Here is a 91,997-nt window from a genome sequence, read left to right as displayed (position 1 = left end):
GGGCGGGGGAAGCTGGTAATGTTTCCGTGCCTATTTTATACAGCTACGTCGTACTCCCGAAGGGCATCATTCAATGAAGTTTTTAGATTGGTGCTTTCCTTGCGCTGTCCGATAATCAAGGCACAGGGCACTTGGTATTCTCCCGCAGGAAACTTTTTGGTATAGCTACCTGGAATGACCACCGAACGAGCGGGAACCGAACCTTTGGTTTCCACGGGCGCATCGCCGGTAACGTCTATAATTTTGGTGGAAGCTGTAAGCACTACGTTGGCGCCCAGAACGGCTTCCTTTCCTACGCGAACCCCTTCTACCACAATACAACGCGAGCCAATAAAGGCGCCGTCCTCAATAATTACTGGAGCGGCCTGCAATGGTTCCAGCACACCACCAATGCCTACCCCGCCACTAAGGTGAACGTTTTTGCCAATCTGCGCGCAACTGCCCACCGTGGCCCAGGTATCTACCATAGTGCCTTCGTCAACATAGGCGCCAATGTTTACGTAGCTCGGCATAAGGATTACGCCTTTTGAAATATATGCCCCGTGACGTGCCACGGCATGGGGCACCACACGCACTCCTTTTGCTTCGTACCCTGATTTTAGTGGAATTTTATCGTGATATTCAAAAATACCCACTTCCAACGTTTTCATTTTCTGGATTGGAAAATAAAGTACGATGGCTTTTTTTACCCATTCGTTTACCTGCCAGCCGTTGGCAGTTGGTTCGGCGCATCGCAGTTTGCCTTCATCACAAAGGTTTACAACTTCACGAATGGCGACAATGGTTTCGGTTTCGGTAAGTAGGGAGCGGTCTTCCCAGGCTTTTTCTATGGTTTGTTGGAGTTCGGTCATATTTTATTGATGCTATGGATTCTGTTGATACTATGGATACTGTGGTTACTTTTGTTTTTTTCATCCGTCATCCGTCACCCAGCATCCCTTCCACAAATATAAAACCTCCAATCCAAATAACTGTCCAATTGTAGCATACTATTTCCGAAACCCTTATTTTTGCAGTCGTTATGGGAAGAGTTTTAGCATTGGATTACGGCAGCAAGCGAACGGGTATCGCCATTACGGATGAGCTGCAGCTTATTGCCTCGGGTCTTACGACCGTGGCTACTTCAACGCTGATGGATTTTTTGAAAAAGTACATTGCTTCAGAAAAGGTGGACCTGGTTTTGGTAGGCGAACCTAAACAGAAAGATGGAACTCATTCCAATATTGAGGTGGAAATTCAAAAGTTTCTGAAGAAATTTTCTGAAACCTTTCCCGACTTAGATGTGAAGCGGGTTGACGAGCGATACACCAGCAAAATGGCTTTTCAGACCATGATTGATAGCGGCCTGAAAAAGAAACAGCGTCAAAACAAGGCCCTGGTGGATGAAATTAGCGCGACGATAATTCTTCAGGAATATCTTTATAATAAATAGAGGAAAGAGGTAGTCCCGCGATTTATCCCGGAACCATAGAAACAATAGATTCCTAAGTGTCCATAAAATCTCAAGTAACAATAAAAAATAAAAATAGAAAATAAACAATGATTCTTCCAATAGTAGCCTACGGCGACCCTGTATTAAGAAAGGAAACAGAAGCAATAACCAAGGATTATCCGAACCTGGATACCGTTATCGAAAATATGTTTGAGACCATGTATGAAGCCCGGGGCATCGGCCTGGCCGCCCCACAGGTAAATCTGCCTATCCGCCTTTTTATTGTGGATGCTACTCCGTTTGAGGACGATGAAGACCTGAGCGAGGAGGAACAGCAATTTGTATCTACCTTTAAAAAAGTATTCATCAACGCCCGGATAATTGAGGAAACTGGCGATGAATGGGCCTTTAACGAGGGGTGCCTGAGTATCCCCGATGTGCGCGAGGATGTGTTCCGAAAGCCTAACATCGTGATGGAGTACGAAGATGAGAATTTCAATAAACACAAAGAATCCTTTAGCGGAATCGTAGCGCGAATCATCCAGCATGAATACGACCATATTGAGGGTATTCTCTTTACCGACAAGCTTTCACCCTTAAAAAAACGATTGATAAAAAGCAAATTGGCAAACATTTCAAAAGGCAAAGTGGGCATTGACTATAAAATGAAATTCCCCAATGCAAAAAAGAAACGTTAACACACTTGCGTATATTAATCAAACCAAAGATATTTGTAACCCTTTAAACAAATTAAAAGTATTTTATGAGCTTAGAAAAAGTGCTTTCCATTTCCGGTAAACCTGGACTTTATAAACTAAAAACCCAAACCCGTACCGGCTTTCTTGCAGAGTCGCTTCTGGACGGAAAAACCATAAACGTGAGCGGCCGCCACAATGTGAGCCTGCTTTCTGAAATTGCCGTTTATACCTTAACCGAGGAAGTTCCACTTCGCGAAGTTTTTAAGAAGATTTCTGAAAAGGAAGACGGAAAGGAAACCATAAGCCATAAAGCATCAAAGGAAGAGCTGGAAGAGTTTTTCTTCGGCGTAATGCCCGATTATGATGAGGACCGCGTTTATGCAAGCGATATCAAAAAAATTGTGCAATGGTACAATATGCTTGTAAAAAATGGTTTAAACGATTTTTCCGAAGCCAAAGAAGAGACCAAAAAATCTGAAGAGGGTACAAGTGAAAAACCCAAGGAGCCCAAGAAACCAGCCGCGAAGAAAGCTGCTGCGCCAAAATCGACTGCGCCAAAAGCTTCTTCGGCCAAAAAAGGCGGTGCTACTAAAAGTGCGGCATCGCGCAAAACATAGCGAGGAATTTTAAGTTGTCCAGTTATATATTAGTGAAAAATCCCTCAATCCGTTTCGGGTTTTGGGGTTTTTTTGTTTTTTGTGAAATATTCCAAAGGCGTAGAATCGTGAACTCGCAATTAATTTTTCTACTTTTAACCCGAAACTGATTTGTCACCCTAAGCAGCCTGTCCCAAGCAATGTCGAAGGGCAGTGCAAGGGCTGAAACCTGAAACCTGAAACAAATGAATTCCCGAAAAGACCAACTTAAAGCTTTCGACAGACTATTGACCATTATGGACGAGCTGCGCGAGCAGTGCCCGTGGGACAAGAAACAAACCATGGAAACGCTCCGTCACCTCACCATTGAGGAAACTTATGAATTGGGCGATGCCATTTTGGACAACGACCTGCAGGAAGTGAAGAAGGAGTTGGGCGATGTGCTGTTGCATATTGTGTTTTATGCCAAAATAGGTAGCGAGACCAATGATTTTGACATTGCCGATGTTTGCAATGATATATGTGAAAAACTCATTTCCCGACACCCCCATATCTACGGCGATGTAAATGTGGCAGATGAAGAGGAAGTAAAGCGAAACTGGGAAAACCTAAAACTGAAGGAAGGCAAAAAAAGCGTTTTGGAAGGCGTTCCAAAATCATTGCCAGCATTGGTAAAGGCGAGCAGAATACAGGATAAAGTGGCGGGCGTAGGTTTTGACTGGGAAGAACCGCAACAGGTTTTTGAAAAGTTACAGGAAGAGTTGGGCGAACTGCAACACGAAGTAAATCAGAACAACACCGAAAAAATAGAGGAAGAATTCGGCGATGTGTTGTTCTCTATGATAAATTACGCAAGATTCCTAAAGGTAAATCCCGAAAACGCACTGGAACGTACCAATAAAAAATTCATAAAACGCTTTCAGTATTTGGAAAGCAAGGCAAAGGAAATGAACAAATCGTTAAAAGATATGACCCTGGCCGAGATGGACGTTTTTTGGAACCAAGCAAAAGAATCAGACGGTCGGTAGAGACGTAACGCAGTGCGTCTCTACAATCCGAAAATTATTCTCGAACCTCTTTAATTTTTGAAAGCTTCGCCTTCCAAACTTCAAGTTGTTCTTTGTGGCGGGCTATGTTTTTGTGTACCTCCTTTACCAATGGATTGTTTTCATCAACGTGGTGGAAAAAGCCAAGATTGTTCTCCAATTGGCGTATTTCATCCTTTGTCTCATCAATCTTTTTAGAGATAAAGAAATGCTCATTCTGCAATTTTCGCTCGTCCTCGCGGTTTACCAGCGTGTTCAGTTTATTGTCAAATTTAATAAGCTCGGTTTCTTTCTTGCCTAAATCCAACTTTCCGAAAAGGCTGTCCAGCATCTTATTGAATTTCTGCTCTATGTTGCGTTTGTTATACGGTACGCGACCGATTTCCTTCCAAGCGGTAATGTGCTCCTTTATAGCTTTAACATCTGCTTTGTGATCGCCGCTCAGTTCAAACGAGGATAGTTTTTCCAGCATTTTTTGCTTCGCTTCAAAATGCTCCACTTCCTCTTTATTGGCTTCATTTTTCTGTGCGTGGAGCCTGTCAAAGTAGTGGTTACAGGCTTTTTTGAATTGTTTCCAGATTTTGTCGCTGTCCTTTCTTGGTACGTGGCCGATATTTTTCCAATCGTTTTGGATTTTTTTCATCAGCGGTGTTGTAGCTTCAAAATCGTCGCTGTCCTTATTTTCCTCAGCAATATTAATGAGCTCGCGTTTTTTCTCCAGGTTGGTGTATTGCTCCTTTTTCTGGTTTTTGTAGAAACTGTTTTTCTGATGGTTAAAGTTACCTGTGGCATCTTTAAAAGCTTTCCAAATTTCCTTATTGTTGGCGCGTGGAACCCTACCCGTATTGAAAAAAGCATCCCGAAGTTCCTGCACTTTTTTAATTGCATTCTGCCAACCTTGGTGGCTTGGTTTGGCCTCTTCGGTGGCTTTTTTAATTTCTTCTATTATTTCTTTTTTCTTTTCAAGATTGGCTTCAAAATCTTTTTCCATTTCGGCCAATTGGGCTTGGCGCTTGTCGTGGATTACCTTTGTGGCCTCACTGAACTTGTCCCAAACTTCATCGCGATATTCCTTAGCAACGGGACCTATATCTTCCTTCCACATTTTATGGAGCATCTGCAATTCGCGGAACGCCTTATTGATGTCCTCTTCCTGTGCAAGCTCTTCGGCGCGCGTAATTAATTTGAGTTTGGCGTCGAGATTGTGTTTAAAGTCCAAATCGCGAAACTCGCGGTTCAGATGCAGAAAATCGTAAAAATTCTCGACGTGGTGGTGATAGGTATTCCAAACGGTATTGTACTTATCGCGCGGTATAGCGCCAGCAACATGCCATTTTTCCTGAATTTCCTTGAAATGTTTGTAAGTAGTGTTTATGTTTTCCTCTGCGCCCAAAAGTCCCTTTAGTTCCTCTATCAATTCCCAGCGCTTGTCCAGGTTTGATTGCAGGTCTTTTTTAAGGTTTTTATAATGATTGTTGCGTCTTTCTTTGTAGTCAAAATAAAGCGAATTGAATTCTTTTTTTAGCGGAGTAGTGTAGTGGAAGTCGATGATATTCCCGCCTTCAGCAAGAAATTCCTCTTTTTTCTGCTCCAATTCCTCGTTGAATTTACTATTGAATTCCGAGCGTATTTCTTCAACATCGTGCTTTAATTCCTGAATTTTTTTTGTTTTTAAGAGCCTCTCCAGTTCCGCCACTAATTCTTTTTCAGAAAGTGTGCTGTAATCTTTTTGCGCCTTTTCCTCCTGGTCTTCTTCCTCGTCCTCAGCCTCTTCTGATGATGCTACTTCTTCTTCGTCCTCTTCATCCACTTCATCCTCTTCTTTCTGAGTAGTCACAATCTTTTCATTGGCCGTTGCCTCGTTGGTTTCCTTTTCCTCTACGGCATCCTTTTCCGCAACCATCGCATCTTCCACAATGTCTTCTTCCTCAGCTTCTTCGGCAGCAACAGGTTTGCTTTCCCCATTTTCTTCAGAATGTTCTTCTTCTGCTTTTACTTCTTCAGCTTCCGTTGCGGCAGTTTCTTCCTTGGCCGAATCTTCGGGGTTTACAGATGCAGCATTTGTTTCTTCCGCAGATTCAGTTGTTGGAATTTCCTTTTCGTTTTCTTCCTGAGGCAATTTCTCGTCAGACATTTGTTTCAATGTTTAGGTTCGTTTTTCTTGGAGGGTCAAGATACTAACAACTGCGCAATTGGCAAAGCACACAGCGTTTTTTTGAAGTTTTTTATTTGAATTTTATGAATTCCAGATTTCCCACGCTTTCTCGGCCTGTAGCTCCAACGTTTTCAAGCCATTGGTGGTTTGGGCTCCTTGTATTTTTCCGCGTTTTAAAAATTCGGTCTCGGCGGGATTGTAGATTAAATCGAAAAGCAGATGGTTTTTTGTGAGAAATTGATAGGGAAGTGGCGGACAATCAGCGATGTTCGGAAAGGTGCCAAGCGGGGTACAGTTTATTATTAGAGGATGGTTTTCAATCGTGGATTTATCCATTTCCGAATATAGCAAACCGGCAGTTGTTTTTTTCCTGCTTACAAATTTGAATTCGAAACCCAACTTGTGCAAAGCATAAGCGACAGCTTTTGAAGCGCCGCCCGTGCCCAGTATTAACGCGGTTTTCTGCTGAAGAGGTAAAAAGGCTTCCAACGATTTCTGAAAACCGAAATGGTCCGTATTGTAGCCTGTGAGTTTTCCTTCTTCAGAAATTTTAATGGTGTTTACGGCGCCAATTTTTTCGGCATCAGCGTCCAAGCTATCAAGGAAGGGAATTATTTCCTCTTTATAAGGAATGGTAACGTTCAGCCCTTTTAAATGGGGTGTTTCCTGAGGTATCTTTTGAAATTTTTGGATTGAAGAAATGTCAAAATTTTCATAGGTATGCGCCAAATTTTCCCGTTCAAATTTTTCAGAAAAGAATTTTTTTGAAAAGGAATAGTCTATATTTCTTCCGATTAATCCAAACTTAGCCATGATGTCTCTTTCTATGGTTGTCGTACCAATCCAAACTAAGGACAATCGCAACTCCGACTATGATAAACACGATAGCGAGAATGGTCTCCGAATTAAATTCCGAAGGAAAAAAGCGGTTGTAGCCCCGTATAATTTCCCTGCCATTGGCATCAAATTGAATTTGGCCGAAAGCATCTAGCTCGTATTTTTTTTCTTTCCACGGCCAAACCACGCCAAGCGAACCTGCGATAAACCCAATGATAACGGCGTAGGTAGCTTTTTTGAACCTTTTTAAAACGTAAGCCAAAAGATGGGATAGCGAGACTAACCCTACCAACGAGCCCAACGAAAAAACGGCCAATACCTTTAAAAGTTCAATGCGCTCCGCGTTATAAATCCAATTGAAATCGCCCTGAAAAACATCTGCAAACGTATCAAAAAGTGAATTTACCGAATCTACCAAAAGCAGCACGTAATTTCCCAAAAGAATTAGGATGAAAGAACCCGAGAGGCCGGGCAGGGTCATCCCCGAAACGCTGATAATTCCACAGAAAAAGACAAAGAGTAGATTGCTGTTTTCTTTGGCGGGCTCCAAAAAACTGATGGCAACGCCCGCAGCGACACCACAGAGTAGATAGCCTACATATTTTCGGTTCCAGTCGCCAAAATCTTTCGCGATAAAATATATGGAGCCGATAATCATTCCGAAAAATGCGCTCCAAACGAAGAGTTCATAATACACAATCAGGTAGTCCAAAAGTTTGGAAACGCTGAAATAGCTTATCACCATTCCCAAAATCAAAAGGCTTAAAAACTGGCCGTTGGTATATCTGTAAAAACTCTTGAAACGCCCGTCAATAAATAGTTTGAACGCTTTTTTATTTACTTTTTGAAGCGAATAAATAAATTCCTCATAAAAACCTGCCACGAAGGCCACAACGCCACCCGATACACCGGGCACCTTATTGGCCGCGCCCATTCCCAGCCCTTTAAGGACCAGCCAAACTTTATCGGAGAAGGAACGATTTTCGTACACGGGTAAGTTAAAAGTTAAGGGTTAGGAGTTAAATGTTATGGGTTAGGAGTTAATTGGATTGTTCATTGGTGCTTGAAACTGCGACTTTATTTACGGCGATTCTTTCCAATAAAAAGATGGTCAGAAAACCTATTACGGCAAATATTATAGCGTACAAAATTTGTGGATTGCCCTCATAATTTTGCGGAAATATGCTTCTTTCAATAAAAGGTATTTGTTCTCCGGAGTGGCTTAATCTGTATTGCAAAACTTCCTTCCACGGCCAAATCTTGTTCAGCGCGCCAATCATAAAACCGGTAAGTACCGCAAGTATCAGATTTTTATGGTGCTTAAACATCCAGTTGAGAGCTCTGGAAAAAACTTTTAGACCAATAACGGCACCTACTGCAAATATTAGAAGCTTGCCCAAGGCACCCACAAAAAGTGAACTGTCCAAAGTTGTAATGCCTTCGCCCAATTGGGTCACAATGCCGATAACGGTGGTGTATGCGCCCAAAAGCAACAGGATAAAGGCCCCCGAAATACCCGGAAGTATCATTGCTATAATTGCTATAAAACCTGCGAAAAAAAGAAACCACGTGCTGTCCGGAGAGCCCACGGGGTCTGCGATTGTTATTAGATAGGATGCTATGGCAGCAACAATCATCATCGTAATCACCGCCAATCGCCAGTTGGTAATTTGTTTGCCCACGTAAACAATACTGGCAATTACCAACCCGAAAAAGAACGACCAGACCATAATTGGGTAAATCTCCAAAAGCCAAGTAATCAATTTTGCCAAGGAAATGATGCTGATAAAAACACCTGAAAACAGCGCCAAAAGAAACCCGAGGTTATAATGTTTCCACGCTTTTAAAAAACCGTCCGCTTTCCAGATTTTGAAGAACCCGAGATCCAATTTATGGATGGTTTCTATCAATTCTTCATAAATTCCGGAAATGAAGGCGATGGTACCGCCCGAAACGCCTGGCACAACATCGGCAGCGCCCATGGCGAGGCCTTTTGCGGTGATAACTAAATACTGAAGAAAATTCCGTTGAGGCATAGGTCTATTTTGCTAAAACCCCAAAAATACAGAAATTAAAGCGAAGGATTTTTGTGTTGTTTGATTATTTCCACTACCGCTGGCATTTGGTAAACCTGCGGAAAAAGTTCCTCAATAATCATCAAGAATTCGGGCTCAGATTTTAGGGCATTTTTTAAGTGAAACGCGCCTTTGTCATTTTCGTTCAATGTGAAATAAAGCCCTGAAAGACGGTATTCTATCTCGGCGTGTTCCGGATAAAATTCCAAAGATTGATTGAAATTGTTCACTGCGGCCTCAAATTCACCGAGATTGGTCAAAATATCGCCGCGGGTTAACCAAGATTCTAGTTCATAATTGCCCAATTCCAACGCCTTTCTGAAACCGACTTCCGCTTCCTCAAATAGGTTGAGTTTATTGTTTATTTTGGCATAACGCTTCCAGTAAAGCACATTTTCACTATCAATATTAATAGCTTTTTCTATATAATAAAGCGCTTTTTGAAATTGTTTGTTTTTTATGTAAAAATCGGTGATGGCGATCCAACCTTTGTCAAGCAAGGAGTCTTCCTCCACACATTTTGTATAAAACTGGATGGCCATTTCGGCATTGCCCAATTTTTCGTAGCATTTCCCTATTCGCAATAATGCGTAAGAAGTTGGGTCATCGAGTCCTAAGGTAATGGAGTAGCTTTCAATGGCTTCTTCATATCGTTTCAGTTTTTCGAGCACTCTTCCTTTTTCAAGGTAGGCTCCTATAAAACGGTCGTCACTGATTATGGCAAAATCAAAGGCGGCAAGGGCTTTTTTATAGTCCTTCAGTTCATAATACTGCTTGCCTATTTGGTGCCAAGCTACCTCACAATACGGGTTTTTGTTGAGAAAATCATTCAAATAATCAATGGCCGCTTCGTATTCATCCAAGAATTCAAAACAGTAAATAATATTGTAGAGTGCGGAATAATCTTCCTCGTCTTCCTCCAAACATCTCATAAAATAGAGTTTGGCATTTTCGTAATCTTCGAGGAATAAATATTCCATTCCCAATAACGACAATACATCGGCTTCGTCGGCAGTAATCTCCAAAGCCTGTTCCAGTAGGGTGATAGCCTCTTTGTGCATGTCGCGACGCGAGAAAATATTCGCCTTTTGGATGTAGATTTCCTCGTTGCTTTGTTCCAATTGGTGCAACTCATCCAAAAGCTCATCAGCAATGTCCAGTTTGTTTTCAAAAATGTACATTTCTATTTGGAAAAGCTTAAGGTTTGTGGAGGATGGGTGTTGTTCCAGCCCTAATTTGGTCGCTTTTTTGGCAAGTGCAATTTTTCCATTTTCAAGGTAGTGATGCACTATTTCCTCAAATTCCTCTGAGTCGAAAAACAGAACGCTGTTGGTTTTCAGCATAGATTCGAATCTTTCCAGCGAGAAGTTGTTATGCTCGTTTGAACTTAATTGCATACGCACGGTTTAACGGTTTCTTCTATTTTAAAGATAATAATGTATAAATAAGTTCAATTGTTATGCCGTGTTTATTGTTAACGGACTTATCAACAGTAGGTTTGTTTATAAATACCTGTAAACAAAGGCTTTGCGCAACATCTATCTCTTTTGAAGCGAGTTTAGAACGCCTGTCAGTATTTTACAGCCCTCCTCAATTTCGTCATTGCTGATTGTCAGTGGTGGCGTAATACGGATGGCCCGACCTTCAAAAAGTAGCCAAAAAAGCACCAATCCTCTTTCTTTGCAAGCCAGGATTACTTCGGAAGCGATTTCGGGACTTTCCACCATTGCGGCAAGCATCAGGCCTCTGCCGCGTACTTCCTTTATTAGTGGATGTTTCAGCAATTTTCTAAAAAGTTTTTCTTTTTGAAGTGTTTGCTGAACAATATCAGTTTCCGTCAATTCCTGAAGCGTTGCCAAAGCGGCAGCCGCTATCACGGGATTTCCGCCAAAAGTGGTAATATGCCCCAGCTTTGGGTTCTCCTGGAGCAGTGCCATCACTTCGTGTGAAGCGGTAAACGCGCCAATGGGCAAGCCGCCGCCCATGCCTTTTCCCATCACTAAAATATCCGGCACGATGCCGAAATGTTCAAAAGCGAAAAGTTTGCCGGTTCTTCCAAATCCGGGCTGAATTTCATCCAAAATCAAAAGCGTTCTGGTTTCATCACAACGCTTTCGCACTTTTTTCAGATAATCATTTTCCGGCTGGATAAAACCAGCGCCGCCTTGGATGGTTTCCAAAATAATAGCAGCCGTTTCCGTGTTTATTTTTTGAAGATCTGCTTCACTATTGAAATTTACAGGGAAGCAATCCGGAACCAAAGGTTTGAAAGCGTTTTTGCGCTCCTCGTAGCCCATCACGCTCATCGAGCCCATGGTGTTGCCGTGGTAGGCATTATTTGCGTAAAGAATTTGCGTTCTTCCCGTTGCGCGGCGGGCGAGTTTTAATGCACCTTCAATGGCTTCTGTGCCGCTGTTTACCAAATAGGTTGTGTTTAAATTCTTCGGAAGATTTTTGGCCAGCAGTTTTGCAAGTTCCACGGCGGGTTCTTGAATATATTCGCCATAAACCATGACGTGCAGATATTTTTCAGCTTGCGTTTTTATTGCAGAAACAACGCGCGGATGGCAATGCCCCAGTGTGCAGGCAGAAACTCCCGCTACAAAATCCAAATGCTTTTTGCCGGAAGTATCGTAAATGTAACTTCCTTCGGCGTGTGAAATTTCCAACGCCAACGGATGTGGTGTTGTTTGCGCTTGGTATTTGTAGAAATCCTCAGTCATTAGTTCCCGGTTTGAATGGAATCATTTACTTTCTGTTGAATGGAATCCCGTTCCGCCTCGCTTTCCAAAGTTTCGGGTTTGGGGTCGTCCGGTCGGTTTTGTAAATCTTTTGGGGAAAGTTTGGACTCTTCGGGAAGTTCAATTTCGTCTTCGGGAATATCCTCAAAAAATTCGCCCTCGTCCTTCGGCAGTGGGATTCCCGTAATTTTTGGAAGCACGGGCGCGGGTTTTCCCTTAAATAAATCTTCCACGGAATACAGCCGTTCATCGCCCCGCCATTGAAACCCGGGGAGAATCCTCGCATTCTCAGGCAACATTGAGGGCGGATACACTTTGCCATCTGCCTTTTTTATAAACCTAATTCCGGTAATCTGCTGCTCTTCCAAATACATTTGAATGGAACTGGAAACCGTATTGTTTATACCGACCAATTTCTCGTTATCATCTCGGGAATAATAGATTACTTGTGCGTTTTTATTGATATTTACCGTGTCCAGCTCATTATTTGTAAAAAGTCCGATAAGCCGTTCGCCCTTTACCTGATTGAAGCCCAGGCTATCTTTTTGCACCAAAAAAGCATTGTTGAAAACTTTGAGCGTATCCAGTTTATCCGTTATCGTATCTGAAAGAATGTGGATGGTATCGCCAATCATTTGGTTTTCGCCGCTCCACAAAACTGGGTTTCGCAATAGTTTTGTAATTCCCCTTTTTTCGTTGACGTAAATACTGTCACATTTTCCGCTGGTAGGATCGTCGCCAACTTTTCCGGGTTTGAAAAGCCGGGCGCGATAAAATCCTTTTACAATTCTATTCTCAGGTTTGCCCGTAACGCGCAGTGTGTCTGCGTGCACATAAATGGAATCGCCGTCGCGAACCGTGATTGCCACGGCTCTTTTCGTAATAAAAACCGAATCCTTTTCGCGGTAAACTTCGGCGTAATGGCCGCGGATTACACTTTTATTGATGGTGTCCAAAACCCGAATATTATTGGTGGCAGAGGCAAAACTCTTGTTTCGGTCAAAGTAGATGCTGTCTCCGTAGAGCGTTCGGTTTTCGTAATCTACTTTTGAATTTTTTACGAAATAGCCCGTATCGCCACGCGTATCGTAATAACCGCGTTCGCAATAAACAGTGCTGGTTTCGCTCACAATAGTCGAAGGGCCGTATAGGTACGCATCTCCCGTTTCTGAATAAAAATCGAGTTGGTTGCTATTAACGGTATACTTCGGGTTTACGATTTTTACATTTTGAAGAAATTGGTACTTTTTACTTTCGGCAAAATACCTCCCCGAACGGCTGGTCAAAACGCTGGAAGTATCCTGCACCGTGCCGCCAGTCCTGTAATAGGCCTGTTGTTTTATCCTGTCGAAATAAAGCGTATCTGTTTTAAGGGTGGTTTTCGGTTCTGTTAAAACTACATCACCGCTTGCAAAAGCAAATTGCGTGTTTCCGTTGTATTCAGCGTATTTGCTGTTCATCGAGACGGTGTCGCCTTGCGTAATCCGCACATCGCCATAGGCCTTTACAAAATTGTTTTTTAGGTAAACAAAGGCTTGGTCGCACCACATTTCCACACCTTCGTGTACGATATACACCTGCCCGGTTTCGTCTTTGGTGTAAATGGCGGCATCGGGAAATTCGGGCCTTATTTCAAGGTAACCGGACTGTATATCCACCTTTTGTTTTTCCTGTGCGGAACCATTTACTCCGAAGAAGAGGAAAAAAAGAAGAAAAAAACTATATATCGAATTTATTTTCAAATGATATTTTTAAAATCCCAAATCCCATCTCGCTAACTATCGGGACCTTAATCCCTAACCCCGATGAATGGTTTGTTTTCTGTCCGGCCCTACGGAAACAATTTTGATTGGCACTTCCAGTTCTTTTTCCAAGAAATCGATATAATCGTTCAAGGCCTGTGGCATTTGAGAAGCTTCGGTCATTTTGGTTAAATCTGCCTGCCAGCCCTTCATTTCAGTATATACCGGCGTTACGTTTTCGGCCTCAATATTATATGGAAAATGATGGATTGTTTCACCTTTATAGTTATAAGCAGTACATACTTTAAGTGTGTCGAAACCACTCAACACGTCGCCTTTCATCATAATTAATTGGGTAACGCCATTTACTTGCACTGCATATCGAAGCGCTACCAAATCTAACCAGCCGCAACGACGCGGACGGCCTGTGGTTGCGCCAAATTCATTGCCCACACGGCCCATGGTTTCGCCATCTTCGTCAAAAAGTTCGGTAGGGAAGGGGCCACTGCCCACGCGAGTGGTGTAAGCCTTAAAAATTCCGAATACTTCCTTTATTTTTCCGGGAGCTATTCCCAAACCGGTACACGCTCCTGCGGCAGTAGTGTTTGATGAGGTTACGAAGGGATAGGTGCCAAAATCTATATCGAGCAAAGACCCCTGAGCGCCTTCGGCAAGAATGGTTTTGCCATCTTTTTGGGCTTGGTGCAAATATTCCTCGCTATCAATAAAGGTAAGGCTTTTCAATACTTCAACCGCTTTGAAGAATTCCGCTTCAAGGTCTGCCAAATCGTATTGCACATCCACATTGTAAAAATCAATCATCGCTTCGTGCTTATCTGCCAGAGCGCGGTATTTCTCCTGCCAGTTGTCCATTTCCAAATCGCCGACACGCATGCCGTTGCGACCGGTCTTGTCCATATAAGTTGGGCCAATGCCCTTAAGCGTTGAGCCAATCTTCGCTTTTCCTTTTGAAGCTTCGGAAGCAGCATCCAATAAACGGTGGGTAGGCAAAATAAGATGCGCCTTTCGCGAAATAAGCAGGCTCTTTTTAAGGTCTAAATTGAATTTTGCAAGATTATCGAGCTCCCTTTTGAAAATCACGGGGTCAATCACCACGCCGTTCCCCACCAAATTGATAGTTCCCTCGTGAAATATTCCACTGGGAATGGTGTGCAAAACGTGCTTGTGTCCGTCAAATTCCAAAGTGTGGCCCGCATTCGGCCCGCCCTGAAAACGCGCGATTATATCATAGTTTTTTGTTAGGACATCGACAATTTTTCCTTTGCCTTCGTCGCCCCATTGCAATCCAAGTAGTAAGTCTACTGCCATAATTTTTATTGATTGTTCCCGTCATCGGTAGTGGCGGGATTTTTTCTATTTCCGTAGAAATAAAGTGAATGGTTGGTTATTTCAATGTTAAAAACCTCTTCTATGGTTTTTTTTATGTTGTGAATCCGCGGGTCGCAAAATTCAATCACTTCGCCATCGGCGAGAATAACGTGGTCGTGGTTGCGGTCAAAATACGATTTTTCATAGTGTGCCTGGTTTTGGCCAAACTGGTGTTTGCGCACCAAGCCGCATTCCAAAAGCAATTCAATAGTATTGTAAAGCGTGGCACGGCTTACGCGGTAGTTTTTATTCTTCATATTTATGTACAGCGACTCAATATCAAAATGGTCGTCGTGGTCGTAAATTTCCTGAAGAATTGCGTAGCGTTCCGGCGTTTTGCGATGCCCCTTTTGCTCAAGGAAGCCCGTAAAAACGTTCTTTACAATTTCTTGATTATTTATGTCTGTTTTTGAACTCATAATTAAGTGTGCAAAGTTACTCAAATTTTAGATGTGGCATTGGCGAAATGGTAGAAAATGAAATCATCCGTGAAATGGACTTAAGACGAATGACTTCTTTACGAAAATGTTAAACCGCTAACCTTTTTTTCATCATCCCACAACCTAAACCCGGGTAACCTTATCAATTCCGTTTATTTTTTTGATGTTGTCCACAAGATTGTTCAGAATCGATTTATTTTTCACCACTACAACTATTTTCCCAGTGAAAACCCCGTCATTACTGTCGAAGTGGACGCTTTTCATATCTATATGAAGGTTGTTTGAGATTACTTTCGTTACTTCATTTACCAAACCAATCGTGTCAATTCCCGAAATGTTAAGGACGGCTTTAAACTCGCGTTGCGTGCTGTCAATCCACTTGGCGGGCATAATGCGGTAGCTATAGTTGCTCTGGAGTTGCAGCGCATTCGGACAGTTGGTCTTATGTACTTTTATACCTTCATTCACCGTTACGAAGCCGAAAACATCATCACCGGGAATGGGGTTGCAGCAGTTTGCCATTTTATAATCGAGTTTGTCTTCGTTCTTTCCAAAAACGAGCTGGTCAAATTTTTCAGTGATTTCTTCCTTGTTAACATCCTCGGGCTTGTCGGGCTTTCGGATTCTATTTTTGAAGAAACTGATAAAGGCATTGCTTCTCGAAGCGGCAAAATCCTTCAATTTTTGGTTGTCGATGATTCCTGCGCCAACGCGATAGTACAAATCCAAACTCGTTTTCACCTTAAAGAAAACTACCAATTGATTGAGTAGGCTTTCATCGAGGTTCAGTTTCAGCGATTTTAATTTTCGGGCCAAGATTACCTTTCCTTCCTCGGCGAGCTGTTTCTTTTCGTCCTTCAGTGACGATTTAATCTTTGAACGCGCGCGGCCAGTGGTGGCATAATTGAGCCAGTTGGCCGTAGGTTTTGCGTTATCTGAAGTAATAACCTCTACTTGGTCACCACTTTTGAGCTCGTGGCTCAGCGGGACGAGTTTTCCATTCACCTTTGTACCGCGGGTGTGCATCCCAATTTCGGTGTGAATGTGAAAGGCGAAATCCAGAGCCGTGGCCCCTTTTGGAAGTGAATACAGGTCTCCTTTCGGGGTAAAGACGAAAATTTCCTTGGCGTAAAGATTCAGTTTGAATTCCTCTACAAAATCCACGGCACTTATTTCTGAATTCTCCAGCGTGTCTTGTAGTTTGTTCAGCCAGTTTTCGAGGCCGCCGTCGTCTTTTTCCTTGTTTTTGTATTTGTAGTGGGCAGCAAAACCTTTCTCGGCAATCTCGTTCATCCGCTCGCTGCGAATCTGCACTTCTACCCAGCGGCCTTTCGGGCCCATCACGGTTATGTGCAGTGCTTCGTAACCCGTTGATTTGGGGGAAGAAATCCAGTCGCGAAGCCGTATTGGGTTGGGGCGGAAATGGTCGGTAACTATAGAATAAATCTTCCACGCGAAGAATTTTTCGTTTTCGGGCTTGCTTTTATAGATAATCCGCACGGCGAATTTGTCATACACCTCGTCAAAGGTGACGTTCTGCGCAAGCATTTTTCTTCTGATGGAAAAGATGGATTTGGGTCGGCCCTTTATTTCGTATTCTAAATTTTCGGCATCCAACGAGTCTTTAATCACTTTGTTGAAAGCCTCTATATAAGCGTCCTGTTCTTCCTTGCTTTCCTTTATGCGGCCTAAAATATCTGCGTACACATCTGGCTCGGTAAACTTCAGCCCCAAGTCCTCCAATTCGGTTTTTATGTTGTAAAGCCCAATGCGGTGGGCGAGCGGGGCGTAAATGTAAAGCGTTTCCGAAGCGATTTTCCGCTGTTTGTCCGGCGGCATGCTGTCCATAGTCTGCATATTGTGCAGCCGATCCGCAATTTTTATGATGATTACGCGAATGTCCTCATTGAGGGTAAGCAGCATTTTTCTGAAATTTTCCGCCTGCATGGAAACGTCTTCAGACATATTTATATGGGCAATCTTGGTAAGCCCGTCCACAATGCGGGCCACGGGAGTGCCAAACATACGCTCGATATCCTCCAAGGAATATTCGGTATCCTCAACCACGTCGTGCAAAAGGGCGGCAGCGATGCTGGTAGCGTCCAGCCCAATCTCCGAAGCAACAATTTTTGCGACCGCTATAGGGTGAAAAATATAAGCCTCGCCACTTTTGCGGCGCTGCTCCTTGTGGGCATCAACGGCAAGGTCAAATGCGCTGCGGATCAGTTTTTTATCACCTTTGGTAAGGGTGCGGTAACTGATCTTGAGCAGCTGTTTGTACTGCTTGGCGAGCTCCTTTTTCTCTTCTTCTAAAGCGGCTTCTGTCATAAACCTAAAAGTATTGAAAAGTAATTGAATTGGCAAGAAAATTAATTGGCTTGGGGATTGAAACGGCCTCAAACAATACGAAATCACAAAATAAAGGACTAAGTTTCTTCCAAAAGGCGTTTCCTTTAAAATAAGCTATTAGAATTATAGCGCTTCCTTTTAGGCATCGATCAAATCTCAGACAGCTTAAACGGTTTACTTCTTTTTGTTTGTATCAAAACTGAAAGGAAGCAGAATGATAGCTTTCTTATTCCCTAAATCAATTTCAGGAATATTTGTTCGTTGGTACCCTGTTTTGAGTCCTCGTTGCTCGGAGAGAGTAGGTAGTTGTCGAAATGAACTTTTATTGCTTATTGGTTTAGGATAAACTGTTTTCTAATCGCGCGATTGCCATCCTGAAACGCAGCTATATAAACACCATTCTCCAAGAAACTAACATCTGTAGCGCTATTTTCAATGCGTAGCGTAGTTTTGTAAACCGCTTTTCCCAAAACATCAAAAATGGTCATTTCTAAAGGTGCCACAATTGGTGAGTTCAAGTGTACATTTAATGTGCCACGTGTAGGGTTGGGGTAAAGTACCAAACTCACGTCAAGGTGGTTTTCCGAAATGCCCAACGGTTCGCGCCCCACCGCAAAATGAAGTGCCGAGCTCAATGTGCCTTTGGTTACTTCAAAAACATAATCGGGATCCATATTATCAATGATATCATTCGGACCATGGGTATATGGCGATTCGTTGGCCTCATAGAGACCCGTAATTACTTCGCCGTTATTTTCAAAAGGCATATAATCTGAGGAATATGCGTACGAAATCTGGGTCTGCAAATTAGAATACAATCCAAAACAGTTAGCCATTTCCTGCGTGGCCAAGGCTGATGCTGCATTATTGTAGTTTGGGGGGGATTCGTCGCGCTCACATATTATGGTGTTATTGTTTTGGCCCGCAACGCCGCCCACTTCGTCTATGTTTAAAACCAATTTGATATCTAAATTCTCAGGAATAACGGTATTATTCACATAATATTCGCTGCCGATCAAACCTTCTTCCTCCCCGCTAAAGTGAATGAATTTGATGGAATATTCAGTATCTATATCCTTCAATAGTCTTGCGAGTTCGAGTATCAAAACCGTTCCGCTGCCGTTGTCGTTGGCGCCGGGACCGTTCACGGTGTCGTAATGGCCGTCGATTATCAAAAATGTATTTGGATACAGGCTGCCTGTTTTGGTGACTATAATATTTGAAGTATTTTGCCCAAAAACAGTAAAATCTTGGGTTTCAATGGTCGTGTACCCCAAACTTTGGTAGCGGCCAATTATCCAGTTTTTTGCGTCGTCGATTTCGCTAGTCCCCGGTTCTTTTACTCCGAAATCTTCAAACGTTATTAGATCGGCAAGAATGTTTGAAGCGGAAACATTATCCACCAGGCCATTGTAATAGGGATTGAAAACTTGGGCGGTAGTGTTGAAACAGATGAAAAGGGAAAATAAAATTGCGAGTCGCGAAAATGATTTCATTGAAGGAGTTTGTTTTTTTTGCGAAAATAATTGATTTCTATTGAATTGAACGTCATTATTAGGAAATATAATTCCAAATATTGCGGTATTTCACAAGCTGGGCATAGGTATTTTTAATAGGAATATTTTCTTTGGAAGTAAGGTTGGGGTAGGCCTTAAGGGTCTGTGCTGCATAGCTTCGGGCAATCTTTAATATTTCGGAATCCTTTACGATGTCTGCAATGCGAAGGTTTAGCACACCGCTTTGTTGGGTGCCCATCAAATCGCCGGGGCCGCGAAGTTTTAAATCCACTTCGGCAATTTCAAAACCGTCGCTGGTACGGACCATAGTCTCTAAACGGGTTTTGGCGTCTGCCGAAAGTTTGTGGCCGGTCATTAAAATGCAGTAACTCTGCTCGGCACCACGGCCAACTCTGCCGCGCAATTGGTGTAATTGTGATAGTCCAAACCGTTCCGCGCTTTCAATAATCATCACGCTGGCATTTGGCACATTTACGCCAACTTCAATTACAGTTGTGGCAACCATAATTTGTGTTTCGCCTTTTATAAAACGGTTCATTTCGTATTCTTTGTCAGCAGGTTTCATTTGTCCGTGAACGATGGAAACTTGATATTTCGGCATAGGAAATTCGCGCACGATGCTCTCGTATCCGTCCATCAAATCCTTGTAATCCATGGTCTCACTTTCCTGAATCAAAGGGTACACAATATACACTTGTCTGCCCTTTGAAATTTCGTCTTTTATAAAGCGAAAAACCTTCAGTCTATTTGCATCAAAACGGTGCACGGTTTTTATATCTTTTCTGCCCGGCGGAAGCTCGTCAATTACACTAATATCCAGATCGCCATAAATGCTCATTGCAAGGGTACGGGGGATAGGTGTAGCGGTCATAACTAGGATATGTGGGGGAATGGCCCCTCCAACCTCCCCGGAGGGGCCTCCCTTATGCCATAATTTGCTCCGTTGTTCCACTCCAAAACGGTGTTGCTCATCCACAATTGCAAGCCCTAAATTTTTAAATTTTACCTTATCTTCCAGCAAGGCGTGGGTGCCAATTAAGATGTCTAACTCGCCATTTTCAAGCTTTTCGTGAATTTCTTTTCTTTTTGAAGTTTTGGTTGATCCAGTCAACAATTCAATACTGGTATTCAGTTTGTTACACATTTCAAATAATCCGTTATAATGTTGGACTGACAAAATTTCAGTCGGCGCCATTAAACAGGCCTGAAAACCGTTGTCAAGTGCTATTAACATTGACATGAACGCTACTATGGTTTTCCCTGAACCCACATCGCCCTGTAAAAGTCGGTTCATCTGCGCATTGCTTCCCAAATCGTTGCGGATTTCCTTGATGACGCGCTTCTGTGCCTCGGTCAATTCAAAGGGCAAATGTTGCGAATAAAAGGTGTTGAAGTTATGGCCAATTTTATCAAAAGTATGGCCCTTGATTTTCGATTTATGGATGAGGTTTTTTCGAATTAATTGCAGCTGAATATAGAACAATTCCTCAAATTTTAATCGGTATTGCGCCCGTGCCAAATGCGCCTGGCTTTTTGGAAAATGTATGTTGAAAAGTGCCTCCTTTTTTGACACCAATTTCAACTGTTCCAAAAGTGGTTTTGAGAGGGTCTCGGCAAAGGCATTTTTGCTCTCCAAAAACAGCTGTTGCATCAACCCATTTATCACCCTATTTGTGATGCCGCTATTGCCTAATTTTTCTGTGGAAGGATACACGGGTTGCATCGCAGAACGAATACTTTTTTCGTGTGCCTCGAGCAACTCCATTTCAGGGTGCGGCATCGAAAAACTGCCGTTGAAATAATTCGTCTTTCCGAAAATTACATAGGGAACATTCAGCTTTAAATTTTCACGAATCCATTTTTGGCCACGGAACCAAACCAATTCCATCGTTCCGGTTTCGTCAATAAAAGTTGCAACTAATCGCTTCCCTCGTTTTTGTTCTACGGTTTTAATGTGGGTGATTTTTCCGATAATCTGTACCTCGGCATTGGTCTGTTGGAACTGCGCGATTTTGTAATACTGGGTACGGTCCAAATATCTATTCGGAAAAAGATTCAACAAATCTTGAAAAGTGTGAATGCCGAGTTCCTTTTTCAGCAAATCGGCCCGGTTGGGCCCAACGCCTTTTAGGTAATCTATCGGGGTTTGCAGAAAATTGGCATTCATATAATTAGGCTTCCATTTTAAGAAAAAAAATTCCCTGGCTTACTTCCTCTGAAGTTTTAAATGATATATTTGTTGCTATATCTTGGCTAATTTAATCATTCAAATAGTATTTACAGATGAAAAAAAACTACCTTTTATTTGCATTGGCATTTTTTCTGCAACTTTCAGTGTTTGCTGAAAATCTTGCCATTCCCGAACTTACTACGCGGCTCACGGAAGATTATCCGCTTGAAATGCCCGTTTTAAAACCGTACCCTATTTATATGAATGCCTCGGTAGATTCGCCTGATAGCATTTCAGAAGTAATTGTAAACATAAACGGCACAGATTATCCAGCCGTGGCAGAGACCGGTTTTTATTACCTTTTGTGGACGCCCGCCAATTACGGAGCGCACACCATTGTAATTACTGCCAAAACCACAGATGGCGATGAAACTTCCCTCACCCGTACTATTACGGTAAACCAAACTGCTAACACCCAAGTAGTGCGAAGTTTGGAAGATGTGGTTATCGAATTTACGGGCCAAAACGACCGCTGGTACTACGGAACACATACCTTTCCGCAATTCGTGGGTGCCTATAACGATATGAACGCGTTTTTGGAAGTGGAATGCCCAAATATTTCAGGCGGTTGTGATGATTGGGACCGCTGGGCATTTATAGATGTGAAGGCCCCGGACGGCAATTGGATTCAATTAATTAGATATATTACGCCTTATGGAGTAGGTTGCAACCACGAATTGGAGGTCACCGATTATATGTCGCTGCTACAAGGGGAAGTGGAAATTCGGGTATTTATTGACACTTGGGGCACGGGAGGCTGGCAGCTTACATTGGACACGGAATATACTGCTGGAGCACCCCAATACGCTTACAGTAATGTAGTTGAGGTTTGGGATGATGGCTACGCTTTTGGTGATCCCGCAAACTTACAGCCGGTAGAAACGTTTAGTGTAGATATTCCTGCGCAAGTACAGGCTTCCCACCTGCGGGTTTCGAATACGGGCCACGGTTGGGGCGCTAATAATACTGCCAACGCTGCGGAGTTTTTTAACGCCACCCATTATTTCGACATTAATGGAGCGCAGACTTTTACACAGCATCTTTGGAATCAATGCAATCCAAACCCTGATAACTGTACGGGACAGCAAGGCACGTGGCAGTACGGCAGGGCAGGTTGGTGCCCTGGAGCTATTTCACCGCCACATATTTATGATTTTACGCAATATATAGGAACTACTTTTAATCTGGATTATAGGTTCCATCCAAACTATCAGGATAATTGCCATCCTAACAATCCAAATTGCGTATCCGGGCAAACTTGTTCCGATTGTAATGATGGTTACAACCCTATTTATTACGTAGATACCCACATAATTAACCAAAGCAACAACCCCATGGTTTACGGTAATATTTTAGGGGTGAATACTATAGACAATACACAGGTTTATGATATTTCGGTATTTCCGAACCCTTCAAACGGCATCTTTCATATTAAAACGAAATATCCCGAGAGCATCTCACGTTTGACGATTAATACTGTTGACGGCAAATCGGTAAAGGCATATTATTTTAATTCGGTGGCCGAATTGAACAATTATTCCTTTGATGTTTCCAACCTTGCAAAGGGTGTGTATTTCATCAATCTTGAAAATAGTTACGGCACAGGGGTGAAAAGGATTATTTTAGAATAGAAATTTAATTCACACACTTTTAAAAAGGTTATTTTTGAAATCCAGGAATAACCTTTTTTTATGTTTTATTTTTTGAAATTGGACTCAACCACATTGCACCAAAGATCTCCAGCAATACTATTTCTGTTATTTTTTGTGTTTGCGGGAAACTTTATGTTGCAAGCGCAGCAGACCAATGTCGTAGATTTTTTGAGGATTGAGGCTTCAATTGGTACGAAGGCTGACGAAAAGAAAGTGGAAGGTAAATTTCTAACTGCTTTTAAGGTTTTGAAAGAAACGGATTCCATTTTTATGGATGCCGTAAATATTCAAATTAATGATATTAAAACTGCAAATTTCAAAATAACTTCCGATGAAAAGAAGGTTTGGTTTGTAGGCAATTTTGAAGTTGGCACCACTTACAAAGCAGATTTTTATTATGAAATGAAACCGAAACAAACACTCTATTTTTTCGGAGATGAAATCTGGACGCAGGGGCAGGGTAAATACACTTCACATTGGTTGCCGAGTATTGACGACGTAAACGATAAAATCGAGTTCGATTTACAGCTTTTAGCACCAATTGATAAAGTTGTAATTGCAAATGGCAAATTAATCGATTACGGTAATTTACACGAAGTAAATACTTGGCGTTTCAATATGAAAAACCCAATGTCCAGCTATTTAGTAGCTTTCGCAATTGGCGATTTCAACAAAAGGGAACTCGTTTCAAACTCAGGAATTCCAATTGAATTGTATTTCACGCCGAAAGATTCCCTAAAAGTAGAACCCACGTACCGTTACAGTAAAGAGATTTTTGACTTTTTGGAAACTGAAATCGGCGTGCCGTATCCGTGGCAAAACTACAAACAGGTCCCCGTCCGCGATTTTCTGTATGCGGGAATGGAAAATACGACCCTCACAATTTTTTCCCAAGCCTTTGTGGTGGATTCCACGGGCTTTAATGACAGAAACTACGTAAACGTAAACGCCCACGAGCTGGCCCACCAATGGTTTGGCAACCTGGTTACCGAAAAAGCTGGCGAGGACCATTGGCTACAGGAAGGTTTTGCCACCTATTACGCGTTATTGGCCGAAAAGGAAATTTTTGGCGATGATTATTATTACTGGCAACTCTACCAAACAGCGGAGCAATTGAAAGCGATGAGCGATGAAGGCCAAGGCGAATCTCTTTTAAACCCAAAGGCGAGCTCGCTTACGTTTTATCAAAAAGGTGCGTGGGCGCTGCACATTTTGCGCGAGCGAATCGGGGAGGATGCTTTTAAATTGGCTATTAAAAATTATCTGGAAAAATATAAATTCAAAAATGTTGCTACCCAAGATTTTTTAAATGAAGTAAAAAACGTTTCCGATGTGGATATTTCGACATTTGAAAAAGATTGGCTGCAACAAACGGCATTTCAAAGTGAGGATGCTTACCAATCCTTGCTGAAATCGGCCTTCATCCGTAAATATTTTGAAATTTCCGCGCTTCGGGCCGTTCCTTTTTCAGATAAAAAAATACAATTGAAAACGGCGCTTACCTTTCCGAATGATTTTATAGGGCAGGAAGCTGTTTATCAATTAATGGATGAGCCACTTGCTGAAACGCTTCCACTTTATAAAACTGCTTTTAACAGCAATAATTTATACGTTCGGCAGGCAATTGCCCTTTCGCTGCAAACCATTCCGAAGGAACTTCAAACCGAATATGAAAGTTTGTTGCAAGATGATTCCTATGTAACGATGGAATCTGCGCTGTATCAACTGTGGATGCAATTTCCGGAAAAACGGGCAGCGTATTTAAATAAAACGAAGGGAATTGAAGGTTTTCAGAATAAAAACATTCGGCAGTTGTGGCTTGCTTTAGCCTTGCTTACGGAGGGATATGATAATCAGGAAAAGGAAAATTATATAAGCGAACTTAAACATTACACTTCCCCCGATTACAGTTTTGAAATCCGGGAAAAGGCTTTTGAATATGTAAACGAACTGCAACTTTGGGATACCGAAACGCTCAAGAATTTGGTGGAAGCCACTGTGCATCCCACTTGGCGATTTGCGAAACCTTCAAAGGCCTTGTTGAACAATCTGCTTCAAAATGAAAAGTATCATGAACAGGTAAAGGTTTTGGGCAGGCAGGTTTCCGAAGGGGCTGCAAATTATTTAAATTCAATAATAAAGGAATGAGAGCGTTGGTTATTTCGGGCGGAGGTAGTAAGGGCGCGTTTGCAGGTGGCGTGGCTCAATATTTAATGCAGGAGTTGCATCACAATTATGATCTATTTGTGGGCACCTCCACGGGTAGTTTGCTCATTTCGCATTTAGCGCTGGACAAGGTTGAGAAAATCCGCGAGATATATACCTCGGTAAACCAAAAGAGCATTTTCAATAGTTGTCCGTTTGTAATAAAGGAAGATAAATTTGGCGGAAAACAAATCGGGATCGACCATTATACGGTTTTGATGAATTTTATAAAGGGGAAAAAGACTTTTGGGGAAAGCCTAAACCTTCGGAAGTTGATCGAAAAAACATTTACCGAGACCGAATTCAACAATCTAAAAGCTTCGGAAAAGGAAGTAGTGGTAACGGTTTCCAACCTGTCTTTAAATCAAGTGGAATACAAATCGGTCAATGATTTTGAGTATCAGGATTTTTTGGATTGGGTTTGGATTTCATCAAATTTCACCCCGTTTATGAGCCTCGTAAAAAAGGACGGCTGCGAATATGCCGACGGTGGTTTTGGCAGTATGGTGCCTATTGAAGAAGCCATCAACCGCGGGGCCACTTCTATAGATGTGATTATTTTGGAAACGGAAATTACCTATTACAATCGGCTTCCCTCTAAAAATGTTTTTTCGCTGCTAACCAATATGCACAATTATATGGCAGACCGCATAGAAAAGCAGAATATACGCATTGGGAAATTTGTGGCGGCCAATAAGGATATCATCATTAATCTGTATTACACCCCTACGGTTCTCACTACAAATTCCTTGATATTCGACAAAAAGATGATGACAAAATGGTGGGAGCTTGGTTTTCAATATGCGGATCATAAGAATACCGAGCTGAACGAAATTCGTACAAAAGACGACTGATTTTCCTACTTTCCCAAGGGGGATTTCCCCCAAATTTTCAGTGTTTTCCCTGTTTTTTAGGACGAAGTTACTTGTAGCGCGTTAATAATCAACTCTTTTGAATTATCTTCACTTTTAAATAGGGTAGGGGTCACTTTCAGATTCCTTCTATTGTCATTAAATTTATCCCACAACTTTAAAACCAATTTAAAAATGAAAACACAAACTGCCCAACGATTCTTATTTCTGATTTGTATCAATTTAATGTTCTTTAGTTGCCAAGAGCCCACTACACATACCGAGCCACCATACGAAGGGCCACCAAAGGACAATATTATTACAGTAGAGCGGGCACGGGAGATGTATGATGCCTATGCGCAAAGACGCGTGCCGATTATCCAAAAATATGAGGACAGCATTACCGCTGACGGGTCCAAATTCACTCCAACACGTTACGCGGAATATGATTTGGCGACCATCAAACAATATATTGCCTACATAGAGTACGAGGCGAAGAAAGCCGAGATAGATATCCAAACCCTGCGGTTTTACCTATCAAATTATCCCAACAGCGACAAATTTCCGAATGGCGATGCCGTTAAATACCCCAGAAGAAATAGTTTATTTGTGGTGCCAACTATGGCATACGACGGAAAAAATGTAGGTTTTTATCTTGAGGATATAGACGGTGTATATACCGCTGTGCCCATTAATGGAAACGGACTAAGGGATAAGGGTGAAAATACTACCCCGAACGAACCCCAAGGAAGTGTGAATGAGGCTGGGTTTTTTATCTCTACCAATGCAGCAACTCAGGGAATGGGCGCGACCAGTGTAATTTTGAATGATAGCAGCATTACACCTCCGCCTGCCAATGGGGATGATTTCGGTGGTGGTAATTAAACTAACTTTTCTGTACTCTTGGAATCATTTTTAGACAGTATGCGATATGCACATTTGGCAATTTATGCCATTGTCTTTATTGTATCACTGATTAAATTTCCGCTTTATAAGAATTCTGCCTTAAAGGTGCTGCCGATTATATTGTTCTTTACATTATTGACAGAATCTTTGGGATGGTATATAGTAAATGAATATGGCCCGCCAAACGCCATTGTTTATAATATATATTACTTCTTTTATTTTTCGCTTTTCTATTATGTGTTTCTGAAGACCATAGACGATAAAAAGTTTAAACTCTATATTAAATGCGGCATTGCCGTCTTTTGGTTATTTTATGCCTCAGATTGGATTTTTACTGATTTTATTGGGTCAGGCTTTTTAAGTTCCTATATGGCCGGTGCCGGAATCTTGGTTTTTTGTATTATTCTCTATTATATTAATATTTTGCAGTCATCGCGGGTGCTTGTTATAAAAAACGATTTATTGTTTTGGGTAAGTGTAGGCCTATTTTTGTTTTATATTGGCTATATTCCCATAAAGATTATTAGAAGCTGGTTCTATAAGCCAGACAGCTTCTTCGAGATTTTACTGGTAATACAGTTTTCGCTAATAATCATTATGTACTTGTTTTTCTTAACAGGATTTCTATGGATGAAAAGGAGATCATAATAATTGCGGCAATAGCCATCCCCATAACCCTCGTAATTGTAGTTATCGTGCTTTTCAGTGTTTTTTCCAGACGAAAAAATCGATTGCTTCAGGAACAGGAAAACGCAAAAAAAGCCTTTGACCGCGAATTGGCGGAATCGCAAATAGAGATTCGTGAAGAAACCTTGCGGAATATTAGCTGGGAATTGCACGATAACATAGGCCAATTAATGACCCTGGCCAAGATACAGGCCCAGATGGCGCAGGAGAGGCCCGAACTGTTGGCAGAGGTTTCGGAAACCATAGGTACCGGAATTGACGAATTACGGGCACTTTCAAAGTTGATAAATCCCGAAGCCTTAAAAAGCCTAAGCTTGAAAGAGGCCGTAAGCTTGGAGATGGAGAGGTTCAATAGACTTAAATTTATTGCCGCGGAACTCAAGGTGCAAGGATCTATAACTCCTATTGAAAGCAACACTCAAATCATTCTTTTCAGAATAATGCAGGAATTTTTTTCAAATACAATAAAGCATTCCAGGGCATCGACATTAAAAGTGATTTTAGATTATTCCGATGAACTTTTAACTATATCTGCCGAAGACAATGGTGTGGGTTTTGACAAATCAGATAATTTTATGGGCATCGGGTTGAAGAATATGAAAACCCGTGCCCAGTTAATCAATTCTACCTTGAAAATAAACTCGGTAAAAGGCCAGGGCACAACCTTGCATCTTAAGTATAAGTTTGTATGATTAAAATTCGTTTAAATACAAAAATCAAAAGGCGTTAAAAAATGAAATATTCAGTAGTAGTAGTGGATGATCACGTATTGCTTTCCCAAGCCATCGGTGGCCTTGTGGAGGATTTTAACAAATTTCAAGTGTTGTACTTGTGCAATAACGGTAGAGAATTGCTCGATAAATTTGCCAATCCCAACAATGTTCCAGATTTGGTTCTAATGGACATAAAGATGCCTATTCTCAACGGAATAGAAACTGCTGAAATATTAAAAAAAGAGTTTCCCAAAGTAAAAATCCTGGCTCTTTCCATAGAAGAGGATGAATATACTATCTTGAAAATGTTACGGGCCGGTGCCAGTGGGTATTTGATGAAGGATACAAAAAAAGATATTCTTGAGAAGGCCTTAGAGGAAGTAATGGAGAACGGGTATTATTACACTAATACTGTTACACAGATTCTAATGGATTCCCTGGAAAATGAAATTGACACAGAGCTAAAGGAAAAAGAAATTGAGTTTATAAAACTTGCATGCACCGATATGAGTTACAAGGAAATTGCCAAAACCATGTGCTGCAGTTATAAAACCGTGGAAGGCTACAGAGATGCCGTTCATAAAAAGCTGAAAATAAAAAATAGAATTGGCTTGGTGCTTTTTGCAATTCATCACAATCTATTCACGCCTTAAAAAAGTTCACTCACCTCCTTTTTTACGTAAGCCAGCGCTTTCTGTGAAGGGGTGACCTCCTCCATAAAATTTTGTAACAACCATTCCCGCATTTTATCCACATTTCCTTCCTTTTCGTGCATCGCCCCCTGACGGATAACGTGGATTGTTGCATTTTTTGCGGCATTTACCAGGTTCCAGCATTCGGGAGTAACATAAATTTGCTGCGTTAAATTATGGTCAAACTCCTGTTCAATGTTTTTTATCAATAAATTTTCGTAATCGTCTTTTGAATCGGAAAATGGTTTTACCCGAACCAATAACTTATTGGGGTCTATACGCTCCAGAAATAAAGTAATACGCTCATATGCCTGTAAACGGAGAGGCAGCACTTGTTTCTGCGCCTCTTTTTGGACCAAATACCTTCGGCGGCCTTCTTCGTTGGCGGTATGGCCCTTAAAGAAAAAATAGGCAATGATGCCCACAACAATTGCTGGCAATAGATAGGCAACGTAACTAATAATTTGGGTGGTTTCTTCCATAGTTTTTTATTGGGAAACAAACTTAAGATGTTTTGGGAATTTTAACAAACGTAAATCTTCCATTAATGTTAGTAACGTACCTTATTCTCTTTTCGCATTGCCTTCACTTCTTTTTTAGCCTCTTTTTCATGATAATTTCCACCCAGATACTCGCAGTGTGAAAGCGCATGCATACTTTCAAAAGGCACGGCACATTTATGGTACATAAAAGACTGTGATAACGTTTTTATCAAATTTTTATCGCCCACGGTAAGATCCACATCATCCATTGTGAACTGGCATGGATGTTCATAGCCACAGGCATGGGTCATTTCCAACAATTCTTTTCTAAAGTTCTTAAAATAGAAATGCGCCCGAACAGATTTGTCCTCAATATTAATGCCTCGTTGTAGCCACTTGTTTTGCGTGGCCACCCCACTGGGGCATTTGTTGGTATGGCATTGTTGTGCTTGAATGCAACCTATGCTCATCATAGCTTCTCTTGCCACGTTTATCAAATCGGCACCCATGGAAAATGCCATGGCTGCCTTAGCCGGAAACCCCAGCTTCCCACTTCCAATAAAAACAATGCGATCGCAGAGGTCGTGCTTTTTAAAAATTTTATACACCTCCGCAAAACCAAAAAGCCAGGGAAGGGAAACATGGTCAGCAAAACTTGGTGGCGAGGCTCCCGTACCGCCTTCACCGCCATCTATGGTTATAAAATCTGGGCCTTTGCCGGTTTCTTTCATTATTTTTGCAAGTTGTTCCCATTCCCCCAAACGGCCCACAGCAGATTTAATTCCTACTGGCAGACCCGTAGCCTCGGCAATATTTTCCACAAACTCAACCATTCCCTTCACGCCATTAAAGGCCGAATGATTTGGAGGCGAAAGCACGTCCTTTCCCAATGGCACGTGTCTTATTTCGGCAATTTCCTCAGTTATTTTTGAACCGGGCAACACGCCTCCTTTACCGGGCTTCGCCCCCTGAGAAAGCTTAATCTCGATGGCTCTTACCTGAGGGTTTTCATTTACCAGCTTAACGATTTTTTCCATGGAGAAATTTCCATCCTCATCGCGCACCCCAAAATATCCCGTTCCAAAATGAAAGACTACGTCGGCACCCGTTTTATGATAAGGGGAAAGTCCACCCTCACCCGTATTGTGGTAAGCGTACGCCAAACCGCACCCTCGATTTAAGGATTCCACCGCCCTTGCCGAGAGTGAGCCAAAACTCATTGCAGATACGTTTATTATCGAAGTTGGTCGATAGGGTCTTCTGCGTTTGTTATAACTGCCCATTACTTTAGCGCACGGCAAAAAGTAAGGGTTTTTATAGTTGGGATTGTCCTTTTCCACCTTAAAGGGAAGCATCGCATTGTTTATGAAAATGTAGTTAGGTTCATAAATATCCCGATCGGTACCAAAACCCTCATAATTGTTTTCATTTTTTGCCGAAGCATAAATCCAGCCGCGCTCTATCCTGTTGAAGGGAAGCTCCTCGCGGTTGTTCGCAACAATATACTGCCGAAGCTCCGGCCCAATACTTTCCAGCATATACCGAATGTGCCCGATAATGGGGAAGTTGTGGCTTATAGTGTGGTGCTTGTTAAAAAAAACGTCCCGAATGGCAACGAGCGCTAAAAAGATAAGAACCCAACCCCACCACGGAACTTGGGATAGAAAAGAAAGAATAGATTCCATTAAAAGTTTTTTTTATAAAGGTATTCAAATTTATGTGGTTTGGGAAAATTGTTTTTGGGAATAGTTTCTTTTTAAATCGAAATTTTTGTTTATAATTTCTCCAAAATCATTTTAGATAAAAGATTGATAATGGCTATTTTCACAGCTTGAAGAAAATGAAGTTTTGGAAAAATATTTAGAACAACTCAACGAAGCCCAACTAGCGCCAGTACTGCAAAAAGACGGCGCTATGATTGTAATTGCCGGCGCCGGTTCTGGAAAAACGAGGGTCCTTACCTTCCGGATTGCCTATTTAATGTCTCAAGGGGTGGACCCGTTCAATATTTTGGCACTTACCTTCACCAATAAGGCGGCACGCGAGATGAAAAACCGTATCGCAAAAATCGTGGGCGCCAGCGAGGCAAAAAATCTTTGGATGGGGACCTTCCACAGTATTTTTGCAAAAATCCTTCGGTTTGAGGCGGACAAACTGGGCTATCCTTCAAACTTTACAATTTACGATACCCAGGATTCGCACAGCGTCATACGGTCGGTGATAAAGGAAATGAACCTGGACAAGGATGTGTATAAATACAAGCAGGTTTATTCGCGCATTTCTTCCTATAAAAACAGTTTGATTACCGTTAAGGCATATTTCAACAACCCCGAATTGATGGAAGCCGATGCCATGGCCAAAATGCCGCGACTCGGCGATATTTACAAAGCATATGTGGACAAATGCTTTAAGGCCGGCGCAATGGATTTTGATGATCTTTTGTTAAAAACCAATGAGCTATTGACCCGTTTTCCGGATGTTTTGGCAAAATACCAAAACCGTTTTCGTTACATTTTGGTGGACGAGTACCAGGATACAAACCACAGCCAGTATCTAATCGTGCGTGCCCTTTCCGATAGGTTTCAAAATATCTGCGTTGTGGGCGATGATGCCCAGAGTATTTATGCCTTTCGCGGTGCCAATATCAACAATATTTTGAATTTTCAGAAGGATTATGACGATGTAAAGGTTTTCCGTTTGGAACAGAATTACCGTTCTACCAAAAATATAGTGAATGCCGCGAATGCAATTATTGAAAAGAATAAAACAAGACTTGAAAAAGTAGTCTGGACCGCAAATGACGAAGGCAATAAAATTCTCGTAAACCGCACCATGACCGATGGGGACGAGGGCCGATTTGTGGCGAGCTCCATTTTTGAGAATAAAATGAACCATCAATTGAAGGATGGCGATTTTGCAGTTTTATACCGAACCAATGCCCAAAGCCGTGCCATTGAGGATGCGCTTCGGAAAAAGGACATTCCGTACAGAATTTACGGCGGGCTCAGTTTTTATCAACGCAAGGAGATAAAAGACGTGTTGGCTTATCTGCGGTTGGTGTTAAATCCGAAGGATGAAGAGGCGCTGAAACGTGTTATCAATTATCCCGCGCGGGGTATTGGCGATACCACGATGGAGCGATTGATTGTTGCCGCAAACCATTATAACCGCTCAATTTTTGAGGTGATGAAAAACATCGATAAAATTGATTTAAAGATAAATGCCGGCACCAAAAGCAAATTGCAGGATTTTGTGACGATGATTGAAAGCTTTCAGGTTTTGAATCAAAACTATGATGCTTTCACCATTACTGAACACGTTGCAAAAAAAACAGGTTTACTGCAGGAATTAAAAAAAGATGGCACTCCCGAAGGCATTGCCCGTATTGAGAATATAGAGGAACTACTGAACGGGATGCGCGACTTTGTGGAAGAGCAAAAGGAAATAGCCGATGCCACGGGCTCGCTTGCTGAATTTATGGAAGACGTAGCCCTCGCTACCGATTTGGATAACGACAAAGGCGATAGCGACCGTGTTGCGTTGATGACGGTGCATTTGGCAAAAGGGTTGGAGTTTCCCTATGTATATATAGTGGGGATGGAGGAAGATCTTTTCCCCAGCGGGATGAATATGAACTCCCGCAGCGAACTGGAAGAGGAGCGAAGATTGTTTTACGTTGCGCTTACCCGCGCCGAAAAGCAGGCGTATTTAACTTACACCCAATCGCGATACCGGTGGGGAAAATTGATTGATGCCGAACCCAGCCGTTTTATTGAGGAAATAGATGAAACCTTTTTGGAATACTTAACCCCAATTACGGAAAACCGCTACAAACCGCTTTTGGATGCTGATATTTTTGATGAGGTGGACCACAGCAAACTGCGGCTAAAAAAGCCGGTGGCCGGCAAGGCACCAACGGGCCCCACGGAAGCACAGCTTCGAAAATTGCGGAGATTAAAGCCCGTTACCAGCGATACCGACAAAAATTTTAATGCGGAAGACGCCAATCTAAAGCAGGGGACAATGGTGGAGCACGTTCGCTTCGGAAAAGGTAAAATTCTCAAAATCGAAGGAGTTGGCGCTGACACTAAGGCCGAAATTGATTTTGAAAACGGCGGTTTAAAAAAGCTATTGCTCCGTTTTGCAAAATTGAAAATTGTTAATTCGTGATTTGTTAATTTGGGATTTGTTAATTTGGGATTTGTTACTTCGGGATTCGTTATTTCATTAATTTGTGAGGTTCTTTAAAAAAATTTAAGCACCCAGCACCCAGCACCCTGCATCCTTAATCCACTCCCAAATAAGTATCAACTGCGGTACTTAGCTGTTCTTTCATATTTTCGATATCATTTGGTGCCCAATCGCCGTGGCCGCCATCATAAACCGTGAAACTATGGTCTATTTGCGAGTTGTTCAGTGCATTTTTTAAAGTTTCCCCATTTGACAGTGGAACCAACGGATCGGCATTTCCGTAGAAAAGCAGGGTAGGGCTGCTGGCGTTTGAAACCCGTAGCGCGGGACTCAAAACTTCAGCATAATTCGTTTCGGGAGGATAAGCGCTTTCGTCCACCAAGGCTGCCATCAAAACCGGAAAATTGGGGTTGTCGCTATAGAATGGGTCGGTAAAATCTGTCGGGCCCACAATGTCGCCCACTATTTTCACTTGATCGTCTGTATCATAAACATAATCATACATCAGCGAAATATGTGCTCCGGCACTGGCACCGATCATGGCAAATTCCGGAAGGATTTGAAGTTCGTCTTTTTCGGCGGTCAGTTTATTGATAATTGCATCCACGTCCAAAAATTGGTTGGGAAACGCAGGGGTGTCCATATCGGCAAGCACATAGTTCACATTTACTATTGCGTGATCGGGATGTCTTAATTTTATGTAGGGAATAAAGAAATCCATATCAGCCTTATCGCCTCCGGTCCAACCCCCGCCGTGGACCAGGACGATTACCTTCGTTTTGTTGGAGGATCGGTCTGCGGGAAGGTATAGGTCGTATTTTTGTTGCGGATCATTTCCGTAGGAAACATTCAGCATCGTTTTTTCCTCTAATGATTCGGTTGTATTGTTATCGTTATCTTTGGAACAGGAAATGAAATGGATTTGAATTCCGAAAAGAAAGATTAGCACGAAGATTTTTTTCATAAGAAATTTTTGTTTTTCCCATAACGCTCGAAATGGGATTTTATGTTAAGTATTTGAAACTTATTCCTATTTTTAAAAAATGTAAGTAACTTTAAATAAAAATATGATTCGCAAGGGTTCAGAAGTAACGTGGAAATGGGGCAACGGCGACGCCGAGGGAAAAGTAATTGAAACTTTTTCAGAAGAAATTACAAAAACCATTAAAGGAAGCAAGATTACCCGAAAGGGAGATAACGGAAATAAGGCGCTTTATATTGAACAAAACGATGGCGACAAGGTTCTAAAACTTGAAAGTGAAGTGACCAAAAAAAATTAAACTAAAGCATGGCTGAATTTATTAAGATTTACGAAGAAAACCCCAACCCAAAGGAGATTAAGCGCGTTGTGAAGATACTTCGCGATGGCGGGGTTATCATTTATCCGAGCGATACTGTATATGCCCTGGGCTGCGATATAAACAACAACCGCGCAATGGAACGTGTGGCGCAATTGCGGGGAGTGAAACTGGAAAAGGCAAATTTCTCGTTCGTGTGTGAAGATTTAAGCAATCTGAGTGATTATGTGAAGCAGATAGACACCCCCACCTTTAAAATTTTGAAACGAAATCTTCCGGGCCCCTACACTTTTATCCTTCCGGGAAATAACAATCTTCCGTCGGTTTTTAAGAAGAAAAAGGAAGTGGGGATCCGCGTTCCCGATAATTCCATAACCCGGGCCATAGTGCAGGAGTTAGGCAATCCTATTATTTCAACCTCCATTAAGGACGAAGATGAGGTAATTGAGTACACCACCGATCCGGAACTAATACTTGAGAAATGGGACAATCTGGTAGATCTGGTTATAGACGGCGGCTATGGCGGCAATATTGCTTCCACCGTAATAGACCTTACCGGGCCGGAACCCGTGGTAGTTAGAGAAGGAAAAGGAAGTTTGGAATTATAGATACCTAATACGGAAGACCAAAAATTAGTTTACCAACGTGTTTGCCAACGAAATATAATGGCAAACTTTTCTATTTCAATAAATGCTGTAGCCCGCGATAAATGTTTTTTTCCAAGATGTCGATTTCGCCATCGGTGAGAAACATTTTTTTTATGTTGTAAAAAAGTCTGTCTATTTCCGTTGGTGAGTAATCAAAGCGCTCTACCGTATGCTGGATTTTCTGTATCCGCTGATAATCGTTGTCCTTATCAAACTCTTTGTGTATTTGTCTGTATTTTTCCTCACCTACTTTTTTCATTATAAAATTGCGTTCTTCCTCGGTTTCCACAAAATTGGCATAGGCACAATAAAGTAAAATATACGCCTTAAGCTCCTCGCGGGTCCAATTTGTTTTGAATTCTTCCATTTCTTCGTAAATATTTAATAAGGTTTAATATTCATATCCAAGATACGAAAACCTTTCAAAAGATTGATTTGATGAACCAATAAAAAACCCGGCCTGTTTGGACCGGGTTTGTATTATTGGCATTCAGATTTTATTTTCCGCCTGCCTCAAGGTTTTTCATTTCCTTTTCAATCATATCGTAGAACTGATCGATTTTAGGTAGTACCAAGATACGGGTACGTCTGTTTGTTGCTCTGTTCTCGGCAGTTGTGTTTGGTACCAATGGATCGTACTCTCCACGACCTGCGGCCACCAATCTTTCAGGTGCAATACCAAGATCCTGCAATGCTCTAACTATGGCAGTAGCACGCTTTACGCTCAAGTCCCAGTTGTCCAAAAGAACACCGCTGCGGTAAGGTACGTTATCCGTATGCCCTTCAACCATCGCCTCAAAATCTGGTTTGCCGTTGATAACTTTGGCAACTTTTCCTAAGATTTCATTGGCTCTTGAAGAAATTTGGTAGCTTCCGGTCTTAAATAAAACTTTGTCTGAAAGCGAAATATAAACTACACCTTTTTCAACATTTACCTCAATGTCCGGATCGTTTATACCCACTTCTCTTTTAAGACTAGTTACTAAAGCAAGGGTTACACTATCTTTTTTGTTAAGCGCGTCCTGCAAACGGGTAATCTTTAGGTCTTTTTCCTTTAAGCTTTCCAATGATTTTTCAAGGTTGGTAGCACCTTTTGAGGTCAACATAGTAAGCTCTTTTGAACTTTGAATAAGATCCTCATTGGTTTTTTTCATGTCTGCCAAACGCTCCTCAAGTTGTTTTGCGCGGGCTGTTGCCGCAGCTCTTTCGGTAAGGCAGTCGTTAAGTTTAACGGTAGCCGTGTTCAGCAAATCCTGCGTGTTTTGTTGTTTAGCTTCAAGTTCTGCGTATTTCTTCTTGGAAACGCAAGAAGTAAAGGCCAAACTGGAGCATACTGCTAGAATCAATAGTTTCTTCATAATTTGTTAAGTGTTATATTAGATTGTTTATTTCAATAAATCTGAACCAAAATTATTAAAATAGCGGTCGCCTAAAAAACGATTAACAATACTTTAAGTTATAAGCTATTGAAACGGCTCCTTTTTCATTATAAAATGCTGAAATACAATGGATTTTATTTTGAAATATTTCATCTTGGAAGCATTTCTGCGTCTCTTTTTAAGAAATTTCGGCACCAAAAAATAAAAACTGAAGTGTGCTTTTATGACTGCCAAAAAATGTTTTGGCTTTCCTTGGAACAAAAACTGAAAAGCTGCAACGGCGTCCAACACCATTCGAACGAAAATTGCTGAAAAGGCCTGGGCTCCACCGGCATTTTTTAACAGATTTAAAAGCGAGTTTCGAAAATTGTAAAAAGTTTTCTGTGGGTTTAAAGCAGCCAGCGTAGCGCCACCCACGTGATATACCTGCGAGGTACCTACATATAGTATCTTTCCGCCCTTGGCTTGCAATCGCCAGCAAAGGTCAATTTCCTCTTGGTGTGCAAAATAGTCTTCATCCAGTCCGCCAGCTTGCCAAAAAGCATCGGTCTTTACAAAAAGACAGGCTCCCGAGGCCCAGAAAATTTCGGCTGTATCGTTATACTGCCCGTGGTCCTTTTCCAAAGTGTTGAAAATACGTCCGCGGCAATACGGATAGCCGTATTTGTCAATAAAACCGCCCGCCGCGCCAGCATATTCAAAATACTCCCGGTTTTTGTAATCAAGGATTTTTGGTTGTGCCGCAACTACCGAAGCGTCTTTTTCAAATTCTGAAATTATTGGTTGCAGCCAGTTTTCGGTTACCTCCACATCGCTGTTCAACAGAACGAAAATGTCTTCGGAAAGGTTTTTTAAAGCATCGTTATAACCTTTGGCGTAGCCGCCGTTCACTTTATTTTGAATGATTTTTACCGTGGGGAAATTTTCGTAAATAAACGAAATCGAATCATCAGTTGAAGCATTATCGGCCACATAGACAGTGGCTTCGGCAGAAAACTTCACCACAGAGGGAAGAAATTTTTCCAACAGATCCCTTCCATTCCAATTGAGTATGACAACGGCTACTTTCACGGGTGTAAAGATAGATTTTTGAAGTGTTTTTTAAGGACTTATTTATAATCGGGAATTTCTTCTAAAAAATTGTAGCGTTCATTCCCGAAATCCATTTGGCAGAAATAATGTCCCAAACCGTTGGTAACCATTAAATACTCTGCTTCCAACGCTAAATTATACCGCGCAATTTGGTCAAATGTGAGTTGTGAAATTTCAATTGAGGGCGCTTTGCATTCCACAATCAAAAAAATACTCCCGTCATTGTTGAAAACCACGATGTCGTATCGTTTTACGGTGTTGTTCAACTTCAACTGTTTTTCAACGTTTATAAGGCTTTTGGGATATTTTTTTTCTTTCAGAAGAAATTGAACAGCGTGCAGACGAACCCATTCTTCGGGAGTGAGCACGACGAATTTTTTTCGGATTTCATCAAAAACCAACGTTTTATTTTCGCTACTTTTGAAGCGAAAGGAATATTGGGGGAAGTTGAGTTTTTGCATTTACAAATATTCAAAATTTAATATTCAAAATTCAAAATTAAGTTCCTTCAATCTAAAATCTTCAATCGTAAATCGTAAATCGTCCAATGCCGCTCGACAAAGTAAAATCCATCATCACCGATATTAAAAACGGAAACACAAAACCCATCTACTTTTTGATGGGCGAGGAGCCGTATTATATTGATGGCATTTCAAAATATATTGAGGAAAACGTTTTGAGCGAGGAAGAAAAGGGTTTTAACCAAATGGTGCTTTACGGCCGTGATGTTTCGGTAGAAGACATTATCAGCAACGCCAAACGCTACCCAATGATGGCGGAAAAACAGGTGGTTATTGTAAAGGAGGCGCAGGATCTTTCGCGCACCATAGAAAATTTGCTTCCGTATGCGCTCAGCCCGCAGCCCACAACCGTTTTGGTGCTTTGTTATAAATACAAAACCTTGGACAAACGCAAAAAACTGACCAAGGAAATTGCCAAAACAGGGGTTCTTTTTGAGAGCAAAAAACTCTACGAAAACCAAGTGCCGGACTGGATAAAGCGCGTTCTCGCGGGGAAAGGTTATACAATCACCCCAAAAGCCGCACAAATGTTGGTGGAATTTCTTGGGAATGATTTAAGCAAGGTAAACAACGAGCTTGAAAAGCTGCAATTAATTCTAAAGCCCGGCGAACAGATTACGCCACAAATTATTGAGGAAAACATCGGTATCAGCAAGGATTTCAATAATTTTGAGCTTCAGAATGCAATAGGCGAAAAGGATATAAAAAAGGCTTTTGCAATTATTCAATATTTTTCGCAAAACCCAAAAAACAACCCTTTGGTGATGACGGTGGCCTTGCTGTACAGTTTCTTTTCAAAATTGCTGAAATACCACGCGCTTACCAACAAGGGCGATGCTGCAAAGGCTTTGGGCGTTCATCCTTTCTTTATAAAAGACTATCAAACCGCCGCCCGAAATTACCCAATGAAAAAGGTGAGCGCCATCATTGCCGCAATCCGCGAGGTAGATATGAAAAGCAAGGGCGTGGGTGCCGCCAACCTTTCGCAGGGCGATTTGCTAAAGGAATTGTTGGTAAAAATTTTTAATTGATTTTGGTAGGCGCGCGATTAATCGCGCGCCTACATTTTGATTAAAATGGTCATTTTTTATACAGTAACGACGACTGAAAACTCATTTTTTGTCGACCGAATATTTCCCCGCGCCCAAAAGTGCAATCGCAATAAAACCTATTAAATATAGTATAGCTTTCTCCTTAATTCCGAATGGGTCTGCGGCGTGAACCACAAAGGCAGCCACGGCCATTGTAATTATCACGGGAATTGCGGACAATCGCGTTTTAAAACCAATTATTACAAGTATCGGGAAAAACACCTCGCACAACACAGCTAAAATTAAGGTTGCCGTTTCGCCAACGCCGATGGGGTCGCCAAAGGAAAAATCACCCGAAAGCATTTTTAAGAGTTTCGGAATGCCGTGTGTGAGCATCATTATACCAAAGCCCATACGGAGTAGTAGCAATCCTAAATTATAACTGGTCGTGTTGTTCATTTTTGTGTCTGTTTAAATTATGAAAAACGAATATAGCAAAACATTTCAATCAAATAAGCAAGTAACCCATTTCAAAAAATTGGCACACCCCTTTTTAAAACGTATTTTTGCAGCTTCAAAAAAATATTGAATGACAAAAATTAAAGCTTGGTTTGCCGCGGCGAGATTGCGAACGTTGCCGCTTTCGGTTTCTGGAATTATTGTTGGTGCAGGTTTGGCTTCACACTACTATTATAGTTCGGTACTTTTCTGGCTCGCAATATTGGTTACGATCGGTTTTCAGGTTTTGTCAAATTTTGCCAATGATTACGGCGATGGCATTCGCGGCACCGACACCGTAAGGCACGGCGAAAAGCGTATGGTAGCTTCGGGAATTATTTCACCTAAAGAAATGAAAATTGGGATGATCATTACCGGAATCATCACTTTTTTTCTCGCCACGTTTTTGATTTTCAGAGCTTTCGGAAATGAAAATTTTGTCATTTCCTTTATATTTTTCAACTTAACTATTGTTTCCATCATCGCTGCGGTAAAATATACTGTTGGGAAAAGAGCCTACGGTTACTCCGGTTTGGGCGATGTTTTTGTGTTCCTGTTTTTTGGGTTACTAAGTGTTTTGGGAAGTTATTACTTGTTCACCCACCAGCTTCAATGGCAACTTTTATTGCCCGCCACGGCAATCGGTTGTTTCAGCACCGCCGTGCTGAATTTGAACAATATGCGCGACATTGAAAACGATGCGGCTGCCAAAAAACTTACCTTGGTCGTAAAATTGGGGTCCACAAAAGCGAAAAAATACCACGCTTTCCTGTTGCTTTTTGGAATGCTTTGCGCTGTGCTCTACACTATCATAAATTATCGGGAACCCTTACAATTTATATACTTAATCGCTTTTATTCCTTTCCTTTTAAACATAAAAACCGTTTTAAAAAACAAATCACCAATGTTGCTCGATGGCGAATTAAAGAAGGTTGCGCTCAGTACTTTTTTGTTTGCAATCTTGTTTAGTATATTTATGTGATAAAAAAAGAAATTATGAAAATTACATTTTACGGACAAAATTGCCTCGGCATAGAGATTAAGGGAAAACACATTTTGGTAGATCCCTTTATTAGCGGAAACGAGCTTGCAAAAGATAAAATTGACATCAACCAGTTAAAGGCAGATTATATTCTTTTGACCCACGCCCACCAAGACCATACGCTGGATGCGGAAGCTATCGCAAAAAATACGGGAGCGGTAATTGTGAGCAATTTTGAGATTGCGAACCATTATGAGGAAAAAGGCATTGAAGTACACCCGATGAACCATGGCGGCAGTTGGAAGTTTGAATTTGGAAAGGTAAAATACGTAATTGCCCATCACACCAGCAGTTTTCCTGATGGCAGTTACGGCGGCCAGCCCGGCGGTTTTGTGATTGAGGGCGAACATAAAAACATTTACATTGCGGGCGATACCGCGCTCACAATGGATATGAAATTGATCCCGATGCGCACAAAGCTGGATTTGGCAATTCTCCCCATAGGCGATAATTTTACCATGGGTATTGACGATGCCATCATTGCCAGCGATTTTGTGCAGTGCGATAAGGTTTTGGGCGTGCATTATGACACGTTTGGATATATCGAAATAGACCACGAAGAGGCAAAACGTAAGTTTTATGACGCCAATAAGGATTTGATGTTGCTTGAAATTGGCGAGAGTATTGAACTTTAAATTCCAAAAATTAAATTCCAAATTCCAAAGGGCGCTCTTTTGGAATTTGGAATTTTAAAATTTGGTGCTTCAACCCTAAATCTACTTATACTTTGAAAGCCTCTTATAAAAAACACATCCTAAACTTCAAACGCCCCAGCGGCACTTCCCGCGGTGTTTTAAATACCAAGGAAACCTATTTTCTTATTCTGAGAACCGAAGAAGGTTTCGGAGTGGGCGAGTGCGGCTTGCTTCGCGGTTTGAGTGTTGACGACCGCCCCGATTACGAAGAAGAACTTGCAGGCGTGTGTGAAAACATAGAATTGGGCGTGAGTGAAGCAGATTTATATGAAGCCTTGGAGGAATTTCCGTCGATACAATTTGGGGTTGAAACCGCTTTTAAATCGTTGCATTCCAAAAATCCTTTTGAACTTTTTCCTTCGGAATTTACGAATGGCGAAGCTTCAATCCCCATAAACGGTTTGGTTTGGATGGGCGATAAAGTTTTTATGAAACAACAGATTTCAGAAAAACTGAAAGAAGGCTTCACGTGTATCAAAATGAAAATTGGCGCTATCGGTTTCAAGACTGAAATCGAACTTTTAAAATCCATCCGAACCGAATTTTCCGCTTCCGAAGTGGAACTGCGCGTAGATGCCAACGGCGCCTTTTCGCCCAAGGAAGCTTTGGAAAAATTGAAAGTGCTTTCAGATTTGCAATTGCATTCCATTGAGCAGCCCATCAAGCAAGGCCAATGGCAGGAAATGGCGCGACTGTGTGAGGAAACACCGCTTCCCATTGCTTTGGATGAGGAGCTCATTGGTATCTTTTCAGAAGACGAAAAAAATAAACTTTTAGAAACCGTAAAACCGCAGTTTATAATACTAAAACCTTCATTGGTTGGCGGTTTCCGCGGAAGCGATACTTGGATAAACCTTGCGGAAAAACACAATGCAGGTTGGTGGATTACTTCGGCTTTGGAAAGCAATGTGGGTTTAAACGCCATTTCGCAATATACCTTCACAAAAAACAGTAAATTGCCGCAAGGTTTGGGCACGGGCAGCCTTTACACAAATAATATTAACAGTCCGCTAAAAGTTTCAAACGGTACCTTAGATTATAAACCCTCCATTGAGTGGGAATTTCAGTTTTAATACAACAAATTACTTAATCACTTAATATTTCAAAATGTACATACAACAAGCCTTTAAATTTTTGCATGAATGGTGGCGTTATCTGGTAGGATTTATAATTATTTTTCTTGCTAGTCAAATTGGTACTATCCCGTTGTTTATTGCGGTAATGTATAAGAAGTTGTCCGGAGGGGAGAGTGTTTATTCTATAGACGAAAAAGAAATTCTTACAACCCTAAGCTCCAATCTCACGCTATTTTTGATGTTGCTAAGTTTTGCGATAGGTTTATTGGCGGTTTATTTTGTTGTGAAATTTTTACATAAACAGCCTTTTGTTACCCTAACAACTTCACGTAAAAAAACAGATTGGGGTCGTGTGTTTTTTGGGTTCGGAATTATAACAATCACAACGCTTGCTGTAACCGTTCTGGATTATTACAACAATCCTGATGATTATGTTTTGCAGTTTGATTTGGTTCCGTTTTTAATTCTTGCGGTAATTGCAATCATTATGATTCCGCTGCAGACCAGTTTTGAGGAATATCTTTTCCGTGGGTATTTGATGCAGGGAATCGGCGTTTTGGCAAAAAACAGATGGTTGCCGTTGATTATCACCTCCGTGGTTTTTGGAGGGCTCCATTTGGCCAATCCAGAGGTGGATAAATTGGGGAATGTTATAATGATTTATTACATCGGCACAGGTTTCTTTTTGGGAATTATGACGCTGATGGACGAAGGAATGGAGCTTGCATTGGGCTTTCACGCGGGAAACAATTTGATTACGGCCTTATTGGTCACCGCAGATTGGACCGTCTTTAAAACCAATTCCATTTTCAAGGATATTTCAGAACCCTCGGCAGGGTTTGATGTAGTTGCACCTGTGCTTATTCTGTATCCTATCTTTCTTCTGATAATGGCTTGGCGCTACAAATGGCGCGATTGGGGCGGTAAACTATTTGGAAAAGTAGAAGAGCCTATTGTTTTGACTAAAGAGAATAACCCGAATTCAACTTTTATTGAATAGTGAAACCGTTGCTCCATCCCCAATTCGGATTAAACGGCGAAGCATTTCCTTCTCCTGAAGCGTTAAAGGAACGTGCAAATTATTTAATTGAAAATGGAAAGGATGATGAGGTTGCGATTGGGAAATTTATTTTGGAATGGCTTGACAAAAATGATTTTATAACCGTAAAAACCTCCGGTTCCACAGGAACGCCGAAAACCATCACCCTTCAAAAAGAAAAGGTTTATAACAGTGCCGAAGCCACCGTGAAGTATTTCGATTTAAACGAGAATATCAAGGCCCTGCTCTGCCTTTCTTCGGAATATATTGCAGGGAAAATGATGCTGGTGCGGGCAATGACTGCGGGTTGGGATCTACACACTACTGCTCCCGAAAAAAATCCGCTTGAAAATATTGATGATGCTTTCGATTTTTCGGCAATGGTTCCCTATCAGGTTTTTCACTCGTTAAAAGATTTACACAAAGTGAAAAAGTTAATCGTTGGTGGAGGAGCAGTTCCGTTAGAATTGGAGCAACAATTACAAAAAGTAAATACTCGGGTATTCGCAACCTACGGAATGACCGAAACCATCAGCCATGTGGCGGTTCGCCCGATAACTGGAACGGAGAAATCAGCTATATTTTCTGCGCTTCCGAAGATAAATTTTTCTTTGAACGAGAACAATTGTCTGCAAATCCACGCCCCGGAAATTTCCGAAGAAACGGTTGTAACAAATGATGTGGTGGAATTGATTTCACCAACTTCCTTTAAGTTTTTGGGAAGAGCGGACAATGTAATAAACACCGGCGGGGTAAAAGTGCACCCCGAAGTTGTGGAGGAAAAGCTTTCGCTTCACATAAACCAACCCTTTTTTATCGCTTCGGAAAAGGACGATGCTTTGGGCGAGCGGGTTATTTTAATTATTGAGAGTGAAGAATATTTTCAATTAAAGGATTTTTCCAGAGCATTTAAATCGCTTTCTATATACGAAAAGCCTAAGCATATCTACTCAGCGACTCATTTTCTTTACACAGAAACAGGGAAAATAAAACGGGCTGAAGTTTTGAAGAAATTATCAATTAATTGATCTTTAAACTAAGGGTTTGTCAACTTTTTGAAATTCAGATTTTAAGAGTCCTTCCAATTTCAGTTCTCTCTCAACCTTATCTCGCGTTGGCCTTTGGGCTATTAGCCAAGCCAACAGGATAAGCGAAATAATTAAAAAATACTGATTGCCATCATTTATAAAGGCTACAATCCCTAATAGTGCAGGACCTTCCAAGAGTGCATACCTAATAATTGCTGCGGTCTGAAAACCATTTAGCTTTTCGAGCAAAGTGGTTTTTGAATCTAATTTCTTGATATTTTTCGCATAAAGAAAATTACCAGCGACTATTCCAGAAATCGCCATAATTGGAACTACAAAAAACATGACATCGCCGGAATAACTTAAGTTCAATTCCTGGACTTTCGTCTTCATATAAATCAAGAACCCAGATACAAAAACACCTGCGACCAAAGCAAGGTGAATTAAGTTATACGTTCTTAAGAATGTTTTGACCGTAATAGGATGGGTTTCGTTTTGCATATTAAACCGTAGTCTATACCTGTATTACCCCCAAATTAAAAGCCTTCTCAATAGGCGCATGGTTTGCTGCTTCAATGCCCATTGAAATCCACTTTCGGGTGTCCAATGGATCAATGACTGCATCGGTCCAGATTCGTGAAGCTGCATAATATGGCGAAATTTGTCGGTCGTAACGTGCTTTTATTTTGTTGTAAAGTTCTTTTTCCTCTTCTTCCGTAATTTCCTTGCCCTGTTTTTTAAGAGAAGCAGTTTCTATTTGAAGCAATACCTTAGCAGCACTGTTTCCGCTCATTACAGCAAGTTCGGCGCTTGGCCAAGCAACTATCAATCGCGGGTCGTAGGCTTTTCCGCACATGGCGTAGTTGCCCGCACCGTAACTATTGCCAATTACTATGGTAAATTTCGGCACAACGCTATTGCTAACCGCATTCACCATTTTGGCACCATCCTTTATAATTCCACCGTGCTCGCTTTTGCTGCCAACCATAAAGCCCGTTACATCCTGTAAAAACACGAGCGGGATTTTCTTTTGGTTACAATTGGCAATAAAACGCGTGGCCTTATCGGCACTGTCACTGTAAATTACGCCGCCAAACTGCATTTCGCTGGGCTTCGTCTTGGCTTTTGTGGTTTTTACCAAAGTACGTTGATTGGCAACAATGCCCACGGCCCAACCGTCAATGCGGGCATAGCCTGTTAAAATTGTTTGTCCGTAGCCTTCTTTGTATTCCTCAAAAGCGCTGTCGTCCACGAGGCGTTTTATAATTTCGCGCATATCGTATTGCTCGGCGCGGGATTTTGGTAGAATTCCGTAAATATCTTCCTGTTTTTCCCTTGGTTTTAATGCCTTTTCACGGTTGAATCCCGCTTTGTCAAAATCGCCGATTTTGGAAACTATGTTTTTTATCTTGTCAAGCGCATCTTTATCGTCTTTGGCTTTGTAATCGGTCACGCCGCTAACTTCGCAATGGGTTGTTGCACCGCCAAGCTCTTCGTTGTCGATACTTTCGCCAATGGCAGCTTTCACCAAATAACTTCCCGCAAGAAAGATGCTTCCTGTTTTATCAACAATCAATGCCTCATCGCTCATAATGGGAAGGTATGCGCCACCAGCAACACAACTGCCCATCACGGCTGCTATCTGCGTAATGCCCATACTGCTCATTACGGCATTGTTTCTAAAAATTCTTCCGAAGTGTTCCTTATCGGGAAAAATTTCATCCTGCATAGGAAGATAAACCCCCGCGCTATCGACCAAATAAATAATCGGCAAACGGTTTTCTATTGAAATTTCCTGCGCACGAAGATTCTTTTTCGCAGTTATAGGAAACCAAGCTCCAGCTTTTACTGTAGCATCATTTGCCACAACGATGCACTGTTTTCCTTTCACATAACCAATTTTTACAACCACTCCGCCACCTGGAGCGCCGCCGTGTTCTTCATACATACCATCGCCCGCAAAGGCACCGATTTCAATACTCGGTTTTTTTTCGTCGAGCAAATACGCAATCCGCTCTCTGGCAGTGAGCTTGCCCTGTGCGTGCTGTTTGTCAATCCGTTTTTGGCCTCCGCCGAGCTTCACTTTTGCCAGTTTATTCTTTAATTCTGAAACCAGAAGTTTATTGTGATCTTCGTTTTTGTTGAAGTTTAAATCCATTGAAAAAGTATGTTTGCGCTAAAATACAAAATGCCGGAAAGTTTCGGCTTTAAAGTTTGAAGTTTAAATTTCACGGATAAAAGTTTATTTATTTTTTCATAAAGGCATTCTGCACCCAGCACCCAGCACTCCTCAAAAAACTATGACATTTTGTTAACGAAAATCTGTTTTATATTACCGATATTTGTTTTTGCTCGTAAATTTGCAAACCGAAAAAGAAAAATCAACCAAACAGAATAGATTATGGGAATGAATAAAAATACGGTACTGGCTTGGGCCACTTTTATAATGATTGTAGTAGGTGTAGTGCTAATAGGCATGGGCGCTTTCCGGTATGACGATGTTGCCGGCTGGGGCTTTGCTTCGGTCGGGATTGGTTTCTTTGCCATTGCCTGGGTTTTTAATGCGCTGAAGGGACGAGTTTAGTTTTCAGTCTCAGTCTCAGTTGCAGTTTAATTAACCCAATAACCCAATAACTTTTATCCAATTCCAAATTGTAGAATGTATGTCTGATGAAAAACAAATCCGGGAACGGCTCGCAAAACACCTCGACAGTGGCGAGGCCTTTATGCCCGTAACGGAGATGTTGAAGAAAATTTCATTTGAAGACATCAATATGCGGCCGGGCAATTTGCCGTATTCACTCTATGAATTGTTCTATCACGTGGTTTTCACCCAAAAGGATATTGTGAAATTCACGTGTTCCGATGATTACACCGAGCCCAAATGGCCCGACTATTATTGGCCCAAGGAAAAAATCTGTAAGCAGCAAGCGGAATGGGAAACCCTAAAAGCCGAATACACCACAGACCGCGAACGATTGAAAAATTTTCTTTTGGATGAAGAAAATAAATTGACCCAGCCCGTGAAAAACGGCAAAAACGAACAGACCCTTTTGCGCGAAGTCATGCTGGTTATAGAACATACGGCGTATCACACCGGCCAAATGCTTGTGCTTTTGAGGCTTCTTAACCTTCATTAATAAAAATCTAACAAATCCCGAATTAACATTTAACGATTAACAATTAACTAAAATGAGCGACGATAAAAAAGTAATATTCTCAATGTCCGGGCTGACCAAAACCTATCAAAGCGCGCAGACTCCGGTTTTAAAAAATATATATTTAAGTTTCTTCTACGGTGCCAAGATTGGTATTCTCGGTCTAAACGGAAGTGGTAAATCTACGTTGTTGCGAATTATTGCGGGCGAAGAAAAAAACTATCAGGGCGATGTGGTTTTCGCGCCCGGCTATACCGTAGGCTATCTGGAACAGGAACCGAAACTGGACGAATCCAAAACCGTTTTGGAAGTTGTAAAGGAAGGCGTGCAGGAAGTAGTCGATATTCTTGACGAATACAATAAAATAAACGACATGTTCGGTCTGCCGGAAGTTTACGAAAATCCGGCAAAAATGGACGAACTGATGGAGAAACAAGCAAAGCTTCAAGATAAAATAGACGCCACAAACGCTTGGGAACTCGACACAAAACTTGAAATTGCGATGGATGCGCTACGCACACCGGAGCCCGATAAATTAATCAGCGTACTTTCGGGAGGGGAACGAAGAAGGGTTGCACTTTGCCGACTTCTCCTAAAGGAACCAGACGTTCTTTTGCTGGATGAACCTACTAACCACTTGGATGCCGAAAGCGTGCATTGGTTGGAGCATCACCTTGCGGAATACAAAGGAACTGTGATTGCCGTAACCCACGATAGATATTTCTTGGATAACGTTGCTGGCTGGATTTTGGAATTGGATAGGGGAGAAGGCATTCCGTGGAAAGGGAATTATTCCTCTTGGCTTGAGCAGAAATCGAAGCGTTTGGCACAAGAGCAAAAACAGGCCGGAAAACGCCAAAAAACCCTGGAGCGCGAGTTGGAATGGGTCCGTCAAGGTGCAAAAGGCCGCCAAACTAAACAAAAGGCGCGTTTACAGAATTACGACAAACTTTTAAGCCAAGACCAAAAGCAACTGGACGAAAAGCTGGAAATATACATCCCGAACGGCCCGCGTTTGGGAACCAACGTTATTGAGGCCAAGGGCGTCTCCAAAGCCTATGGCGATAAATTGCTGTATGAGGATTTGAATTTCAAACTTCCGCAAGCGGGAATCGTCGGGATTATTGGTCCAAACGGTGCCGGTAAAACAACCATTTTTAAAATGATTATGGGTGAGGAAACGCCGGACAAAGGTACTTTTGAAGTAGGCGAAACCGCTAAGATTGCTTATGTTGACCAGGCCCATTCAAACATAAACCCAGATAAAACCATTTGGGAAAATTTCAGCGATAGCCAAGAATTGATTATGATGGGTGGGAGACAAGTGAATTCCCGTGCATATTTGAGCCGTTTCAACTTTAGCGGAAGTGAGCAGAACAAAAAAGTTTCGATGCTTTCCGGTGGGGAACGCAACAGACTTCACCTTGCAATGACTTTAAAGGAAGAAGGCAACGTGCTTTTGCTTGATGAGCCCACGAACGATTTGGACGTAAACACGCTGCGTGCCTTGGAAGAAGGTTTGGAAAACTTTGCGGGTTGCGCCGTTGTAATCAGTCACGACCGTTGGTTTTTAGATAGAATTTGTACGCACATCCTTTCTTTTGAAGGTAACAGTCAAGTGTACTTTTTTGAAGGAGGTTTCAGCGAATACGAAGAAAACAAAAAGAAACGTTTGGGTGGCGATTTGATGCCGAAACGAATCAAATACAAAAAATTGATACGCTAAGCTATGTGGAAAAATATAATTTTGATCGCTTTGGTAATTGGTGTTTCTTCTTGCGGAAGTAAGAAAACAGCTATGAAATCTTCAAACGAATCCAAAGAAGTTGTTCTTGGAAAAAGTGAGGTTCTTTCGTACAAAAGTTTAGGAAATGGCGTTGCTACAATTTCCATACAACTTTATGAAAACAACACTTTTAAATTTAATTTCAAAAGTATTCCGCAGCCAGGAACGGACGAAAAACCTGTGAAAATTTCTGAAAAGGGAACGTACACTTCAGATGGTAGTTGGAGAACCTTAAATTTTAAAAACCCAAAGTTTTCGCTTGCAGCAATTTTTGATACGCAATATGCAACGGCTTCAGATTTTAAGGTGATTGATGAAGAAAATGTAAAAATAAATACTTCGAAAAAAGCAATCTCCATTTGGGGAGTTGTTTGTGAGAAGCAGTAAAACAACTTTAAGTATAAAAAAACCGATTCACTTTTGAATCGGTTTTTTTATGACTGAAAATTTACTTTTTTATAATGAGTTTCTTCGTCACAGATTGCTTCCCATTATTGACTTTCACCAAATAAATTCCAGCAGCAAGTCCGTCAGTTTTTACGGTGATATTTTTATTCGCACTAAAATTTCCTTTGAACAATTCTTTTATCCTTTTCCCTGAAATATCATAAAGCTGAACAGTTCCATTTGAAGAAAGATTTTGTGAAATTGTAAATTCCGAAGTAGCGGGATTTGGATAAATTTTAATTGAATTTGAAGCCAATTCATTTTCACCAATTTCTAAAATATCGCTCACATCATAACTGTGCATCGCCCTTCCGAAAGTTCCCGCAAATAGGGTTTTGGTAGGTTCGTGAAATTTTAAATCCATAACAACCGTCATTGGTAGGTTATTTCCTAAAATTGTCCAACTGCCACCATCGTCTTTGGAATACCAAACGTTTAAATCGGTTGCGACAAAGAGTATATTTTCCGCGGGATATACGATAATGTCGTTCACGGGAATGTTTGGAAGGTTTGAGGAAATATCAGTCCAATTCTGGCCGCCGTCCGTGGTTTTAAATACGCGCGGGGTGTAATCCAAGTATTTAAACCCTGAAACCGTTACATAGGCAATCATATCATCACTGGGCACCATCGCGATGGAAGTAATGTATTGGTCGGGCAGGCCGGCGCTTACGTCCATCCAGGTTGTTCCGCCGTCAAAGGTTACGTTTACGTTTCCGTCGTCGCTACCAGTATAAATCACATCGAGATTGTTATAGGAAGAAGCAATTGCCGTAAGCGTTCCGAAAGCCAAGGAACCGCTGGGATGCAGCCCATCGGTCAAATCAGGACTTATTACCGACCAGTTTGCCGCCTTGTTTGAAGTATATAATCTGTTGGTGCCATAATACAATATTTCGTGATTGAAAGGCGAAATTATCACGGGCGTATTCCAGTTGTTACGGTCGCTGCCGCTGATTCCGTTGGTTGCGTTGCTGAAGGTAGCTCCGCCATTAGTTGAACGACCGAGGTTCCCATATTGTGATTCCACATAAATATAATTATTGTCCACGGGATCCACATTTACGTGAAAACCGTCGCCTCCCCATATTGCGTTCCAATCGCTTGCCCCGCCGGTAATGGTTCTAATTGTGTTATTGTCCTGTGTTCCGCCGTAAAGTCGTTCGGGTTGGGTATTGTCAACTTCAATATTGTAAAACTGCGTAATCGGAAGGTTTAAGAATTTGGTCCAACTGCTTCCGCTGTTATTCGAAATATAAGCGCCGCCGTCATTTCCGGAGAGCATAAAATTGCTGTTCGTTCTCGAAAAATCCAGCGCGTGATGATCTACGTGCATTCCCGGCAATATTTGCCACGAGGCGCCATTGTTGGTAGATTTCGCAATATCAAAACCTACAATATACACTTCGGCTGAATTGCTTGGATTAACACGAACATTTCCAAAGTACCAACCAAAATTCGCATCGATATTACTCAAGACATTGGGAGGAGTTACCAGCGTCCAGTTGTCGCCGTTATCCGTAGATTTATATAGTCCGTTGAAAACATTTGTAATTTCATTTGTGGTGAAACGTGCGTACACCGTGGAAGGATCAGATTCTGAAACGGCAATCCCAATACGTCCGGTTTGGGCGTTTGGCGCGGGAAGGCCATTTGCGGCCCCCAATTCCGTCCAAGTGTTTCCTCCGTCCAGAGAACGATGGATGGCAGAGGTTACCCCGCCATAATCGCGCTCCCACGGTTTGCGGGTGCGCTCCCACATTGCGGCATAAATAATATTTGTATTCGCCACGTTCATCGCAACGTCTATCGCTGCGGTGGAATCGGTTACAAAAAGAACCTGCTCCCAACTTCCGCCGCCATTGGTGGTTCTGTAGATTCCCCGCTCATCATTTTTTCCGTATAATTGTCCCGTAGCGGCGGCAAAAACGCGGTCCGGATTCGTAGGGTCCACTACAATTCTGCCAATGTGGTTGCTTTCCGGCAGACCAATATTCGCCCAAGTGTCGCCTGCGTCCTCACTTCGGTAAATTCCATCGCCAAAATAGGCGCCATCGGTAGCGCTTCCATTGGCTTCGCCGGTTCCTGCATAGATAATTTGCGCGTTGGATGGTGCAATGGCAATATCGCCGATGGAAAGTCTGGCTTCTTCATCAAAAATAGGCGTCCAATTTGCACCGGCATCATAACTTCTGAAAATTCCCCCAGTGGCTGTCGCTACATATAAATGGTCATCGTTATCGGGCGAAATCGCCACATCGGTAACGCGGCCGCCGGTGTTTAACGGGCCTACAAACGTCCATTCCCCAGCTTGTTCGGGAGACCTATTGGCAAGAATTTGTTTTGATTGAAGAACAGCTTCTTTATAAGCTTGCTTGTTTATATAGTTATTTGGATACGCGCGCTGGTTGTACATCCATTCGGCGGGGTATTCCATTTTGCCGGTTTCTTTTTCTTCGGAAATTTCTTCGGAAGCGTTTTTACAACTCGAAAAAAGAAGTAGGGAAAACAAAGCGAGTACAGTTGAGCGGAAGGGCAGTTTGTAGTTTTTCATCAAATAGGAGTTTAGGACTTAAAGTTTTAATGGAAAAATAATGTAAAGGACTGATTGTAAATATCGTAATTATTTTTAGGGATACAATTCGAAATGAAAACTTTACGGCTAAAATTTTAAACTCTATTTCGCCAAAGTATCGCTCACCAAATAGGCAATCGCTTTGCCTACTTGATTTAAAAAAATCCCTGCACCGGGAGCGCCTTCGCAAATATGCAGATAACGCGCATTTTTGTTTTTTGAAAAGTGGGAAACGAATTTTCGGGCCTCCGTCAAAGTAAATCCGCTGGGCGTCATGGCACTGCTGCCCATCATTTCAACGGAATCCAAATCCAGTTCGATTCCGAAGTTTTCATTGCAGCAGAAATTTTCTGCGTCTTTCAATGCTTCTGAAAACGATAATTTATTATTGATGGAAATATCTTCATATAGATTGAATTTTACTCTATGGGAATTCTTTTCCATTGAATTGAAAACAGTTTCCGAAGTATAATTTCTGTGAAGTCCAAAAATGAAGTATTTATCCAAAAAACCATCCTCAAAAGCATACGAAAACCCGTTGCCACTGTGGCGATGTTCCAAAGTTCGAAAATCTGTATGCGCATCAAAGTTGATGCAATTGAGAGCTTTTTCTAAACCTTCCGAAGTGCCTTTCAAATTTCCAAAACTGTTGTTGTGGCCGCCACCAATGATGATAGGAAACTTGCCAGCCGTAACAATTGCTTTTACAACTTCCGCAACTTTATGGTCTATTTGGGTAACGAGTTCGCCTAATTCTTCAGCATAATGAATTTCTTCTTTTGAAATACTATCAGCCTGCTTCATTTGGGTGTCGCAGTCAATTTCACCCAAAAGAATCACGTTTTCAGCGTGGATAAAATGATTGTGCTGCATATTTAAAAGGCTTCCCAAAGCGGCTTCCCATGCTTTGGATGTACCGGGATTTCCAAAATTAGCGCGAACGCCAATGTCTTCGGGAATTCCTAAAAGCACGTATTTTGCGGGATGGTTTTTTAGGTCTTCAAGCTTTTCAACAAAGGCTACTTTTTCGCCAAATTTGGTTTCCCTAGCCCGCTTTTTTATAGTTGAAGCTACATTTTTTTCAGAATAAATTTTCAAAAATCCCATTACACTTCTTTACCATTAATAATTACGGAATCAATCAGATTACTGCCGAAGGCGTATGGTAAATAACCATACGATGGAACTGGTTTTGTGATAATGAGATTTGCCATTTTTCCTTTGGTAATACTGCCGTGGGTTTTACTAAGGCCCATGGCGTAAGCGCCATTTATTGTTGCGGCGTTTATAGCTTCTTCGGGCGTCAATCGCATTTTTATACAGGCAGTTGCTACCACAAAATTCATATTTCCACTGGGTGTGGAACCGGGATTATAGTCTGTTGCAAGTGCCAATGGCAAGCCTGCATCAATCATTTTTCGTCCGGGGGCGTAGGGAATACTCAAAAAATAGGAGCAGGAGGGAAGCGCCACCGGCATAGTATCGCTATCTTTTAAATCCTCAATGTCCTTCTCTGTCATCACCTCCAAATGGTCCACGCTCAGGGCGTTGTGTTTAACAGCTGCCGCAATGCCTCCGATACTGTTGAATTGATTTACGTGAACTTTAGGGATAAGATTGTGCTTTTTTCCTTCGGAAAGTATCCGTTCCATATCGGCAACCGAAAAATAACCTTCCTCACAGAAAATATCTACATATTCGGCGAGCTTTTCTTCGGCAACTTTCGGCAGCATTTCGTTGCAGAGCAAATCCAAATAACCGTCTTTGTTGCCTTTGTATTCCGTGGGAATTGCGTGTGCGCCCAAAAAGGTTGTTTTAATGGTAACTGGATATTCTTCCTCTAGTTTTTTAGCCACGCGAAGCATTTTCATTTCCGCTTCGGTTGTAAGTCCGTACCCGCTTTTAATTTCGATGGCGCCAGTGCCGAGGCGCATCACTTCTTCAAGTCGCGCCGCAGATTGATGGTACAAATCTTCTTCCGAGGTTTTTTGCAGTTTTTTTGCGCTGTTCACGATTCCACCGCCTTTTTCAGCGATTTCTTGGTAGGTTAAACCGTTAATCCTATCTACAAATTCCTGTTCCCGATTTCCAGCATAAACAAGGTGGCTGTGGCTGTCGCACCAGGCTGGCATCACTATTTTTCCGCTGCAATCCAAAGTTTTAAATCCTTGGTGTGGCCCCATTTTATCCATAGTTCCGTAATCTTCTATCACGCCGTGGTTTATAAAAACCCAAGCGTTTTTGAGGGTTGGGAGTTCCTTCATTTCTTTTCCGCTTAACTTTTCAGGACAGTTTTCGCGCACTTGGAGCAATTCTTTTATGTGGGTGAGCAGTAGTTTCATGGACGTATATTTATTTCTGAAATTAAAGTGTTGCCAAAGTATATCTCCCCACTGGTCAATCCATTTGGAACTACAAAAAATACATCGAGTACATTTTTGTCAATGGTGTTTGGACGGAAATAGATGGTGTGGGTTATCGGTTTTCTATTGGTTCCAAAATTAAGATCTATGGGGCAATCCTTAAAACCCGTCACCGAAAAATCATTAAAAGTATTCGGAACGGAAGGATCATACTTTGCAAAAATTGGTTTCTCGGTATTATTTGTAGTCAACATTTGAAAACCTTTTGACCGGAAAAACGTGGCAAAATAAACTTCTGAAACACTGAAGCGAGCTTTATATTCGTGGCTCACAAGGGAAAGCTTGTTTGGATCAAAAAGTGTTTCCTCTCCATTTTCTGACCTTACTTTAAGGCGAATTTGTACTCTTTTGTTATCCTTTCCCGAGTTTATTAGATAGGTACCGCCAAATTGAACCGAAAGCACGCCGATTTTTCGCGCTTTTACCATTTTTATGCTAAGGTCGGTTCCGGGTATGGCAACTTGACCATTTGCGGAGAAACCGAGCGTAAAGACAAGAAGCAAAACAAAAATTTTATTCATTGCATAAATATAGAAAAAAACAATGGCACGGCTTCATTATTACAAACGGTCTAAAATATAATTTATACCTTAGTCATCGAAAAAATAAAAATCATCATGAAATCCGAAAAATTAGGCCTCAACACCATCTGCACCCACATTGGCGAGGTGAAGGACGAGCAATTCAAGGGCGCAGTTTCGCCGTTATTTATGTCCAGCAGCTATGCGTATGAAGATGTGGAGGTCAAGCGGTATCCGCGCTATTTCAACACTCCAAACCAGGAAGCGCTTTGCAGGAAAATAGCAAGGCTCGAAAAGTGTGAGGCGGGGCTAATCTTCGGAAGTGGAATGGCCGCCGTGAGTACTGCAATGCTGGCTTTTTTGCACAAAGGCGACCACGTTGTTTTACCGCAAACTCTGTATGGGGGCACTTATAATTTTGTGGTAGAGGAATTCCATAAATTCGGAATAGAATATTCCTTTGCCGAAGGTTTTTCGGAAGCGGATTTTTCTGAAAAGATTCAAAAGAACACCAAAGTGCTTTTTGTGGAAACCCCTTCCAATCCACTGATGCGAATTACCGATTTGGAAATGATTTCAAAATTGGCAAAACAACACGGCCTGATTACGATGATTGACAATACGTTTGCTTCGCCGGTAAACCAAACCCCGGCCGATTTCGGCATAGATATTATGATTCACAGCGCCACGAAATATATGGGCGGACACAGTGATATTTTGGCAGGAGCGGTTGCGGCAAGTGAAGAACACATAAAAATAATCTGGAACCTCGCAAAAAACCTTGGAGGAAGCTTGAGTGATTATACGGTTTGGCTTTTGGAACGCAGTATGAAAACCATGGTACTCCGCGTTAGGGCCCAAAACAAAAACGCCAAAAAAATGGCGAAGTGGCTCGACGGCCACCCCTTGGTTGAAAAAGTGTATTATCCCGGATTGAAAACCCATCCAGACCACGCAATTGCAAAAAAACAGATGGGCGGTTACACGGGAATGCTGTCTTTTGAAATAAGTGAATCTTTGAATGTGGATGACTTTTTAAAAGAATTGAAAATGATTAAACCGTCCATGAGTTTGGCGGGAGTGGAATCTACCATTCTTTCACCTGCAAAAACTTCGCACGCTTTGCTTTCCGCTGAAGAAAGGAAACGCCAAAACATTAGCGATGGCTTGCTGCGTTTTTCTGTGGGTATTGAGGAACCGGAAGATATAATTGCCGATTTGGAAGGCGCTTTCGAAAAGGTTTCAAAGAAAAATTTAGTTTAAATTTAAAAGATAGTCGCCCTCGCAGACAGCTTTTTGAACTTATAAACCCATAAACATATAAACTTTAAACTTTTTTATGAAGATTGATATACTCGCCATTGGCGCACACCCCGATGATGTAGAATTGGGTTGTGCTGCCACTTTGGCAAAAGAAATTAGCAACGGAAAAACGGTAGGAATTTTAGACCTTACCCGCGGCGAACTTGGTACCCGTGGCACAGCTAAAATCCGCGACAAGGAAGCTGCCGACGCGGCAAAAATTTTGGGAGTTAAGTTTCGGCACAACCTTGAATTTTCCGATGGTTTTTTGGTAAACAATGCTGCCTCGCAGCTTGAAATCATTAAAATAATCAGAAAATATCAGCCCGAGGTAGTGCTTTGCAATGCCACTGACGATAGGCACATTGACCACGGTAAGGCGAGTAAACTTGCCAGCGATGCTTGTTTTTTAAGTGGTTTGCAAAAAATTGAAACTATTTATGAAAGCAACCATCAAAAAGCTTGGCGGCCAAAGCACGTTTATCATTACATTCAATGGAAAAACATTGAGCCGGATTTTGTTGTAGATGTAACGGGTTTTTTGGAGAAAAAATTGGAAACGGTTTTTGCCTATAAAAGTCAATTTCACCGAAAAGAAGCCGATGAGCCAGAAACGCCAATCTCCTCAACCAATTTTAGGGATAGTATAACATACAGAGCACAGGATTTGGGAAGATTGATAGGCACCGAATTCGGAGAAGGTTTTACTGTTGAACGATATCCTGCGGTAAATTCAATTTTCGATTTAATTTAATTTTCTTCAAAAAGAGTATTGCGCAACCGTTATAATTGATTTATATTTGCGCCTGCTTAGCAAAGTTGTGTTTTAATGCACAATAAATGGTGGTTGTAGCTCAGCTGGTTAGAGCGCCTGATTGTGGTTCAGGAGGTCGCCGGTTCGAACCCGGTCTTCCACCCGAAAATAAAAATCCTCCCTTTTTTTGGGAGGATTTTTTCGTTTATCGATTGTTGTAATTTCCTTCTTTAATCAATTATAATTCTGTTTTCGCGGTTGGCGACTTCCCAAGCAGTCAAAAATATGAGCTTCGCGCGCTCGGCCATCAAATCATACTCTATCTTATCGGGCGTGTCCGTTATTTTGTGGTAATCTTCGTGTACGCCATTGAAGTAAAAAATAATGGGAACGTTGTTTTTCGCAAAGTTATAATGGTCACTTCGGTAATAAAAGCGGTTCGGGTCGTCGGGGTCGTCATATTTGTAATCCAGCTCCAATTGGGTGTATTTCTCATTCACTTCCGCGGAAATGTCCTGCAGTTCCTGACTTATTTTATTGCTTCCTATTAAATAGATGTAATTTGGATTCTCCTTTTTTTCGGAGTCAATCCTGCCTATCATATCTATATTGAGGTTGCACACGGTGTTTTCCAACGGGAACAGCGGATTTTCGGTATAATAACGCGAGCCATAAAGGCCGATTTCTTCTCCCGTAACGTGAAGAAACAAAATGGAGCGCTTGGGGCCCTTGCCATCTTTTACGGCTTTTTGAAAGGCTTGGGCTATTTCCATAATAGCAACGGTGCCGCTGCCATCGTCGTCGGCTCCATTAAATACATTTCCTTCATTGTCCATGCCCACATGGTCCAAATGTGCAGAAATCACTATTATTTCTTCAGGTTTTTCTGAGCCTTTTATAAAAGCGATTACATTTTCAGAAGACCGTGGCTCTCTTTTTCCTGCGAAATAGCTTTCAGGAACTTCCTGAAAATAATCAGTAGTTCCCGGAGCAGCGGGGATGCCTTCTTTTTTGTAAAAATCGCGAATGTATTCAGCCGCCTTTTTTTGGCCTTTGGTACCGGTCATCCGGCCTTCCATTTCATCACTGGCATAGATATACAGGTGTTTTTTTAAATCCTGCGCGGTAATGGAATTGGCATATTCAACATTTTTTTCTTTGGGATTGATTGTTTTCTGAGCGGAATTGCAAGAAAAGGACAATGCCGAAAAAATAGCAATAAATAGAATTTTCATATGGTAATAATGGAAGATTATTCAAAGGAGGTTAGTTCGTAATCAGAAGCGTTTGAACCACTTTCTCCTGTTTTTTTATAGTTGAAGGTATGGGTTTTTATTACCTCATTGCCTTCCCGGTCTTGCGACTTTATGGTTACTTTAACCAGATAGGTTACGCCCAGCGTACCCGATTCGGTTTTTTTTTCTGTTACTTCAATATTTTCATCGCTGAACTTTGTGCCCTCGGGCAACTGTAATTTTTCAATGGCATCTTTTTTTGCCAATTCGCGAACTACATCTTCTTGTTTGTTTTCCGTAGCGCAGGAAAGGACAAACAGCGAAACCATAACCAAGATTATTTTTTTCATATTATACACTATTAAGTTGACGGGTAAAGATAAAATAAGTTCTAAGCCATAATGCAAAATTTATGTGAAAAATGATACTTTGGATATTTTCATCTATAATTTGGAAAATACTATCCTTATATTTGTGAAAAAAGGAAAAAATGAAGGTTGAACAAATTTATACAGGTTGCCTATCGCAAGGCGCTTACTACATTGAAAGTGCCGGTGAGGCCGCTATTATAGACCCTTTGCGAGAAACCAAGCCTTACTTGGAACGTGCCGCAAGAGATAATGCAAAAATCAAATACATATTTGAGACCCACTTTCATGCAGATTTTGTGAGTGGACACTTATCGCTTTCCCAGCAAACCGGTGCGCCTATCGTCTATGGCCCCCATGCCAATCCTGCCTTCGATGCAATTTTGGCCAAGGACGAGGAGGTTTACAAATTGGGAAAGGTAACCATTACCGCCCTCCACACGCCTGGGCACACTATGGAAAGCACCACGTATTTGCTGAAGGATGAAAACGGAAAGGATTACGCTATTTTTAGTGGCGACACGCTTTTTCTGGGAGATGTGGGCCGTCCGGACCTTGCCCAAAAAGGAAATGAAATAACACAGGAAGACCTTGCGGGTATTCTGTTTGATAGTCTTCGCAATAAAATCATGCCTTTGGCGGATGACGTAATTGTATATCCGGCACACGGCGCCGGTTCTGCCTGCGGAAAGAATATGATGAAGGAAACCGTGGACACTTTGGGCAATCAAAAGAAAATGAACTATGCCCTACGTGCCGATATGACGCGAGAGGAATTTATAAAGGAAGTTACCGATGGCTTGGCCCCGCCACCGTTGTATTTTCCCATGAACGTAAAAATGAACCGAGAAGGCTATACCGCTTTTGATGACGTAATTGCTCAGGGAACAACGCCTCTTGACCCTGAGGCTTTTGAAAGAATGGCCAATGAGACCAGCGCTGTGGTTCTGGATGTTCGCAATCAGATTGATTTTATTGATGGCCACATTCCACGCTCCATTTTTATTGGACTGGACGGAGGTTTTGCACCTTGGGTGGGAGCGTTGCTCGCAGATGTGGAACAAAAAATATTGTTGGTAGTACCTCAGGGAAGGGAAGAGGAGGCTGTAACCAGATTGTCAAGAGTAGGTTTTGACAGGACGCTGGGTTATTTGCAGGGAGGCATAGACGCCTGGAAAGAAGCTGGTAAGGAAATAGATACCTTAGACTCTGTTGATGCGGAAACATTCAAGAAAAAGTTGGAAAACAATATTCCGGTATTTGACGTCCGCAATGACGGGGAGTACGCCAATGGTCGCATTTCTTGCGCGGCCCACGCGCCATTGGGGTTTTTAAATGAATATGTAAGTGCATTTCCCGATAACGGTAAGTGCTATCTCTATTGTGCGGGCGGCTATCGCTCCGTAATTGCCGCTTCCATCTTAAAAAGTAGGGGCATTCACAATGTAGTGAACGTAGCCGGCGGCTTTGCGGCTATTAAAAACGCTGGTATTCCCGTTTCATAGATTTTTTAAAATATTGATTATTAGGAAGCTCTCAACCATAAGTTGGGAGCTTTTTTCATTATGCTTGGTTGAAGTTTCGAGATGATTTTATTAAAAATTTTAATTTTTGTCGTATGACATAAATTGTTGTAAATCAATATTTAAAATCATTTTGTTAAACATTTCAGAAAAAAGATTAAACAAAATATATTATTTATTAGTTTAGCACCGAACTAAAAACTATATATTATGAAAAAAGTATTACTAATTTTTGCAATTGTCCTATTTACCGGCAATTCGTTTGCCCAAACAGCCCGTGTACAAGTGATACACAACTCAGCCGATGCGGCTGCAGCAGAAGTAGATGTCTATATAAACTCTGATTTGGCATTAGACGATTTCGCCTTTAGAACCGCAACGCCATTTTTGGACCTTCCTGCGGGGGTTGAAATAAACATCGGGATTGCTCCTGGCAATAGTACCGGCGTTGGAGATGTCTTACTGACCGTTCCCGTTACCCTTACAGCCAATGAAAAGTATATCGTCGTAGCCGACGGAATAGTTAGCCCAACAGGTTATAGCCCTGCTCCGCCACTCAGTTTGCAAGTTTTTCCAATGGCGCGGGAAATGGCTGCAGATCCTGCCAATGTTGATGTGCTTGTACACCACGGATCTACAGATGCTCCTAGGGTAGATGTTGTGGAAACCGGTATTGGTGCGGGTACCATTGTGGACGATATTTCCTATTCTGAATTTCAAGGATATCTAGAGTTGCCTACAGCTGATTATATTTTGGATATTACTGATGAAACTGGGGCAGTAACAGTTGCCCGTTACCAAGCACCATTGGCGACACTAAGCCTGGACGGTGCAGCTCTGACCGTTTTGGCTTCTGGTTTTTTGGACCCAACACAGAACTCAGACGGACCGGCATTTGGATTATTCGTAGCGAGTCCTGCAGGTGGTAATCTGCTGGAATTGCCATCTGTGCCGTTAAGCGTATCTGAATTTAATGCTTCTGTATTTGCAATTTACCCAAATCCCGCCACCGAACGTATCAACATTAGTGCTCCCGGAATTGATTTAAATAATCATTCCGTAGCCATAACGGATATGTTGGGACGTGTTGTTTCAGAAAGTGCTTTCAGTGATTCAATAGACGTAAACAATCTTGAGAAAGGCGTTTACAATCTTACTATAATGGATGGAAGTAGTGTTGTTACCAGCAAAAGGTTTGTGAAAAACTAAATTTTGCACATATTGTTAAGTTGAAAAGCCCTGTGAATTTTAATTCACAGGGCTTTTTTATTCTTTTTCTTCTTCGAGCAATTCAATGATTTTTAATCATCTGCAAGGTCTTCCAACGTTTTTACTTGATTTAGAGTCGAGTGTATTTCAGACGCTTGCTTCTGCAGTACACTGGAAATATTTGGAGGAAAAGCGTTTTCCTTTAATTTTTCCTCATATTCTTCCCAACTTGCCTTTTCGCCGCGAATGCACTCCTCGAGTACCGCTTCGTCTGTATTTCCGGCAATTGCACTTTTAATGTCTATCCAAGTTCTGTGCAGGTCGCCGGTAAAGCTTCCGCTGTCTTTTGGTTCTTCGTTTAAGTTGCGGATTTGTTGGTCCAGCTCCGTAGCAAATCTGCTGCGCTGTGCTGCCTGTTGCTGTAAAAATTTCTTCAAGTTGTTGCCTTTGGCATCTTTCATTGCCTTGGTGAAGCCTTTCTCGGCATCATAATTTTTTTCCAAAAGCTCCTGTAAATTATCAACCAGCTTATCGTGGTTGTGCTCCTTTGCTTTTTCGTGTGTAGTTTTCATAGTTTTTCGTTTTAAATTTTTACTAAAGATACCTTTCTTCGCGGGGCCTGTCTCTTATCATTTTCACAATTGAGAAGTGTTTAACGAAAGTTGTTAATCTTTTTTAAGAATGTTTGTTTCATTTCCGAATTATAAATAAATACTAAAGCAAAGGGTAGGAATGCGCATAATGCCTAACTTTCAATAAAAAATTATGGACGTACGTTCTAACGAGCCATTTTGGCTTATCCGCAATGCCTTGCCGCAGAGCTATCCTTCGCTTAAGGAGTCTATTTCTTCAGAAATTTTAATTATTGGTGCCGGAATTACGGGAGCGCTAATGGCCTATAAACTTATTGAGGAAGGAAAAAAAGTCATTATGGTAGACCGCAGGGACGTCTGTAATGGCAGCACCGCCGCGAGTACCAGTATGTTGCAATATGAAATTGACGTGCCCTTGCATAAACTGATAGAGCAGGTGGGCCTAACTTGTGCGGTTTCAAGTTATCAAAATTGTGAAAAGGCTATAACCGATTTGAAAAAAATCATAAGCGCAATAATGGTAGATTGCGGTTTTGAGGAAAGATACAGCGTTTATTTTGCATCCTCTAAAAAGGATATCCCTTTTCTAAAAGATGAATTTGAAGCAAGAAAAAATCACGGTTTTAAAGTGAAATGGCTTACAAAGGATGAATTGGAAAAATTAGGGCTGAAAGCGTATGCCGCCATTGAATCAAAATCCGGAGCCGTGATGGATGTGTACAAACTGGCGAATGCACTTTTGGAATATTGCACAGATAAAGGTTTGAAAATTTACGACCGAACCGAAATTGAGGAAATAAAATATAAAGACGACAAATTGATTGCCAAAACGAAGACTGGCTTTTCTATTGAAGTAGCAGATGTGGTGCATTGCACCGGCTACGAAAGTACCGAAACGCTCAAGGAAGATATTGTGGATTTGAAAAGCACCTTTGCCCTGGCATCGGAAGCCTTTGAAAAAATTCCGAAAGCTTTTGAAAAGAGAATTTATTGGAATACAGATTCCCCTTATTTATATTTCAGAAGTACCGACGACGGGCGGATTGTAATGGGTGGTGGCGACCGCGAGTTCAAGAATGCTGCACGGCGCGATGCCCTGCTTCCCAAAAAGGAGAAAGAACTTGTAAAAAGTTTTAATAAATGTTTCCCGGACATCCCTTTTGTGATGGATTACTCTTGGGCAGGCACATTTGGAGAGACAAAGGATGGTCTGCCATATTTCGGAAAACCGGAGCCTAAAAAGAATGAACATTATATATTAGGTTTTGGCGGAAATGGCATTACCTTCAGCGTTATGGGAATGGACGCAATTGTGCATTCCATCAATAAAACGCCCCATCCTTATTTGGAATATTATAAATTCAACAGATAAATAAATACTTTTAATTAAAAAAAATTACCAAAATGATAAAATGGTTTGAAGCATCCACCGCCTCCCTGATTGCTATTGTTTTAACGGCAATCGGAATTTACATCGCCACAATTCTATTTACCCGACTGGCTGGCAAACGAAGTTTTTCAAAAATGAGCAGTTTTGACTTTGCTATGACGGTTGCAATAGGGTCCGTAATCGCCACGACCATCTTGTCCAAGTCCGTTAGCTTATTGCAGGGCGCTGTGGGTCTGGCTGCGGTATATTTGCTACAGATTTCGGTAGCGATGCTGAGACGTTTTAGCATTGTTCAGAAACTAATAGACAACCAACCGATGCTTTTGATGGACGGGGAAGAGATACTTCACGAAAATTTGAAAAAGGCCCGCGTCACTGAAGCCGATCTTCGCTCCAAATTGCGGGAGGCAAATGTACTTGAACTCTCACAAGTAAGAGCGGTAATCTTTGAATGTACCGGTGATATTGCGGTGCTCCACACAAAGGACGATGATGTGGAAATAGAGGATTGGCTGCTGGAGGACGTGGGACGCTAAGTGTTAATTCCGTTCTAAAAATTTGATTGCCTGCCAATTGTTGTGTAATTTATCACTTCAACAAAAAATATAGAAATTATGGAAAAGAACGAAAAAAATTTGGAAAAGGAAAAACAAAGTAAAAAAGAGCAGGCTATAAACAAGAGTGCCACGCAAGGAAAGGATATTAATTATCAGGAAAAGGAAAGAAAGGAAAAACATCAGCCAAGGGATACGGCTTAAAAAAACAAGTATCAAAAATCGCCATAGCGCTTACGGTTCTATGGCGATTTTTTATTGGATTCCACTTCGGTTTTTCTATATTTTACAATCTTTTCAATCAATTGCCACGGTAATTCCTCCGAAAGGGGAAACTGTATAGAACCCTTGCCGGTTTTATAGTTTGAAAGTTCTTTTTGAAAAGCATCATTCCCAGAAGGAAGCGCGTAAAATCCGATATGGTTTTTATAGCCAGCAAAATATACCAAAGATTTTCCGTGGAGTTTGAACGCGGGCATCCCATAACTGATGGTTTCTTCGGCCATTGGCACCCATTCTTTTATCATCATCCTTAATTTGCAAAGCTTTTCTTTAGTATTTAATGGGAATGAATCAATATAGGTTTCTACCTGGGTCATATTGATAAATTTTTACTTCCATTCTTCATAAGCACCACAACCTTCAAAATTTCTGAAATCTTTATCGTTCTTTAATTTTAGGGAAACCTTCACCTTATGTGTCATTTCTATACCGTTCATTGCCCCTGTGCATTTCTCTTCAAGTAGCGTCACTTTTATGATTCCGTCTTTTTGGTCGGCGGTAAACGTTGTGGAATTACCAGAAATTTCAGGATTTGTGAGGGGTGCGGTAAACGATTTTAGATCTGCATCCGCCGATTCAAACAGAATTTTATCAGCATCCAGCGTAACGCTCCAAAAAGGCTCGCTTCCGCTTCCTTTAAAAGCGCCGGAAAATTCACGATTGGCGGGAATGCTATCTAGCCTGTTTTCATTGTATTCCATCGTGGCTTTGGTATCAGTGGGGACTATCGGCTCCGCTTCGGGCTCTTTGGTGTTTTTGCAGGAGAAAGTCAGCGGAATTAAAATAAGTAGCGTAAGTAATACTTTGATATTCATAATATTGTTTTTTTAAACTTGACTTATAAAGCTAAAAAAAATATGTTGGCCCAAAGAATTGCATAGGCTTATTTTAACAGTGGGCGAATTTGGGTTCAGGAAATTTTTTTCAGAATTTTCCTGGCGCGTGCTTGGTATCCTGCACTTTTTTGCGGCGCATTTTCTATGAGAATGTTTTTTAACTCAGGATAAATCCATTTTTTGTCATTATCCCACCCCAAATAATAGAGGCATTGCATAGCGGGAGCCTGGCAGGCTACTTTCTGATCGGTAATGAGCCAATCAAAGCAGCACTCTGTTATAATTTTTCTTTCATTTTTGTTTAAAACCTCATAAAATATCCCGAAGCCTTTCATAAAATGATAATGGCAAAGCATTTCGCAAATTTTTGCGCAGGAGCGCAATGCCGAATCATTTTTAATTGTGGGCAGTTTTTCAAAAAACAGGTGCATGTATTTAAAGAAGTTTTTTGCTTTGTGTTCACAAATAATCTCCAACACCCAAGCAGATTGGACCAAAAGTTCACTATCCTCAGTAAAGCACCATTGCAGTGTTTCCCGAACATAATGGGGTTTTTTGGTAATCCAAAAGGCAACCTCCTGCCTTTTATTTCGACTGCTGTCAACCTCCATCAATTTTTGTTTTAAATCTTCAGGCAACATAATTTTTATTTTAGAAGTTCAACAACTTTTGGAACGCCAATAGAAGCTTTTTCAGCAAAAACTGTAATTCTTTTGCTCTCTGAAATGGAAGGTTTGGGATCGACAAAATAAATATGCGCATCCGGTTTGGCATACTGCACCAACCCTGCGGCGGGATACACTTGCATCGAAGTTCCCACAATAATAACCGCATCGGCTCGCGCTACAACATCGGCCGCAACCTCAATCATCGGCACCATTTCGCCAAACCAGACAATGTGGGGGCGCAGTTGGTGATTGTTTTCACAGAAATCTCCCAAGTTCAAGTCCTCTTTCCAATCTAAAATTAAATCTTCATCAAAAGTGGAACGCACTTTTAAAAGTTCGCCGTGAAGATGTATTAAATTGGTGCTGCCTGCCCGTTCGTGCAGATCATCAACGTTTTGGGTAATTATAGTAACGTCATGGTTTTTTTCTAAATCAGCCAAAGCAAAATGAGCTGCATTTGGTTTTACGGTCAACAATTGTTTTCGGCGTTGGTTGTAAAAATCCAATACCACTTTTGGGTTTCTCTCAAAACCTTCGGGTGAGGCTACTTCCATAACATCGTGACCTTCCCAGAGCCCATCACTGTCCCGAAATGTTTTTATGCCACTTTCTGCGCTCACACCTGCGCCAGTCAATACTGCTATTTTCATAATTGATTATTGAATTACTAAGTTATTTAAAATTGCGGTTTTTAGAAAGAAACTATTAAACCAATAACTTTTATCTTAGCAAAATCGAAATTGAAAATTGATATTTTTAAACCAAAAATCTTTTCCACTTTGGACTTAGCATTGTTTCAATATTTACAAACCTATCTTACCGAACGTAGAACAGCCTTGTTCAAAAAAGTGCTCTCTGAACGTACGCGTCATTTCACCGTGGCAACCGAAGACGTGTACCAGCTCCACAACACCAGCGCGGTAATGCGTACCTGCGATGTTTTTGGCATTCAGGATTTGCACGTGGTGGAAGAACGTCTCGGAAAACGCGTGGATAAGGAAATTGCCATGGGCGCGCAGAAATGGGTAAGTCTGAAGCGGTACCACTCCATCACCGATTGTATTAAAAATCTTAGGGATTCGGGCTATCAAATTATTGCCACCACGCCCCACGATGCTTCGACTTTGTTGCACGAATTTGACGTTTCAAAAAAGAGCGCCTTTTTCTTCGGAAAAGAGAGCGACGGATTGAGCGATACGGTAATGAACGCCGCCGATGGTTTTCTAAAAATCCCTATGTACGGGTTTACGGAGAGTTTGAACATCTCGGTTTCCGCAGCGATTATTTTGCAAAGCGTGGTTTCAAAAATGAAGCAGAGCAAAGTAAACTGGCAACTTTCCGAAGCAGAAAAACTGGAGATTGAAATGGAGTGGATGAAAAAGACCATCAAGGCTTCGGAAGAAATAATTGAAAGATATTACCTTGAAAATCCCGAACAATGATTGCTGAAAGGATAACTTTGCGAACCAATCCTTTGTTTGAATTTGAATTTCTTGAAAAAGGTTTTCAAATTAAGGATGACTCTAAAGAGAATACAAATAGGTTTTATAGTTTTGAACTCATAAATAAAGTTGAGGCGAAAACAAAATCAACAAATTTTTTTATCACGGCAATTAATTTTATACTTTTTTCGGGTCCTAAATATCACTACTACGATAGACAACAACTCAAATTTAAATATGAAAAAGATGAGGTCGTTATTTTCGTCGAATGTTGTGATTTTGAAACTGTTCTGCAAATTTCAGAAAAAATAAAATCTTACATTTCAAATCTAAATTCTCATTACTAATAATGAAACTCGTCTTCGCCACCCACAACCAAAACAAATTCACCGAAGTAAAAGCCATGCTTCCGCACCATATTGAATTGCTCAGTTTAAACGATATTGGTTGCGATGAAGACATTGCCGAAACGGCAGACACCATTGAGGGCAACGCAATTTTAAAGGCGAATTACGTTCGCAATAAATACAATTTAAACTGCTTTGCGGATGATACAGGGCTGGAGGTAAAAGCCCTAAACAACGAACCCGGTGTTTACAGCGCCCGTTATGCGGGAGTTTCGCACGATTCAACCGCGAATATTAAAAAATTGCTGAAAAATTTGGAAGGCAAAGAAGACCGCTTGGCAAGATTCAAAACGGCAATTGCCTTGAATATGGAACACGAAGAAATTATGTTTCTCGGAATCTGCGAAGGTGAAATAATCAAAGAGCCCCGTGGCGACTCAGGTTTTGGTTACGATCCGGTTTTTCAACCCAAAGGCTTCGATAAAACCTTTGCAGAAATGACCCTCACCCAAAAAAGCGAAATAGGCCATCGCGGAAAGGCGATGCGGCAGTTGATTGATTATCTTTCGAAATAAGTTTTCAGTCGCCGTATTCAGTCGCAGTTTTCAGTATAAAATCTATAAAGTCTTAAAATCTGTAATTGATGATAAAATACTTAATTTAGAATCAAATTCAGAGGTACGCGAGTACCTATATAAAAATGGAATCGGCGTTGTTCGTCAACTACTTTGCTTACCCCGTACAGCACGCCGCCGTCAATGCTCAATATTTCTTTAATTCTATATTGAATTGCCAATTTCACAAGACCATCTATGGCGCTGTAATTTTTTGGTTGAACGTCCTTTACATTATCAAAAGACGGTTTATTCAACATAAATCCAACCCCGATTCCTAAATTGAAATGCAAGTGAGAATTACCAATTTCTGCGCCTACAGTTGGAATTAAATTGATGCTATGAAAAGTATTATCGCCATAATTTGGAGAGGAGGTAGCAACATAAAATAGATCTGCCGCATACGAGAAAGTGTTTTCTGTATAATAGGCCGCATAACCACCAAAGGCAAAATGACTGTCACTCTCAGTTGTTTTGTTGCCGTAATCTATATCGTTGTCTCCTACAATTATTTTGGATCTATCTTCAAAAATAAAAGCTGAACGGTGATATTGAATTAATGGGCCAAATTCAAAAGTTTGGGAAATGGCCAAAAATGAGTTTAGAAAAATCCCTAGTAGTAGTAAACGTTTGATCATAATTGTGCTTGAATAATATTTTTCAAAAATAGAAATACAAAAGTTATGTAGCGGAATTTATTTTAATCTTTTTTAATTAATAATTACTGAGATGCAATTTACTGGTTTGAAGAGAGTTTTCTGCTTCTGAAAAAAAAATTGCCAACGGATGTCGTAAACTAAAAACTTTAAACTACTTTTGCGCCCTTGAAAAAAATCAATCGCCAGAAGCTTTTGGTTTTCAGGAAAAATCCTCAGGGTGAGGAGTGTTATAGTGAAGCTGTCCGTTTTTTATATGTCCAGTAGCTTCCCATTAGCACACATATAAAAATTTTAATACATAAAATGACAGCATTTAAAGCACTCGGCTTGGAAGAAAATCTTCTAAAAGCCATCGCCGACATGGGTTTTGAAACCCCTTCGGAAGTACAAGAAAAAGCAATCCCAATCCTTTTGGACCGCGAGACCGACATGGTTTCCCTGGCCCAGACAGGAACCGGTAAAACCGCAGCCTTTGGTTTCCCCATGTTGCAAAAAATTGACGTAAACAGTCGCACTACCCAAGGCCTTATCCTTTCGCCAACCCGCGAACTGTGCCTTCAGATTACAAATGAAATGATCGCCTACGGCAAATATATGCCGGGCCTTAACGTTACCGCCGTTTATGGTGGGGCAAGCATTACCGATCAGGCGCGCCAAATTAAAAAGGGTTCCCAGATTATCGTGGCAACCCCGGGCCGAATGAAAGATATGATAGGTCGTGGCCTGATTGATATTTCAAAAATAGAATACTGCGTGCTCGATGAAGCCGACGAAATGCTCAATATGGGCTTTTACGAGGACATTACCGAAATACTCTCGCACTCGCCAAAGGAAAAAAGCACTTGGCTTTTCAGCGCAACGATGCCGAAGGAGGTTTCCACGATCGCAAAGAAATTTATGCACACGCCCGTGGAAATTACCGTGGGTACCAAAAACGTTGGTTCCGACCAAGTTTCGCACGAATATTATCTGGTAAACGCCCGCGACCGCTACAATGCCTTGAAGCGTTTGGCAGATGCAAATCCGGAAATCTTTTCCGTGATTTTCTGTAGAACAAAACGCGACACCCAAAAAGTTGCCGAACAGCTTATTGAAGATGGTTACAACGCCGCGGCCATTCACGGCGATTTGAGCCAGAGCCAACGTGATACGGTAATGAAATCGTTCCGAAATCGCCAAATACAAATGCTGGTAGCAACCGATGTTGCCGCCCGGGGCATTGACGTGGACGATATTACCCACGTAATAAATTATCAACTGCCAGACGAAATAGAAACCTATACCCACCGTAGTGGCCGTACCGGACGCGCTGGAAAGACGGGTATTTCCATGGTGATTGTTTCAAAAAGTGAAGTGCGAAAAATTCACACGATTGAAAAAATGATCCAAAAGAAATTCATTGCCAAGGAAATACCTTCGGGAATGGAAATCTGCGAAGTACAAATGTTCCACTTGGCAAACAGTATAAAGGACGCGAAAATAAACCCTGAAATAAACGCCTATCTTCCGAATATAAACGAGGTATTGGCAGATTTTTCAAAGGAAGAGCTCATCAAAAAAGTGTTTTCCGTAGAGTTTACACGTTTCTTGAATTATTACAAAAACAGTAAAGACCTCAATATTTCTGGGGAACGCAATTTTTCTGATGAAGACGCAAAGGACAGTACCCGCTATTTCATCAACATAGGTTCAAAAGACGATTTCGATTGGATGAGCCTAAAGGATTTCCTCCGCGACTTGCTTCAATTGGGCAAAGACGATGTTTATAAAGTTGACGTAAAGGACAGTTTCTCTTTTTTCAATACCGATACCACACATCAGGAATTGGTAATGGGCATTTTCAATGATTTCAAACTTGATGGCCGCCAGATAAATATTGAAATTTCCAAAGATACTGGCCGCAGTAAAGGCAAAGGCGGTGGCGGTGGTCGCGATCGCGGCAAAAGAAGAGGCGACAGAAACGACCGTGGCGATGGCGGCGGAAGAAAAGGAGGATTCAAAAAGCGCAGTGGCGGTTTTGAAGGTGGCGGCGACAAGCCAAAATTCAAAGGTAAAAGCCGAAGGGGAGCCCCGCGCCCAGATGCAAAAGGCACAGGCGGAAGACGCCGAAGAAAAGGATAATTCTGAATAATTAAACTTTAGCACCACTTTAACGTCTATATAAGTATATTTACGGGCCTTTAATCGAGGCCCGTTTTTTTTAAAGTTTATGCAAACCTTCAACTTTCTGCAGGAATACATACTGGAAAACGACCGTGTGCGGCTCAGGCCGCTGCACCATAAAGACTTGGATTTACTGCTTCCCTTTTCCGAGCAGGAACCCGAAATTTGGAACTACTCCCTACAACCAGCCAATGGTCTGGAAAATTTAAAAACTTATATTGATGCCGCCATTTTTGGCAGAACGCAAGAAACCGCCTATCCCTTTCTTGTTTTTGATAAACGCACCGGAGAGGTGGCCGGCAGCACCCGATTTTACGACTATCAGCAAACACACAATACAGTTCAACTCGGTTATACCTGGTATGGCAAGAAATTTCAGGGCACAGGGCTCAACAAGCAATGCAAAATGCTATTGCTCCAATTTGCTTTTGAAACATTAGATCTTGACCGGGTGGAGTTTCGCGCCGATGCCAAAAACGCCCGGAGCATTTCGGCAATGAAAAGTATTGGTTGCACCGTGGAAGGCATTTTGCGAAACAATTGCGCCGCACCCGAAGGAAGAAGGGACAGCATCGTGCTGAGTATTTTAAAGGATGAATGGTTTGGCGGGGTAAAAGAAAATCTAAAAGCTAAAATTGAAAAAGAGCGGAACATTTCCTCCCAGTGAAATTTTTCCGTATATTAATTCACTATATGAAAAAACACATCCTACTTTTTGCCCTCTTTTTTGTTGCCGCAATTTCCTTTGCCCAGGAAAATACGATAATCAAAGGTACCGTGATGAACGATGCCAACGATAATCTTTTGGAAAACGTAAATATCGTGAACCTCAACCAGGTTATAGGTACCACTACCAACGAAAAAGGAGAGTTTGCCATAAGGGCTGCCGTTAATGACACGCTATATTTTTCGTACCTCGGTTTCAAGTCGCTGCGCGTTCGGGTGACCAATGACTGGCTTAGGTTTGGCGATATAAAGGTAAAAATGACCGAGCTGGGCATCGCCCTCGAAGAAGTAGTAGTAAAGCCGGTTCAACTTACAGGTTATGTAGAGATTGACGCAAAACTAATCCCTATTTACGATAATTACCGCTACCGAATTTCAGGTCTAAATACAGGGTATGAAGGCGGAAGCAACCAGCCGGGGGCGGTAAGTAAGGTGTTAAGTTCTATTTTCAATCCTGCTGATTTTCTCTATAACGTCTTCGGAAAACGACCGAAACAGATGCGCAAGCTACGCCAAATGAAGGAAGATGACGAAATCCGGAACCTTTTGCAAAGTAAATTCGACCGTGAAACGCTTATGGCTGTTCTGCAGTTGGAACGTGTGGATATAGATGAAATACTCAACAAATGCAGCTATTCCAAAGATTTTATCCGCACGGCAAACGATCTGCAGATTCTCGATGCCATCAGCGGCTGTTATGAGGAATACAAGATTTTGAATAGGGAGAAGTAATAATTTTTCTACTTTTTTTAACTTCAATCAATTTCATTAAAAGTATTTTTAGTGAAAATTGATTCTATGAAAGAAATTATTATCGCCCAACGCAATTTTTTCAACACCCACGCCACCAAAAATCTTCACTTTAGAAGAAAGCAATTAAAAATTCTTCAGCAGGCATTACAAAAAAATGAGTCCCTGCTTCACGAAGCCATTTACAACGATTTCAAAAAGTCGGAGTTTGATAATTACACTACGGAGCTTTCCCTGCTTTACAAGGATATTAAGGAAGCACGGAGCAATATTTTTAAATGGACGCACACCAAGCCCGTTTCTACAGGGATTCTAAACTTTCCCGCTTCCAGTTATATCATCCCGGAGCCTTTGGGTGTGAGTCTTGTAATTGGCGCTTGGAATTACCCATACCAACTTTCCTTCGCTCCGGTTATTGCAGCAATAGCCGCTGGAAATACAATAATATTAAAACCCAGCGAACTCCCCTCAAACACTGCCGCCGCTATGGCGAAAATTGTAAAGGAAAATTTTGATCCGGCATATTTCACCGTGGTTGAGGGTGGGGTAGAAGAGACCCAAGAGTTGTTAAAACAAAAATTTGATAAAATATTTTTTACCGGCAGCACCAGAGTTGGCAAGATCGTTTACAAGGCCGCCGCAGAAAACCTCACGCCCGTAACTTTAGAGTTAGGTGGTAAAAGTCCTGCAATTGTTACTGAAAGTTGCAATCTGAAAGTTTCGGTAAGACGACTGGTATGGGGGAAATTTCTGAACGCAGGCCAAACCTGTATTGCTCCGGACTATGTCCTCGTTCACAAAAGCATCGAACAAAAATTTCTCGAACGGGCTAAAGAGGAAATAATAAGCCAGCACTTTGCTTTTGAAAATGACAATTACCTTCAAATAATCAATAACGATAATTTTGAGCGGCTTACCAAAATGCTCAATCCTGAAAAAATATATTATGGCGGCCAAACCCACAAAGAAACCCGCTACATTCAGCCCACCATAATGCAAAATGTAACTATGGATGATGCGGTGATGCAAGAGGAAATTTTTGGCCCCATCCTGCCCGTAATAACTTATAAAACTATTGAAGAGGCTATTGCTAAAGTGAATAGTCTTCCCAAACCGTTGTCTTGTTGTCTCTTCACAAAAAGTAGTTCCATAAAGAAGAAAGTATTAAAAGAGATTTCCTTTGGAGGCGGCGCAATTAATGAAACGGTAATGCACATCAGCAATTCGAACCTGCCTTTTGGCGGCGTGGGCCAAAGCGGTATCGGCAACTATCATGGAGAAGCCGGCTTCAAAGCCTTTACCCATTATAAAAGCGTGATGGACAAACCCACTTGGCTGGATCCTTCAATTCGATATTATCCACACACACCGTTTCGATTGAAGTTGATGCGGTGGTTTTTGAAATTTTAATTTACTTTATGAAAAATAATATGCTTCTTTCTTTCCTGTTTTTTGGTTTCACATTTTTCTCGTGTGCGCCAAAAAAGCAAAACATAATCGCAATTGATGTGCTCTTAATTCCTTCGGAAGAGATGTATGCACAGTCACTTCAGCTTAATTCCCTAATAAATCAAAGTAATCCCGAAACCATAAAACTTGATAAAAACCATGTGCCGCACATCACTCTCTTACAAAGTTTTATTAAAGAGGAAGATCTGCCGAAAGTGAACGGTGCTCTAGAGGGGCTTTTCAAAACAATAAAAAATGATTCCTTAAAAGCAGAAAGCCTTTTTTATTACAAAGACAAAGCGGAAAGCTTTTCAATGATTGCCGTGGAAAAAAACGAACAGTTATTGAAGCTCCACCAAAAGGTCATAGAATTGGTAAGACCATACATAGTGAAAAACGGTTCTGAAAAATCCTTTGTGCAAAACCCTGACGGCAGCCCCATTGGCGAATCTACCTTAACCTACGTTCCAGAATTTGTAGAAAAACACAGTTTTGAAAACTTTGACCCGCACATCAGTCTGGGCGTAGCGCCAACAAAACTTTTGGACAGCTTGGCAACTCAAGTTTTCAAGCCCATTACATTTAAGGCCGAATCGCTGAGCGTTTATCACTTGGGCGATCACGGCACCGCGCAGAAACTGCTTTGGAAATCTGAATAATTTCGCGGAATATTTCACACAAAAAAAGCACGCCAATTTTCATTTACGTGCTCTAATTTATTGGGAATTATACAGGGAATCTTAAGCTTTTTCCAGCGCAGCCTTAATGTAAGTGTCACCTTCTAGAATTTCAAAGGTTTTATTCTTTGCTATCGAACTATCCAAAGCCCCAACCAAGGTTTCGGCTACATCGCGCCTTGAAATTTCACCGCGTTGATTTAATTTGTTCTCTAATTTAATTTTTCCTTTTCCATCGTTATTGGTCAAGGCTCCGGGACGTACAATGGTATACTGAACGCCAGATTGTTTTAAATATTCATCGGCGTTGTGCTTGGCTCTTAAATATTCTTGTATTTCATCTGCCTCTTCAGGTTTGTCCGCACCCATGGAGCTGAGCATTACAAATTTTTTCACCCCTTTGTTCTTTGCGGCGTCCATCAGTTTTTTGGCGCCTTCCTGATCTACTTCTTTTACTTTTTTCCCTCCGGAACCTGCGGCAAAAATTACTCGGTCTATGCCGTTAGTAGTTTCGCTTACGTCTTTTTCCAAATCGGCCAGAATAGTTTCCACGCCATTGTTCTGAAAATGCGATATCTGTTCTTCCTTCCGGACCATCGCAACGGGTTTGTATGTATTGGATTCTTTTAAAATTGAAATTATCTTTTTACCTGTGGTGCCGTGTGCACCTGCTACTAATATTTTTTCCATAATAACAATATACAAAGCCTCTAGGGCCTAGGGCAACTATTTGGCAATCTTTAACCCCGATTCAATTTTATTGAAAAATTTTTTAACAAAAATAGTTCAGGGCGCCTCCTAAACTTCCTCAACTATAAAAAAGCCATCGTTGCCCTGGCTTTGATAGAGCGGCATAAAGATATAGGCATCCCATCTGCTATGGACTGGCTCACCGTTTTCATATGCCAATAATTCACCTTTGTTTATGGGCTGAAAATTGCTGTATCCGGGTTCCATTTTAAATTCATCGTCCTTATTGATTCCGTGGCGGTATGTTATTTCAAATGTCTTGCGATTTTTTCTTTTCGCTTCCAGCATTTTCGCTGCCTCAGGGTAGGTTTCCAAAGAATCCAAATCCAACCCGCAAGCGTTTTGGAGTGCCAGCCATATAATTCCTTCGTGATTTTTTTCTGAAATTTTACTCTCGTGTTGTCCTCCTTCAAAAACAAAACCTGGCATACCAATTCTACTTTCGAAATGGTCTATACAGCCTAACACAATATCTGAAAAGCCGCGGATGATGTAGGTGGGAAATTGGTGCGCCCACCCATCGTTATCGTTCACATCCTGTACCGAAATATAAGGCTCGCTGGCAGATGAGGTAGTGTGGCAGTCTAAAAAATAACGCTTTGTAAAATCCTTCTTTGGAAATTTTTCCAAAACATCAATTATTTCAAACATTTCCTTTTTTTCGTGCGAATCTATTTTTCTCGAGGCAATGTTCTCCTTGGTCCAGGTTCTGTTTAAATCCTCGTCAATATAGCGGACGCCTTGATACAATGCTTCTTTATTTCCCGAAACACCCACTACCTTTCCTCTTATGTTTGGTTTTTGGGCTTTTAAAATTTTAAAAATCTTTAATAGCGCGACAATGCCACTAGGTTCATTTCCATGGACGCCCCCAGTTATAAAGAGCAATGGCCCTTTTTCTCCACTATCATAGGTTCCTATAATTCTTGGTATATGGTTCATCTAAATTTTAAATTGGTTTTTTTAATAACGATTAGTCCATGGTTGCCAAAACCCTGTTGCTCAAACTGTTTTTATAATATTTCAGATATTCCATTTTGCGCTCCAAGGCGTCAATTACGGTATCCGTAAATGCGGGAAGGCCAATGTCTTCGCAGTAGTCCAAACCTCCTGGGCTCAGTACGTTTATCTCTATCAGTTTATCATCCACGATATCCAAACCGACAAAGAAAAGCCCGTCCCGTATCAATTTTGGGGCGGTAAGCGCAACAATGTGCTCCATTTCCGGGGTAAGTTTTGTCTTTTTTGCCTTCGCTCCCAGCGAGAGGTTGCTGCGGAATTCGCTTTTGTCTGAACTCACCCGTCTTATAACGGCTTTCTGCCCGTCTTCCTCTAAAATTTTTCCGTTCATAAGAATGATGCGGACATCTCCCTTACTTACTTCAGGTAAAAATTCCTGCGCAATTATATATCCTTTTACGGTAAGGGTTTCAACAATCTGGTTGAGGTTTTTCTTATCCTTGTCAATTAAATAGACATCTTGGCCGCCACTACCTTCCAAAGGTTTCAGTACCATTTTTTTTCCGTTCTTTTCCCAGAATTTCAATAGATCTTCCTTGTTGCGGGTAATCAAACTATTGGGTTTAATCTCTGCCGGTAACTCTTCAAAATAAAGTTTATCGATAAAGGCGTGGCTCATTGCAAAGGCGTCATTGAGTACCAAAACCCCCGATTGCTGGATCATTCTTGCAAAGGCAATTCCACTGTGCTCGGCCCAATGTCTGTCTGAACTTTCTTCGGTTGGGTTGTTCCGAAGAAAGAGAATGTCCATATCGGTACTGGGTATCGCTTTTGGTTTAAGTTTGTCGTCCTGGACCTGTTCCCAAAATTCCTCTACCTTATCGCCTTTTACCGAGGCTGGAATTTTCTTGCAGCGCAGGCTTATATTTTTGTCACGATGGAAGATGAAATCACCAACGCTCATTACAAATACTTCGTGGCCGCGTTCGTGTGCCTTTTTCAAGATTACGACTGTGGTCCCGCAGGCCTCAGTTTTAATGTCGCTTATTACAAAACATATTTTCATTTTTCTTTTTGTTGTAAAGGAAACCGCAGGGTTCTGGATTTCGCTTTGGTTATATTTTTCGTTTTAGGGTGCAATTTTTTAAACCATTTCGGAAAGTGAAATTCCCTCCCGCACCTTTTTCATTCGGTCCTTATAGTTTGCCGTGTTTAAATATCTGGGCTTTAGGGTGGGCGGTTTCAGCAATTTTCTTTCTGTCAGATCCTTTATCATCGGTACATGTTTTAGGGCGAATTTTCCAGCGAGCAAAAATTCCAGATCGCCACCCTGCATCAAATACTCCTTAAGTTCCACCAAACCTTTTAAATAGATTATATCCTTTAAAAAGCCGCCACCCTGAAATATTCGCGAGGTAATATTGAAGGCGGGTTCTTTTGAAAAACCGTTCTTTGAATAAAGCAAGTGAAAAACTTCCTTAAAATTTGCACCATTCAGTAGGGCTTCCCCCGCAATTACACGACCTGCGAGCGTGCGTAGTCTATTGCCCGTTAGGCCGCCGATTAAATACTCCGAAAGCACGGCCATCCCTTCCTGCAGCGGATCGTAATCTGCCAATCCTTGCGAAAGCTGGGTGAGGGGCTGCTGGATGCCGTTGTAATAGGTAAGGGCGTGCGTGCCAATTTCGTGCTGGATTAGGGCAGAGGCTTCCGATTTTGTGAGCGTGTAATCTGCCGGCAGATAGAGTTCGCCCCGCGAAACCATCATTACATTCACATCTTCACGAATATGAACCCTGCACGAATAATCTGATGCTTGCTTTCTGAAGAAATCAAATTCCGCTTCGGCCATTTTTCCAAATTCCGTGGCGTCAAGTGTCTTTACCTTTTCTTGCTGCCTGTCTTCTGAAATATTCTGAAGAATTTTCTTCGCTTCGGTAACTAAATTTTTATCAAGGCCCTGATAGAGTCGCACACTTCTGTAGAAAAAATTCTTGGAGCCGCGCTCTTTCAGCATCGTCAATTGTTGGTCAATCTCTTCGCGTTTTTCATCAAAAAGAAAGGAAAGTGCAGGATCGTCAATTTCGTCAATGGGCAAATCGTAAAGTTTTCGCTTTAAGATATCGGGATCAATGGGTAGCAAACGGTAGTGGTAGGCGTTGAGTTCCTCAAAATTGCTTTTGAAAAAACATTCACGCAGGGACTGAATATTTACAGGAGCTACCAACAACAGGAATTGATAGCTGCTTTCTATTTCGGTAAGGCCGCGGTCAATTTTGTACACTTCCTCGTGTATGGTGCGTTTTCCCAAGGCCGCAAAACTTTCGAGCTTAGAGGAGGTTTGTATCCGAATAAACTCAAAAACGGCTTTATGGATTGCCGCCGCGAAGCCTTCCCTAAATTTCCTGAAATAGAGCGGGTACAACTCGCCTTCCGTATTTCTGTAAACAGGCGGAATTTCAAGGCCAATCAGCGTTCCACCGCATTCTTTTATTTCCTCAATGCTGCAAAAAGCTTCTTTGCTTTCAGGCAGCCTTTGCTTGGTCTGTTCAATCCTGGCGGTAAGCAATTGACCTCCATATCGTCTGCTCTCAAGTTTTTCCAACTCTTCCCTTAAAACCTCCAAGGAAACCGGCAGTTTGTGGGAGGGCCCGCGAATTACGAATTCCTTACTGTTTGGAGCCCCGCTGTAAATTTCCATTAAGATGAAGGAGCCAAAACGGGCACTCATCTTCTCTGTAAGCTCGTTCACGAATTTCTGGAAATATTCAAAATTATTCTTTCCTACTACCAAATAGGAAGCGCCAGTCCGTGCCAAACGCATGGTGGCTTTATCATTGGGAATGTTTCGGTAAATCATCAAAAAAGGTATGTCGTGCTCCAAAAAGAGATAGCCGCCGTGGGGGAGTTCGGTAACCGTTCTTTCTCCAGGTTTTAGCTCGCTTAAAAATTCTTCTTTTTCGGGAAGGGCAGTTGCCTTCATTGCCTCTGTTTTTTAGTTGTTTTACGATGATTAATTGGGAAGATAAAAAAAAGCCAGCGGTGCTATTGGCGGTTTAAAGATTATTTAACAGCGAATTATGGGAGCTTTAAGCAATTCCAACGCCACGCTTAGAATAAATAGTTGCCAGTAACGGAATGCTGCGGTTGCTTAATTATATGTATTTTTGCTGTTCAATCAGAAACTATGGATCATACATCAAAAATGCTTCGCGACGGCGCGCTAAAAGGAAAAACAATAGTAGTAACCGGCGGCGGCAGCGGCCTTGGAAAAGCAATGACCACCTACTTTTTGGAGCTCGGCGCCAATGTGGTAATCACCTCCCGAAACCTTGAAAAATTGCAAACCGTAAAAGAGGAGCTCGAAAAACAAACAGGCGGAAAAGTTTTACCCGTTCAATGCGATGTGCGCAATTACGATGAAGTGGAAGCAATGGTGGAAACCTCTGTGAAAGAATTTGGCACCGTAGATGTGTTGTTGAATAACGCCGCGGGAAACTTTATTTCTCCCACTGAAAGACTTTCCGCAAATGCTTTTGATACGATAATCGATATTGTTTTAAAGGGAACAAAAAACTGCACCCTTGCTTTCGGAAAGCATTGGATTGACAAAAAAGAAGATAATAAAACCGTTTTAAATATAGTTACCACCTATGCCTTCACAGGTTCAGCCTATGTTGTGCCCAGTGCCACGGCAAAAGCCGGCGTATTGGCAATGACGCGCTCTTTGGCTGTGGAATGGGCAAAATACGGCATCCGTTTTAACGCCATTGCCCCGGGACCCTTCCCAACCAAAGGCGCTTGGGACAGATTGCTGCCGGGCGATTTGAAGGAAAAATTCGATCCCGCAAAAAAAGTTCCCGTAAAACGCGTGGGCGAACATCAGGAACTCGCTAACCTCGCCGCATATTTAGTTTCCGATTTTTCGGCATACATCAATGGTGAAGTAATAGTAATAGACGGCGGTGAATGGCTGAAAGGCGCCGGACAAATGAACTTGTTGGAAGAAGTGCCCCAACAAATGTGGGATATGCTGGAGGAGATGATCCGATCTAAAAAAACCAAATAAAGAAATTCCAAATTTCAAGCACTAAATTCCGAATAAATTCCAAAAATTAAAATCGAAAAACAGTTTTTGAAAATTTTCAATGCAGAACAGGGTGGATTTCTTTGAATTTATTTTTTGGAACATTGAACATTGAACATTGAATTCTATTTGGAATTTGGATATTGGAATTTGAAATTTTCCCCCAAAGGGGTTCTGTTAACAAATACAATTTTCTATCCACATAAATAATTGTACTTTTAACCACTAAAATTTTAGGTAAATTAATGGGTAAAATAATTGCAATTGCAAACCAAAAAGGAGGCGTGGGCAAGACCACGACCTCAGTAAATTTAGCGGCCTCCTTGGGCGTTTTGGAGAAGAAGGTTTTACTTATTGATGCAGATCCGCAAGCCAACGCCACCTCGGGCTTGGGCATAGATGTTGAAACCGTTGAAATGGGTACCTATCAGCTGCTTGAGCACAGCGCCAGCGCAAAGGAAGCCATCGTTTCTACAAATTCCCCCAACTTAGATTTAATACCTTCCCATATAGATTTGGTGGCTATCGAGATTGAACTCGTAGATGTGGAGAACCGCGAATATATGCTAAAAAAGGCCATCGAAGGCCTAAAGGCAGATTACGATTATATCCTTATTGATTGCGCGCCATCGTTGGGATTGCTTACTTTGAATGCCCTAACGGCTGCTGATTCGGTTATCATCCCTATTCAATGTGAATATTTCGCCTTGGAAGGACTTGGAAAACTTTTGAACACCATTAAAAGTGTCCAAAAAATTCACAACGTAAACCTCGATATTGAAGGTCTGTTGTTGACTATGTACGACCAGCGCCTACGCCTTTCAAATCAGGTAGTGGATGAGGTGAAAAAGCATTTTGACGAAATGGTTTTTGAAACAATCATTCAGCGAAACGTGCGTTTAAGTGAAGCGCCCAGTTACGGTGAAAGTATCATCAGTTACGATGCCGCGAGTAAAGGCGCCGACAATTATTTAAGCCTGGCGCACGAATTAATTCAGAAAAACGAAAAAGAATAAATGGCGAAAGCGACCAAAAAACAAGCCTTGGGCCGCGGACTTTCAGCACTTTTGAAAGACCCGTCCAACGATATAAAATCTGTTGCAGACAAGAATGCCGACAAGGTTGTGGGCAGCATTGTAGAGCTGGAATTGGGCAGTATTGAAGTAAACCCATTTCAACCGCGAACCAGTTTTAACGAAGAATCGCTTCGTGAATTGGCTTCTTCTATCAAAGAATTGGGCGTTATCCAACCAATTACGGTTCGAAAACTGGATTTCAACAAATATCAATTGGTAAGTGGCGAACGCCGTTTTCGCGCTTCAAAATTGGTCGGTTTAGAGACTATTCCAGCCTATATTCGTATTGCAAACGATCAGGAATCCTTGGAAATGGCTTTGGTTGAAAACATCCAAAGGCAGGATTTGGATCCCATTGAAATTGCCCTTTCCTACCAACGATTGATCGAGGAAATAAACGTAACCCAAGAGGAACTGAGCGACAGGGTAGGGAAGAACCGCTCCACGATCGCCAATTATCTTCGTTTGTTGAAATTGGACCCAATTATCCAAACCGGAATGCGCGACGGTTTTATCTCGATGGGCCACGGAAGAGCGTTGATAAACGTTGAAGATTTAAACGACCAACTGGATATTTACGAAAAGATTTTAAGCCAAAGCCTATCGGTTCGCGACACCGAGGCCTTGGTACGGGGCTATAAAAACCCTGAAGAAAAAACAAAGCCACAAAAAGCCACTGCGCCTCCCTTCGCCAAAAAGGCAAAGAAGGAATTGTCCGATCTTTTTGAGACTTCGGTAGAGGTCAAGGTTTCTAAATCGGGAAAAGGACAACTTGTGGTTCCTTTCAAAAACAAAGAAGACTTCGAACGTATTTTGAAGCTAATCAAAAGTGAAAAATAATTTCCTAAATATTTTTTTTTTAATCTTCGCCACAGCACTGTTTGCGCAGACTTCTGATACTTTAACTGTAAAAAAGGAAGAAAGGGTTATTGTGGTGAATGATTCAATTCTGCCAAAAGAGGAATACAATCCCTTGGCTCCTGCAAAAGCTGCATTTTACTCCGCGGTGGTTCCGGGCCTGGGGCAGGTTTACAATAAAAAATACTGGAAAATCCCCATTATCTACGCAGGAATGGCGGCTGGCGTTTACTTCTATAAGCAGCAGGATGATGAATACGATCGTTTTCGAGATGCTTACAAACGAAGACTTGCGGGCTATGACGATGATGAGTTCCAAGGAATTTCTGACGACCGATTGATAAATGCCCAAAAATCTGCACAAAAAAACAAGAGCATCAGCATAATTGTAACAGTGGCTTTTTATTTGCTGAATGTAGTTGATGCCAATGTGGATGCGCATTTGCGACAGTATGAAGTAAGCGAGGACCTTTCACTACAACCCAATTTTGATTACAACCAATTCAATGCGAAACCACAGTACGGAATGTCGTTGACATATCGGTTTAAATAGAAGAAAGAATAAAGAAAAGAGAATAAAGATGAAAGAACACGGAAATATGAAACAAGAATGTATGCAAGTTTTTGTATGCGTTTCTCATACTTCCTTCACCAGTCATCCGTCACCCAGCACCCAACATCCCGCACCCAACACCCGCCAATTATGAAAATAGCACTTCTCGGTTACGGAAAAATGGGCAAGACCATTGAAAAATTGGCTTTGGAAAAGGGCCATTCCATCGTTTTTAAAAGTACGAGCGAATCTTCCGAAGGAAATTTTGACGAAGCTGAGGTAGCCATAGAATTTTCTTCTCCCGAAGCTGCCGTTGAAAATATTTCCAGGACATTGAAAGCGGGAATACCTGTTGTTTCGGGCACAACGGGCTGGCTTGAAAAATATGATGAAATGGTAAACTTATGTAAAAACCGTAACGGAAGCTTTATCTATGCGTCCAACTTCAGTGTGGGGGTAAACCTTTTTTTCAGCATAAACGATTATGCCGCAAAGTTGATGGCGAAGTGGAAAGATTATAAAGTTTCCGTGGAAGAAATACATCACCTTCAAAAAAAGGACGCGCCCAGCGGCACGGCCATTACCATTGCCGAGGGAATATTGAAGCACAGTGATAAAAAGGATTGGAAGTTGGATGCTTCCGAAGAAAATACTTTAAATATTACAGCAAAACGGGAAGAAGATGTAAAAGGGACACATATTGTTTCCTACGACTCTCCCATAGATACCATATCGCTAAAACACGAAGCCCATAGCCGCGAAGGATTTGCTTTGGGAGCCATTTTGGCCGCAGAATTTTTAAAGGATAAAAAAGGTATTTTTACGATGAAGGATGTGCTGGGATTGAAGATTAACGATTGACGATTGTGGATTGCCAAATCCCAAATTAGCGAATCCCGAATCCCGAATCCCGAATCCCGAATTAACAGCTTTTAATAAAAAATAACAATAAACAATAAACAATAAACGATGAGTTGGACAGGTTGGTTTATATTTTTTTTGATAGTTCAGGTAATCCATTTTGCCGGAACCTGGAAGTTATACCAAATAGCAGGTAGAAAAGCTTGGGAAGCAGCCGTGCCGGTCTACAATGCCGTGGTTTTGATGAAGATTATCAACCGGCCGTGGTGGTGGACCATTTTGCTTTTTGTGCCCATCGTAAATTTGATTATGTTCCCAGTGGTGTGGGTAGAAACCATACGCAGTTTCGGCCGTAATTCCACAACCGATACGGTTTTGGTCTTGCTTACATTGGGTCTTTATATTTATTACATCAATTACACCCAAAATGTAACCCACATAAAAGATAGAAGCCTGAAACCGCGTACTTCCACGGGAGAGTGGGTGAGTTCCATACTTTTTGCGGTAGTTGCAGCTACCATAGTGCATACCTATTTTATGCAACCATTCACTATCCCTACTTCTTCTTTGGAAAAAACACTTTTGGTGGGCGATTTCCTGTTTGTGAGCAAATTCCATTACGGAGCGCGCACGCCAATGACGCCCATAGCCTTTCCGATGGTCCACGATACCATTCCCGTAATTAAAACGAAATCCTACCTTTCAAAACCGCAGATTCCGTATTTCAGATTTCCGGGATTCCAGGATATAAAGCGTAATGATATTGTAGTTTTTAACTGGCCCGTGGATACGGTGAATGCCTTTCAGCAGTACGGCGACGGCAAATATTACTACAAGCCTATTGATAAAAAATCGAATTACGTAAAGCGCTGCGTAGGCCTTCCGGGAGATTCTTTGGAAGTGCGTGATGGTTATGTGTTTATCAACGGAAAACAAAATGAACTGCCAGATAGGGCGAAGCTACAATTCAGTTACGATGTGCAGGTGAATAGTCAGCTAAACCCTGAAATGCTTTACAATCGTTATGATATTACCGATCGTTATGGCTTCGGAAATAACACCTATCGCTTTGGAGGAATTTCGGAAGAGTCATTAAACATGCTGAAGAACAATCCAAATGTGGTTAATATTTCCCGCTTCCGAAGTGAAAAAGGGGTATGGAATGAAGGTACATTTCCAGATAGTCAAAATTATCCTTGGAACAATGATTTCTTTGGACCTCTTTACATTCCGAAAAAAGGCGCCACCGTTTCCATTACGCCCGAAACATTGCCGCTGTACAAACGGATTATAGAGGTTTACGAAGGAAGCGAAATAGGTATTGACAATAAAATAACCCAATCTGGAACTCAAGTTTTATTAAACGATCAACCAATTACTGATTATACCTTTAAAATGGATTATTATTGGATGATGGGCGATAACCGTAACAACAGTGAGGACGCTCGTACTTGGGGATTTGTACCTTTCAACCACGTCGTAGGCAAGCCCGTATTCGTTTGGATGAGTTGGGATGGCATGAATAAAAAGGTGCGTTGGGAAAGACTTTTCACCACCGTTGGCGGTAGCGGAAAACCTGTTTCCTATTTTATGTACTTTGTAATTGCTCTTATTGCCTATTTCGCTTACGATTTCTACAGAAGAAGAAAGAAATCTGCTAAGAGGTAAAGTTTTACCACGAATGCAGGAATAATTTTATAAATATTCGTGTATTCGTGGTCATTTTTTATTCAGGCACCAATCTAAAAATTCCCTGTCCTTCCACGGCAATATAAATCAACCCATCCGGTCCCATTTTTACATTCCGTACCCGCCCAATATCCTGTGCAATTTTCTCTCGGTTTGTAACTTTTTCACCTTCCAAAGTGAGCAATTCCACATAGGCAAACTTCAAAGAGCCGACCAATAGTTTTCCTTTCCATTGCGGGTATTTATCACTTGTTACAAAAGCCATCCCAGAAGGTGCAATTGAAGGTACCCAATAATAAATGGGCGGCTCAATCCCTGGTTTTGTGGTTTGATCGGTAATTTCCGTACCGCTGTAATTGATGCCATAAGTAACGATTGGCCATCCATAATTTGCACCCTTTTTTACGATATTTATTTCGTCACCACCTTTTGGGCCGTGCTCGTGCATCCAGATCTTTCCAGTTTCTGGATGCTTCGCCATTCCTTGTGGATTTCGATTTCCGTATGTGTAAATAGCTTTTTTGGCATTCGGGTTATTGTAAAAAGGATTGTCAGTTGGGATGCTGCCATCCTCATTCAATCTATAGATTTTTCCGCCATCACGGGTTATGTCCTGTGGATTTATTTCGCGTTCGCCACGTTCCCCAATAGAGAAATATACAAAGCCATCATTGTCAAACTCAATCCGTGAACCGAAGTGCTGTCCGGCCGTAGTATTGGGTTCGGCTTTGTATAAGGTTTCAATATTCGTAAGCGAATTGCCTTCCAGCTTGCACCGCATCAGCGCCGTATTGCCTCCTTTTCCGGGTCCTTCCTCAGAAGCATAAGTCATATAAATCCATCCGTTTTCAGCGTAATTAGGGTGTAATTCAATATCCATCAATCCCCCCTGCCCGCTGTTGTAAACGGCTGGCACGTTAGCTATCTCGGTTTTTTCACCATTTTTAAAATGAATCAATCGCCCATCCTTTTCGGTAATTAACATACTGCCGTCGGGAAGCCACGTCATTCCCCACGGAATGGTCAGTCCATCCACCGCTTCTTCTACTTTATAAGTTTGTGGTTCGGTTTTAAGTGCTACATCGTCTTTCTTTTTCTGCTGGGCGCAGGAAGCGAAAACAACAAAGGCGGTTACTAAAAAAATGTATTTTTTCATAGTGCTTGATTTTAGCTAAAGATACCAAAAGTTGGACGGAATTTTCTAAAATCATTCCCAATTCCTTTTTGCCGAAACCTCCAACATACCTTATCTTTAACCAAAATTTTCAAATTTATGGATGAGAGCTATCGCATTAGCGTTGATGACAGTTACGAATTTCAATTGAATGCTAACGACCTTGAACAAATTGACCAGACAGAACTTTCGGGACAGAAAGTTCACCTACTCCACAACAATAAATCCTTTGCAATTGAACTTTTGAAGAGCGATTTTGTCAATAGAAAGTATCGAATAAAAGTAAACGGAAACGCTTACGAGCTAACTATTGCCACACCTTTGGACCAGCTCATTAAAGAGATGGGACTTTCTCTGGGGAATGACTCTTTTGAAGACGAAATCCACGCCCCAATGCCGGGCATTATTTTGGAAGTGAATGTTTCCGAAGGCGATGAAGTTAAACAAGGCGCTTTCCTTTGCGTTCTCGAAGCGATGAAGATGGAAAATACGCTCACGGCGCCGCGCGATGGCGTTGTAAAATCGGTAACGATTGCCAAAGGCGAAACGGTCGATAAAGGAAAATTGCTAATTGAATTGGAAAAAAATGATTAAGAAAATATTGGTCGCCAATCGAGGCGAAATTGCTTTGCGAATCATGAAAACCGCCCGAAACATGGGCATTAAAACGGTTGCCGTTTTTTCGGAAGCAGATAGAAATGCGCCCCACGTAAAGTTTGCAGATGAAGCCGTTTGCATAGGCCCGCCACCTTCCAACGAATCGTATCTTTTAGGCGATAAAATCATAAAGGTTGCAAAGGAATTGAACGTGGATGCCATCCATCCCGGCTACGGATTTTTAAGTGAAAATGCCGAATTCGGTGAAAGTGTCGAAAAAAGCGGAATGATTTTCATCGGCCCAAAATCGCATGCCATCCGTATTATGGGAAGCAAGCTTGCCGCCAAGGACGCCGTGAAAAAATACGATATACCAATGGTTCCCGGCACCGATGAGGCCATTACGGATGTTGCCGCAGCAAAGGAAATCGCAAAGGAAATTGGTTTCCCAATTCTCATAAAAGCGTCCGCTGGCGGTGGCGGAAAAGGAATGCGCATCGTTGAAAATTCCAAAGAATTTGAGGACCAAATGAAACGCGCCATCAGCGAGGCCGAAAATGCTTTCGGCGACGGCTCCGTCTTTATTGAAAAATTTGTCACATCGCCGCGGCACATCGAAATCCAGGTTTTGGCTGATAATTTTGGCAACACCGTCCATCTTTTTGAGCGGGAATGCAGCATTCAGCGTCGTCACCAAAAAGTAGTAGAGGAAGCGCCTTCCTCTGTTTTGACGCCGGAACTGCGCAACCAAATGGGCGAGGCTGCCGTGAAAGTCGCAAAAGCCTGCGATTATGTGGGCGCGGGCACGGTGGAATTTCTTTTGGACGACAAACACAATTTCTACTTCCTCGAAATGAACACCCGCCTACAAGTGGAGCATCCCGTTACCGAACTCATTACCGACCTCGATTTGGTGGAACAACAGATAAATGTTGCCAATAATGAAAAACTTTCCTTTTCGCAGGATGATTTAAAAATCACGGGCCACGCTTTTGAACTTCGCGTATATGCCGAAGACCCACTGAACAACTTTATGCCAAGCGTTGGAAAGTTGGAAGTGTATCGTCCGCCAAGCGGAAAAAACATTCGCGTGGACGATGGTTTTACCGAAGGAATGCAGGTGCCAATCCAATACGATCCCATGCTTTCAAAATTGATAACCTACGGAAAAACCCGAAACGAGGCAATGCAGCGAATGCTGGAAGCCATTTCGGAATACGATGTTGAAGGCGTGAGCACCACGCTTCCTTTCGGAAAATTTGTCTTTGAGCACGAAGCCTTCCGTTGCGGAAATTTCGACACCAATTTTGTGAAGAAATATTGGTCCGAAGAAAAGCTGAAAGCCGTCCATGAAGAGGAGGCCAAAGTGGCGGCGCTATTCGCATTAAAACACTATTTAAAAGATTCAGAAATACTTCGTATGCCGAAGTAAATTCTTTGCGCCCTCTGCGTCTCTGCGGTGCAATTTATTACCGCAAAGGCGCAGAGTTCGCAGAGGCTTCAATTATCACAAATATGACCGACAACAATAAAAAACTGCAAGCAATCCTTTCCGAAGCCAAAAAAGGCGGCGGCGAAAAACGAATTGCAAAGCAGCACGAAAAGAAAAAACTCACCGCCCGCGAACGTGTGGAATATCTTCTAGACGAAGGCTCTTTTGAGGAAATGGGCATCCTCGTAACCCACCGCACGACCGATTTTGATATGCAAAACGAAGTATATTACGGCGATGGGGTGGTTACGGGCTATGGCACTATCAATGGTCGTTTGGTGTATGTTTTCGCACAGGATTTTACGGTTTTTGGCGGCGCCCTTTCCGAAACCCACGCGGAGAAAATCTGTAAAATAATGGACCACGCCGTGAGCGTTGGTGCGCCTGTGATTGGCTTGAACGATTCCGGTGGCGCGCGAATTCAGGAAGGCGTTCGGTCTTTGGGTGGCTACGCCGATATCTTTTACAGAAACGTACAGGCTTCTGGTGTAATCCCGCAGATTTCGGCAATTATGGGGCCTTGTGCCGGCGGCGCGGTGTATTCCCCTGCGATGACCGATTTCACTTTGATGGTGCAGGACAGCAGTTATATGTTCGTTACGGGACCCAATGTGGTGAAAACCGTTACCAATGAAAACGTTACTTCCGAAGAACTGGGCGGTGCGCGGACCCACGCCACCAAAAGTGGGGTGACACATTTCACGGCGGCGAATGATATAGTGTGTTTGGAACAGATAAAAACCCTGCTCAGCTATCTTCCGCAGAACAATAAATCCGTAACTGAAAAACTGCCTTTTGAAGCTGCCGATGAGTTTCGGGAGGAACTGGAAACCATCGTGCCAGATTCCGCAAACAAACCTTACGATATGCACGAGGTAATCAAAGGAATTATTGATGCTGATTCGTTTTTCGAAGTGCATAAGGATTATGCAGATAATATTATAGTTGGTTTTGCGCGATTGGGCGGCAGAAGCATTGGCATCGTTGCAAACCAACCGATGAGTTTGGCGGGCGTTTTGGATGTTGACAGTTCCAAAAAAGGTGCACGGTTTACGCGTTTCTGCGATTGTTTCAACATTCCGCTATTGGTTTTGGTGGACGTGCCGGGTTTTCTGCCGGGCACCGATCAGGAATGGAACGGCATTATTCTGAACGGCGCAAAATTACTTTATGCTTTAAGTGAAGCCACCGTGCCACGGGTTACTGTAATTACCAGGAAAGCTTACGGTGGTGCTTATGACGTGATGAACAGCAAGCACATTGGCGCCGATATGAACTACGCGTGGCCAACGGCTGAAATTGCCGTGATGGGCGCAAAGGGCGCCAGTGAGATTATTTTCAGAAAGGAAATTGCCGAGGCTGCCAATCCCGAACTAAAACTTTCGGAAAAGGAAGCGAAATACGCCGAAAAATTTGCCAATCCCTTTAAGGCCGCACAGCGCGGATTTATCGATGAGGTAATCCAGCCCCGCGAAACGCGCAGAAAACTGCTGAAAGCTTTTGCGATGCTGGAAACGAAAGATGTTCCACGACCAAACCGAAAGCATGGGAATATCCCTTTGTAATTTTTTTTAGTGATATTTATGTCCTGTCGAGCCTGCCTATCTACGGAGAACAGGCAGCCGCAGTCGAGACCTCGTTTTGGGAAATTTTCTTTTTTTAATGATGGTTGTCATAAATGAATGGGTTGGAAATTCATAATTTTAATGATTAACCAAGCCCGTTCCAAAAATGCCCATAACCAACTTCAACATAAAAGGCCTGACCGATGCCGAGGTCTTGGCTTCGCGGAAAAAATTCGGCAGCAATGTTCTCGAATCAAAAAAGAAGAACCACTTTCTTGAGGCTATAAAAGGCTTGGTAAAGGAACCGATGGTCATTTTACTGCTGGTCGCCGCAACGCTCTATTTTTTCACCGGAAATACGGGTGACGGTATTTTCCTCGCCGCCGCCATTCTTTTGGTCGCTGCCATTTCACTTTATCAGGATGCTAAAACCCATAACGCCCTCGAAAAACTAAAGGAGCTCTCCCAACCGCACTGCAAGGTAATCCGCAATGGGGAAGTCATCGAAATAATGAGCCAAGAAGTCGTCGTGGGAGATTTTTTGATGGTGGAGGAAGGGTCAACTATTGTGGCCGATGGCGTTATCGTCCATTCCAATGACTTTTCGGTAAATGAGTCCATTTTAACGGGGGAATCCTTTTCTGTTGAAAAAGATGCAAATTCCGCAGACAACAAAATTTATATGGGCACCCAAGTGGGGGGCGGGCTTGCCATTGCCGAAATAACCGCGATAGGCAACCAAACCAAAGTTGGGAAAATAGGGAAGAGCATAGAGGATATTTCTTCCGAAAAATCGACGCTGGAACTCCAGATAAACAATTTCGTAAAAAAGATGGTAATCGCCGGAGCGGTGGTTTTTCTTTTGGTTTGGGGCATCAATTACTACAATTCCGAAGACGTTTTGGACAGCCT

88 protein-coding genes, 1 tRNA gene and 1 pseudogene (1 of these 90 only partly in view) are annotated in these 91,997 nt (G+C 41.8%); 50 read left to right on the top strand and 40 right to left on the bottom strand.

Annotated elements, in window-relative coordinates:
- Positions 1 to 35 precede the first annotated feature (35 nt).
- A complete protein-coding gene (locus MB09_RS06980; RefSeq protein ID WP_045080157.1) occupies positions 36 to 851 on the bottom strand; it encodes a 2,3,4,5-tetrahydropyridine-2,6-dicarboxylate N-succinyltransferase in 816 nt (271 codons plus the stop codon).
- A 170-nt stretch (positions 852 to 1,021) separates the two neighbouring features.
- Here MB09_RS06980 and ruvX point away from each other — a divergent pair, with 170 nt between their 5' ends.
- The 4 genes from ruvX (at position 1,022) to mazG (ending at position 3,754) form a co-directional block, all read left to right on the top strand.
- On the top strand, positions 1,022 to 1,432 hold the full coding sequence (ruvX, locus tag MB09_RS06975) for a Holliday junction resolvase RuvX (RefSeq protein WP_045080156.1): 411 nt from the start codon (positions 1,022 to 1,024) through the stop codon (positions 1,430 to 1,432).
- Between the two features lie 107 nt (positions 1,433 to 1,539).
- Positions 1,540 to 2,130: a peptide deformylase gene (gene def, locus MB09_RS06970; protein ID WP_045080155.1), complete on the top strand. Its 591-nt coding sequence runs from the start codon at positions 1,540 to 1,542 to the stop codon at positions 2,128 to 2,130.
- A gap of 65 nt (positions 2,131 to 2,195) precedes the next feature.
- Positions 2,196 to 2,747 (top strand): DUF5606 family protein, encoded by a 552-nt coding sequence (locus tag MB09_RS06965; protein ID WP_045080154.1) that lies wholly within the window; start codon positions 2,196 to 2,198, stop codon positions 2,745 to 2,747.
- 224 nt (positions 2,748 to 2,971) lie between these two features.
- Complete coding sequence (mazG, locus tag MB09_RS06960) at positions 2,972 to 3,754, top strand: nucleoside triphosphate pyrophosphohydrolase (RefSeq protein ID WP_045080153.1); 783 nt, start codon at positions 2,972 to 2,974, stop codon at positions 3,752 to 3,754.
- Between the two features lie 34 nt (positions 3,755 to 3,788).
- Here the strand turns inward: mazG and MB09_RS06955 are convergent, their stop codons facing one another.
- The 12 genes from MB09_RS06955 to recG form a co-directional block, all read right to left on the bottom strand.
- Positions 3,789 to 5,906, bottom strand: coding sequence for a DUF349 domain-containing protein (locus MB09_RS06955; RefSeq protein ID WP_045080152.1), 2,118 nt, complete (start codon positions 5,904 to 5,906; stop codon positions 3,789 to 3,791).
- A gap of 102 nt (positions 5,907 to 6,008) precedes the next feature.
- Complete coding sequence (locus MB09_RS06950; protein ID WP_045080151.1) at positions 6,009 to 6,740, bottom strand: shikimate dehydrogenase family protein; 732 nt, start codon at positions 6,738 to 6,740, stop codon at positions 6,009 to 6,011.
- On the bottom strand, positions 6,733 to 7,755 hold the full coding sequence (locus MB09_RS06945; protein WP_045080150.1) for a DUF368 domain-containing protein: 1,023 nt from the start codon (positions 7,753 to 7,755) through the stop codon (positions 6,733 to 6,735). Before MB09_RS06945 ends, MB09_RS06950 begins: the two co-directional genes overlap by 8 nt.
- Before the next feature lie 49 nt (positions 7,756 to 7,804).
- Positions 7,805 to 8,800: a DUF368 domain-containing protein gene (locus MB09_RS06940; protein WP_045080149.1), complete on the bottom strand. Its 996-nt coding sequence runs from the start codon at positions 8,798 to 8,800 to the stop codon at positions 7,805 to 7,807.
- 35 nt (positions 8,801 to 8,835) lie between these two features.
- Positions 8,836 to 10,236, bottom strand: coding sequence for a tetratricopeptide repeat protein (locus MB09_RS06935; RefSeq protein ID WP_045080148.1), 1,401 nt, complete (start codon positions 10,234 to 10,236; stop codon positions 8,836 to 8,838).
- Between the two features lie 141 nt (positions 10,237 to 10,377).
- Positions 10,378 to 11,562 carry an aspartate aminotransferase family protein gene (locus MB09_RS06930; RefSeq protein WP_045080147.1) on the bottom strand — a complete coding sequence of 395 codons (1,185 nt, stop codon included), beginning with the start codon at positions 11,560 to 11,562 and terminating at the stop codon, positions 10,378 to 10,380.
- Entirely contained in the window at positions 11,562 to 13,322 is a 1,761-nt protein-coding gene (locus tag MB09_RS06925) for an OstA-like protein (RefSeq protein ID WP_240484814.1), read from the bottom strand. Before MB09_RS06925 ends, MB09_RS06930 begins: the two co-directional genes overlap by 1 nt.
- A 54-nt stretch (positions 13,323 to 13,376) precedes the next feature.
- Positions 13,377 to 14,651: an adenylosuccinate synthase gene (locus MB09_RS06920; protein WP_045080146.1), complete on the bottom strand. Its 1,275-nt coding sequence runs from the start codon at positions 14,649 to 14,651 to the stop codon at positions 13,377 to 13,379.
- Positions 14,652 to 14,656: 5 nt separating this feature from the next.
- A complete protein-coding gene (locus MB09_RS06915; RefSeq protein WP_045080145.1) occupies positions 14,657 to 15,130 on the bottom strand; it encodes a Fur family transcriptional regulator in 474 nt (157 codons plus the stop codon).
- Between the two features lie 144 nt (positions 15,131 to 15,274).
- The gene (locus tag MB09_RS06910; RefSeq protein WP_045080144.1) at positions 15,275 to 17,479 is read right to left on the bottom strand and encodes a RelA/SpoT family protein; all 2,205 of its coding nucleotides are present in this window, start codon (positions 17,477 to 17,479) and stop codon (positions 15,275 to 15,277) included.
- Between the two features lie 350 nt (positions 17,480 to 17,829).
- The gene (locus MB09_RS06905) at positions 17,830 to 18,996 is read right to left on the bottom strand and encodes a M20/M25/M40 family metallo-hydrolase (RefSeq protein WP_045080143.1); all 1,167 of its coding nucleotides are present in this window, start codon (positions 18,994 to 18,996) and stop codon (positions 17,830 to 17,832) included.
- A 58-nt stretch (positions 18,997 to 19,054) separates the two neighbouring features.
- Complete coding sequence (gene recG, locus MB09_RS06900; protein ID WP_045080142.1) at positions 19,055 to 21,184, bottom strand: ATP-dependent DNA helicase RecG; 2,130 nt, start codon at positions 21,182 to 21,184, stop codon at positions 19,055 to 19,057.
- A 116-nt stretch (positions 21,185 to 21,300) separates the two neighbouring features.
- Between recG and MB09_RS06895 the strand changes: the two genes are divergently transcribed.
- From MB09_RS06895 to MB09_RS06865, 7 genes are all read left to right on the top strand, one after another.
- Positions 21,301 to 22,878: a peptide-N-glycosidase F-related protein gene (locus MB09_RS06895; RefSeq protein WP_045080141.1), complete on the top strand. Its 1,578-nt coding sequence runs from the start codon at positions 21,301 to 21,303 to the stop codon at positions 22,876 to 22,878.
- Positions 22,879 to 23,031: 153 nt separating this feature from the next.
- Positions 23,032 to 25,047, top strand: coding sequence for a M1 family metallopeptidase (locus tag MB09_RS06890; protein WP_045080196.1), 2,016 nt, complete (start codon positions 23,032 to 23,034; stop codon positions 25,045 to 25,047).
- On the top strand, positions 25,044 to 25,958 hold the full coding sequence (locus tag MB09_RS06885) for a patatin-like phospholipase family protein (RefSeq protein WP_045080140.1): 915 nt from the start codon (positions 25,044 to 25,046) through the stop codon (positions 25,956 to 25,958). Before MB09_RS06890 ends, MB09_RS06885 begins: the two co-directional genes overlap by 4 nt.
- Before the next feature lie 192 nt (positions 25,959 to 26,150).
- The gene (locus MB09_RS06880) at positions 26,151 to 26,840 is read left to right on the top strand and encodes a hypothetical protein (protein ID WP_131459847.1); all 690 of its coding nucleotides are present in this window, start codon (positions 26,151 to 26,153) and stop codon (positions 26,838 to 26,840) included.
- Positions 26,841 to 26,858: 18 nt separating this feature from the next.
- Positions 26,859 to 27,509, top strand: a complete 651-nt coding sequence (locus MB09_RS06875) for a hypothetical protein (RefSeq protein WP_131459845.1) — start codon at positions 26,859 to 26,861, stop codon at positions 27,507 to 27,509.
- Positions 27,488 to 28,240 (top strand): sensor histidine kinase, encoded by a 753-nt coding sequence (locus MB09_RS06870; protein ID WP_045080137.1) that lies wholly within the window; start codon positions 27,488 to 27,490, stop codon positions 28,238 to 28,240. Before MB09_RS06875 ends, MB09_RS06870 begins: the two co-directional genes overlap by 22 nt.
- Before the next feature lie 41 nt (positions 28,241 to 28,281).
- On the top strand, positions 28,282 to 28,914 hold the full coding sequence (locus tag MB09_RS06865; protein WP_045080136.1) for a response regulator transcription factor: 633 nt from the start codon (positions 28,282 to 28,284) through the stop codon (positions 28,912 to 28,914).
- Here the strand turns inward: MB09_RS06865 and MB09_RS06860 are convergent.
- Both MB09_RS06860 and MB09_RS06855 read right to left on the bottom strand, forming a co-directional pair.
- Positions 28,911 to 29,435, bottom strand: a complete 525-nt coding sequence (locus MB09_RS06860; protein WP_045080135.1) for a DUF7935 family protein — start codon at positions 29,433 to 29,435, stop codon at positions 28,911 to 28,913. The two genes, MB09_RS06865 and MB09_RS06860, sit on opposite strands and share 4 nt — an antisense overlap.
- 68 nt (positions 29,436 to 29,503) lie before the next feature.
- Positions 29,504 to 31,120 (bottom strand): FMN-binding glutamate synthase family protein, encoded by a 1,617-nt coding sequence (locus MB09_RS06855; RefSeq protein ID WP_045080134.1) that lies wholly within the window; start codon positions 31,118 to 31,120, stop codon positions 29,504 to 29,506.
- Between the two features lie 163 nt (positions 31,121 to 31,283).
- Here MB09_RS06855 and MB09_RS06850 point away from each other — a divergent pair, with 163 nt between their 5' ends.
- Positions 31,284 to 33,605, top strand: a complete 2,322-nt coding sequence (locus MB09_RS06850) for an ATP-dependent helicase (RefSeq protein ID WP_045080133.1) — start codon at positions 31,284 to 31,286, stop codon at positions 33,603 to 33,605.
- Between the two features lie 115 nt (positions 33,606 to 33,720).
- Here MB09_RS06850 and MB09_RS06845 read toward each other — a convergent pair whose 3' ends face one another.
- Positions 33,721 to 34,590 (bottom strand): alpha/beta hydrolase, encoded by an 870-nt coding sequence (locus MB09_RS06845; protein ID WP_045080132.1) that lies wholly within the window; start codon positions 34,588 to 34,590, stop codon positions 33,721 to 33,723.
- A 103-nt stretch (positions 34,591 to 34,693) separates the two neighbouring features.
- Between MB09_RS06845 and MB09_RS06840 the strand changes: the two genes are divergently transcribed.
- Together MB09_RS06840 and MB09_RS06835 are read left to right on the top strand one after the other, a co-directional pair.
- The gene (locus MB09_RS06840) at positions 34,694 to 34,906 is read left to right on the top strand and encodes a hypervirulence associated TUDOR domain-containing protein (RefSeq protein ID WP_045080131.1); all 213 of its coding nucleotides are present in this window, start codon (positions 34,694 to 34,696) and stop codon (positions 34,904 to 34,906) included.
- Positions 34,907 to 34,914: 8 nt separating this feature from the next.
- Positions 34,915 to 35,532 carry an L-threonylcarbamoyladenylate synthase gene (locus MB09_RS06835; RefSeq protein WP_045080130.1) on the top strand — a complete coding sequence of 206 codons (618 nt, stop codon included), beginning with the start codon at positions 34,915 to 34,917 and terminating at the stop codon, positions 35,530 to 35,532.
- A 70-nt stretch (positions 35,533 to 35,602) separates the two neighbouring features.
- Here the strand turns inward: MB09_RS06835 and MB09_RS06830 are convergent, their stop codons facing one another.
- From MB09_RS06830 to MB09_RS06815, 4 genes are all read right to left on the bottom strand, one after another.
- A complete protein-coding gene (locus tag MB09_RS06830; RefSeq protein WP_045080129.1) occupies positions 35,603 to 35,938 on the bottom strand; it encodes a hypothetical protein in 336 nt (111 codons plus the stop codon).
- A 130-nt stretch (positions 35,939 to 36,068) separates the two neighbouring features.
- A complete protein-coding gene (locus tag MB09_RS06825) occupies positions 36,069 to 36,929 on the bottom strand; it encodes an OmpA/MotB family protein (protein WP_045080128.1) in 861 nt (286 codons plus the stop codon).
- A gap of 105 nt (positions 36,930 to 37,034) precedes the next feature.
- The gene (locus MB09_RS06820) at positions 37,035 to 38,021 is read right to left on the bottom strand and encodes a glycosyltransferase family 2 protein (protein WP_045080127.1); all 987 of its coding nucleotides are present in this window, start codon (positions 38,019 to 38,021) and stop codon (positions 37,035 to 37,037) included.
- Between the two features lie 38 nt (positions 38,022 to 38,059).
- Positions 38,060 to 38,503 (bottom strand): type I restriction enzyme HsdR N-terminal domain-containing protein, encoded by a 444-nt coding sequence (locus tag MB09_RS06815; protein ID WP_045080126.1) that lies wholly within the window; start codon positions 38,501 to 38,503, stop codon positions 38,060 to 38,062.
- A gap of 86 nt (positions 38,504 to 38,589) precedes the next feature.
- Here MB09_RS06815 and holA point away from each other — a divergent pair, with 86 nt between their 5' ends.
- Positions 38,590 to 39,594, top strand: a complete 1,005-nt coding sequence (holA, locus tag MB09_RS06810; protein WP_045080125.1) for a DNA polymerase III subunit delta — start codon at positions 38,590 to 38,592, stop codon at positions 39,592 to 39,594.
- A gap of 81 nt (positions 39,595 to 39,675) precedes the next feature.
- Here the strand turns inward: holA and MB09_RS06805 are convergent, their stop codons facing one another.
- Positions 39,676 to 40,053 (bottom strand): DoxX family protein, encoded by a 378-nt coding sequence (locus MB09_RS06805; protein ID WP_045080124.1) that lies wholly within the window; start codon positions 40,051 to 40,053, stop codon positions 39,676 to 39,678.
- Between the two features lie 130 nt (positions 40,054 to 40,183).
- On the opposite strand from MB09_RS06805, the gene menA reads away from it, so the two are divergent.
- The 5 genes from menA (at position 40,184) to MB09_RS06780 (ending at position 44,972) form a co-directional block, all read left to right on the top strand.
- Positions 40,184 to 41,074, top strand: coding sequence for a 1,4-dihydroxy-2-naphthoate octaprenyltransferase (gene menA, locus MB09_RS06800; RefSeq protein WP_045080123.1), 891 nt, complete (start codon positions 40,184 to 40,186; stop codon positions 41,072 to 41,074).
- Between the two features lie 14 nt (positions 41,075 to 41,088).
- Entirely contained in the window at positions 41,089 to 41,769 is a 681-nt protein-coding gene (locus tag MB09_RS06795) for a metal-dependent hydrolase (protein ID WP_045080195.1), read from the top strand.
- Between the two features lie 92 nt (positions 41,770 to 41,861).
- Positions 41,862 to 42,902, top strand: a complete 1,041-nt coding sequence (locus tag MB09_RS06790) for an o-succinylbenzoate synthase (protein WP_045080122.1) — start codon at positions 41,862 to 41,864, stop codon at positions 42,900 to 42,902.
- Between the two features lie 34 nt (positions 42,903 to 42,936).
- Entirely contained in the window at positions 42,937 to 43,905 is a 969-nt protein-coding gene (locus tag MB09_RS06785; RefSeq protein WP_045080121.1) for a CPBP family intramembrane glutamic endopeptidase, read from the top strand.
- Entirely contained in the window at positions 43,905 to 44,972 is a 1,068-nt protein-coding gene (locus MB09_RS06780; RefSeq protein ID WP_052671310.1) for an AMP-binding protein, read from the top strand. Before MB09_RS06785 ends, MB09_RS06780 begins: the two co-directional genes overlap by 1 nt.
- Before the next feature lie 3 nt (positions 44,973 to 44,975).
- Here the strand turns inward: MB09_RS06780 and MB09_RS06775 are convergent, their stop codons facing one another.
- Complete coding sequence (locus MB09_RS06775; protein WP_045080119.1) at positions 44,976 to 45,473, bottom strand: hypothetical protein; 498 nt, start codon at positions 45,471 to 45,473, stop codon at positions 44,976 to 44,978.
- Positions 45,474 to 45,486: 13 nt separating this feature from the next.
- Positions 45,487 to 47,130, bottom strand: coding sequence for an acyl-CoA carboxylase subunit beta (locus MB09_RS06770; protein ID WP_045080118.1), 1,644 nt, complete (start codon positions 47,128 to 47,130; stop codon positions 45,487 to 45,489).
- 243 nt (positions 47,131 to 47,373) lie between these two features.
- On the opposite strand from MB09_RS06770, the gene MB09_RS06765 reads away from it, so the two are divergent.
- From MB09_RS06765 to MB09_RS06750, 4 genes are all read left to right on the top strand, one after another.
- Positions 47,374 to 47,556 carry a CAL67264 family membrane protein gene (locus MB09_RS06765; protein WP_045080117.1) on the top strand — a complete coding sequence of 61 codons (183 nt, stop codon included), beginning with the start codon at positions 47,374 to 47,376 and terminating at the stop codon, positions 47,554 to 47,556.
- 79 nt (positions 47,557 to 47,635) lie between these two features.
- On the top strand, positions 47,636 to 48,112 hold the full coding sequence (locus tag MB09_RS06760; protein ID WP_045080116.1) for a DinB family protein: 477 nt from the start codon (positions 47,636 to 47,638) through the stop codon (positions 48,110 to 48,112).
- A gap of 52 nt (positions 48,113 to 48,164) precedes the next feature.
- Positions 48,165 to 49,856 carry an energy-dependent translational throttle protein EttA gene (gene ettA / locus MB09_RS06755; protein ID WP_045080115.1) on the top strand — a complete coding sequence of 564 codons (1,692 nt, stop codon included), beginning with the start codon at positions 48,165 to 48,167 and terminating at the stop codon, positions 49,854 to 49,856.
- A 3-nt stretch (positions 49,857 to 49,859) separates the two neighbouring features.
- Positions 49,860 to 50,303, top strand: coding sequence for a hypothetical protein (locus MB09_RS06750; protein WP_045080114.1), 444 nt, complete (start codon positions 49,860 to 49,862; stop codon positions 50,301 to 50,303).
- 61 nt (positions 50,304 to 50,364) lie between these two features.
- Here MB09_RS06750 and MB09_RS06745 read toward each other — a convergent pair whose 3' ends face one another.
- The 4 genes from MB09_RS06745 to MB09_RS06730 form a co-directional block, all read right to left on the bottom strand.
- Entirely contained in the window at positions 50,365 to 52,917 is a 2,553-nt protein-coding gene (locus MB09_RS06745; RefSeq protein WP_045080113.1) for a T9SS type A sorting domain-containing protein, read from the bottom strand.
- 123 nt (positions 52,918 to 53,040) lie between these two features.
- A complete protein-coding gene (locus MB09_RS06740; protein WP_045080112.1) occupies positions 53,041 to 54,045 on the bottom strand; it encodes a formimidoylglutamase in 1,005 nt (334 codons plus the stop codon).
- Complete coding sequence (hutI, locus tag MB09_RS06735) at positions 54,045 to 55,280, bottom strand: imidazolonepropionase (protein WP_045080111.1); 1,236 nt, start codon at positions 55,278 to 55,280, stop codon at positions 54,045 to 54,047. The genes MB09_RS06740 and hutI overlap by 1 nt, the downstream gene beginning before the upstream one ends.
- Positions 55,277 to 55,882, bottom strand: a complete 606-nt coding sequence (locus MB09_RS06730) for a hypothetical protein (RefSeq protein ID WP_045080110.1) — start codon at positions 55,880 to 55,882, stop codon at positions 55,277 to 55,279. Before MB09_RS06730 ends, hutI begins: the two co-directional genes overlap by 4 nt.
- A gap of 96 nt (positions 55,883 to 55,978) precedes the next feature.
- Between MB09_RS06730 and MB09_RS06725 the strand changes: the two genes are divergently transcribed.
- The 3 genes from MB09_RS06725 (at position 55,979) to MB09_RS06715 (ending at position 58,102) form a co-directional block, all read left to right on the top strand.
- Positions 55,979 to 57,145 carry a trans-sulfuration enzyme family protein gene (locus MB09_RS06725; protein WP_045080109.1) on the top strand — a complete coding sequence of 389 codons (1,167 nt, stop codon included), beginning with the start codon at positions 55,979 to 55,981 and terminating at the stop codon, positions 57,143 to 57,145.
- A 76-nt stretch (positions 57,146 to 57,221) separates the two neighbouring features.
- Positions 57,222 to 57,938 (top strand): bacillithiol biosynthesis deacetylase BshB1, encoded by a 717-nt coding sequence (bshB1, locus tag MB09_RS06720; RefSeq protein WP_045080108.1) that lies wholly within the window; start codon positions 57,222 to 57,224, stop codon positions 57,936 to 57,938.
- Between the two features lie 88 nt (positions 57,939 to 58,026).
- Positions 58,027 to 58,102, top strand: a tRNA-His gene (locus MB09_RS06715).
- Positions 58,103 to 58,168: 66 nt separating this feature from the next.
- Here the strand turns inward: MB09_RS06715 and MB09_RS06710 are convergent.
- The gene (locus tag MB09_RS06710; protein WP_045080107.1) at positions 58,169 to 59,173 is read right to left on the bottom strand and encodes a M28 family metallopeptidase; all 1,005 of its coding nucleotides are present in this window, start codon (positions 59,171 to 59,173) and stop codon (positions 58,169 to 58,171) included.
- A gap of 17 nt (positions 59,174 to 59,190) precedes the next feature.
- Positions 59,191 to 59,523 carry a hypothetical protein gene (locus MB09_RS06705; RefSeq protein ID WP_045080106.1) on the bottom strand — a complete coding sequence of 111 codons (333 nt, stop codon included), beginning with the start codon at positions 59,521 to 59,523 and terminating at the stop codon, positions 59,191 to 59,193.
- Between the two features lie 140 nt (positions 59,524 to 59,663).
- Here MB09_RS06705 and MB09_RS06700 point away from each other — a divergent pair, with 140 nt between their 5' ends.
- Together MB09_RS06700 and MB09_RS06695 are read left to right on the top strand one after the other, a co-directional pair.
- A complete protein-coding gene (locus tag MB09_RS06700) occupies positions 59,664 to 61,046 on the top strand; it encodes an MBL fold metallo-hydrolase (RefSeq protein WP_045080105.1) in 1,383 nt (460 codons plus the stop codon).
- A gap of 228 nt (positions 61,047 to 61,274) precedes the next feature.
- Complete coding sequence (locus MB09_RS06695; protein WP_045080104.1) at positions 61,275 to 62,273, top strand: T9SS type A sorting domain-containing protein; 999 nt, start codon at positions 61,275 to 61,277, stop codon at positions 62,271 to 62,273.
- A gap of 92 nt (positions 62,274 to 62,365) precedes the next feature.
- Here the strand turns inward: MB09_RS06695 and MB09_RS06690 are convergent, their stop codons facing one another.
- Positions 62,366 to 62,845, bottom strand: a complete 480-nt coding sequence (locus tag MB09_RS06690; RefSeq protein ID WP_045080103.1) for a ferritin-like domain-containing protein — start codon at positions 62,843 to 62,845, stop codon at positions 62,366 to 62,368.
- A gap of 193 nt (positions 62,846 to 63,038) precedes the next feature.
- Here MB09_RS06690 and MB09_RS06685 point away from each other — a divergent pair.
- From MB09_RS06685 to MB09_RS16150, 3 genes and pseudogenes are all read left to right on the top strand, one after another.
- Positions 63,039 to 64,103 (top strand): annotated as a pseudogene (locus MB09_RS06685) (NAD(P)/FAD-dependent oxidoreductase); the annotation flags it as partial.
- A gap of 167 nt (positions 64,104 to 64,270) precedes the next feature.
- Positions 64,271 to 64,792: a DUF421 domain-containing protein gene (locus MB09_RS06680; protein ID WP_045080101.1), complete on the top strand. Its 522-nt coding sequence runs from the start codon at positions 64,271 to 64,273 to the stop codon at positions 64,790 to 64,792.
- A 78-nt stretch (positions 64,793 to 64,870) separates the two neighbouring features.
- Positions 64,871 to 65,014, top strand: coding sequence for a hypothetical protein (locus MB09_RS16150; protein ID WP_165586683.1), 144 nt, complete (start codon positions 64,871 to 64,873; stop codon positions 65,012 to 65,014).
- A gap of 38 nt (positions 65,015 to 65,052) precedes the next feature.
- Here MB09_RS16150 and MB09_RS06675 read toward each other — a convergent pair whose 3' ends face one another.
- The 4 genes from MB09_RS06675 to MB09_RS06660 all read right to left on the bottom strand — a co-directional run bounded on the left by MB09_RS06675 (position 65,053) and on the right by MB09_RS06660 (position 67,246).
- Entirely contained in the window at positions 65,053 to 65,409 is a 357-nt protein-coding gene (locus MB09_RS06675) for an iron chaperone (protein WP_045080100.1), read from the bottom strand.
- A gap of 12 nt (positions 65,410 to 65,421) precedes the next feature.
- Complete coding sequence (locus tag MB09_RS06670) at positions 65,422 to 65,907, bottom strand: hypothetical protein (protein WP_045080099.1); 486 nt, start codon at positions 65,905 to 65,907, stop codon at positions 65,422 to 65,424.
- 95 nt (positions 65,908 to 66,002) lie between these two features.
- Positions 66,003 to 66,569, bottom strand: coding sequence for a hypothetical protein (locus tag MB09_RS06665; RefSeq protein WP_045080098.1), 567 nt, complete (start codon positions 66,567 to 66,569; stop codon positions 66,003 to 66,005).
- Positions 66,570 to 66,574: 5 nt separating this feature from the next.
- A complete protein-coding gene (locus MB09_RS06660; RefSeq protein ID WP_045080097.1) occupies positions 66,575 to 67,246 on the bottom strand; it encodes an SIR2 family NAD-dependent protein deacylase in 672 nt (223 codons plus the stop codon).
- Between the two features lie 96 nt (positions 67,247 to 67,342).
- Here MB09_RS06660 and MB09_RS06655 point away from each other — a divergent pair, with 96 nt between their 5' ends.
- From MB09_RS06655 to MB09_RS06645, 3 genes are read left to right on the top strand one after another with little or no spacing between them, the layout of a single operon-like run.
- Positions 67,343 to 68,038 (top strand): TrmH family RNA methyltransferase, encoded by a 696-nt coding sequence (locus MB09_RS06655; protein ID WP_317619474.1) that lies wholly within the window; start codon positions 67,343 to 67,345, stop codon positions 68,036 to 68,038.
- Positions 68,035 to 68,385, top strand: a complete 351-nt coding sequence (locus MB09_RS06650) for a hypothetical protein (protein ID WP_045080096.1) — start codon at positions 68,035 to 68,037, stop codon at positions 68,383 to 68,385. Before MB09_RS06655 ends, MB09_RS06650 begins: the two co-directional genes overlap by 4 nt.
- Before the next feature lie 2 nt (positions 68,386 to 68,387).
- Positions 68,388 to 68,960 (top strand): non-canonical purine NTP diphosphatase, encoded by a 573-nt coding sequence (locus MB09_RS06645; RefSeq protein ID WP_045080095.1) that lies wholly within the window; start codon positions 68,388 to 68,390, stop codon positions 68,958 to 68,960.
- 80 nt (positions 68,961 to 69,040) lie between these two features.
- On the opposite strand, the gene MB09_RS06640 is transcribed toward MB09_RS06645, so the two are convergent.
- Positions 69,041 to 69,637 (bottom strand): hypothetical protein, encoded by a 597-nt coding sequence (locus tag MB09_RS06640; RefSeq protein WP_045080094.1) that lies wholly within the window; start codon positions 69,635 to 69,637, stop codon positions 69,041 to 69,043.
- Positions 69,638 to 69,961: 324 nt separating this feature from the next.
- Between MB09_RS06640 and MB09_RS06635 the strand changes: the two genes are divergently transcribed.
- The 5 genes from MB09_RS06635 (at position 69,962) to MB09_RS06615 (ending at position 75,405) form a co-directional block, all read left to right on the top strand.
- Positions 69,962 to 71,779 (top strand): DEAD/DEAH box helicase, encoded by a 1,818-nt coding sequence (locus MB09_RS06635; RefSeq protein ID WP_045080093.1) that lies wholly within the window; start codon positions 69,962 to 69,964, stop codon positions 71,777 to 71,779.
- 88 nt (positions 71,780 to 71,867) lie between these two features.
- Positions 71,868 to 72,488 carry a GNAT family N-acetyltransferase gene (locus tag MB09_RS06630; RefSeq protein ID WP_045080092.1) on the top strand — a complete coding sequence of 207 codons (621 nt, stop codon included), beginning with the start codon at positions 71,868 to 71,870 and terminating at the stop codon, positions 72,486 to 72,488.
- 26 nt (positions 72,489 to 72,514) lie between these two features.
- Positions 72,515 to 73,279 (top strand): carboxypeptidase-like regulatory domain-containing protein, encoded by a 765-nt coding sequence (locus MB09_RS06625; RefSeq protein WP_045080091.1) that lies wholly within the window; start codon positions 72,515 to 72,517, stop codon positions 73,277 to 73,279.
- Between the two features lie 66 nt (positions 73,280 to 73,345).
- Positions 73,346 to 74,707, top strand: coding sequence for an aldehyde dehydrogenase (locus tag MB09_RS06620; protein WP_045080090.1), 1,362 nt, complete (start codon positions 73,346 to 73,348; stop codon positions 74,705 to 74,707).
- Positions 74,708 to 74,715: 8 nt separating this feature from the next.
- Positions 74,716 to 75,405, top strand: coding sequence for a 2'-5' RNA ligase family protein (locus MB09_RS06615; RefSeq protein WP_045080089.1), 690 nt, complete (start codon positions 74,716 to 74,718; stop codon positions 75,403 to 75,405).
- Between the two features lie 81 nt (positions 75,406 to 75,486).
- On the opposite strand, the gene MB09_RS06610 is transcribed toward MB09_RS06615, so the two are convergent.
- The 4 genes from MB09_RS06610 to MB09_RS06595 all read right to left on the bottom strand — a co-directional run bounded on the left by MB09_RS06610 (position 75,487) and on the right by MB09_RS06595 (position 80,116).
- Positions 75,487 to 76,113 carry an SDR family oxidoreductase gene (locus MB09_RS06610; protein WP_045080088.1) on the bottom strand — a complete coding sequence of 209 codons (627 nt, stop codon included), beginning with the start codon at positions 76,111 to 76,113 and terminating at the stop codon, positions 75,487 to 75,489.
- 108 nt (positions 76,114 to 76,221) lie between these two features.
- Entirely contained in the window at positions 76,222 to 77,115 is an 894-nt protein-coding gene (locus MB09_RS06605) for a M14 family metallopeptidase (protein ID WP_045080087.1), read from the bottom strand.
- Positions 77,116 to 77,146: 31 nt separating this feature from the next.
- On the bottom strand, positions 77,147 to 78,199 hold the full coding sequence (locus MB09_RS06600) for an ATP-grasp domain-containing protein (protein WP_045080086.1): 1,053 nt from the start codon (positions 78,197 to 78,199) through the stop codon (positions 77,147 to 77,149).
- A gap of 78 nt (positions 78,200 to 78,277) precedes the next feature.
- A complete protein-coding gene (locus MB09_RS06595; protein ID WP_045080085.1) occupies positions 78,278 to 80,116 on the bottom strand; it encodes a flavohemoglobin expression-modulating QEGLA motif protein in 1,839 nt (612 codons plus the stop codon).
- 204 nt (positions 80,117 to 80,320) lie between these two features.
- Here MB09_RS06595 and MB09_RS06590 point away from each other — a divergent pair, with 204 nt between their 5' ends.
- The 6 genes from MB09_RS06590 to lepB all read left to right on the top strand — a co-directional run bounded on the left by MB09_RS06590 (position 80,321) and on the right by lepB (position 86,236).
- The gene (locus tag MB09_RS06590; protein ID WP_045080084.1) at positions 80,321 to 81,202 is read left to right on the top strand and encodes an SDR family oxidoreductase; all 882 of its coding nucleotides are present in this window, start codon (positions 80,321 to 80,323) and stop codon (positions 81,200 to 81,202) included.
- Positions 81,203 to 81,465: 263 nt separating this feature from the next.
- Positions 81,466 to 82,236: a ParA family protein gene (locus MB09_RS06585; protein ID WP_045080083.1), complete on the top strand. Its 771-nt coding sequence runs from the start codon at positions 81,466 to 81,468 to the stop codon at positions 82,234 to 82,236.
- The gene (locus MB09_RS06580; RefSeq protein ID WP_045080082.1) at positions 82,237 to 83,136 is read left to right on the top strand and encodes a ParB/RepB/Spo0J family partition protein; all 900 of its coding nucleotides are present in this window, start codon (positions 82,237 to 82,239) and stop codon (positions 83,134 to 83,136) included. It abuts the gene before it with no gap.
- Complete coding sequence (locus tag MB09_RS06575) at positions 83,126 to 83,707, top strand: DUF5683 domain-containing protein (protein WP_045080081.1); 582 nt, start codon at positions 83,126 to 83,128, stop codon at positions 83,705 to 83,707. The genes MB09_RS06580 and MB09_RS06575 overlap by 11 nt, the downstream gene beginning before the upstream one ends.
- Before the next feature lie 150 nt (positions 83,708 to 83,857).
- The gene (dapB, locus tag MB09_RS06570) at positions 83,858 to 84,568 is read left to right on the top strand and encodes a 4-hydroxy-tetrahydrodipicolinate reductase (RefSeq protein WP_045080193.1); all 711 of its coding nucleotides are present in this window, start codon (positions 83,858 to 83,860) and stop codon (positions 84,566 to 84,568) included.
- Positions 84,569 to 84,676: 108 nt separating this feature from the next.
- The gene (lepB, locus tag MB09_RS06565; RefSeq protein WP_045080080.1) at positions 84,677 to 86,236 is read left to right on the top strand and encodes a signal peptidase I; all 1,560 of its coding nucleotides are present in this window, start codon (positions 84,677 to 84,679) and stop codon (positions 86,234 to 86,236) included.
- Positions 86,237 to 86,294: 58 nt separating this feature from the next.
- On the opposite strand, the gene MB09_RS06560 is transcribed toward lepB, so the two are convergent.
- Positions 86,295 to 87,413 (bottom strand): PQQ-dependent sugar dehydrogenase, encoded by a 1,119-nt coding sequence (locus tag MB09_RS06560; protein ID WP_045080079.1) that lies wholly within the window; start codon positions 87,411 to 87,413, stop codon positions 86,295 to 86,297.
- Positions 87,414 to 87,530: 117 nt separating this feature from the next.
- Here MB09_RS06560 and MB09_RS06555 point away from each other — a divergent pair, with 117 nt between their 5' ends.
- The 4 genes from MB09_RS06555 to MB09_RS06540 all read left to right on the top strand — a co-directional run.
- Positions 87,531 to 88,025 carry an acetyl-CoA carboxylase biotin carboxyl carrier protein subunit gene (locus tag MB09_RS06555; protein WP_045080078.1) on the top strand — a complete coding sequence of 165 codons (495 nt, stop codon included), beginning with the start codon at positions 87,531 to 87,533 and terminating at the stop codon, positions 88,023 to 88,025.
- Positions 88,021 to 89,460 (top strand): acetyl-CoA carboxylase biotin carboxylase subunit, encoded by a 1,440-nt coding sequence (gene accC / locus MB09_RS06550; protein WP_045080192.1) that lies wholly within the window; start codon positions 88,021 to 88,023, stop codon positions 89,458 to 89,460. The genes MB09_RS06555 and accC overlap by 5 nt, the downstream gene beginning before the upstream one ends.
- Before the next feature lie 83 nt (positions 89,461 to 89,543).
- Positions 89,544 to 91,085, top strand: a complete 1,542-nt coding sequence (locus MB09_RS06545) for an acyl-CoA carboxylase subunit beta (protein WP_045080191.1) — start codon at positions 89,544 to 89,546, stop codon at positions 91,083 to 91,085.
- Between the two features lie 166 nt (positions 91,086 to 91,251).
- Positions 91,252 to 91,997 carry the 5' end (the start) of a cation-translocating P-type ATPase gene (locus tag MB09_RS06540; protein WP_045080077.1) on the top strand. The gene runs 1,777 nt beyond the window's last position, so the window shows 746 of its 2,523 coding nt (coding positions 1–746); it begins with the start codon at positions 91,252 to 91,254; its stop codon lies off the right edge, out of view.

It is taken from the genome of Aequorivita vladivostokensis (assembly GCF_000952855.1).
GTDB classification, from domain to species: Bacteria; Bacteroidota; Bacteroidia; order Flavobacteriales; family Flavobacteriaceae; genus Aequorivita; species Aequorivita vladivostokensis.
The sequence above is the reverse complement of the archived record's forward strand: the minus strand, read 5'-3'. Positions and strand labels throughout refer to the sequence as shown.

Excerpts from the sequence above, each read along its gene's own strand:
- MB09_RS06920 (WP_045080146.1), bottom strand. The coding sequence starts at position 14,651 with ATGGCAGTAGACTTACTACTTGGATTGCAATGGGGCGACGAAGGCAAA.
- MB09_RS06855 (WP_045080134.1), bottom strand. The coding sequence starts at position 31,120 with ATGGAATCTATTCTTTCTTTTCTATCCCAAGTTCCGTGGTGGGGTTGG.
- MB09_RS06805 (WP_045080124.1), bottom strand. The coding sequence starts at position 40,053 with ATGAACAACACGACCAGTTATAATTTAGGATTGCTACTACTCCGTATG.
- hutI (WP_045080111.1), bottom strand. The coding sequence starts at position 55,280 with ATGAAACTACTGCTCACCCACATAAAAGAATTGCTCCAAGTGCGCGAA.
- MB09_RS06915 (WP_045080145.1), bottom strand. The coding sequence starts at position 15,130 with ATGAGTTCAAAAACAGACATAAATAATCAAGAAATTGTAAAGAACGTT.
- MB09_RS06620 (WP_045080090.1), top strand. The coding sequence starts at position 73,346 with ATGAAAGAAATTATTATCGCCCAACGCAATTTTTTCAACACCCACGCC.
- MB09_RS06705 (WP_045080106.1), bottom strand. The coding sequence starts at position 59,523 with ATGAAAAAAATAATCTTGGTTATGGTTTCGCTGTTTGTCCTTTCCTGC.
- MB09_RS06880 (WP_131459847.1), top strand. The coding sequence starts at position 26,151 with ATGAAAACACAAACTGCCCAACGATTCTTATTTCTGATTTGTATCAAT.
- MB09_RS06710 (WP_045080107.1), bottom strand. The coding sequence starts at position 59,173 with ATGAAAATTCTATTTATTGCTATTTTTTCGGCATTGTCCTTTTCTTGC.
- MB09_RS06645 (WP_045080095.1), top strand. The coding sequence starts at position 68,388 with ATGAAACTCGTCTTCGCCACCCACAACCAAAACAAATTCACCGAAGTA.
- MB09_RS06940 (WP_045080149.1), bottom strand. The coding sequence starts at position 8,800 with ATGCCTCAACGGAATTTTCTTCAGTATTTAGTTATCACCGCAAAAGGC.
- MB09_RS06845 (WP_045080132.1), bottom strand. The coding sequence starts at position 34,590 with ATGAAAAAAATCTTCGTGCTAATCTTTCTTTTCGGAATTCAAATCCAT.
- MB09_RS06895 (WP_045080141.1), top strand. The coding sequence starts at position 21,301 with ATGAAAAAAAACTACCTTTTATTTGCATTGGCATTTTTTCTGCAACTT.
- MB09_RS06840 (WP_045080131.1), top strand. The coding sequence starts at position 34,694 with ATGATTCGCAAGGGTTCAGAAGTAACGTGGAAATGGGGCAACGGCGAC.
- ettA (WP_045080115.1), top strand. The coding sequence starts at position 48,165 with ATGAGCGACGATAAAAAAGTAATATTCTCAATGTCCGGGCTGACCAAA.
- MB09_RS06910 (WP_045080144.1), bottom strand. The coding sequence starts at position 17,479 with ATGACAGAAGCCGCTTTAGAAGAAGAGAAAAAGGAGCTCGCCAAGCAG.
- bshB1 (WP_045080108.1), top strand. The coding sequence starts at position 57,222 with ATGAAGATTGATATACTCGCCATTGGCGCACACCCCGATGATGTAGAA.
- MB09_RS06745 (WP_045080113.1), bottom strand. The coding sequence starts at position 52,917 with ATGAAAAACTACAAACTGCCCTTCCGCTCAACTGTACTCGCTTTGTTT.
- MB09_RS06695 (WP_045080104.1), top strand. The coding sequence starts at position 61,275 with ATGAAAAAAGTATTACTAATTTTTGCAATTGTCCTATTTACCGGCAAT.
- MB09_RS06680 (WP_045080101.1), top strand. The coding sequence starts at position 64,271 with ATGATAAAATGGTTTGAAGCATCCACCGCCTCCCTGATTGCTATTGTT.
- MB09_RS06650 (WP_045080096.1), top strand. The coding sequence starts at position 68,035 with ATGATTGCTGAAAGGATAACTTTGCGAACCAATCCTTTGTTTGAATTT.
- MB09_RS06555 (WP_045080078.1), top strand. The coding sequence starts at position 87,531 with ATGGATGAGAGCTATCGCATTAGCGTTGATGACAGTTACGAATTTCAA.
- MB09_RS06635 (WP_045080093.1), top strand. The coding sequence starts at position 69,962 with ATGACAGCATTTAAAGCACTCGGCTTGGAAGAAAATCTTCTAAAAGCC.
- MB09_RS06640 (WP_045080094.1), bottom strand. The coding sequence starts at position 69,637 with ATGATCAAACGTTTACTACTACTAGGGATTTTTCTAAACTCATTTTTG.
- MB09_RS06795 (WP_045080195.1), top strand. The coding sequence starts at position 41,089 with ATGAAAATTACATTTTACGGACAAAATTGCCTCGGCATAGAGATTAAG.
- lepB (WP_045080080.1), top strand. The coding sequence starts at position 84,677 with ATGAGTTGGACAGGTTGGTTTATATTTTTTTTGATAGTTCAGGTAATC.
- MB09_RS06765 (WP_045080117.1), top strand. The coding sequence starts at position 47,374 with ATGGGAATGAATAAAAATACGGTACTGGCTTGGGCCACTTTTATAATG.
- MB09_RS06760 (WP_045080116.1), top strand. The coding sequence starts at position 47,636 with ATGTCTGATGAAAAACAAATCCGGGAACGGCTCGCAAAACACCTCGAC.
- MB09_RS06775 (WP_045080119.1), bottom strand. The coding sequence starts at position 45,473 with ATGCAAAACGAAACCCATCCTATTACGGTCAAAACATTCTTAAGAACG.
- MB09_RS06690 (WP_045080103.1), bottom strand. The coding sequence starts at position 62,845 with ATGAAAACTACACACGAAAAAGCAAAGGAGCACAACCACGATAAGCTG.
- MB09_RS06835 (WP_045080130.1), top strand. The coding sequence starts at position 34,915 with ATGGCTGAATTTATTAAGATTTACGAAGAAAACCCCAACCCAAAGGAG.
- MB09_RS06590 (WP_045080084.1), top strand. The coding sequence starts at position 80,321 with ATGGATCATACATCAAAAATGCTTCGCGACGGCGCGCTAAAAGGAAAA.
- MB09_RS06670 (WP_045080099.1), bottom strand. The coding sequence starts at position 65,907 with ATGAATATCAAAGTATTACTTACGCTACTTATTTTAATTCCGCTGACT.
- MB09_RS06830 (WP_045080129.1), bottom strand. The coding sequence starts at position 35,938 with ATGGAAGAATTCAAAACAAATTGGACCCGCGAGGAGCTTAAGGCGTAT.
- dapB (WP_045080193.1), top strand. The coding sequence starts at position 83,858 with ATGAAAATAGCACTTCTCGGTTACGGAAAAATGGGCAAGACCATTGAA.
- MB09_RS06885 (WP_045080140.1), top strand. The coding sequence starts at position 25,044 with ATGAGAGCGTTGGTTATTTCGGGCGGAGGTAGTAAGGGCGCGTTTGCA.
- MB09_RS06725 (WP_045080109.1), top strand. The coding sequence starts at position 55,979 with ATGAAATCCGAAAAATTAGGCCTCAACACCATCTGCACCCACATTGGC.
- MB09_RS06560 (WP_045080079.1), bottom strand. The coding sequence starts at position 87,413 with ATGAAAAAATACATTTTTTTAGTAACCGCCTTTGTTGTTTTCGCTTCC.
- ruvX (WP_045080156.1), top strand. The coding sequence starts at position 1,022 with ATGGGAAGAGTTTTAGCATTGGATTACGGCAGCAAGCGAACGGGTATC.
- MB09_RS16150 (WP_165586683.1), top strand. The coding sequence starts at position 64,871 with ATGGAAAAGAACGAAAAAAATTTGGAAAAGGAAAAACAAAGTAAAAAA.
- mazG (WP_045080153.1), top strand. The coding sequence starts at position 2,972 with ATGAATTCCCGAAAAGACCAACTTAAAGCTTTCGACAGACTATTGACC.
- MB09_RS06935 (WP_045080148.1), bottom strand. The coding sequence starts at position 10,236 with ATGCAATTAAGTTCAAACGAGCATAACAACTTCTCGCTGGAAAGATTC.
- MB09_RS06605 (WP_045080087.1), bottom strand. The coding sequence starts at position 77,115 with ATGAACCATATACCAAGAATTATAGGAACCTATGATAGTGGAGAAAAA.
- MB09_RS06580 (WP_045080082.1), top strand. The coding sequence starts at position 82,237 with ATGGCGAAAGCGACCAAAAAACAAGCCTTGGGCCGCGGACTTTCAGCA.
- MB09_RS06770 (WP_045080118.1), bottom strand. The coding sequence starts at position 47,130 with ATGGATTTAAACTTCAACAAAAACGAAGATCACAATAAACTTCTGGTT.
- MB09_RS06660 (WP_045080097.1), bottom strand. The coding sequence starts at position 67,246 with ATGAAAATAGCAGTATTGACTGGCGCAGGTGTGAGCGCAGAAAGTGGC.
- MB09_RS06905 (WP_045080143.1), bottom strand. The coding sequence starts at position 18,996 with ATGAAATCATTTTCGCGACTCGCAATTTTATTTTCCCTTTTCATCTGT.
- MB09_RS06730 (WP_045080110.1), bottom strand. The coding sequence starts at position 55,882 with ATGAATAAAATTTTTGTTTTGCTTCTTGTCTTTACGCTCGGTTTCTCC.
- MB09_RS06545 (WP_045080191.1), top strand. The coding sequence starts at position 89,544 with ATGACCGACAACAATAAAAAACTGCAAGCAATCCTTTCCGAAGCCAAA.
- MB09_RS06965 (WP_045080154.1), top strand. The coding sequence starts at position 2,196 with ATGAGCTTAGAAAAAGTGCTTTCCATTTCCGGTAAACCTGGACTTTAT.
- MB09_RS06980 (WP_045080157.1), bottom strand. The coding sequence starts at position 851 with ATGACCGAACTCCAACAAACCATAGAAAAAGCCTGGGAAGACCGCTCC.
- MB09_RS06890 (WP_045080196.1), top strand. The coding sequence starts at position 23,032 with ATGTTGCAAGCGCAGCAGACCAATGTCGTAGATTTTTTGAGGATTGAG.
- MB09_RS06785 (WP_045080121.1), top strand. The coding sequence starts at position 42,937 with ATGTACATACAACAAGCCTTTAAATTTTTGCATGAATGGTGGCGTTAT.
- MB09_RS06815 (WP_045080126.1), bottom strand. The coding sequence starts at position 38,503 with ATGCAAAAACTCAACTTCCCCCAATATTCCTTTCGCTTCAAAAGTAGC.
- recG (WP_045080142.1), bottom strand. The coding sequence starts at position 21,184 with ATGAATGCCAATTTTCTGCAAACCCCGATAGATTACCTAAAAGGCGTT.
- MB09_RS06610 (WP_045080088.1), bottom strand. The coding sequence starts at position 76,113 with ATGGAAAAAATATTAGTAGCAGGTGCACACGGCACCACAGGTAAAAAG.
- MB09_RS06700 (WP_045080105.1), top strand. The coding sequence starts at position 59,664 with ATGAAGGTTGAACAAATTTATACAGGTTGCCTATCGCAAGGCGCTTAC.
- MB09_RS06740 (WP_045080112.1), bottom strand. The coding sequence starts at position 54,045 with ATGGGATTTTTGAAAATTTATTCTGAAAAAAATGTAGCTTCAACTATA.
- holA (WP_045080125.1), top strand. The coding sequence starts at position 38,590 with ATGCCGCTCGACAAAGTAAAATCCATCATCACCGATATTAAAAACGGA.
- MB09_RS06615 (WP_045080089.1), top strand. The coding sequence starts at position 74,716 with ATGAAAAATAATATGCTTCTTTCTTTCCTGTTTTTTGGTTTCACATTT.
- MB09_RS06860 (WP_045080135.1), bottom strand. The coding sequence starts at position 29,435 with ATGGAAGAAACCACCCAAATTATTAGTTACGTTGCCTATCTATTGCCA.
- MB09_RS06585 (WP_045080083.1), top strand. The coding sequence starts at position 81,466 with ATGGGTAAAATAATTGCAATTGCAAACCAAAAAGGAGGCGTGGGCAAG.
- MB09_RS06665 (WP_045080098.1), bottom strand. The coding sequence starts at position 66,569 with ATGTTGCCTGAAGATTTAAAACAAAAATTGATGGAGGTTGACAGCAGT.
- MB09_RS06600 (WP_045080086.1), bottom strand. The coding sequence starts at position 78,199 with ATGAAAATATGTTTTGTAATAAGCGACATTAAAACTGAGGCCTGCGGG.
- MB09_RS06625 (WP_045080091.1), top strand. The coding sequence starts at position 72,515 with ATGAAAAAACACATCCTACTTTTTGCCCTCTTTTTTGTTGCCGCAATT.
- MB09_RS06595 (WP_045080085.1), bottom strand. The coding sequence starts at position 80,116 with ATGAAGGCAACTGCCCTTCCCGAAAAAGAAGAATTTTTAAGCGAGCTA.
- MB09_RS06630 (WP_045080092.1), top strand. The coding sequence starts at position 71,868 with ATGCAAACCTTCAACTTTCTGCAGGAATACATACTGGAAAACGACCGT.
- menA (WP_045080123.1), top strand. The coding sequence starts at position 40,184 with ATGACAAAAATTAAAGCTTGGTTTGCCGCGGCGAGATTGCGAACGTTG.
- MB09_RS06675 (WP_045080100.1), bottom strand. The coding sequence starts at position 65,409 with ATGACCCAGGTAGAAACCTATATTGATTCATTCCCATTAAATACTAAA.
- MB09_RS06750 (WP_045080114.1), top strand. The coding sequence starts at position 49,860 with ATGTGGAAAAATATAATTTTGATCGCTTTGGTAATTGGTGTTTCTTCT.
- MB09_RS06865 (WP_045080136.1), top strand. The coding sequence starts at position 28,282 with ATGAAATATTCAGTAGTAGTAGTGGATGATCACGTATTGCTTTCCCAA.
- MB09_RS06825 (WP_045080128.1), bottom strand. The coding sequence starts at position 36,929 with ATGAAGAAACTATTGATTCTAGCAGTATGCTCCAGTTTGGCCTTTACT.
- MB09_RS06870 (WP_045080137.1), top strand. The coding sequence starts at position 27,488 with ATGGATGAAAAGGAGATCATAATAATTGCGGCAATAGCCATCCCCATA.
- MB09_RS06955 (WP_045080152.1), bottom strand. The coding sequence starts at position 5,906 with ATGTCTGACGAGAAATTGCCTCAGGAAGAAAACGAAAAGGAAATTCCA.
- MB09_RS06950 (WP_045080151.1), bottom strand. The coding sequence starts at position 6,740 with ATGGCTAAGTTTGGATTAATCGGAAGAAATATAGACTATTCCTTTTCA.
- MB09_RS06930 (WP_045080147.1), bottom strand. The coding sequence starts at position 11,562 with ATGACTGAGGATTTCTACAAATACCAAGCGCAAACAACACCACATCCG.
- def (WP_045080155.1), top strand. The coding sequence starts at position 1,540 with ATGATTCTTCCAATAGTAGCCTACGGCGACCCTGTATTAAGAAAGGAA.